The sequence below is a fragment of the Amycolatopsis sp. NPDC051758 genome, from assembly GCF_044453095.1.
In the GTDB taxonomy this organism is placed as follows: Bacteria; Actinomycetota; Actinomycetes; order Mycobacteriales; family Pseudonocardiaceae; genus Amycolatopsis.
Map to the genome: position 1 here is coordinate 1 of NZ_JBITCJ010000015.1, position 114,037 is coordinate 114,037.

97 protein-coding genes, 2 tRNA genes, 1 pseudogene and 1 riboswitch (1 of these 101 cut by a window edge) are annotated in these 114,037 nt (G+C 69.9%); of the genes and pseudogenes, 34 read left to right on the plus strand and 66 right to left on the minus strand.

Annotated features, from left to right (window positions below):
• Positions 1 to 296: pseudogene (gene rpsA, locus ACIA5G_RS46085) on the plus strand (30S ribosomal protein S1); the annotation flags it as partial.
• 389 nt (positions 297 to 685) lie between these two features.
• Here the strand turns inward: rpsA and ACIA5G_RS46090 are convergent.
• The 6 genes from ACIA5G_RS46090 to ACIA5G_RS46115 form a co-directional block, all read right to left on the minus strand.
• A complete protein-coding gene (locus ACIA5G_RS46090; protein ID WP_395935463.1) occupies positions 686 to 4,381 on the minus strand; it encodes a trypsin-like peptidase domain-containing protein in 3,696 nt (1,231 codons plus the stop codon).
• Positions 4,371 to 4,709 carry a trypco2 family protein gene (locus ACIA5G_RS46095; RefSeq protein ID WP_395935465.1) on the minus strand — a complete coding sequence of 113 codons (339 nt, stop codon included), beginning with the start codon at positions 4,707 to 4,709 and terminating at the stop codon, positions 4,371 to 4,373. The genes ACIA5G_RS46090 and ACIA5G_RS46095 overlap by 11 nt, the downstream gene beginning before the upstream one ends.
• A gap of 974 nt (positions 4,710 to 5,683) precedes the next feature.
• On the minus strand, positions 5,684 to 10,777 hold the full coding sequence (locus ACIA5G_RS46100) for a hypothetical protein (RefSeq protein ID WP_395935467.1): 5,094 nt from the start codon (positions 10,775 to 10,777) through the stop codon (positions 5,684 to 5,686).
• A gap of 352 nt (positions 10,778 to 11,129) precedes the next feature.
• Positions 11,130 to 11,654 carry a hypothetical protein gene (locus tag ACIA5G_RS46105; protein ID WP_395935469.1) on the minus strand — a complete coding sequence of 175 codons (525 nt, stop codon included), beginning with the start codon at positions 11,652 to 11,654 and terminating at the stop codon, positions 11,130 to 11,132.
• Positions 11,655 to 11,877: 223 nt separating this feature from the next.
• A complete protein-coding gene (locus ACIA5G_RS46110) occupies positions 11,878 to 13,203 on the minus strand; it encodes a hypothetical protein (RefSeq protein ID WP_395935471.1) in 1,326 nt (441 codons plus the stop codon).
• Positions 13,204 to 13,702: 499 nt separating this feature from the next.
• Positions 13,703 to 14,218, minus strand: a complete 516-nt coding sequence (locus ACIA5G_RS46115; protein ID WP_395935473.1) for a hypothetical protein — start codon at positions 14,216 to 14,218, stop codon at positions 13,703 to 13,705.
• Positions 14,219 to 14,578: 360 nt separating this feature from the next.
• On the opposite strand from ACIA5G_RS46115, the gene ACIA5G_RS46120 reads away from it, so the two are divergent.
• Positions 14,579 to 15,778 carry a hypothetical protein gene (locus ACIA5G_RS46120; protein WP_395935475.1) on the plus strand — a complete coding sequence of 400 codons (1,200 nt, stop codon included), beginning with the start codon at positions 14,579 to 14,581 and terminating at the stop codon, positions 15,776 to 15,778.
• A 373-nt stretch (positions 15,779 to 16,151) separates the two neighbouring features.
• Here the strand turns inward: ACIA5G_RS46120 and ACIA5G_RS46125 are convergent, their stop codons facing one another.
• Both ACIA5G_RS46125 and ACIA5G_RS46130 read right to left on the minus strand, forming a co-directional pair.
• On the minus strand, positions 16,152 to 17,927 hold the full coding sequence (locus tag ACIA5G_RS46125; protein ID WP_395935477.1) for a hypothetical protein: 1,776 nt from the start codon (positions 17,925 to 17,927) through the stop codon (positions 16,152 to 16,154).
• A 99-nt stretch (positions 17,928 to 18,026) separates the two neighbouring features.
• Positions 18,027 to 18,167: a hypothetical protein gene (locus ACIA5G_RS46130; protein ID WP_395935479.1), complete on the minus strand. Its 141-nt coding sequence runs from the start codon at positions 18,165 to 18,167 to the stop codon at positions 18,027 to 18,029.
• A gap of 229 nt (positions 18,168 to 18,396) precedes the next feature.
• On the opposite strand from ACIA5G_RS46130, the gene ACIA5G_RS46135 reads away from it, so the two are divergent.
• Positions 18,397 to 19,761 (plus strand): tyrosine-type recombinase/integrase, encoded by a 1,365-nt coding sequence (locus ACIA5G_RS46135; RefSeq protein ID WP_395935481.1) that lies wholly within the window; start codon positions 18,397 to 18,399, stop codon positions 19,759 to 19,761.
• A 401-nt stretch (positions 19,762 to 20,162) separates the two neighbouring features.
• Here the strand turns inward: ACIA5G_RS46135 and ACIA5G_RS46140 are convergent.
• Positions 20,163 to 20,235: transfer RNA gene (locus tag ACIA5G_RS46140), tRNA-Lys, on the minus strand.
• Between the two features lie 184 nt (positions 20,236 to 20,419).
• Here ACIA5G_RS46140 and ACIA5G_RS46145 point away from each other — a divergent pair.
• Complete coding sequence (locus ACIA5G_RS46145; RefSeq protein ID WP_395935483.1) at positions 20,420 to 21,595, plus strand: Ig-like domain-containing protein; 1,176 nt, start codon at positions 20,420 to 20,422, stop codon at positions 21,593 to 21,595.
• Here the strand turns inward: ACIA5G_RS46145 and ACIA5G_RS46150 are convergent.
• Positions 21,592 to 21,930, minus strand: coding sequence for a winged helix-turn-helix transcriptional regulator (locus ACIA5G_RS46150; protein ID WP_395935485.1), 339 nt, complete (start codon positions 21,928 to 21,930; stop codon positions 21,592 to 21,594). The two genes, ACIA5G_RS46145 and ACIA5G_RS46150, sit on opposite strands and share 4 nt — an antisense overlap.
• Before the next feature lie 75 nt (positions 21,931 to 22,005).
• Between ACIA5G_RS46150 and ACIA5G_RS46155 the strand changes: the two genes are divergently transcribed.
• Positions 22,006 to 22,677 (plus strand): alpha/beta fold hydrolase, encoded by a 672-nt coding sequence (locus tag ACIA5G_RS46155; RefSeq protein ID WP_395935487.1) that lies wholly within the window; start codon positions 22,006 to 22,008, stop codon positions 22,675 to 22,677.
• On the opposite strand, the gene proP is transcribed toward ACIA5G_RS46155, so the two are convergent.
• From proP to orn, 3 genes are all read right to left on the minus strand, one after another.
• The gene (proP, locus tag ACIA5G_RS46160; RefSeq protein ID WP_395935489.1) at positions 22,674 to 24,083 is read right to left on the minus strand and encodes a glycine betaine/L-proline transporter ProP; all 1,410 of its coding nucleotides are present in this window, start codon (positions 24,081 to 24,083) and stop codon (positions 22,674 to 22,676) included. The genes ACIA5G_RS46155 and proP overlap by 4 nt on opposite strands.
• Before the next feature lie 124 nt (positions 24,084 to 24,207).
• Positions 24,208 to 24,283, minus strand: a tRNA-His gene (locus tag ACIA5G_RS46165).
• A gap of 77 nt (positions 24,284 to 24,360) precedes the next feature.
• On the minus strand, positions 24,361 to 24,969 hold the full coding sequence (gene orn / locus ACIA5G_RS46170; RefSeq protein ID WP_395935491.1) for an oligoribonuclease: 609 nt from the start codon (positions 24,967 to 24,969) through the stop codon (positions 24,361 to 24,363).
• 103 nt (positions 24,970 to 25,072) lie between these two features.
• On the opposite strand from orn, the gene ACIA5G_RS46175 reads away from it, so the two are divergent.
• Both ACIA5G_RS46175 and ACIA5G_RS46180 read left to right on the plus strand, forming a co-directional pair.
• Positions 25,073 to 26,632 (plus strand): helicase HerA-like domain-containing protein, encoded by a 1,560-nt coding sequence (locus tag ACIA5G_RS46175; RefSeq protein WP_395935493.1) that lies wholly within the window; start codon positions 25,073 to 25,075, stop codon positions 26,630 to 26,632.
• Between the two features lie 73 nt (positions 26,633 to 26,705).
• Positions 26,706 to 27,083 (plus strand): DUF3224 domain-containing protein, encoded by a 378-nt coding sequence (locus tag ACIA5G_RS46180; RefSeq protein WP_395935495.1) that lies wholly within the window; start codon positions 26,706 to 26,708, stop codon positions 27,081 to 27,083.
• 114 nt (positions 27,084 to 27,197) lie between these two features.
• Here ACIA5G_RS46180 and ACIA5G_RS46185 read toward each other — a convergent pair whose 3' ends face one another.
• The 3 genes from ACIA5G_RS46185 to ACIA5G_RS46195 form a co-directional block, all read right to left on the minus strand.
• Positions 27,198 to 28,229 carry a S1C family serine protease gene (locus ACIA5G_RS46185; RefSeq protein ID WP_395935497.1) on the minus strand — a complete coding sequence of 344 codons (1,032 nt, stop codon included), beginning with the start codon at positions 28,227 to 28,229 and terminating at the stop codon, positions 27,198 to 27,200.
• A 98-nt stretch (positions 28,230 to 28,327) separates the two neighbouring features.
• A complete protein-coding gene (locus ACIA5G_RS46190) occupies positions 28,328 to 29,650 on the minus strand; it encodes a M20 family metallopeptidase (RefSeq protein ID WP_395935499.1) in 1,323 nt (440 codons plus the stop codon).
• A 40-nt stretch (positions 29,651 to 29,690) separates the two neighbouring features.
• A complete protein-coding gene (locus ACIA5G_RS46195) occupies positions 29,691 to 30,434 on the minus strand; it encodes a class I SAM-dependent methyltransferase (protein WP_395935501.1) in 744 nt (247 codons plus the stop codon).
• A gap of 155 nt (positions 30,435 to 30,589) precedes the next feature.
• On the opposite strand from ACIA5G_RS46195, the gene ACIA5G_RS46200 reads away from it, so the two are divergent.
• The 3 genes from ACIA5G_RS46200 (at position 30,590) to ACIA5G_RS46210 (ending at position 34,064) form a co-directional block, all read left to right on the plus strand.
• A complete protein-coding gene (locus tag ACIA5G_RS46200) occupies positions 30,590 to 31,498 on the plus strand; it encodes a DNA-3-methyladenine glycosylase family protein (RefSeq protein ID WP_395935503.1) in 909 nt (302 codons plus the stop codon).
• A gap of 298 nt (positions 31,499 to 31,796) precedes the next feature.
• Positions 31,797 to 32,579, plus strand: a complete 783-nt coding sequence (locus ACIA5G_RS46205) for a M50 family metallopeptidase (RefSeq protein ID WP_395935505.1) — start codon at positions 31,797 to 31,799, stop codon at positions 32,577 to 32,579.
• Positions 32,580 to 32,831: 252 nt separating this feature from the next.
• Positions 32,832 to 34,064, plus strand: coding sequence for an aldehyde dehydrogenase family protein (locus ACIA5G_RS46210; RefSeq protein WP_395935507.1), 1,233 nt, complete (start codon positions 32,832 to 32,834; stop codon positions 34,062 to 34,064).
• Position 34,065: 1 nt separating this feature from the next.
• On the opposite strand, the gene ACIA5G_RS46215 is transcribed toward ACIA5G_RS46210, so the two are convergent.
• Positions 34,066 to 34,317, minus strand: a complete 252-nt coding sequence (locus ACIA5G_RS46215; RefSeq protein WP_395935509.1) for a hypothetical protein — start codon at positions 34,315 to 34,317, stop codon at positions 34,066 to 34,068.
• Positions 34,318 to 34,372: 55 nt separating this feature from the next.
• On the opposite strand from ACIA5G_RS46215, the gene ACIA5G_RS46220 reads away from it, so the two are divergent.
• Positions 34,373 to 35,464 (plus strand): dihydrofolate reductase family protein, encoded by a 1,092-nt coding sequence (locus tag ACIA5G_RS46220; RefSeq protein ID WP_395935511.1) that lies wholly within the window; start codon positions 34,373 to 34,375, stop codon positions 35,462 to 35,464.
• Positions 35,465 to 35,471: 7 nt separating this feature from the next.
• On the opposite strand, the gene ACIA5G_RS46225 is transcribed toward ACIA5G_RS46220, so the two are convergent.
• From ACIA5G_RS46225 to ACIA5G_RS46270, 10 genes are all read right to left on the minus strand, one after another.
• Positions 35,472 to 36,683 (minus strand): chitinase, encoded by a 1,212-nt coding sequence (locus ACIA5G_RS46225; protein WP_395935513.1) that lies wholly within the window; start codon positions 36,681 to 36,683, stop codon positions 35,472 to 35,474.
• Between the two features lie 200 nt (positions 36,684 to 36,883).
• Positions 36,884 to 37,966 (minus strand): sensor histidine kinase, encoded by a 1,083-nt coding sequence (locus ACIA5G_RS46230; protein ID WP_395935515.1) that lies wholly within the window; start codon positions 37,964 to 37,966, stop codon positions 36,884 to 36,886.
• On the minus strand, positions 37,963 to 38,619 hold the full coding sequence (locus ACIA5G_RS46235) for a response regulator transcription factor (protein ID WP_395935517.1): 657 nt from the start codon (positions 38,617 to 38,619) through the stop codon (positions 37,963 to 37,965). Before ACIA5G_RS46235 ends, ACIA5G_RS46230 begins: the two co-directional genes overlap by 4 nt.
• A gap of 35 nt (positions 38,620 to 38,654) precedes the next feature.
• Entirely contained in the window at positions 38,655 to 40,538 is a 1,884-nt protein-coding gene (locus ACIA5G_RS46240) for an ArnT family glycosyltransferase (protein WP_395935519.1), read from the minus strand.
• A gap of 42 nt (positions 40,539 to 40,580) precedes the next feature.
• Positions 40,581 to 41,006: a hypothetical protein gene (locus ACIA5G_RS46245; RefSeq protein WP_395935521.1), complete on the minus strand. Its 426-nt coding sequence runs from the start codon at positions 41,004 to 41,006 to the stop codon at positions 40,581 to 40,583.
• A gap of 64 nt (positions 41,007 to 41,070) precedes the next feature.
• Positions 41,071 to 44,634, minus strand: a complete 3,564-nt coding sequence (gene cobN / locus ACIA5G_RS46250) for a cobaltochelatase subunit CobN (RefSeq protein ID WP_395935523.1) — start codon at positions 44,632 to 44,634, stop codon at positions 41,071 to 41,073.
• Positions 44,635 to 44,683: 49 nt separating this feature from the next.
• Positions 44,684 to 44,756, minus strand: a riboswitch (cobalamin riboswitch).
• 73 nt (positions 44,757 to 44,829) lie between these two features.
• Positions 44,830 to 45,837, minus strand: coding sequence for an NlpC/P60 family protein (locus ACIA5G_RS46255; RefSeq protein ID WP_395935525.1), 1,008 nt, complete (start codon positions 45,835 to 45,837; stop codon positions 44,830 to 44,832).
• Between the two features lie 7 nt (positions 45,838 to 45,844).
• Complete coding sequence (locus ACIA5G_RS46260; RefSeq protein WP_395935527.1) at positions 45,845 to 46,327, minus strand: poly-gamma-glutamate biosynthesis protein PgsC/CapC; 483 nt, start codon at positions 46,325 to 46,327, stop codon at positions 45,845 to 45,847.
• On the minus strand, positions 46,327 to 47,505 hold the full coding sequence (gene pgsB, locus ACIA5G_RS46265; protein ID WP_395935529.1) for a poly-gamma-glutamate synthase PgsB: 1,179 nt from the start codon (positions 47,503 to 47,505) through the stop codon (positions 46,327 to 46,329). The genes ACIA5G_RS46260 and pgsB overlap by 1 nt, the downstream gene beginning before the upstream one ends.
• Position 47,506: 1 nt before the next feature.
• On the minus strand, positions 47,507 to 49,783 hold the full coding sequence (locus ACIA5G_RS46270) for a HAMP domain-containing protein (RefSeq protein WP_395935531.1): 2,277 nt from the start codon (positions 49,781 to 49,783) through the stop codon (positions 47,507 to 47,509).
• A gap of 192 nt (positions 49,784 to 49,975) precedes the next feature.
• Here ACIA5G_RS46270 and ACIA5G_RS46275 point away from each other — a divergent pair, with 192 nt between their 5' ends.
• Positions 49,976 to 50,890 carry a hypothetical protein gene (locus tag ACIA5G_RS46275; RefSeq protein WP_395935533.1) on the plus strand — a complete coding sequence of 305 codons (915 nt, stop codon included), beginning with the start codon at positions 49,976 to 49,978 and terminating at the stop codon, positions 50,888 to 50,890.
• Here the strand turns inward: ACIA5G_RS46275 and ACIA5G_RS46280 are convergent.
• Genes ACIA5G_RS46280 through ACIA5G_RS46290 form a run of 3 tightly spaced genes read right to left on the minus strand, consistent with a single transcriptional unit; the run spans position 50,887 to position 52,903 of the window.
• Complete coding sequence (locus ACIA5G_RS46280) at positions 50,887 to 51,126, minus strand: helix-turn-helix transcriptional regulator (RefSeq protein WP_395935535.1); 240 nt, start codon at positions 51,124 to 51,126, stop codon at positions 50,887 to 50,889. The genes ACIA5G_RS46275 and ACIA5G_RS46280 overlap by 4 nt on opposite strands.
• Positions 51,127 to 51,128: 2 nt before the next feature.
• The gene (locus ACIA5G_RS46285; RefSeq protein WP_395935537.1) at positions 51,129 to 51,980 is read right to left on the minus strand and encodes an ABC transporter permease; all 852 of its coding nucleotides are present in this window, start codon (positions 51,978 to 51,980) and stop codon (positions 51,129 to 51,131) included.
• Positions 51,977 to 52,903 (minus strand): ABC transporter ATP-binding protein, encoded by a 927-nt coding sequence (locus ACIA5G_RS46290; protein WP_395935539.1) that lies wholly within the window; start codon positions 52,901 to 52,903, stop codon positions 51,977 to 51,979. The genes ACIA5G_RS46285 and ACIA5G_RS46290 overlap by 4 nt, the downstream gene beginning before the upstream one ends.
• A 398-nt stretch (positions 52,904 to 53,301) precedes the next feature.
• Here ACIA5G_RS46290 and ACIA5G_RS46295 point away from each other — a divergent pair, with 398 nt between their 5' ends.
• Genes ACIA5G_RS46295 through ACIA5G_RS46310 form a run of 4 tightly spaced genes read left to right on the plus strand, consistent with a single transcriptional unit; the run spans position 53,302 to position 56,789 of the window.
• The gene (locus ACIA5G_RS46295) at positions 53,302 to 53,616 is read left to right on the plus strand and encodes a DUF6191 domain-containing protein (RefSeq protein WP_395935541.1); all 315 of its coding nucleotides are present in this window, start codon (positions 53,302 to 53,304) and stop codon (positions 53,614 to 53,616) included.
• A gap of 4 nt (positions 53,617 to 53,620) precedes the next feature.
• On the plus strand, positions 53,621 to 54,685 hold the full coding sequence (locus ACIA5G_RS46300) for a precorrin-3B synthase (protein ID WP_395935543.1): 1,065 nt from the start codon (positions 53,621 to 53,623) through the stop codon (positions 54,683 to 54,685).
• On the plus strand, positions 54,682 to 55,305 hold the full coding sequence (locus ACIA5G_RS46305) for a precorrin-8X methylmutase (RefSeq protein WP_395935545.1): 624 nt from the start codon (positions 54,682 to 54,684) through the stop codon (positions 55,303 to 55,305). Before ACIA5G_RS46300 ends, ACIA5G_RS46305 begins: the two co-directional genes overlap by 4 nt.
• Positions 55,302 to 56,789, plus strand: a complete 1,488-nt coding sequence (locus tag ACIA5G_RS46310; protein ID WP_395935547.1) for a precorrin-2 C(20)-methyltransferase — start codon at positions 55,302 to 55,304, stop codon at positions 56,787 to 56,789. The genes ACIA5G_RS46305 and ACIA5G_RS46310 overlap by 4 nt, the downstream gene beginning before the upstream one ends.
• A gap of 90 nt (positions 56,790 to 56,879) precedes the next feature.
• Here the strand turns inward: ACIA5G_RS46310 and ACIA5G_RS46315 are convergent, their stop codons facing one another.
• The 6 genes from ACIA5G_RS46315 to cbiE are packed head-to-tail and all read right to left on the minus strand — an operon-like array spanning position 56,880 to position 64,318.
• Positions 56,880 to 59,975, minus strand: coding sequence for an arabinosyltransferase domain-containing protein (locus ACIA5G_RS46315; RefSeq protein ID WP_395935549.1), 3,096 nt, complete (start codon positions 59,973 to 59,975; stop codon positions 56,880 to 56,882).
• Positions 59,976 to 59,993: 18 nt separating this feature from the next.
• On the minus strand, positions 59,994 to 60,653 hold the full coding sequence (gene bluB, locus ACIA5G_RS46320) for a 5,6-dimethylbenzimidazole synthase (protein WP_395935551.1): 660 nt from the start codon (positions 60,651 to 60,653) through the stop codon (positions 59,994 to 59,996).
• On the minus strand, positions 60,650 to 61,399 hold the full coding sequence (locus ACIA5G_RS46325) for a cobalt-precorrin-6A reductase (protein WP_395935553.1): 750 nt from the start codon (positions 61,397 to 61,399) through the stop codon (positions 60,650 to 60,652). Before ACIA5G_RS46325 ends, bluB begins: the two co-directional genes overlap by 4 nt.
• Positions 61,396 to 62,412: a Gfo/Idh/MocA family protein gene (locus ACIA5G_RS46330; protein WP_395935555.1), complete on the minus strand. Its 1,017-nt coding sequence runs from the start codon at positions 62,410 to 62,412 to the stop codon at positions 61,396 to 61,398. Before ACIA5G_RS46330 ends, ACIA5G_RS46325 begins: the two co-directional genes overlap by 4 nt.
• Positions 62,409 to 63,170 carry a precorrin-4 C(11)-methyltransferase gene (gene cobM, locus ACIA5G_RS46335; protein WP_395935557.1) on the minus strand — a complete coding sequence of 254 codons (762 nt, stop codon included), beginning with the start codon at positions 63,168 to 63,170 and terminating at the stop codon, positions 62,409 to 62,411. Before cobM ends, ACIA5G_RS46330 begins: the two co-directional genes overlap by 4 nt.
• Positions 63,167 to 64,318 carry a precorrin-6y C5,15-methyltransferase (decarboxylating) subunit CbiE gene (cbiE, locus tag ACIA5G_RS46340; protein ID WP_395935559.1) on the minus strand — a complete coding sequence of 384 codons (1,152 nt, stop codon included), beginning with the start codon at positions 64,316 to 64,318 and terminating at the stop codon, positions 63,167 to 63,169. Before cbiE ends, cobM begins: the two co-directional genes overlap by 4 nt.
• A gap of 68 nt (positions 64,319 to 64,386) precedes the next feature.
• On the opposite strand from cbiE, the gene ACIA5G_RS46345 reads away from it, so the two are divergent.
• The 5 genes from ACIA5G_RS46345 to ACIA5G_RS46365 all read left to right on the plus strand — a co-directional run bounded on the left by ACIA5G_RS46345 (position 64,387) and on the right by ACIA5G_RS46365 (position 69,737).
• Positions 64,387 to 66,339 (plus strand): putative cobaltochelatase, encoded by a 1,953-nt coding sequence (locus ACIA5G_RS46345; RefSeq protein WP_395935561.1) that lies wholly within the window; start codon positions 64,387 to 64,389, stop codon positions 66,337 to 66,339.
• A complete protein-coding gene (gene cobO / locus ACIA5G_RS46350) occupies positions 66,339 to 66,953 on the plus strand; it encodes a cob(I)yrinic acid a,c-diamide adenosyltransferase (RefSeq protein ID WP_395935563.1) in 615 nt (204 codons plus the stop codon). Before ACIA5G_RS46345 ends, cobO begins: the two co-directional genes overlap by 1 nt.
• Positions 66,947 to 68,278 (plus strand): cobyrinate a,c-diamide synthase, encoded by a 1,332-nt coding sequence (locus tag ACIA5G_RS46355; RefSeq protein ID WP_395935565.1) that lies wholly within the window; start codon positions 66,947 to 66,949, stop codon positions 68,276 to 68,278. Before cobO ends, ACIA5G_RS46355 begins: the two co-directional genes overlap by 7 nt.
• The gene (gene cobC, locus ACIA5G_RS46360) at positions 68,271 to 69,287 is read left to right on the plus strand and encodes an Rv2231c family pyridoxal phosphate-dependent protein CobC (RefSeq protein WP_395935567.1); all 1,017 of its coding nucleotides are present in this window, start codon (positions 68,271 to 68,273) and stop codon (positions 69,285 to 69,287) included. The genes ACIA5G_RS46355 and cobC overlap by 8 nt, the downstream gene beginning before the upstream one ends.
• An 81-nt stretch (positions 69,288 to 69,368) precedes the next feature.
• The gene (locus tag ACIA5G_RS46365) at positions 69,369 to 69,737 is read left to right on the plus strand and encodes a VOC family protein (protein ID WP_395935569.1); all 369 of its coding nucleotides are present in this window, start codon (positions 69,369 to 69,371) and stop codon (positions 69,735 to 69,737) included.
• On the opposite strand, the gene ACIA5G_RS46370 is transcribed toward ACIA5G_RS46365, so the two are convergent.
• The 6 genes from ACIA5G_RS46370 to ACIA5G_RS46395 form a co-directional block, all read right to left on the minus strand.
• On the minus strand, positions 69,724 to 70,422 hold the full coding sequence (locus ACIA5G_RS46370; protein WP_395935571.1) for a helix-turn-helix transcriptional regulator: 699 nt from the start codon (positions 70,420 to 70,422) through the stop codon (positions 69,724 to 69,726). The two genes, ACIA5G_RS46365 and ACIA5G_RS46370, sit on opposite strands and share 14 nt — an antisense overlap.
• Positions 70,423 to 70,458: 36 nt before the next feature.
• Positions 70,459 to 70,923 (minus strand): hypothetical protein, encoded by a 465-nt coding sequence (locus ACIA5G_RS46375; RefSeq protein ID WP_395935573.1) that lies wholly within the window; start codon positions 70,921 to 70,923, stop codon positions 70,459 to 70,461.
• Positions 70,920 to 71,405 carry a SigE family RNA polymerase sigma factor gene (locus ACIA5G_RS46380; protein ID WP_395935849.1) on the minus strand — a complete coding sequence of 162 codons (486 nt, stop codon included), beginning with the start codon at positions 71,403 to 71,405 and terminating at the stop codon, positions 70,920 to 70,922. The genes ACIA5G_RS46375 and ACIA5G_RS46380 overlap by 4 nt, the downstream gene beginning before the upstream one ends.
• Positions 71,406 to 71,450: 45 nt before the next feature.
• A complete protein-coding gene (locus tag ACIA5G_RS46385; protein WP_395935851.1) occupies positions 71,451 to 72,182 on the minus strand; it encodes an adenosylcobinamide-GDP ribazoletransferase in 732 nt (243 codons plus the stop codon).
• A gap of 475 nt (positions 72,183 to 72,657) precedes the next feature.
• Positions 72,658 to 73,671, minus strand: a complete 1,014-nt coding sequence (cobT, locus tag ACIA5G_RS46390; protein ID WP_395935575.1) for a nicotinate-nucleotide--dimethylbenzimidazole phosphoribosyltransferase — start codon at positions 73,669 to 73,671, stop codon at positions 72,658 to 72,660.
• Positions 73,672 to 73,680: 9 nt separating this feature from the next.
• Entirely contained in the window at positions 73,681 to 74,283 is a 603-nt protein-coding gene (locus ACIA5G_RS46395; RefSeq protein WP_395935577.1) for a bifunctional adenosylcobinamide kinase/adenosylcobinamide-phosphate guanylyltransferase, read from the minus strand.
• A 36-nt stretch (positions 74,284 to 74,319) separates the two neighbouring features.
• Between ACIA5G_RS46395 and ACIA5G_RS46400 the strand changes: the two genes are divergently transcribed.
• Together ACIA5G_RS46400 and ACIA5G_RS46405 are read left to right on the plus strand one after the other, a co-directional pair.
• The gene (locus tag ACIA5G_RS46400) at positions 74,320 to 75,369 is read left to right on the plus strand and encodes a cobalamin biosynthesis protein (protein ID WP_395935579.1); all 1,050 of its coding nucleotides are present in this window, start codon (positions 74,320 to 74,322) and stop codon (positions 75,367 to 75,369) included.
• On the plus strand, positions 75,366 to 76,841 hold the full coding sequence (locus ACIA5G_RS46405) for a cobyric acid synthase (RefSeq protein ID WP_395935581.1): 1,476 nt from the start codon (positions 75,366 to 75,368) through the stop codon (positions 76,839 to 76,841). The genes ACIA5G_RS46400 and ACIA5G_RS46405 overlap by 4 nt, the downstream gene beginning before the upstream one ends.
• Here ACIA5G_RS46405 and ACIA5G_RS46410 read toward each other — a convergent pair.
• On the minus strand, positions 76,838 to 77,395 hold the full coding sequence (locus ACIA5G_RS46410) for a TetR/AcrR family transcriptional regulator (protein WP_395935583.1): 558 nt from the start codon (positions 77,393 to 77,395) through the stop codon (positions 76,838 to 76,840). The two genes, ACIA5G_RS46405 and ACIA5G_RS46410, sit on opposite strands and share 4 nt — an antisense overlap.
• Positions 77,396 to 77,481: 86 nt before the next feature.
• Between ACIA5G_RS46410 and ACIA5G_RS46415 the strand changes: the two genes are divergently transcribed.
• A complete protein-coding gene (locus ACIA5G_RS46415) occupies positions 77,482 to 78,222 on the plus strand; it encodes an SDR family oxidoreductase (RefSeq protein ID WP_395935585.1) in 741 nt (246 codons plus the stop codon).
• A 7-nt stretch (positions 78,223 to 78,229) separates the two neighbouring features.
• Here the strand turns inward: ACIA5G_RS46415 and ACIA5G_RS46420 are convergent, their stop codons facing one another.
• From ACIA5G_RS46420 to ACIA5G_RS46430, 3 genes are all read right to left on the minus strand, one after another.
• A complete protein-coding gene (locus tag ACIA5G_RS46420; protein ID WP_395935587.1) occupies positions 78,230 to 78,844 on the minus strand; it encodes a DUF4190 domain-containing protein in 615 nt (204 codons plus the stop codon).
• 64 nt (positions 78,845 to 78,908) lie between these two features.
• Complete coding sequence (locus ACIA5G_RS46425) at positions 78,909 to 79,664, minus strand: CbtA family protein (RefSeq protein WP_395935589.1); 756 nt, start codon at positions 79,662 to 79,664, stop codon at positions 78,909 to 78,911.
• Positions 79,665 to 79,682: 18 nt separating this feature from the next.
• Positions 79,683 to 79,892: a CbtB-domain containing protein gene (locus ACIA5G_RS46430; RefSeq protein ID WP_286002977.1), complete on the minus strand. Its 210-nt coding sequence runs from the start codon at positions 79,890 to 79,892 to the stop codon at positions 79,683 to 79,685.
• A gap of 196 nt (positions 79,893 to 80,088) precedes the next feature.
• Here ACIA5G_RS46430 and ACIA5G_RS46435 point away from each other — a divergent pair, with 196 nt between their 5' ends.
• Positions 80,089 to 80,988 (plus strand): ROK family protein, encoded by a 900-nt coding sequence (locus ACIA5G_RS46435; protein WP_395935853.1) that lies wholly within the window; start codon positions 80,089 to 80,091, stop codon positions 80,986 to 80,988.
• A gap of 12 nt (positions 80,989 to 81,000) precedes the next feature.
• On the opposite strand, the gene ACIA5G_RS46440 is transcribed toward ACIA5G_RS46435, so the two are convergent.
• From ACIA5G_RS46440 to ACIA5G_RS46450, 3 genes are all read right to left on the minus strand, one after another.
• Positions 81,001 to 81,786 (minus strand): DeoR/GlpR family DNA-binding transcription regulator, encoded by a 786-nt coding sequence (locus ACIA5G_RS46440; RefSeq protein ID WP_395935591.1) that lies wholly within the window; start codon positions 81,784 to 81,786, stop codon positions 81,001 to 81,003.
• Positions 81,787 to 81,847: 61 nt separating this feature from the next.
• A complete protein-coding gene (locus tag ACIA5G_RS46445) occupies positions 81,848 to 83,245 on the minus strand; it encodes a Dyp-type peroxidase (RefSeq protein WP_395935593.1) in 1,398 nt (465 codons plus the stop codon).
• Positions 83,246 to 83,482: 237 nt separating this feature from the next.
• Positions 83,483 to 84,112 (minus strand): RICIN domain-containing protein, encoded by a 630-nt coding sequence (locus ACIA5G_RS46450; protein WP_395935595.1) that lies wholly within the window; start codon positions 84,110 to 84,112, stop codon positions 83,483 to 83,485.
• A gap of 283 nt (positions 84,113 to 84,395) precedes the next feature.
• On the opposite strand from ACIA5G_RS46450, the gene ACIA5G_RS46455 reads away from it, so the two are divergent.
• On the plus strand, positions 84,396 to 85,382 hold the full coding sequence (locus ACIA5G_RS46455) for an ArsR/SmtB family transcription factor (RefSeq protein WP_395935597.1): 987 nt from the start codon (positions 84,396 to 84,398) through the stop codon (positions 85,380 to 85,382).
• 192 nt (positions 85,383 to 85,574) lie between these two features.
• Here ACIA5G_RS46455 and ACIA5G_RS46460 read toward each other — a convergent pair whose 3' ends face one another.
• Entirely contained in the window at positions 85,575 to 87,026 is a 1,452-nt protein-coding gene (locus ACIA5G_RS46460; protein WP_395935599.1) for a glutamate synthase subunit beta, read from the minus strand.
• Positions 87,019 to 91,590: a glutamate synthase large subunit gene (gene gltB / locus ACIA5G_RS46465; protein ID WP_395935601.1), complete on the minus strand. Its 4,572-nt coding sequence runs from the start codon at positions 91,588 to 91,590 to the stop codon at positions 87,019 to 87,021. The genes ACIA5G_RS46460 and gltB overlap by 8 nt, the downstream gene beginning before the upstream one ends.
• Before the next feature lie 542 nt (positions 91,591 to 92,132).
• On the opposite strand from gltB, the gene ACIA5G_RS46470 reads away from it, so the two are divergent.
• The gene (locus ACIA5G_RS46470; RefSeq protein ID WP_395935603.1) at positions 92,133 to 92,762 is read left to right on the plus strand and encodes a YigZ family protein; all 630 of its coding nucleotides are present in this window, start codon (positions 92,133 to 92,135) and stop codon (positions 92,760 to 92,762) included.
• 363 nt (positions 92,763 to 93,125) lie between these two features.
• Positions 93,126 to 95,846, plus strand: a complete 2,721-nt coding sequence (locus tag ACIA5G_RS46475) for a GH92 family glycosyl hydrolase (protein ID WP_395935604.1) — start codon at positions 93,126 to 93,128, stop codon at positions 95,844 to 95,846.
• Positions 95,847 to 95,874: 28 nt separating this feature from the next.
• Here the strand turns inward: ACIA5G_RS46475 and ACIA5G_RS46480 are convergent, their stop codons facing one another.
• From ACIA5G_RS46480 to ACIA5G_RS46490, 3 genes are all read right to left on the minus strand, one after another.
• Positions 95,875 to 96,441, minus strand: coding sequence for a GNAT family N-acetyltransferase (locus tag ACIA5G_RS46480; protein ID WP_395935605.1), 567 nt, complete (start codon positions 96,439 to 96,441; stop codon positions 95,875 to 95,877).
• Between the two features lie 40 nt (positions 96,442 to 96,481).
• Positions 96,482 to 96,739: a hypothetical protein gene (locus ACIA5G_RS46485; RefSeq protein WP_395935606.1), complete on the minus strand. Its 258-nt coding sequence runs from the start codon at positions 96,737 to 96,739 to the stop codon at positions 96,482 to 96,484.
• Positions 96,740 to 96,879: 140 nt separating this feature from the next.
• The gene (locus tag ACIA5G_RS46490; protein ID WP_395935855.1) at positions 96,880 to 97,335 is read right to left on the minus strand and encodes an Lrp/AsnC family transcriptional regulator; all 456 of its coding nucleotides are present in this window, start codon (positions 97,333 to 97,335) and stop codon (positions 96,880 to 96,882) included.
• An 80-nt stretch (positions 97,336 to 97,415) separates the two neighbouring features.
• On the opposite strand from ACIA5G_RS46490, the gene ACIA5G_RS46495 reads away from it, so the two are divergent.
• The gene (locus ACIA5G_RS46495) at positions 97,416 to 98,462 is read left to right on the plus strand and encodes a Glu/Leu/Phe/Val dehydrogenase dimerization domain-containing protein (RefSeq protein ID WP_395935607.1); all 1,047 of its coding nucleotides are present in this window, start codon (positions 97,416 to 97,418) and stop codon (positions 98,460 to 98,462) included.
• On the opposite strand, the gene ACIA5G_RS46500 is transcribed toward ACIA5G_RS46495, so the two are convergent.
• The 8 genes from ACIA5G_RS46500 to ACIA5G_RS46535 all read right to left on the minus strand — a co-directional run bounded on the left by ACIA5G_RS46500 (position 98,431) and on the right by ACIA5G_RS46535 (position 106,061).
• Positions 98,431 to 99,681, minus strand: a complete 1,251-nt coding sequence (locus ACIA5G_RS46500; RefSeq protein ID WP_395935609.1) for an ABC transporter substrate-binding protein — start codon at positions 99,679 to 99,681, stop codon at positions 98,431 to 98,433. The genes ACIA5G_RS46495 and ACIA5G_RS46500 overlap by 32 nt on opposite strands.
• Positions 99,678 to 100,829, minus strand: a complete 1,152-nt coding sequence (locus ACIA5G_RS46505; RefSeq protein ID WP_395935857.1) for a branched-chain amino acid ABC transporter permease — start codon at positions 100,827 to 100,829, stop codon at positions 99,678 to 99,680. Before ACIA5G_RS46505 ends, ACIA5G_RS46500 begins: the two co-directional genes overlap by 4 nt.
• A 7-nt stretch (positions 100,830 to 100,836) precedes the next feature.
• The gene (locus ACIA5G_RS46510) at positions 100,837 to 101,715 is read right to left on the minus strand and encodes a branched-chain amino acid ABC transporter permease (RefSeq protein ID WP_395935611.1); all 879 of its coding nucleotides are present in this window, start codon (positions 101,713 to 101,715) and stop codon (positions 100,837 to 100,839) included.
• A complete protein-coding gene (locus ACIA5G_RS46515) occupies positions 101,712 to 102,557 on the minus strand; it encodes an ABC transporter ATP-binding protein (protein ID WP_395935613.1) in 846 nt (281 codons plus the stop codon). Before ACIA5G_RS46515 ends, ACIA5G_RS46510 begins: the two co-directional genes overlap by 4 nt.
• Positions 102,545 to 103,354 (minus strand): ABC transporter ATP-binding protein, encoded by an 810-nt coding sequence (locus ACIA5G_RS46520; RefSeq protein ID WP_395935615.1) that lies wholly within the window; start codon positions 103,352 to 103,354, stop codon positions 102,545 to 102,547. The genes ACIA5G_RS46515 and ACIA5G_RS46520 overlap by 13 nt, the downstream gene beginning before the upstream one ends.
• Positions 103,355 to 103,472: 118 nt before the next feature.
• Entirely contained in the window at positions 103,473 to 104,288 is an 816-nt protein-coding gene (locus ACIA5G_RS46525; RefSeq protein ID WP_395935617.1) for a PHP domain-containing protein, read from the minus strand.
• 13 nt (positions 104,289 to 104,301) lie between these two features.
• Positions 104,302 to 104,946 carry a response regulator gene (locus ACIA5G_RS46530; RefSeq protein WP_395935619.1) on the minus strand — a complete coding sequence of 215 codons (645 nt, stop codon included), beginning with the start codon at positions 104,944 to 104,946 and terminating at the stop codon, positions 104,302 to 104,304.
• Positions 104,922 to 106,061, minus strand: a complete 1,140-nt coding sequence (locus ACIA5G_RS46535; protein ID WP_395935621.1) for a GAF domain-containing protein — start codon at positions 106,059 to 106,061, stop codon at positions 104,922 to 104,924. Before ACIA5G_RS46535 ends, ACIA5G_RS46530 begins: the two co-directional genes overlap by 25 nt.
• 84 nt (positions 106,062 to 106,145) lie before the next feature.
• On the opposite strand from ACIA5G_RS46535, the gene ACIA5G_RS46540 reads away from it, so the two are divergent.
• A complete protein-coding gene (locus ACIA5G_RS46540) occupies positions 106,146 to 108,884 on the plus strand; it encodes an FAD-binding and (Fe-S)-binding domain-containing protein (protein WP_395935623.1) in 2,739 nt (912 codons plus the stop codon).
• Here the strand turns inward: ACIA5G_RS46540 and ACIA5G_RS46545 are convergent.
• The 3 genes from ACIA5G_RS46545 to ACIA5G_RS46555 are packed head-to-tail and all read right to left on the minus strand — an operon-like array spanning position 108,881 to position 110,818.
• The gene (locus tag ACIA5G_RS46545; protein WP_395935625.1) at positions 108,881 to 109,078 is read right to left on the minus strand and encodes a ferredoxin; all 198 of its coding nucleotides are present in this window, start codon (positions 109,076 to 109,078) and stop codon (positions 108,881 to 108,883) included. The two genes, ACIA5G_RS46540 and ACIA5G_RS46545, sit on opposite strands and share 4 nt — an antisense overlap.
• A gap of 10 nt (positions 109,079 to 109,088) precedes the next feature.
• Positions 109,089 to 110,303, minus strand: coding sequence for a cytochrome P450 (locus ACIA5G_RS46550; protein ID WP_395935627.1), 1,215 nt, complete (start codon positions 110,301 to 110,303; stop codon positions 109,089 to 109,091).
• Positions 110,300 to 110,818, minus strand: coding sequence for a PadR family transcriptional regulator (locus ACIA5G_RS46555; protein WP_395935629.1), 519 nt, complete (start codon positions 110,816 to 110,818; stop codon positions 110,300 to 110,302). Before ACIA5G_RS46555 ends, ACIA5G_RS46550 begins: the two co-directional genes overlap by 4 nt.
• Positions 110,819 to 110,997: 179 nt before the next feature.
• Between ACIA5G_RS46555 and ACIA5G_RS46560 the strand changes: the two genes are divergently transcribed.
• The 3 genes from ACIA5G_RS46560 to ACIA5G_RS46570 all read left to right on the plus strand — a co-directional run bounded on the left by ACIA5G_RS46560 (position 110,998) and on the right by ACIA5G_RS46570 (position 113,004).
• Positions 110,998 to 112,188 carry a cytochrome P450 gene (locus ACIA5G_RS46560; RefSeq protein ID WP_395935631.1) on the plus strand — a complete coding sequence of 397 codons (1,191 nt, stop codon included), beginning with the start codon at positions 110,998 to 111,000 and terminating at the stop codon, positions 112,186 to 112,188.
• A gap of 3 nt (positions 112,189 to 112,191) precedes the next feature.
• Complete coding sequence (locus ACIA5G_RS46565) at positions 112,192 to 112,407, plus strand: ferredoxin (RefSeq protein ID WP_395935633.1); 216 nt, start codon at positions 112,192 to 112,194, stop codon at positions 112,405 to 112,407.
• A gap of 96 nt (positions 112,408 to 112,503) precedes the next feature.
• The gene (locus tag ACIA5G_RS46570; protein ID WP_395935635.1) at positions 112,504 to 113,004 is read left to right on the plus strand and encodes a hypothetical protein; all 501 of its coding nucleotides are present in this window, start codon (positions 112,504 to 112,506) and stop codon (positions 113,002 to 113,004) included.
• On the opposite strand, the gene mtnA is transcribed toward ACIA5G_RS46570, so the two are convergent.
• A complete protein-coding gene (gene mtnA, locus ACIA5G_RS46575) occupies positions 112,979 to 113,971 on the minus strand; it encodes an S-methyl-5-thioribose-1-phosphate isomerase (protein WP_395935637.1) in 993 nt (330 codons plus the stop codon). The two genes, ACIA5G_RS46570 and mtnA, sit on opposite strands and share 26 nt — an antisense overlap.
• Before the next feature lie 47 nt (positions 113,972 to 114,018).
• On the opposite strand from mtnA, the gene ACIA5G_RS46580 reads away from it, so the two are divergent.
• Positions 114,019 to 114,037, plus strand: partial view of a RidA family protein gene (locus ACIA5G_RS46580; protein ID WP_395935639.1) — the 5' end (the start) only. The gene runs 380 nt beyond the window's last position; only the first 19 of its 399 coding nucleotides appear in the window; its start codon is at positions 114,019 to 114,021; the stop codon falls past the right edge of the window.

Genomic DNA, 114,037 nt, shown 5'->3' on the forward strand with positions numbered 1-114,037 from the left:
TGGCCGCCGAGTACGACACCGAGGGGAACTACATCTACCCCGAGGGCTTCGACCCGGACACCCAGGAGTGGCAGGAAGGCTTCGACAAGCAGCGTCAGGGGTGGGAGGAGCGATACGCCGCAGCTCGGGCCCGCTTTGACGCTCACATGCGACAGGCCAGGAAGACAGCAGAACTTGACGGTGAGGCAGCTCGGGCCGAGTCGGGTTCCGGGCAGCCGCAGCGAAGTGACGGCAGCACGCCGATCGCGCAGGAAGAGCTCGATGCGCTTCGCAAGCGATGGTCCGGCGACGAGTGATTTCGCAGAGCGCTGAGGTGCGCAATGGCTGCCCGGACTATCGCATCGGACTGATCCTTTGCCAGCGTGAAGGCCCTCGTTACCGGTCTTCGGATCGGGTGAGCATTTCGGCAAGTGCAGGCGCCGGTATTGGGCGAACCGGGCTGCCCGCGGTCCAGTCGAACACCTGTGCTGGCCGGCGGCATTGTCGTTTAGGTGACGGAGAGGACCAATTGGGTGTCGGTAATCTGGTGGGTGGCAGCGGTCCCGGTTTGGCTGCGTCGCTGGTGGATCCGTCAGGTCGGGCTGCTGGTTGAGATTCGGTAGCCGTCATTTCGGCGCCCCTGTTGAGGTGTTTCGGCCGCCTTGACGCTGTTGTTGCCTTCAAGCTGTTTTCCGGACAGCCTTGGTCATCGGTTAAACTTGGGCTCCAAGCTTCTGAAGTACGCCACCATCTGCGGATCTTCCTTGAATTCTTCCTCGAGGCGTTGCGCTACGGCGCGGTGGCGCATCGGTATTTCTTTCTGTGAAGCAACACGAATTTCCGGTGGCACATCTTTATTTGTTGCGACCATTGCAAGTAGGTCGCGAGCCAATACGTGATCGGTTTTGGCAAGCTGAGCGAGTGAGCGAATCTGAATACGGCTCGGTGACAGGTAAGCGACGATGTGGTGCAAAGCAGGCGCACCTGTAGTGGGGTTGTGTCGGTGGAGTTCTATCGCGACGTCGAATCGGACATTTCTGTCGATCGCATGAGAGCGAACCAGCGTGTCCATCGATTTCTCCCCAAGTGCGGGATCGAGTTTGACGAAGGTTAGACACGCTTGATACAGCAAGCGAGGTGAACTCTGATGCAGGCGAATGTTTTCGAAGGCTTTCGCTCCCGATTCTTTTCGCAAGTGGAATGACTCTTGTGCCGCCCGGATAGCCAAATATTCATTCTCAAAGCGAACTCCGGCCAGGTCTGCCAGCACGTCCGCTGCTTCGTCGGCTCTTTTCACTGCGGCAGCCAGTGCCAAATCGACGCGCGCGTCGCCGAGCGCGGCGATGGCGGCGAGTTTCAGCTGTAATGCCGGACCCGCAAGTTCGTCCAACTTGCCGAATCGCAACGCTGCCTGAGCGCGATCGACGGGCGCGGCTGTTGCGGAGGACGCGATTGCAGCGAACGCGCCGCTCGCACCGGGACGTTCGTGCTGCTCGAGGTATTCGGCGGCCGAGTTTCTCGTCGCCGAGTCGATTCCGTCGTCGTAGCTGATGGCGAGGATGCGTGCTTCCGCTTCGTTCTCGTCGAACCGGTTCGCGGCGATCGCTGCGTCGAGCCGAATCCGGCCACCAGCTTTCGTAACCTGGCTCAGTTCGATCAGAGCGACTGCTCTCAGTTCACCCCGCAGCATCCGGCCAGCCCCGAGGCGGGTCTCCGCGGCAGCGTGGGGATCACGCGCGATCTGGAACACCAACTCTTGCGCTCGTACAGGATTGGCTTCGTCAAGTGCCATTGCAGCTTCTGTACGCCAGTCTTCTAAGCCGCGCGTCAGCGCTAACCTTTCCAGCGCGGCTCGGCCACGCCGTTGATGATTGCGGTAGAGGAGCTTTGCGGCGCGAAGCCGTTCGGGCCCGTCCGGTCCTGGCTCGATGGTCAACTGTTCAAGCACGTGCAGCCCGACCGGGCGGTCGCTTTCGAGAAGGATTCGGGCTGCCTCGATGCGTCGCTGAAAACCGTAGCAGTCTCGTTCGGCGACCAACCGCATCTGCGTCGCGGCGTCGGCCGGCGAGACCAGGGCCAGCGACTCGGCAGCGGAGCGCCATACGCCGAAAGAGACTCCTTCGTTGACCACCCAGCCGATCAACACCTGTATGAGCCTAGCTGCGACACGTTCGGGCAGCACGATATGCTGCCGGACGAGGTCGACAAGGAATGTGTAGGTCCGCTCGCAATATCTACGCTTGAGCAGTCGTGACAGCATCCTTGTCACGTCTCCCTTGCTAGACCACAAAGCCACGAGGAAAATCTTGACCTCGTGACCGTCGGTACGTCCGTCCTCGTGCCAATCCTGTGGTCGCAGGAAACGCATGGCGGCTCGTGAGCGAGGATCGTTGTGCCGCTCGACCACGTAGGACGCCGCCAGGAACTCGGTGATCGTCTGGTGTACGAAACCGAACTCACCCCGACCATGCTGGTCGAGCAAGCCGCAGCTGCGCAGCACCGCGTCGATGACGTCTGACCAGCCTACGGCAGTCATGCCTGGCGGCGGTGGGGCGGCCTTGGCGAACTCGCGCGCTGGATCGGCTCTGCCCGAGACTCCGGCGTGATCGAAGACCATACGATACTCGGCAAATGCCACCGATTGCAGTAGGGGGCGTGTACGCCGCCACAGATCCTCTGCGGAAGCAACCGCGGATGGGCCACCGCTGCGTGCCGTCCAGTGCGCAAGGCGCTCGTGGACCGACTCCATTTCTCGCTTGCCGAGCAGGAGATTTACGAACCGGTCATACAGCTCGGCCCGGTTGGTCGGGAGCGGCTGATCCCGGTCCGCGGCGAACAGCCGGCACATCATGGTGGCGATGAGGGGGTTGGTGGCGAGGTCGCCGATTCTGGCATCCGTGACCCTCGTCTCGAACTGGATAGCTGCCATATCCGGATCGGGCAGGCATAGTAATCGAAACCATTTCTCCGCGAATTTCTGGAGTTGGTCACGGCCGAAAGGTTCGATAGTGAACGTCGGGAATAAGTCCGAAGTGACCTTCGTCATCACGTGCTCAGGCAAGGGACGGGTGGTCACGAAGAATCGCATTCTGCCCTCCTGTCGGAAGTGTGCGACGTTGGCCAGCGCCAACCCACGACTCGAAGGATCCAGTATTTCATCCACGCCATCGACGAGTACCAGCCACTTCGCTCCGGGTAGTGGCTCGGTCTTGAACAGTTCGATCAGTGCCGCCTGATCGAGGTCGATGTACAGGGTTTGGGTCACGGCTTTCGAAAGGAATTCTGGGAGGCTCCCGCCGTGCTTGGCGAGCACCGCGGCGGGAACGAAGACAGGTACGAGGTTTCCGGTACCGGTCTCGTGGACTGTACGCGCGAGCTCGCCGGTGAGTCGTCTCAGAAGACTCGACTTCCCGGCCCCCGGGCCACCGACGATCTGGCCGCCGCGGTAGGTGGAGACCAGTGTCTCGGCGGCGACGCGTTCGGTCTCGGTTACGTGCGGCCCGCTGTCGCGGTTGACCTGCTGTGACAGATATACGCTCGATAAGTCGACTTCTGCCAGGGTAGCGTCCACGTTGAGTAGGTGGCCGTACGGGTGGGGGATGTCGGACCGGCAAGCGGCTACCAAGTAGCGGTGCAGCCGATGCTTCGAATTGTAGGTCGCCACCGAGTCGAGCCGAGTGTTGTTCGCCTGCGACATCTCCTGTGATGATTCCTGGGCGGATATCGCGATCGGTTTTGTTTCTGCTGCCTCAACTAGTCTCTTGAATTCGTCGTCGGCCAAGAGCGAGCTGATCCGGACTGCGCCCAGGGCAGAGTTCCGGTAGTTGTCCTTCTCGTCGCGCACAATCCCGAGTAGTTGCCCAGTCAGCGTCAGCACCGGTCCTCCGGACAGACCGCTCCAGGCGGAAATTCTTCGGCCGGACCGGTCCACCCGATCTCGCGGCGAGCTGTTGTCCAAATGCAGCTCATAACTGCCTGTCTGCCAGCCAGTGGTGTTCGACACTTTCCATTCAAGCTCCAGAAGTCGGCGCTCTTCGCCGGCTTTTCCCACCCACGGATAGCCCAGAGTGAGGCAACGAGCGAGTCCAGGGCCGGTCAGCACCGCCCAGGAAAAACGTGTGTCCAGTCCCTGCCAAGGATCGCTTGCGACCGACACCAGCGCCGCGTCGAACTTGTCTGAGGTCCAAAGTACTGTTCCGATGAACTCATCGCCTGCCTCGGGCCGGACCAGGCAGGTGGTCCGAAGCTTGCCTACGACGTGACGAGACGTTAGTACGAGGCCATCGGCGAGTGCGTAGCCCGAGCCCCATTGCACGCCACGGAGTAGAACTGCACGACGGGCATATTGTTCCAACCGTGTGAAGTCCTCTCCTGTCGTCCCGGAAATCATGTCACTCGTCATCGCCGATCAGTGTTTCCCCGCCGACAGGCGCTGTGGTGTCCTGCGGCTTGAGCACAAGTTTCAGCCGGTGGCGTGCGCTCGCTTCGAACTCCTTGGCTCCGCCGAACGACACGACCTTCCACAGGCTCACCTTGCCGTCGGCCTTCCTGGTCGCTTTAACGGCGAGTTCGAGTTCCAGCTCGATCGATTCAGGGATGAACTTGACGCGCTGGTCTACGCCAGCGTCCAGCGCCTCGGTCAGTTCGGCGCGTAGCAGTTCGATCGCGGTCGACAAGGCGACCCCGTCTTGATCGAGAAGGACCTGCCCGCTGTCGTCCGAGTCCGTCACTGCGTGCCTCTCCTGTCTGCCTTGCCTCGGCGGCAAGGCTCCGACGGTAACGTCTACTGGTAGGTACGTGGCGTTACTGAACTTGATAACGATGCTCTCGAAGGGAACTTTGGTCGACGTACCTCACACGGTCAAGGACTGTCAGGGCCAGTACCGACGTGATCCACCGGCTGTACGACTTCGCCAATTGGCTGGGTGCGAATCCTGCACCGGCTAGACAATGACCTTCATTTTCGTCTGTTTGACGTGGCGGTAGGTCGCAGCGGGCGACGGCTTGACCTGCGGTTCGACCTCGGATGGGCAAGGGGTGCGTCGGCATTTCTGCGGGTGAACAATGCAAGTGTCCGGGGATCTGGCGGGCGCAGGTGCCTGGTCATCTCCTGTGCAGCATCTTCGGGCGACAATAGGTGGAGCGACGACCACGTGGTTCGCGGATGTGGTGGCGGAGAGGTCAAGGCGCACGAGACGGACGGTGGCCAAGGCGGTACTGCCGGACACAGTCACGTTTGAGCGGACGCTGACGAGCGCGGTGGGCCTCTGGCGACCTCGCTCGCTCGTCGATGGGCCGACAGCCGGTCTGGTGCGGTCGCCGGGCGGCGCTACCGCCGTCAGGATCTGGTTGGCGCTTGGGTTGCCTTGCAGGTCCTGTCGGGTGGTATCGAGCCTGGGCGTGTCATTGCAGAGGGTTCGAGAGCCTGACCTGCGAGAGTCCAGTGCCTGCATAGGTGCAGGTCAAGTCTTGGCAGGAGGCGCGTCGGCGAGTTCCGGGTCGCGGAGGTCGCGCGGTTCGAGGTTGAGGCGTGGCTGCAGCGCCTGCTTCATTTCCCCGGCCGATGCCGCCGAGTCCGCGGTCGTGGTTGTCGAACGCGCTGTCGATGGATACCCCGCACGATTGCGAGCGGTGCCCGGCCGACGATGATGGCTGGGCCGCCGGCGATCGAGCGTCCAGGTGTCGTCGCCCAGACCTTGGGACGTCACCTGCTGTATGGCGCCAGTCCTTCGTTTCCGGCGACGACCAGGGAATCGACTAGCATCTGCCACTCGTCTAGATGAGCGAGTTCCTCTGCCGTGCCGCGAATCTCTTTGAGCCAGTCGTTCGACGTCCACGACTGTTTGACTGTGACATGGTCATCTTGGATGCACAGGCCGGACACCCAGCGCTGGCCGCGAGTGACCTGCACCTCCAACGGGAGCTTCCGCAGGATGCCGATGAGCGCGTCGACGCATCTGGACTCTCCGAGAGCAGCGGGTAACCAGTCGTCGATCAGCTCGATGAGGTCCTCGGCGCGGACCCAGTCGATGGGTGCGCCGATGACTTCGTTGTGCAGGCCTTGCGCCCACGGCAGTGGGTCCGGCAGAAGGGCAGCGGCCACCCAGCCGCCCCAGTGGTGGTCCCGGTAGGGGCTCGGGTCGTCGCCTTGGTACTCGATGGCGCGGCGCAGTAACGATGGCCAGACACCGCGGGCTGCGTCAGCCAGGCGTTCGTTCTCTGCGCCGGCTGCCGCGAGACCGTGGAGGAAGTTCAACATCAGGCCTGCGTCCGCGCGAAGGACATCGAGGTGTTCGAGTACCGGCCTGACGTCACCTTTCTTGGCAAAGCCTTCGAGCAGGGCTCGTGCCGCGACGAGGGTGTGTGTCCCTCGGTCGTCCGATGTCCAGCCCTCCTCCTCTTGGGTGACCATGGCACGTCGCTCGACGTCGAGAAAGGTGGCAAGCAGCGCGGCTGCATCATCGGCGCAGCAGTGGTCCGAGGCCGCAGCTACGCCGAGTCCGCGAATGGCTGCGTCGAGCACGGCGACGTCGATGGAGTCCCCAGCAAGCTTCTGAAGACGTTCAGCGATGTCGCCGACGATCTTGACGTTTGGCCGTCCCTGGCCGTGCTGGTCCCACGGCCCGATTTCCGCGATACGAGCAGTCTCGACCAACCAAGCCAATGCTGTCCGGTGGAGGCAAGGGTCGCCGTGGCAGGGCGCCCTCCAGACGACATCGCATCCGCGCGCCAAATACAGCCGCGTCTCCAAGGACGCATTGCCTGCCATCGCAAGACCGGCCTTGGCAACGTCATCGATCGAGCTTCCTGCAGCCTCCAGGAGTGCAGTCATCGCAGGTGTGATGAATGCCGGCAGGGCTTGAGCCACGGCTCGGTCTGCGCCCAAGTCGAAGAACTGATCGTCATGGCGTTGGTTCTCGGAATCCTGGAACGACGACGCAACCTCGAGAACGAGCTTGGTCGCGAAGTTGCCCTCGTCACCCAGAGCTTCCATGTCGCCGGCCGCGGCTCGTTCGACCGCTGCGCGGACGACGTGGGCCACCGCATCCACATGCCGGGTCGGCATCACGTCTTCATCAGAGTCGAGTATCAACCGACCGGTGGTCAGGTCTGCGGCGATCTCCTCCGAGGAAGGGGGCCTGTAGTCGGGGTAGTGTTTGGCTGAGCCCCAGTATCGATTCTGCAGTCGCAGGATGGTCTGCATGATCTCCTGGTACGCCGCGTGTGTCTCTTGCGCGGCCTGGACCTCAGGTGGCGGAACGACTTCAAGGTAGTACCCGTTGCCGTGCTGCGTGATCCGGTACAGGTCGGAGTCCAGGCTGGCGGCCCAGTTCTTCGTGAGGTCTTGGCTGATGCCGATTCGGTCGCCGTTCTTGACGAGCTGTGTGGCGACCGTCTTCAGTGCCTCGGTGCGTGCCTCCCCGCCGTGAATCATCAGCTGCGCGGCCACCTCACGTGGTGTCCACCGCCGACGTTCCAGGTTCGTGAGACCTTCAGTTGGTGCGCGCAGCCCGGAGTACTCACCCGCCTGCCGGGCGAACTCCAGTTCCCAGACGGCCGGCTCGGCGAGGAACGCGTCGAGTTCGGTGTCGAGGTTCTCCAAGTGGCGCACCAGCAGGCCGAACAGCATCCCTGGGATCGCCAGGTTCTCGCATCCGTCCAAGAGTATCTCGACGACCTTCTTCGGCGGCATCCCTCGGTGCAACCAATCGTCAGCGAGGCGTTCCATCGCTTGCAGTGCGCTCATTGCCGGGTACGGTCCGCCCGATGCGCCCCGGTACCAACTCCATACGTGGCTGTTGCCCACGTACAAACGAGCGATGCCATCGAGGTTCAGGACTGCGCCTCGGGCTTTACCGTCTTGTTCTGCGCCTTCGGTTTCGACATCCGAATTTTCGTCGAGATCGGCGATCGGCCGAGCGAAGATGCCGGGAGGATTGAGCCGCGACAGCCTTTCAACTCGCGCCCGTGCACCGGTGTTCAAGATGTTGTTCAGCACCCGCAACGACGTTCGCAACGGTGCGGTATGGAACAGCTGCCAGAACCCACCGAAGTAGTACTGAAAGTACGGTGGTCCAACACGGGTCCAGCGACCTTGATGCCTTCGGACGCCTTCATCGCGGTACCCGCCGCGCCCGTCATCGATGTAATAGGCCTCCATCAACGTCGCCAACAGCTCTGGGCTCTTCTGCGACAAGGCCCGAGCACTGAAGGGTGAATCGGCAGCTGGGGCCAAGAACGCCGGCGCGTCATCGGCGATGGTCAGCAGGCAGGATTCGGTGGCGTCGTCGATGTCCGGTCCGAGCAGCGCTAGGGTTTCGACGAACTCTTTCCTGGTGAGGTGGTAGTCCAGCTTGCGTGGACGTCGGCGCCGCTCGGACACCGAGCTGGGCAGGGCATCATCGCTGGTGTCGCGCGGAGGATTCGACTCCCAGTAGTTGAGGAGGCGGCTCCGGAGTTTGACGCGCAGCTCGTTTCCTGCAGGTACGCGTGCCAAGGACAGTGCCTGTAACCAGTCCGCGAGCAGCTCGAACGACTCCTCCGACACGTCCCACGGCTTCTCGTTGTCGAGGAGAATCCGCACAACGGGGGCCGAGGTGACAGGGTCGACCAGCGCGTTGACCCTGTACCTCTGCTGAACCACCCGCACCACGTCACCGAGCACCAAGCCATCAGACTCATCCTTGAACGCGGCCGCTAGGCACTCGTACGCGAACGGCGTCTCGAGAACGGCCTCAACCGGAACGTCAGCCCAACGGGCTCCGTGCGCTGCCGCGAACGGTGTGAACTGCGAGAGCAGCAGCACGAACACCCGTGCGGGTTGGGCGCCGGGTGCTCTCAGCAGTCCCTTGCACGCGAGCGTGGCGGCTGAGAGCGCCCACCGGGGCACGCCAGCTGCTTCCAGCACCTCGGTCGGGTTTTGCCCGCGGACCAGAAGGATGGCGGTCGCATACCGCCGGACTTCGTCGTGCGCGAACTGCGGCTGATCCTGATACGGGCTCGCCGGCGCGAGCAGATGGTCCCGGCGCAACGCGTCGACCGCTGCGGCATCGATGCCGGCGGCAGGTCGTTGATCCGCAGGTAGTCCTATCGTCGAAGCGGCCACCGCGAGCAAGGTCTGCTCCCGAGCCTCTGCCGAGCCACCGCCGGGGCGTCCGTCGCCTCGAACAACCCTGCTCCACACCAACTGCAGGCAGTCCCACTCACCCAGGGAGCTATCGGGCTCCAACCCGGTCCGGGCCAGCAGGTCCAGCACAACGGGCCGTCGTAACAGGGAGTTAGCAGCCAGGTCCCGCAAGACCGCACGCAGAAGCGGGAAGTGGTCCGAGACGACCGAGATGTCCTCGTCTCCCAGCGGCTTCATCTCGAAAGATGAAACGGTCTTCCCAAAGCCGAGCTCCAGCTGCTCCCGCACGAAGCCGGATGCCAGGTCAGACGTGACCGCGACGACCCCGACGCCCGCGGCAGCCGCGGCCAGCACCAGGTCACTCAACAGCTCAGCGGACCGCTCCAGTGCGGCATCAGCGGCGTCGACAACCAAGACCCGCCTTGGTGCCGAAAGCTCGGCGAGCACGTCCTCCATCGACATCCCGAGCGCGGCGCGAAGCTCCAGACTCGACTGCGGCAGGCCGCGGAAGTTCACCACCACCGCCTCGAACCCCGCAGGGTCCGCTGCTTCCAGCTCGGCGATGGCCGACAACGTCGACGCGCTCTTACCGATGCCGGACTCACCGGATATCAGCAGAGCCGACCCTGGGGCACCCGCTTCGAGCAGGGCTCCAACGAGCTGTTCGCGACGGTCGGCGAACGCGACCTTGACCGGCCCACCGGACGACTCATCACCGATGGCGGTCCGCACACCGGCAACGGCCAGCTTCCGGTGGTCGGCGATCACCATCCAGGCGTGCCTGCTTCGTGTCTTGGCTGTGTTTAAGAGGCTGTGAAGGTCGCGGCGTAGGAGATTGAGGTCCACCACGGCGCCGGTCGCGTCGTAGCGAGTTGCCTCGACCTCGAGCCGATCCCGGACCGTGATCCCATCGACTTGCGCCGAGACGACACTGTCCAGCGATGTCGCCACCGCTGTGCGGTCACTCGCATCCGGGCTTTGGACCGCGAACCCCCAGATATGTAGCCGCCCGAGGAGCCGCCACGCCAGCTCGAGAACTTCCTCAGGAGAGGTGTCGTCTTCGACAGCTTTCTTGACCATCTGCTGGAACTGGCCAAGCCGCTCACGCACTGGCTTGGACCAGCGGCGATCTACGTCCATCGACGCCTGGAACGATTCCTGGTCACTATGAGCTCGGGCGATATCGCATACCGTAGCCAGTTGCTCCCATTGATTGGACCAGCCCGCGGCCGCGACCATCACCTGATGGGAATTAGAGTCGATCCGCTGGACCTCGGAGAGCAGCGACCCGACGAGCTTCACCGTCTCCTCATCGCTCTGGACGAAGTTAGGCGTTGCCCGGCAGGCCACGGCGAGCGTTACTTCGGCTGCCTCGTCACCGCACTCGACAAGAAGGTCATCGACTGGGTGCGCAGGACCGGTCTGAAACGACACCCTTCGCACCGGCAGCTCGGAGGCCTCGGGTCGCCGGTTCCCGGTCAACATGCTGGCCAGGTAGATCGTCGCGACGCGATGCGCGAACGAGACCCCTCCGCCGCCGGTCGCGTAGGTGCTCGAACCCCGCTCAGACTTACCAGCAGGCTCAGCGCCGGCGTTCTGGGGAGCATCCGGCGCAGGTTCTTTCCCTTCCTCGGACTCGTTGGCTCGGTCCGTGGCATCGGGCTCGTTCATGTGCTCCTCGTAATGACATCCTGCTTACACCGTGGAATCGGGATCACGTCGTGTCATCGCCACTTCCTCTTGTCGAGAAAGCGAGCCCACGAGCCGGCCCCCAGTTCCCGCACGCGACCACACCCCACCCTGGCCACATCGGTCGAAGACTGGTCGGCTGCAGGCATCTGCGGCACCATAGCCAGCAGCGGCTGTGCAGGAGGAGACTTACGGTCCGGCCAGTCGAACACATCGCCGTCGCACAGCTCGCCGGCCCAGTCGTCCGTGACGCACTTCCGTGGTATCGGCCTTCCGGACGTCGGCCAATCGCCCGCCAGATCTCCCAGGTGAGCGGGCGCTTTGTCGTCTGCGCTCAGCCGCCAAGTGCCGCCTGATACTCCTTCGCCTGATCTGGGGTCAGGAACCTCGACACCCGCACCAGCACACCGCCCTTCACGTAGTCGTACTCGCCGACCGCGGGCATCCCCTTCGCGATCGACTGGATGAAGTCCATCCGCGCCTTCGCTCCAGCCTCGTCCACGTACACCTCCACGGAGCCGCCGCGCTCGACCGCGTCCTCCTTCGTGTACTCGACGTCGTCGGGCTTGACGCGCGAGTCCGAGAACGCCGTCTTCGACGTGTAGCCGTTCGGCCGGCCGAGCAGGTGGTTCGGGTCGTCCTCCGCGGTGTAGGTCTTGAACAGCTTCACCGTGGGGATCTTCTCGGTGAGCGTCTTCGTGACGTCGTCGGTGGACTTCGGGCCGGTGGCGGCCTCGGCTGGGGCGACGACGCCGGCGGACTCGGTCGCCGTGGGTGTGCCGCCTGAGCTGCTGCACGCGGCTAACGAGAGTGCGGCCGCCGAGACGCCAACGGCGGAAACGATACGGCGGATGATCACGAACCCCTCCAACGTGATGATGGTCAACGCCGGTATGTCTCGCTGGGGAGATCTTGTGTTACGGCCAGCAATGAATTTGTTACCGTGGTGCTTAGGTACCGCGGGCCAACCGCGCCATGATTCGCTGGCTTGTGAGTGATCAGAGTCGAGCAGCCGTAGGGGCCTGTCCGGTTCGCGCGAAGGTGGCGGAGTCTGGGGTCGGCGACTCGACGATCCGCCACCTTCAAGCGGAGCCGACAGGCGAGTTGGATGCCCACGGGACCCGAACGGAATGGCTGGCCCAGCCGAAAGGCGGGGTCATGCGGACGTACGAACCTTGGTAGCCGATTGAGTAGAGGATCGACAGGGTGAGGTAGCGCCTCGCGAGGAACCATGTCTCCCGGACCAGCCCGTCGAACTGGTACACCTCGTCGTGGGGGGACTTCGGGTGGGTCAAGCGATTCCGGACTTCGACTACTGCAGTGGGCCCATCGGGAATGGCGGCGTTGGCGACAAACGCTTGCAGCGCGGGAAAGGTCGTCGCATCAAGGTCGTGTGGGATGTCAGCCAACGTGAGAACTTCTCGCAAGCGTTCCGCGCCGCTCATTTTCTTGTACTTCGTGTGGGAGAGGCGACTGTCCAGCACGAGGATTGACCACTCAAGGTTCTCCAGGGCGGAGAATGTGGCTGACATCCGCTGTTCTACGAAGCCGGACTGGACAGCGAGCACGGCGTTGATCATCTGGTACCGCAGGATGTCCGGCATCCCCAGCGTGGCCAGTCGGGGCAGGGCACAAGACAGCAGGCGGACGAGGTCGTCGGTGTGGCTCCTGTGCAGCCAACCGAAGCCGACCGACATCGCGGGGTCGCAGAGTGGGGTCGTCCACTCCTCCCAGACCACCTCCCCGTCGGCGTCGTAGCCGACGGGGAGGATCGGTGCGATCCACCGTCCAAATGCGAAGGACACGCACACCCGGAGCCCCTCAAGCAGGCGCTTGGCGGCTTCCACGTCGAACACGGCGTCGTCGGTTCGACGCACCTCCATGACGTGGGTCAGCACGTACGACGATTGGTCCGCGGCACGGGCCATCACCTTGTCATGGTCCTGCCGTCGGTCGACGGTGATGCGCCACCCATCCACCTCGAACCGCCACCTGCCGTTCCAGGTCGCCTTCTCCGTGGCGATCCTGCCGGCGGCGAAGATGTTGGGCAGATTTACCCAGTGCGCGACCACATGGTGGGCCTGGGTGTTCGGAGCCGCGAACTCCATGTAGTTGAGGACGCCGTGGTCTCGGCCCACACGATGCCCGTCCACCGACGCCTCAACCCCGTGCCGCTGGAGCTGAAATGAGATACCAGTGGCTTCAGGTGTCGCTGGCGTCGAGTCTGGGAAACCCGTCCAACGCAGGTTCGGCTGGCCGACGAACGTCAACTCCACTCTCCCGGCCGATCCGCCCTCGCCCCCGTCGTGCAGGATCACCGATTCGCCGACGCTGGCAAACTCATACGCTGGCGTCAACGGCTCCTCGACATCCTCGCAGTCGAGCAAGGCGCGCCACTTGTCAAGCACCAGAATCAACTCCTACTGCGACAACCCGAAATGAAGAACACGTCAGGATACATGGCGTCCGCCTTTAGTCGCTATGAATTTTGCAGAAGAGTCGGGCTTGTTGGTGCTTGTTGGGCCTCAGAACTGGGCCGGAAGCGGCCCTCCTGCTGGGTGGGCGAGCGAAAGCGGAAGCCGGGTGGCGTGACGGTGGACACGAACCAGCACATCGTGAGGTGGCTTCCGACGGGGCTGCGGGACGCGGCACCCGAGGATGAACAGCTGGCTCCGTCGCTGGCTGATCAGCTCGCGATCTGGACCGATCCCCGGCTTATGGCCGAAGCCGCCGGTAGTGGGCCCGTCGCGACGAAGGACGGGCAGCCTCAGTCAACTGTGGGTGGCTGTTCGGCTGGACGTCACCCGGCGAGCGTTGCTTGTAGTGGGTGCTCGAACGCAGGTCCTCGTCGAGATCCCTGTCGGCGCACCGCAGCGGCGCGGCCGCCATTTCATGATCAACTAATTGTCACCTGGCGCAACTTGACGTCGGCAGTTGTAACGACGAGGTCTTAGCTTCGGCCTGGCTGTGACCGGGGGCTTCGACGTCCTCCCGGAGGAGCTGCTCTGTGTCCAGGAGGGTGTACGTGTTGCCCTCGATCTTCGACGACTTCCAGCTCCGCTCGATGACGAATCGTTCAAGCTCACGCTGGGCCGCGTCGACGTCAGCGGTCCGCCGAGTTCGGAAGCTGTCGTGAACTTCGTGAGCGAATTCTAGGTCAGTGGCACTGAAGATCCCGCGGACTGCGGTGACGAGACCCTGGTTGATGTGGACGAAGCGCGCTTCGCGCTGGTCGGGTTCCAGGGCGAGGTAGCTCTCAGTATCCCACAATGCCAGTCGGCGAGCCTGTTCGGTGGCGGCGTAGTTCGTTGCCCGGTCGGAACCCTTGACGACAACGTCGCCTTGATCGGTCAGTCGGCCCAGCTCTCGGATAGTGTTGACGCGCGTCTCGCCGATAGCCGTCTCGATGGCAGCCCGCGCCATCCATGTTTCGGTGACGAGGACTTTGAGGATCTCTTGAGCTCGGGCGTCGGCGGATCATTCATGTCTAATTGTCGTAATAAATTGTGACGATAATTCAATTGATTGAGACGAAAGTCTCTCCTGCAGGGTCACCTCGCCAAATGTGCGTTACTCGTGTCACCAGTTGTGTGGCGCCGAGCAAACAGTCCGGCATCGGCGCCGTCAAGAGTGTCTCGGCCCGCTCCGTGCGCGCGGAGCGGGCGAGGCAGCGGCCGCGGGAGCTCGCGGTCGAGGCGATGCCAGCTGTGCACACTCGTTGTACGCCGCTTTGTCGGTGTCAACTTGTACCCTCAGAGTTCTGCACCGCGTTGGGAGGGTGTCGTGGGCTGGTTCGGTCGTGCGATGGGCAGGTTCGTCCATAAGGACCTATCGGTCGAGCCTGATTTCGACTATTACCTGACGCGGGCGGAGCGGAAGCCGCTGCCGCGGGCGCGGAGTGCTGTTCCGCTCGCATCGAGGGCGTTGGCTGTGGGGATCGTGGCTGTGCTCAGCTGTGTGCTGTTGATTGCTTTCGTCCTCAAGGTCGAACTGACACTGATTACCTCGATACCTGTGAGTGTGGTGTGCGCCTTAGCTGCACTGCTGGTTCCATGGCTTCGGCCGGGGTACCGGTGGCGTTATCACTACGCGGAAACCCTCATGCCCGGAATGTGGGTGGCCGTGAATATGGGGGACGTGGTTAATGATCAAGAGCGAGTTGTTGGCAGCGTCCACCTGACGCAGATTCTCGCGACGTTCGAGCACCGCGGGAAGGAGTTCGGTTGGATCGTCGGTCTGCATACGGGCCAGCAGTGGGTCTTCAAGCCGGACTCGGAAGTTCCGGTGTTCGAACTTGTCGACGCGTTCGCCTGGGCTCGAGTGCCGAGGCCGGTCGAGTGGCAGTTCGAAGAGCTTGAGTTGCCGGTCGTTGGAGTCTTGGAAGCTCTGTCTGAGGCTGGCGCGATGGACGTCGACGACCTGGTGGTCGACCTGGCCAACGGTGTCTGGTCGGAAGAGACCGCCCGGCGGGCGGTTCAAGCTGCTTGGCGACTCGGGATGGTCGATTCAGATGCGCGAGGTACGCAAGCGGCCCTGACGGCTGCTGGCGAGGTGTGGCTCTGCGCCTGGTCGAGGGAGCGAGGTGTCGAGTTGGTGGCAGATGCGAAGGAGCAACCCCACGTGAACATCAACAACGACGGCATCCTGCAGTTTGGAAACTACAATCAGGCGGCGCAGGCGCGAGACCACAGCACGGCCACGAACGTCCAGCGGCACCAAGGTCTGTCGGCGCATGAGCTGGGAGCTTTGCAGCAGTTGCTCGGAGTGCTGGCTCGGCCGGCTGTCCACGCTCAGCTTGACGGTGACGCACGCGAGGTAGTGGGTGACGAAGTCGCTGCCATTGCCGACGTCGTTGAGGGTCGAGCGCCGTTGACGAGTCCGGTACGTAAGTCGATCAAAACAGTCCTTGGCATAGCCGGCCAGCTGATCATCGGCGCAGCTGGCAATGGACTCTATGAGGCGCTTAAGCAGATGGTGCAGTGATGCAGCGACGGACCACTGGGCTGCGTACTGACGTTGTATATCGTGTGCAACATTCCGTACCCCGAGCGAATATGAGGAGACAGCATTGAGTCACAGTGAAGTGACCCGCCTCTTGACGCCTGACAAAACTGGCGCGCCGGTCTCAGTTGAGGTAACAAACGGCGTTCTGACCCTGAAGCTTCTAGGCGACAAGACGTATGAACCGCTGGAGCGGGCAGTAGTGCGAGTGGCAACGCGTTCCGTGCTTCAGCAGTTGAGGTCTGCGCTCGACGGCGCGTTTGACGAGGCCGACCGTGACCTCTGCTTCTAGTTGTTACGGCGGGTCAAGGCTGGCGGGATTAAACGACGATCTTTCTTTCCGTGCTTGTAGGCGCTAGTCGAGACCGTGTAGCATGCGGGCGGCGTCGTGTACGTGGTATGCTTTCTGCAGGAGCATTCGCTTGTAGATCCTTGCATCCTCCCGCCCGGCAGTGAGCAGGACTGATGACCATCCGAGGAGGTGGGCACTCCCAAGGCACGCTGCGTCGAGCGTCAACCCTAGAAATTCCTTAGTTATTGTTCCTGCTCGCAACGTGCCATCGTCTAGCGTCACCGTGTGCAAGTGGCCAATTGGAGTGCTGTGCGTTACTTGGCTCAGTAGTGAGTACGCGATATCGAGCCACGCCGTTTCGGGATAGTCGGCGCCCATCTCGCGGAGAAGTGTCGCCATCGACGGAAGCGGCTGTCGGCCTTTCGTGGTAGTGTCCATAGGCGTTGAGATCTTGATGTTTTTCGGGAACTCGAATAGTTTCTCGGCGTTTGCTCGGTCGACGCCATTGCCGGTGAATGCTTCGATGGCCTTCCTGCGGCGAAATCGAAACTCGTCGAAATAGCGCTTGGATCGGTCCATGAACTCTTCTTCAGTGGATATGGATGTCATCCACGCGTAGCGAGCAGCCTCCTCGAGGAGCATGCGGGCTGCGAATACGGCGATCATGTTGCCGCCGTCCTGGTCGTAAGTCGACATGACGGCCGTCAGGTTCGACGTGGCCAGTCCATGCGTCAGAATGGACGCTAGTCGCGGCTGCGTGTCAGACGGTCCGAGCGAGGGAGACCAGCTTTGGGCGTACTGGGTGTACAACTCCGCTGCACTGATCACGCGGCCTAGGAGTGGGTTAACGTCGGGCAATAGGTCCTCATTGCGCAGAATCGCGCCTGGGTGAAGGACCGCGTCGTTCGAGCGTGGGCGTCGCTTTTTGCTCCCGCCTGCAACCGACTTAGGCGTACCGAGCCCGTGAATGGCGGTTGCGGCCGCCACGACTGCCTTCGTCAGCTCGACAGTGCGCAGCAGGTATGCATCGTCAATTTCTGGGGGCCAGCTCTCGGGGGCGGCTGCCCATACGCCAAGCAGCGTGGTGGTGACGCCGACCGCGGCGACGTGCATGAACAGCGCTTCGTGGTCTGCGCGGAGGTCGTGGCCTGGGGTGCCGTCCTCGGTGAAGCTGCTGAGGGCGCCGAGCAGGTTCCCATGGCCGGCGTGACCGAGGACCAGAACGGCGCCGCGCAAGCCTGCCACGTGCAGCAAGCTCCGTGCTGTGGTCAGGAGACCTCGCGGAGTAGTGTCGTCAATGGTTGGGTCGGCAGGCGGTGTAACAGGCTCAGCGAGGAACAGGTCAAGCAGCTCATCGTCACTGGGCACCGTCGGAGCATGCAGCCATTCCGGCGAGCTTCCGGTCAGGTCGGTCACTCCGATAAGCGGAGCAAACCAGCGAGGCAAGATGGGGCAACTCGCGTCGTGCTGGTCCAGGGTCCAGCAGATTCGACTGCGCTCTTCGAGCATCCAGCCGAGGAGTGACGGTAACCGCTTGCGCGGAGCGGCCCCGATCCACTGCCAGCGGAGCGCATCCACCAACAAGCTGCGGGCCATAGCACCAACTACCGTGCCGCCGAATCCGGCGCCGAGCAATGAGTCACAGCACGCGTACCTTTGCCGGGCGAACGGCCACGCCAGCTCGGCGAAGAAGAGGTCAGCCGCACCATTCCAGTGGAAGACTGCGGGGAGATAGTCGAGATGGAGACGGAGTGAGCGTGTGGCTTCGCGGAGCTGTCGTGTCTCGGGAGTGGATACGCGGCCATCTGGCCGTTCGTCCTCAGGCACTACCTGGTCCACGCCGCCTCCTTCGCGAAGGCATCAGCCTAGACCCCCGTATTGACCGGGCCAAACGAGTTCTTAAGGCCATGGAGAGCTCGTCTGGCGTGGCCAAACCGGTCAGACACCGAACGTCAGCGTTCGACGGATCGCATCGAGCGCTTCGTCGGCCCACGACATGATGGACAGGCTGGAGTCGATGATGGCTGGTGGGGTGTTGATGAGAGTGTCGCGGCGGATCAGACGGTCGAAGTCGACCAACACCAGGTCCGGCCGGATGTCGCCGTTAGGTGTCTTGAACTCGACACCGGCGATCGCATGATGTTGATGAGCTCCTGGCGAGGATGCCGTAAGCCACGGTGGTGGGATGGACGCCGTCGAGCTAGAACAGGAGCGCCCAGGACAGCGTTGAGCAGCCCGGTTGACGAGGTTGCGACGGCGTAGCTGGTTAGCGGACCATGCGCCCTTAGCGGTCGTTAAGGAGGTTGCGATGGTTCGACAGGGTGGCGTGTACAAGCGGTGCAGCTGCAAGGATGCGGTTGACGGACATCGGCTCGGTGTCCGCTGCCCGCGCCTGGACGAGCGTGGCCACGGTTCGTGGTATTTCTCGCTGGAGTTGCCGGTTGGCCGCGATGGGCAGCGACACCGCGTGCGGCGTGGCGGGTTCTCTTCGCGTGCCGCGGCGGAACAAGCCCGGGGATACCTGTTGGGCGACGATATCGATTCGGCCGCCGCGGTGGTGACGGTGGGGCAGTGGCTGGATATCTGGTTGGAGATGCGCCAGAACCTGAGCTTCTCGACTCGGAGGCTCTATGCCCAGCACGTCCGTGACTACCTCAAGCCCTACTTGGGAAGCGTGCCGTTGCGGTCGTTGACGGTGGCGCGGGTGCAGGCCATGTTCGCAGCGTTGATCCGCACTAACTCCAGCCGCACCCGGCCCTTGTCCTACGCGACGCTGCAGCGCATCCGAGGCGTCTTGCACGCCGCGCTCAACGGTGCGATCCGCCGGGGACTGCTCGACCGGAACCCGGCACATTGGATCGAACTCCCCTCCGGGCGCAGGCCGCGCGCGGTGGTGTGGACCGAAGGGCGAGAAGCGCACTGGCGCCAGACCGGGGAGCACCCCGCTGTGGCCGTCTGGACTGCGACGCAGACCGCAGCGTTCCTGGAGAGCAGCTTCGACCACCCGTTGCACGTGCTGTACCTGCTTGTCGCGCTGCTTGGACTGCGTCGGGGCGAAGCGGCAGGGTTGCGGTGGTGTGACATCGACCTGGACGCACGCGTGCTGCAGGTGTCGCACCAGGTACAAGACCACAATGGCCGGACCGTGATCTGCCCGCCGAAAACCGAGAGCAGCGTCCGCGTCCTCGCACTGGACAGTATTTCCGTAGCAGCGCTGCGGTCCCTGCGCGCCGAGCGGAGACGCCGGCTCCCGGCCGGTGCGGCGTTGACCGGGTTCTTGTTCGTCAACCGGTACGGGAATCCGATGAGTCCCGGCTACGTCACCCACGCCTTCGGCAAGCTCATCGCTGAGGCGGACCTGCCGCCGATCCGGCTGCACGATCTCCGCCATGGTGCGGCGAGCCTGTCGCTAGCCGCTGGGAACGACTTGAAGGTGGTGCAGGCGATGCTGGGGCACTCGAGCATCGTGCTGACCGCCGACACCTACACCAGCGTGCTGCCCTGCCTGGCACATCAGGCGGCCGAAGCCACCGCCAACCTGGTCATGAAAGCGGCGCGGCGCACCGCGAAGAAGGTCCGCCGCGACTCCCGGAAGGCCGCACGCCACTACGGCACGAAGAAGAACCGCAGGCCCAGGTCGACGCGGAAGACGGCTCACAAGGTCGCACCGTAGAAGGGACCCTGGGCGCCAGCTGCTGTGAGAGCCTGGAGAAGATCGTCGACGCAGCCGGGCCACCGATGAGGGAGATAGGCATCGTAGATTGGAGCGAGTCGCCGTAGGCCGTCGACGGCAGTACCAACCCAGTTCGCCGATCACTCGCACCGTAGATTTGCAATAGTGAACTGATGGGCGTCTTACTTCTGATTCCGGCGCCACGGAGGAGGTCTGAGGCGTTGAGACGGTGGGACTTGGACGTCGCCGCCGTGGCTACGCCTTAAGGGCGTCCTAAGAGGACCAGGTAACCCGCGGAGCCGGCCACATTCGGCCTCCCGCTGGTCCCATCCATGACCAAAGCCCACCGGCAAGATCCTCGTGATCAAGGATACCCGCAGGTGGGCTTCGATTCAGTGGGGTGCGCCATCAGGGACTCGAACCCCGAACCCGCTGGTTAAGAGCCAGCTGCTCTGCCAATTGAGCTAATGGCGCTGGTGTCTGCCGGGGTTTCCCTCGGCGACGTGGAAAACATTAGCACCCGGTTCCGGGCCCGGTTTCAGGGGGGTCCCCTCAAGCCGGTTGGGATGTTCCTGCCCCGGCGTCCCGGCTGGTCGGGCACACTGTAGTCGGACATCGACGGCGAAACAGGCGGGTGGGCATGAGGGGTTCGACCGGCATGAGGGTGCGGCTGCTGGTGGCTGCGGGGGTGATCGGCCTCACGGTGGCCGGGTGCAGTGGTACGCCTTCGGGTGAACCGCCGAAGGAGTCGGCCTCCTCGAGTGCGCCCAAGCCCGCGCTGAAGCCTGCCGTGCTCACCGTGAGCCCTGCGAAGGACGCCAAGGACGTTGCGCCCGGGGAACCGGTGACCGTGACCGTGGCCGGCGGGAAGGTCGGTGACGTGAAGCTGACCGGGGCGGACGGGAAGGTCGTCGCCGGGAAGCCGCGGGCCGACGGTTCGGGGTGGGACTCCGCCGAGCCGCTCGGGTACAACAAGAGTTACAAGCTGACCGCGACCGCGACCGGCGCCGACGGCAAGCCGGTCACGACGGAGTCGGCCTTCAGTACCGCCAAGCCCGCCCGGCAGCTCGGCGTCTCGGTGAACCTCGTCGAGGGTGAGACGGTCGGGGTCGGGCTGCCGCTGATCTTCACCTTCACCGGCAACGTCGCCGACAAGGCCGCCGCCGAGAAGGCGCTGAAGATCACCGCGGAGCCGGCCACCGAGGGCGCCTTCCGCTGGTCCGGTGACAAGCAGGTCACCTGGCGGCCGAAGGACTACTGGAAGAGCGGCACCAAGATCAAGGTGGACGCCGCCGTCTACGGCAAGCCGCTCGGCAACGGCAGTTACGGCCGGGAGGACAAGCGCGTCAGCGGCACCGTGGGCGACAAGCTCGTCGCCGTCGCCGACGGGGGCACCCACCAGATGACGGTCTCGGTCAACGACCAGGTGGTCAAGACCATGCCGACGTCCATGGGCAAGCCCGGCCACAACACGCCGGCCGGCAGCTACACCGTCATGAGCGAGCACACCGGCTACACGATGGACTCCGGCACCTACGGTGTCCCCGAGGACGCGCCCGGCGGCTACCGCACCTTCGTCCAGTACGCGATTCGCCTGTCCTACAGCGGCATCTTCTACCACTCCGCGCCGTGGTCGGTGCGGCAGCAGGGCCGCAGCAACGTCAGCCACGGCTGCCTGAACCTGTCGACCGAGAACACGAAGTGGCTGATGGACACGTCCAAGAAGGGCGACATCGTCACCGTCCAGAACAGCGGCGGGCCGAAGCTCGAGGCCACCGACGGCTGGAGCGTCTGGCAGCTGTCCTGGGACGAGTGGCGGACCGCCGCCAACTAGCGGTTGTCGTACGCCTCCCGCGCGGCGTCGATGTGCGGCAGGTGCGTGATGCTCCACTCGAGCAGCGGCGCGGTGGCTTCGCGCAACGTCCGGCCCATCGGCGTCAGCTCGTAGCTGACGTGCGGCGGCATGACCGCCAGGACCGTGCGGGTCAGGATCCCGTCGCGCTCGAGGTCGCGCAGGGTCACGGTGAGCATTCGCTGGCTGATGCCGTCGATGGACCGCTTGAGCTCGGTGAAGCGCCGCGGCCCGTCCTTGAGCATGCGCACGACCAGCAGCGCCCACTTGTCCCCGACGATCCCGAGGACTTCGCGGGCCTTGCACGGGTCCTCCATGGTTACCTCCTGAGAACCGGGGCACCAAAATGTGCCGTATTGCCCGGTGCGCGCCGAGTGGATCACGATGCTGCCATGTCCACTTTCCTGCTGGTACACGGCGCTTGGCACAGCGGACGCTGCTGGGACCGCGTGGTCCCGCTGCTGGAGTCGGCCGGGCACCGCGTGCTCGCGCCGTCGCTGACCGGCTACGGCGACAAAGCCCACCTGCTGAGCCCGGACGTCGGGCTCGGCACCCACATCGACGACATCGTCGCCCTGATCGAGGACGAGCGCGACGTCGTGCTCGTCGGGCACAGCTACGCCGGGATGGTCATCTCGGGCGTCGCCGACCGGATCCCGGAGCGGCTCGCGCGGCTGGTGTTCCTCGACGCGATGGTCCCCGAAGACGGCGAGACCGCGGCCGACGTCATCCCCATCACGAAACAGCTGGTCGACAGCGCCGTCGACGGCTGGCGGGTGCCCCCGATGGGCCTGTTCGGGGTCACGGATCCCGACGACGTCGCCTGGCTGCGCTCGATGCTCTCGGACCAGCCGGTGCGGTGCCTGACGGAGCCGGTGCGGCTCGCCAATCCGGCCGCGGCGGCGATCCCGCGCACGCACATCCACTGCGTCGCCGGGCAGCCGGCAGGCATCACCCGGCGGCCCGTCCCGCCCGGCGAACCGGTGCGGGAGCTGCCGACCGGCCACGACTGCATGATCACCATGCCCGCCGAGCTGACCAAGCTGCTGGTCGAGGCGGCTTAGCCCTTCGCCGAGTCGCGGACGAGCTCCCGGGCCTCGGCCTCGGTGGCGACCGCGGGGCCGGAGCCCCACAGCGGCTCGTTCGCCGTCTCGCGGCTGAAGTACACCGCGACGGCGCCGACCGCGCCCGCCGCCATCAGGTACCAGGCCGGCCAGAAGCCGTGGCCGGTCGAGGAGATCAGGGCCTGCATGACCAACGGCGTCGTGCCGCCGAAGAGCGACACGGAGATGTTGAACGCGATGGACAGCGCGCCGTAGCGGATCGCGGTCGGGAACAACGCGGGCAACGCCGCCGGCATCGAGACCTCGAAGCACAGGAGCAGCAGGCCGAGGCCCATCAGGCCGAGGAACGTGAGCACCAGGCCGCCGTCGTGGACCAGCAGCATCAGCGGCCACGACAGCACGAGGTAGCCGAGGCAGCCGGCCATCATCACGGGCTTGCGGCCGACCTTGTCGGTGATCCGCCCGCCGACCAGGATGATCAGCATCATCACGACCATCACGACGATGATCAGCAGCAGGCCGTGCGTCGCGTCGAGGTGCAGCTGCTCGGACAGGTACGTCGGCATGTACGACAGCAGCATGTAGTCGGTGACGTTGAACACGAGCACCAGGCCGACGCAGATGAGCAGCGCGGGCCAGTACTCGGTGAACATCTTCCAGAACGGCTCGCCGGAGCGGCCGCGCTTCTCGGCCTCTTCGGCGTGCTTCTGGAACGCCGGGGTCTCTTCGAGCTTGAGCCGCATGTAGAGGCCGATGATGCCGAGCGGGCCGGCGACCAGGAACGGGATCCGCCAGCCCCAGTCGAGCAGCGTCTCGTGGGGGACCCAGGCCTTCATGGCGGTGACGACGGTCGCGCCGAGCACGTACCCCGACAGCGTGCCGAACTCCAGCCAGGAGCCCATGAAGCCACGGCGTTTGTCGGGGGAGTACTCGGCGATGAACGTGGTCGCGCCGCCGTATTCGCCGCCGGTCGAGAAGCCCTGCACCATCCGGGCGAGGACGAGCAGGATCGGCGACCAGACGCCGATGGAGGTGTAGGACGGGATCAGGCCGATGCAGAGGGTCCCGATCGCCATCATGATCATCGTGACGGCGAGGACCTTCTGCCGCCCGATCCGGTCGCCGAGCGGCCCGAAGACGAGCCCGCCGAGCGGCCGCATGAGGAACGCGGCGGTGAAGGCCCCGAAGGTCCCGATCAGCCGCACTCCCGGCGCCACGCTGGCGGGGAAGAACACCTCGGAGATGGTGTCGGCGATGTAGGCGTAAACACCGAAGTCGAACCACTCCATGGCATTGCCGAGGGCTGCGGCCCCGACAGCGCGCTTGAGCAGTGATTGGTCGACGACGGTGATGTCCTCGTACCGCAGCTTCTTCTTCCGGCGGATCTTCGGTCCTGAGCGTGCCACGAATCCACCGTGCACCCGCAACCGGACGTTCGCACGCTGAGCCATCCGGTCGTGAGGGTTACCACCAACGGAGCAGCACCCGGAAAGCAAAAACCCCAGCTCGGCCAAGGCCAAACCGGGGTGTTGGGGTGAGCGACGGGTTTCGAACCCGCGACCTCCTGGACCACAACCAGGTGCTCTACCAGCTGAGCTACGCCCACCATCGCCGAGGGGATCCACCTGCGATCACCTCGCTGGAAGTAATCGTAGCGGGTGCCCTCGCGCGGATTTCAGGGGCCTACCCCTTGTGCTGTTCCTGCACTTCAGCGGCGACGGCCTTGGCTTCGTCGCTGGTCGGGCCGGGCTGGGGGACGAAGGCGACGCGCCGGTAGTAGTCGAGTTCGCCGATGGATTCCTTGATGTCGGCGAGGGCCCGGTGGGCGAGGCCCTTTTCCGGCTTGGCGTAGTAGATGCGCGGGTACCAGCGCCGGACGAGCTCCTTGACGGAGGAGACGTCGACCATGCGGTAGTGCAGGTGCGCGTCGAGATCCGGCATGTCGCGGGTGATGAAGCCGCGGTCGGTGGCGATCGAGTTGCCGGCCAGCGGCGCGGTGCCGGGTTCGGGGACGTGCTCGCGGATGTATTCGAGGACGCGGCGTTCGGCTTCCTCGAGGCTCACGGTGGAGCGCCGGACCTCTTCGGTGAGGCCGGAGTGGGCGTGCATCTCGCGGACGACGTCGGGCATCCCGGCGAGTTTTTCCTCGTCGGCGTGGATGACGATGTCGATCCCTTCGCCGAGCACGTTCAGCTCCGCGTCGGTGACGAGGGCGGCGATTTCGATCAACGCTTCCTTGCCGAGGTCGAGCCCCGTCATTTCGCAGTCGATCCAGACTAGGCGGTCGGTCACCTGGTGACCCTAACCCGACACGGGGATACGACGGGCGTTACCTGCGCGTACGGCGCGTTACGCTCGCGGCTGTGGTGCAGGACACAAGATCGGGGAGCAGCGAGTGACCGAGCAGGGGTCGCCGGCGGGCGAGATCGCCGCTGGTTATACGAGTGAAGGTGCCGCGCTGGAGCTGGGTGCGGTGGTGATCGACGGGCAGGCGGACCCGTCCGCCGCGGTCCGCCTGCCGTTGGCGACGCTGAACCGGCACGGGCTGGTCGCCGGGGCGACCGGGACGGGCAAGACGAAGACGTTGCAGCTGGTCGCGGAGCAGTTGTCGGCCGCCGGGGTGCCGGTGGTGCTCGCCGACGTGAAGGGGGATCTTTCGGGACTCGCCGCGGCCGGTGAGGCGAACGACAAGGTGTCGAAGCGCTCGCAGGAGCTGGGTGACGACTGGGCCGGGACGGCGTTCCCGGTGCAGTTCCTGTCGCTGGGGACCGGCGGGAAGGGCTCGCCGATCCGCGCGACGATCACGAGTTTCGGGCCGGTGCTGCTGTCGAAGGTGCTGGGGCTGAACGAGACGCAGGAGTCGACGCTCGGCCTGATCTTCCACTGGGCCGACCAGCGCGGCCTGGCGTTGCTGGACACGAAGGACCTCCGGTCGGTGATCACGCACCTGACCAGCGACGAGGGCAAGGCGGACCTCAAGGGCATCGGCGGGGTCTCGGCCGCGACGGCCGGGGTGATCCTGCGTTCCTTGTCCAACCTGGAGGCCCAGGGCGGCGAGGACTTCTTCGGTGAGCCCGAGCTGGACGTCCACGACCTGATGCGCGCGGCCGACGGCAAGGGTGTCGTCACCCTGCTGGAGCTGGACAACCTGCAGGCGAAGCCGGCGTTGTTCTCGACGTTCCTGATGTGGCTGCTGGCCGAGCTGTTCGAGGAACTGCCCGAAGAAGGCGATCTCGACAAACCGAAGCTGGTGTTCTTCTTCGACGAGGCGCACCTGCTCTTCAACGACGCGTCGAAGGCGTTCCTCGAGCGCATCGAGCAGACCGTGAAGCTGATCCGGTCGAAGGGCGTCGGGGTGTTCTTCTGCACCCAGCTGCCCACCGACATCCCGAACAACGTGCTTTCGCAGCTCGGGGCGCGGATTCAGCATGCGCTGCGGGCGTTCACCCCGGACGACCAGGCGGCGCTGGCCAAGACGGTCAAGACCTACCCGAAGACGAAGTTCTACGAGCTCGACACGGCGTTGACGTCGCTGGGCATCGGCGAGGCGATCGTCACGGTGCTGTCGGAGCGGGGCGCGCCGACACCGGTGGCGTGGACCCGGCTGCGGGCGCCGCGGTCGAAGATGGGCTCGATCGGCGCCGAAGCCGTGGCCTCGGCCGTCGCGTCCTCCGACCTGCACACGAAGTACGGCGAGACGATCGACCGGGAGTCGGCCTACGAGAAGCTGGCGGCGAAGGTGGCCGCTCCTGCCCCCGAGGCGGCTCCGGACGCGCCGGCTCCGGCGCCGGAGCCGGAGTCCGCGCCTTCGCCTGCGCCGAAGCAGGAGAAGGACGACCCCGGCTTCATCGAATCGGCGATGAAGAACCCCGCCGTGAAGTCGTTCATGCGCTCCGCCGCGAGCGCGCTGGGCCGGGAGATCACCCGCGGCCTGTTCGGCAACCGGAAGCGCTGAGGAAAACCTGACGCGACCTGTCAGGTATCGCTGGGAACCTGATGCCACCATCGAAGAACAGGGGAAACCAGCCATGACCAGCACCGCCACCGCGTCGTTCGTCCTCGACAACTGGGCGCCGCAGTCGACCGACGAGGCCGCGGGCACCGAGTTCGCCCGGGTGGCGATCAGCAAGACGTTCACCGGGGCGGTCGAGGGGACCAGCACCGTCGAGATGCTGACGGCGTCCAACGCGACTTCGCGCGCGTACGTCGCCTTCGAGCGTCTCGACGTCTCGGTCGACGGCCGCAAGGGCGCCTTCGTCCTGCACCACTCGGCGGACGACAGCGGCCTGACGCTCAAGATCCTCACCGGCTCCGGCTCGGGTGAGCTGACCGGGATCTCCGGCTCCGCGAGCATCGAGATGGACGCGGAGCAGAACCACACCTTCACGCTCACGTACGAGATTTAGACAGCGCGAAGGCCGTTTCGAGAGCCCCCGATTGACTCTCGAAACGGCCTTCGCGGTGTCCCCCGCTCCCCGAAGCGGGTGGACGGGCCGCCCCGACCACGGCCCGTCCGCGTCCTAGTTGTTCACGATCTGGTCGACGATCTTCTTGGCGTCGTTGATCGGGATGGCGAAGCCGATCCCGACGCTGCCCGCGGACCCGTTCGCCGACGCGGTCGGGCTGTAGAGCGCCGAGTTGATGCCGATCACGTTGCCGTTCGCGTCGACCAGCGCGCCGCCGGAGTTGCCCTGGTTGATCGAGGCGTCCGTCTGGATCGCGGTGTAGCTGGGCGAGTCCTCGGTCTGGTTCGAGGTCCGGTTGAACGGCGACTGCTGCTGTTCCTGGCCTTGCCCGATGTCGGACAGGTTCCGGTTCAGCGCGCTGACGATGCCGGTGGTGACGGTGTTCTGCAGCCCGCCCGGCGAGCCGATCGCGACCACTTCCTGGCCGACGGCCAGCTTGCTCGAGTCGCCCAGCGTCGCGGCCGTCAACCCGCTGGCGTCCTTCGCCTGGACCACCGCGATGTCCGCCTTGGTGTCCGCGCCGACCACGCTGGCCTGGTACTTCTTGCCGTCGGACGTGGTTATGACGACGTTCTGGGCGCCGTCGACGACGTGCGCGTTGGTCAGGATCCGGCCGTCCGCGGTGAGGATGACACCGGAGCCGATGGCCTCACCCTGGTCGGTGGTCACGTTGATCTGGACGACGCTCGGCGTCACCTTCGCCGCGACGCCGCTGACGTCGCCGGTGGTCGTGCTCGAGACCGTCTGCCCGGTGGCCGCCGGCGTGCTCACCGACGTCGTGCCGTCCGCCGAGGACGTGGTGAGCCCGACGATCGCGGCGCCGCCGACCCCGCCCACCAGCGCGGCGCCGAGAGCGGTCGCGCTGACGATCATCGCCACCCGGCTTCCCTTGCGCGGCTTGGTCTTCAACGCCGTGGGTGCCTGCGGCGGCTGCTGCGTGAAGAGAGGATTCGGCGCGGCCTGCTGCTGGTAGCCGTACTGCGGCTGCGGCTGCTGCTGCGCGTACGGCCCGTACTGCGGGGTGTGCTGGTGCGGCTGGTGCCCACCGGGTGAGGCGGGGCCGGGCCGACTCTCGTTCTCGGTCATGACATCAGGTTCGCGCCCGTGCTTGTGAACAGCCTGTGGAAATACCTCAGGCTTTGCTGAGAAGAATCAGCTGAGAAAACTCAGGCGGTTCTCAGGCATCAGGCGAAGAACGACGGGACGTCCAGCGCTCCTCCTGCCGCTTCGAACTCGTCGTGCACCGCCTTCCGCAGTTCGGCGTCGCCGAGGTAGTCGGCCGCGGTGAGGGCCAGCCCGAGCGCGCCGTCCCGCACGCCCGCGTCACCCGTCTCCGACCCGGCCGCGGCCGCGAACTCCTTGGTGTGCAACGCGACCGTCGGCCCGGAGATCCCGAGCATCGGGTGCAGCGCCGGCATCCGGTACGACAGGTTTCCCAAGTCGGTGGACCCGGTGAGCGACTCCGGCACGATGCCCGGCGGCAGGGGCTTGCGGCCGGTGCCCGCCTGGTTGACCGACCAGCGGCCGGCGAGCGCGGTGTTGAACCGGATCGGCAGGTAGGCGGCCTGGGCGTCCCAGATCAGCTCGACACCGCAGCCGGTCATCGCCGCCGCGCCCTCCGCGATCGACGTCATGCGGGCGGCGAGGTCGCGCAGGGTGTCCGGGTTCTGGGACCGGAGGTAGAACAGCAGCGCGGCGCGGGCCGGGATGACGTTCGGCCGGGCGCCGCCGTCGCTGAAGACACCGTGGACGCGGTCGCTCTGCGGGAGTTGCTGGCGCAGCGCCGAGACGCCCTGGTAGGCGGCGACGGCGGCGTCGAGGGCGTTGCGGCCCATGAACGGCTGGGCCGAAGCATGCGCGCCGACACCGTGGAAGACCATCTCCAGCTGACGGCGGCCGAGGAACGGGTGCAGCGCGACGTCGTGGCTGAACGGGTGCAGCATGATCACCGCGTCGACGTCGTCGAACACCCCGGCGCGGGCGAGGATCTCCTTGCCACCACCGCCTTCTTCGGCCGGGGTGCCGATCAGGCTGACGCGCCCGCCGAGCCGCTCGGCGACGGTGGCGGCGCCGAGGAAGCCGCCCGCGGCGGTGGTGCAGATGACGTTGTGGCCGCACGCGTGGCCGAGGCCGGGCAGCGCGTCGTACTCGGCGAGGACGGCGATGTGCGGGCCGTCCTGTTCCGGTGTGCTCACGCGCAACGCGGTCTCGAGCCCGCCGACGCCGACGGTCGCTTCGTGTCCGTGGCGGTTCAAGAGGTCGGCCAGGGCTCGGACCGAGCGATGCTCGGCGAAGCCCTCCTCCGGGTGCGCGTGCAGATCTTGGCTCAACGCCACCAGATCGGGTGAACTGCGCTCGACCTCCGCGGTCACCTCGGCCCGCGTCGCCTCGTCCGCGCCGGAGTGCGGGGAGGACAGCGGTTCGGCGGCCGCGACGGCGTCGGCGGTGGCCTCGACCAGGGAACGCAGGTAGCTGTCGTCAGGTGGGACCGGATCGTGGTGGGTCATGGGGGCGATGCTAACCGCAGGCTCCGACAATCCGCGGCACTCAGGTCAGCCGGCCCGCCACGATCTGCGTGACTCCCGCGTACCGCTCGGTGATGTCGCTGAACCCACGGGCGCGCAGGCTCGCTGCGACTTCGCCGCGGTCGAACATCCGCTGCCCGCTCAGGATCCCGCCGACGGACTCCGCAACCCGCGCGGGTTGCCACCCGCGGCGGGCGCTCGTGAGCAGCACGACCCGGCCGCCCGGCTTGAGCACACGCGCGAAGGAGTCCAACGCGGTTTCCGGTTCGGCGAACATGTGGAGCGCGGCGAAGCAGCAGACGCCGTCCACAGTGGACTCTTCGAGCGGGAGGTGCACCGCGTCCGCGCGCAGGTAGGCGACGTCGGAGCTGCTCTCGGCGACGGCCTTCGTCAGCATCGAACGTGCGCCGTCGAGGCCGATCGCGAGCCCGTCCGGCCCGACGGCCGCGCCGAACGCGCGGGTGAACCGGCCGGTGCCGCAGGCGACGTCGAGCACGGTGTCGCCGGGCTCGAGGTGGAGGAGGTCCGTGGCGAGCCGGACTTCGCCCGCCATGCTCGGTCCGAACGGTCCTTTGAGCGCGCGGCCGAGGGCGGGGCGCCAGTACCGCTCGTAGACCTGCGGGAGCAGGGTCGTGCGCATCAGGCGCTGCGTGAGCCCGGTCGGCGGCCCGGCCTGGCTCGCGGCGCCCAGCAGGTCGAGGAAGCCGTCGCCGGTCTCGGCCGGTTCGGCCAGCAGCTTCTCGAGGCGTTCAAGGGCGGTCGCCACTGGTTTCCTCCCGGGGGTTCGGATACCGGCAGTATGCCAAAGGTCTGTCGGGCCACTCGATCGAGTGAAGAACTTCGGGCTCAGGCGTTCGAGCCCCGGAATTGTCGGTGCCCGTCCTTAACGTCGCAGCCAAGGTTCCGATCCGAGGAGGACAAATGACGATTCCCCTGGTGGGTAGCGAAATCGCGGTGCGCGGCGGGTTCGACCTGGCCGCGGCGGCCCGGTTCCTGACCGGGTTCGGCCCGGCCGGGCGGCCCGAGGCGGAAGCGGAGCCCGGCGCGCTCCGGGTGGCGTTCCCGCTCGACGGTCAATGGACGCCGATGGGAGCGGTGCTGCGGCAGAGATCGCCCGGCGAGGTGGCGGTCGAGGTCCACGGCCCCGCCGAGCACACCGACGCGGTTGTGGCGCAGGTCAGGAGGATGTGCTCACTGGACGTCGACGGCACCGCGTTCCCGGACGCCGGCCACCGCGATCCGGTCGTGTCGTTGCTGCAGGGCCTGCACCCCGGGCTGCGGCCGGTCCTGTTCTCGTCCCCGTACGAGGCGGCGTGCTGGGCCGTGCTGAGCCACCGGGTCTGGATGACGCAGGCGGTCCGGCTGCGCCGCCGCCTGACGGAGCGCCACGGCACGGAGGTCGACGTCGGCGGGGTCACGTTGGCGTCGTTCCCGCCACCCGCGGTGCTGGCGAAGCTGGAGTACCTGCCGGGCTTGACGGGCCGGAAGGTGCAATGGCTGCGCGGAATCGCCGAGGCGGCGGCCGCGGGTGTGCTGGACGCGGCCGCGTTGCGGGCGAAACCGCCGGAGGAGGCGCTGAAGGAGCTGCAGCTGCTGCCGGGCATCGGCCGGTTCAGCGCGGAGCTGATCCTGATCCGCGGTGCCGGCCACCCGGATGTCTTCCCCCGCGGCGAGAGCCGCCTTCACGAGATCATGCGCGACGCTTATCACCTGCCGGACGCGGAAGTCGGGGAGCTGACGGAGATCGCGGAGGCCTGGGCGCCGTTCCGGAGCTGGGTGTCGTTCTTGTTCCGCGTTGAAGGGGAGGCCCGGATGCGGGAGTCACGATGACCTGACCCGGCGGCGCTCGGCCATCGGCCGGCGGCGGTTCGCACGAGTTTGATCATCTCGCCGAGCCGAGCCGAGCCGAGCCGGGGTCGCGATTCGCCGATGCGGAGTGGTCGGTGGCGATTCCATTCCGTCGCCGTGATTGCCGTCGGCGCCGTCTGAGCCAGCCCAGCCGTTGTTGTGCCTACCCGGCACCGACCCTCAGGAAAGGAGAACACATCGATCCGATACCGGAAGCCGTGAAGCGGCGTGGCGGTGGGGACTCACCGTAGCCAGATGTCGCCTGTGGTGAGGTGTCCGGGTGAGCTCGCCCGTTCAACTCGCGCTCGGTGGCCCAGCCGGTGACGCCCTGTCAGTCCTCCGCGCGGCCGCCGCCGACACCTCGCCGGCCGGCTCGCTGCTCGAACAGGCCCAGACGCCGGCGGTGATCACGCTGGTCGCCGGGGGTGTCGCGCTGCTGGTCGTGCTGGCCGGCGGGAGGCCGTGGCGGCTGGCGCGGAACGTCGTCACGATCGTGCACGAGGCCGGGCACGGGCTGGCCGCGGTGCTGGTCGGACGGCGCCTGCAGGGCATCAAGCTGCACTCGGACACCTCGGGCGTCACCGTCTCGCGCGGCAAGCCCGAGGGGCCGGGCATGGCGTTCACCGCGATGGCCGGCTACCTGGCGCCGTCGGTGCTGGGGCTGCTGTTCGCGAGTCTGCTGGGCGCCGACCTGGTCGGCACGGTGCTCGTCCTGATCGCGCTGCTGCTGCTCGGTGTGCTGGTGATGGTGCGCAACGCCTACGGGGTGTTCACCGTGGTCGCCAGTGCGATCGTGCTCGCGCTGGTCGCGTTTGTCGCGCCGGTCGAGGTGCAGGCGCCGTTCAGCTACCTCGTGACGTGGTTCCTGCTGTTCGGCGGCGTGCGGCCGGTGGCCGAGCTGCAGATCAAGCGGCGGCGCGGACAGGCCCGCGACTCCGACGCCGACCAGCTCGGCCGGCTGACCGCGGTGCCGCCGGTGCTGTGGGTGCTGGTGTTCACGGTGGCGACAGTCAGCTGCCTGATCGCCGGCGGCCTGTGGCTACTGGAGCCCGCCGCGGCGTAGGTGGGGGGCGAGCAGGCCTGCCCGAGCGGGCTGGCGCCTTCCTCGGGTGGCCGGATTGGCGGCAGGCACCCGTGCAGGGCGGATCGGCGGCGAGCACCCGCGCAAACGCCGGATCGGCGGCGAGCGCCGCGTGCCGAGGCTCGCGGCGTCCGCGCTCGGTGCGACGTGCGGCGTGCGGCGGAGCCCCTGGCCACCGGCCCGCGTCCATGCGGCAAACTGGTCTCTCGCTGGTCGCGCGGAGGGAGACGAACGATGGACGAGGTCGCCAAGGCCGTCGAGGAGTGCGCACGGGCGGCGAAGCTGGCCGCGCCGTCGCTGGCCGCCGCGAGTGCCGAAGCCGTCGACGCCGCGCTGACCGGGATGGCCGAGCGGCTGCTTGCGCACCGCGACGAGATCCTGGAAGCGAACCAGGCCGACGTCGAGCGGGCCAAGGCCGAGGGGATGAGTGCGGGTCTGCTCGACCGGCTCACCATCACCCCGGAGCGGCTCACCGGCATGGCCGAGCAGCTGCAGCTGCTCGCCGGCGCGCCGCACCAGGAGCGCTCGGTCGAGGTGTCCACGCTGGACGGCGGGCTGCGGCTCGTCGAGCGGCGGCGGCCGGTCGGCGTCATCGGCGCGAACTACGAGGCTCGGCCGAACGTGACCGTCGACGTGGCGTCGCAGCTGGTCAAGTCGCGCAACGGCGGTGTGCTGCGCACCGGCTCGGCCGCGCTCGGCTCGGCCCAGCGGCTGCGGGAAGTCGTCATCGCGCCGGCCTTGACCGCGGCGGGCATCAACGCGGACTGCGTCCAGCTGGTGCCGAGGGTGGAGCGCGAAGCGGCGTCCGCGCTGGTGCGGCTGCCGAACCTGGTGCCGCTGGTGATCCTGCGCGGCAGCGGCGACAGCACGCGGGCGCTGGCCACCGAGGCGGCCGTCCACGGGGTGCGCACGCTCGCCCACGCCGACGGTGGTGGTGTCCTCTACGTCGACCGCGGGGCGGACGTCACGAAGGCGCGTGACCTCGTCTACGCGAGCCTCGACCGGCTGGGCGTCTGCAACCGGCTGAACCTGCTGCTCATCCACGAAGGCATCCACGACGAGGTCTGGCCCGCGATCGCCGAGGCGCTGGCCGAGCGCGGCGTCACGCCTTCGCTCGCGCCGCACGAGCACGCCATCGGCTACGAGTGGGCGCTGGACTCCGACCGGGAAGCCACCGTCACGGTCGCCAAGGTGGGCGCGCTCGCCGACGCCGTCGAGATCGCCAACGAGCGGACCTCGGGCCTGGCGGCGGGCATCACCACCGAGGACGAGTCGGCCGCCGACGCCTTCTTCGACGGCTACACCGGCACCGGCGTCTTCTGGAACGCGCCGACCCGGCTCCTCGACGGCTTCAAGCTGCTCGCGGTGCCGGAAACCGGCATCAACCTGGACAAGGTCCCCGGTCCGCGCGGCCCGGTGACCTACACGGACCTCTACGTGCGCCAGTACGCGGTCCTGCCCGCCTGAGTCAGCGCGCGGGCGGGATGCTCGCGAGCCGGCGCAGCTCCTTGACGGTGTCCTCGGTGTTGGCGACCAGCTCGGTGTGGTCGCCGGCGTCGCCGGAGTAGCGGTAGATCGCGGTCGGCCCGTCGCTGATCGCGATCGCCGCGACCAGGCGGCCCTCCGGGTCGCGGGTGAGCCCGGTCGTCACCGACACTTCGCGGCCGACGGTGTCGACCGTGGTGAGCGTCCGTTCCTTGTACCAGCCTCGCGTGGTCATGCCTCCTAGACGCCGCGATCGCCGGGCGCGTTACGGGGCGGGCATACTGGGCCGGGTGATCACCCGGCCGCACGTTCTGCTGTCCGCCGCGCAGTCGCTGGACGGCTATCTGGACGACACGTCGCCCGAGCGGCTCGTACTGTCCACTGAGGACGACTTCGCGATCGTCGACCGGTTGCGGGCCGAGGCCGACGCCATCTTCGTCGGGGCCGGGACCGTCCGGGCCGACAACCCGCGGCTGCTCGTGCGCTCGCCCGAGTTGCGGCAGCAGCGGCTGGACCAGGGGAAGCCCGAACAGCCCGTCAAGGTCACCGTCACCACCCAGGGCCTCGACCCGGACGCGCAGTTCTTCACCGTCGGGGACACCGAGAAGATCGTCTACGCACCGCCCGGCGCGGCGGACGCTCTCAAGAGCGTCGCCACCGTGGTCGACGCCGGGAACCCGCCGGACTTCGGGCGGGTGCTCGACGACCTCGGCGCGCGCGGCATCAAGAATCTGCTGGTCGAGGGCGGCGGCGGGATCCACACCCGGTTCCTCACCGAAGGCCTCGCCGACGAGCTGCGGCTGGCGATCGCGCCGTTCTTCGTCGGGCAGCCGGGCGCGCCGCGGTTCGTCGGGCCCGGGCTCTACCCGCGGCCGCTGGTGCTCACCGGCGCGCGCGAGCTGACGGGGATGGCGATCCTCGAGTACCGCGCGGCGGACGAGCCGACCGGCCGGGACGTCCAGCGCCTGAAGGAAGCCATTGCGCTCGCCGCCGAATGCCCGCCGAGCCACACCTTCCGGGTGGGGGCCGTGCTCACCGATGCCGATGGTGAGGTCATCGCGACCGGGCACTCCGGCGAGGGCGACCCCGCCAACCACGCCGAAGAAGCCGCCCTCGCCAAGTGCGCCGGCGACCCGCGCCTGGCCGGGGCGACCATGTACAGCTCGCTGGAGCCGTGCAGCAACCGGAGCTCCCACCCGCGCAGCTGCACGCAGCTGATCCTCGACGCCGGGATCCCGCGGGTCGTGTTCGCGTGGCGAGAGCCGCCGGTGTTCGTCGACGCCCGGGGCACCGAGCTGCTGCGGCAGGCCGGGCGGCACGTGGTCGAGGTTCCCGCGCTGACCCCGGAGGTCCAGCGCGAGAACACCCACCTCGAGTTCTGAAAAGCGGCTAGCAGGCGCCGTTGTCGGTCCAGACGCCCCACTCGCCGGTCGTTCCCGGCTCTTCGCCCTGCGTCCACCACTTCGCGGTGAACTTGTGGCTGTTGTGCGAGACGACGTCGTCCTTGACGTAGACCTTCGCCTTGTCCCACGCCGCCGCGGTGCAGGAGCCGCCGCCCGGGGTGGTCGGGGTGGTGGTCGTCGGCGGGGTCGGCGTGGTCTGCGGCGGGGTCGCGCCGGCGAAGCGGACGCTGAACTTCGTGAAGTCCCAGTCGTTCTGCGGCACGTTGCTGCAGACGCCGTTGTCGGTCGTGCCGACGCAGGCACGGTCCCGGTTGACCGACCAGAACGTGAAGCGGCCGAGGCCGTGGCTGGTCGCGTAGTCGTAGACCGTCTGGAAGTCGGCCGTGTAGAACATCTCGGACGCGTCGGACTTGCCGTTCATGCCGGAGAAGCCTTCGTGCGAGTACGCCGTCGCGCTGTCCCAGCCCATGTGCGACATGAGCAGACCGTGCAGCGCTTCCAGCGCGGACACCTGCGACGAGCCGCCGTTGAAGCCGCCGTCGAACGGCATGATCGAGAAGTTGTTGGGGGTGAAGCCGATCGACTTCGCCTGGTCGAGCAGCTGCGTGCCGAACCAGCCGGTGCCGGCCGCGGTGCCCGGCATGGTCACCGACACGAAGAGGCCGGGGTTGTTGGCCTGCAACGTCTTCGCCGCGCCGAGCTCGTTCGCGATCGCCGCGGTGTTTTCGTACTCGGGTTCTTCGAGGTCGAAGTCGATCGCCTTGAGCGAGTACTTCGTGATGACCTGCTGGTACGCGGCGGCCGTCGCGGCCACGTTTCCGCAGGTCTGGCCCAGCTTCGTGCCGCCGTAACCACCGACGGACACCGAGACGTCGCCGCCCGCGCCGCGGATCCGGGAGATCACGCCGGCGACGGTGGTGTCGGAGGAGACGGCGGACGTGCCGTCCCAGGTCGGGCTGCAGCCGCCGCCGTTGGGCGCGAGGATGAACGCGAGCTGGAACGCCTTGAGCCCGGTCGCGTTCATCACCGTGACGGGGTCGGGCGGGTTGTTGCTCACGGGCATCAGGTACGGCGCCGCGGCGTACCAGTTGTTGCTCAACGCGGCCGTGGCCGTCGGCGCGCCGAGCACGAGGCTCACGGCGGTGGCGGCGAAAGTGGCGGCGGCGAGCCCGATGGCGGCGAGTCTGCTCCTGCGCATGTCCGTCCTCCGGTGGGTTCGAGGTGGACAAACTATTGGACTAGACCATTGACGAAGTCAAGACACGAAGGTCGCCCGGTGCCGCGCGGCGGGTGATAAGCACCGGAATATCCGAAATTTGTCCGGGAATGACGGCGGAGGAGGTGACGCGACGGGGAAAGAGCGCCGCAGGGTAGAGGCAACGCCCAATCCGCGCGCGCTCAGCCTCGCGGCAGGGTCACCACCACGACCAGCCCGCCTTCGGGCCGGGCCGTCGCCGTCACCTCGCCGCCGTGCGCGTGCGCCACCGAGCGGACGATCGACAACCCCAGCCCGGCGCCTTCCGCGGCCACCCTCGCCCTCCGGTGGAACGGGTCGAACAGCGCCGGCACCTCCGCCGGCGGGATCACCGGGCCGCTGTTGGCCACCGCCAGCTCGACCCGGCCCGGCCGCGTGCGGGTCGTCACCCGGACCCAGCCGTCCTCGACGTTGTGGCGGAGGCCGTTCTCCAACAGGTTGTGCACCAGCCGCTCCAGCAGCAGCGCGTCGCCCAGCGCCGTCGCCTCGCCCAGGTCCTCCTGCACCCCCGGCGGAACCACGTGCGCGACGACCGCCGCCAGGTCGACCGGGCACCGCTCGGTCAGCGCGCTCTCCGACCGCGCCAGCAGCAGCAGCCCGCTGATCAGCTTCTCGTGCCGGGAGTTGATCTGCAGCAGCTTCGCGCCGAGCTGCTGGACGTCGTCCGACGCCGTTCGGCGGTGCATCGCGACCTCGACCAGCGACCGGTTCAACGTCAGCGGCGTGCGCAGCTCGTGGGACGCGTTCGCGACGAACCGGCGCTGGGCGTCGAACGACCGGTCGAGCCGTTCGACCATGACGTCGAAGGCGTCGGCGAGGCTCTTCACCTCGTCGTCCGGGCCGCGCAGCGCGATGCGCTCGTGCCCGCCCGGGTCGGCCGCCGCCGCGATGCCGCGGGCCGTGTCGGTGACCCGCCGCAGCGGCGCCAGCGCCCGCCCGGCCAGCAGCCAGCCGGCCCCGGCCGCCAGCACGGCCACGGCGCCGAGCGCGATCGCCCCCTGCGTCAGCAGTGATGCCGCCGCCGCCTCGCGCACCTGCCGCGCCTGCGCGTCGAGCGACTCCGGCGAAGGCAGCGGCGGCAGCCCGGACGGCACGACCCCCGCGATGAACGTCACCCGCCGCCCCACCTGCTGGGTGAACAGCAGGTACGTGACGCCCAGCAGCACCGTGCCCGCCAGCAGGAACAGGCCGCCGTAGAGCACGGTCAGCCGCAGCCGGAGGCTCACCGGAGCCGGTAGCCGACCCCGGTGACCGTCTCCACCAGCGGTGGGTCACCGAGCTTGCGGCGCAGCTTGAGGATGGTGAGCCGGACCGCGCCGGTGAACGGGTCCGCGTGCTCGTCCCACGCCTTCTCCAGCAGGTGTTCCGCGGACACGGTGGCGCCGTCGGCGCGCAGCAGCTCGGCGAGCACGGCGAACTCCTTTTTGGACAGTGGGACGTAGCGCCCGTCGCGGAACACCTCGTGCCGGGCCGGGTCGAGCGTGACGCCGGAGCGCCGCAGCACCGGCGGCGCGGCCGGGCGGCAGCGCCGCCCCAGCGACAGGATGCGCGCCGCCAGTTCAGGGAAGGCGAACGGCTTCGCCAGGTAGTCGTCGGCGCCGAGGGACAGCCCGTCGACGCGGTCGGTGACTTCCGCGGCCGCGGTGAGCATCAGCACCCGCGTGGCCGCTTCCGAGGCGACCATCTGCCGGCAGACGTCGTCGCCGTGCACGACCGGCAGGTCCCGGTCGAGCACGACGACGTCGTAGTCGTGCACGGCGATCCGGTCGAGCGCCGCCGCGCCGTCGTGGGCGATGTCGACGGCGTGGGCCTCGTCGCGCAGCCACTCCGCGATCGCGTCCGCGAGCATCGGCTCGTCCTCCACCACCAGGACCCGCATGCCGCCATGATCGCCGCGGCGGTGTTTCCTCCCCGTTAGCGGCATTGGTAGAGCGTGTCCGCGCCGCCGATGCGCATCGGGCCGCCGGTCGGGGCGGGAGCGGCGCGGCCGCCGTACGCGGCGGGGTCGACGATCGTGCAGTGCTGCTCGATCCAGCGCTGGCGTTCCTCCTGGACGGGGCTGCGCGCGGGGCCGGCCGGCGCGGTGCCCGCACTGCTCAGCACGAACTTCAGCTTGCCTTCGGCGAGCCAGCGGCCGAGCTGCTCGACCGACGGCGCGTTATCACGGCCGCCGAAGCCGCCCATGCCGATGACGTTCGCATCGGAGCCGATGACGAACGGCGCGGCCGAATTCGCTTCGGCGTTCACGGCCAGGGTGATCTCGGTGCCGTTCGCGCGGGCGTAGTCGAGGATGCGCCGCTGCTCGTCCGACAGCTTGGCGTTGCCGTCGCCACCACCGCCGCCCAGCATCAACCGGGGCTGCGGTCCTCCAGGGGACGGCGAAGGCATCGGCGCCGGTCCGGGTCCGCCGGCGGGGCCCGCGGCGGGCAGCGTGCCCGCGGCCGTGCTCTGCGCGGCGGCGTACGACCACACGGCGGGCGTGAGCAGCAGCGGCACCAGCCCGGCGACCAGCGTCCACCGGCTCCGGACGGTAACCAGGCCCGCGACGGCGGCGACGGCCGTGCCGAGCACCGCCCACCGGGTCCAGCCGTACCAGGACGTGTCCCGCGAGATCAGCGCGAACGCCCAGGCCGCGCTGAGCGCGATCGCCACCGGCAGGCCGACCCGCCGGTGCTGCCGCCACAGCAGCGCGAGCCCCGCGGCGGAGACCGCGGCGACGGCGGGCGCCATCGCGGTGGTGTAGTACGGGTGCCAGATGCCGCCGGCGAAGCTGAAGACGACGGTGGTCACCAGCAGCCAGCCACCCCAGAGCACCCAGCCCGCGCGACGCTGCCGGTCACCCCACGACCGCGTCACGACGAGCACGGCGAGAACGAACAGGCAAAGCGGGAGCAGCCACGAGATCTGGCCGCCGACCAGGTCGTTGAACATCCGGCCCGGCCCAGGGTCACCGCCGAAGGATCCGGTGGTCTGGCGGCCGTTCTGCATGATCATCATGCCGCCGCCTTCGCCGTCGCCGGAGATGCGGCCGAAGCCGTTGTAACCGAAGACGAGGTCCCACGCGCTGCCGTCCGCGCTGCCGCCCATGTACGGCTTCGCGCCCGGCCACCAGTCGTGGAGCGCGATCCACCAGAACGACGAGACGACCAGCACGAGCCCGGCGCCGAGCACGTCGAGCAGACGGCGCTTCAGCGGTCCGGACGTCCCGGCCAGGTAGGCGAGCACCAGCGCGGGGACGATGATCCACGCCTGCAGCATCTTGGTCAGGAACCCGCAGCCGACGAAGAAGGCGCACCACCACAGCCATTTCCGCCCGCTCTCGAGCGCACGGGTGAGCGCGTAGGCGGCGGCGACCAGGAACAGCACGAGCAGCGTGTCCGGGTTGTTGCCGCGGTTGATGATCACGGTCACCGGCGTGAGCGCCAGGATGACGGCGGCCAGGAGGGCGACGTTCTCGCCGGCCCACCGCCGGACCGTGCGGTGGAGGAGGAAGACCGCCGCGACACCTTCGAGGACCTGCGGCAGGAGCAATGCCCAGCCGTGGAAGCCGAAGACCAGCACCGAGATCGCCTGCGGCCACAGGGCCATCGGCGGCTTGTCGACGGTCACGACGCCGTAGGGGTCGAAGGAGCCGAAGAGGAAGTTCGTGAAGCCGCCGGCCATCGACTTGACGGCGGCGGCGTAGTAGGTGTTGCCGAGCTGGCCGTCGCCGATCTTCCAGGCGTAGAGCACGGCGGCGCCGAGGCAGACGAGCGGAAGCGCCCAGGAGCGGGTCTTCGGAGGTGCGGCGGTGATCATGCCGCCACCCAACTCCGGCCCGCGTTTCCCGGGCGTTTCCGCTCAGTTGTTGTCGTTCAGGAAGTCGTAGTCCTGGCACTCGCCGGCGTGGTACCGGTCGTCTGCTTTCCAGTACCGGCAGAACTTGAAGCCGACACGGCTCTCGGGCAGGTTGTAGACGCCGCCGTTGGCCGCGCTCTTGGTGACGCAGCTGCCCTCGCCGCCGACGTTGATGCTGTAGAGCTGGGTGCCGCTCGCCGGAGTTCCCTTGTAGACGTAGATGATGACGCCTCGGCCGTCCGCGTCGGTGTCACAGATGTGGACGCGGTCGCCCTCCTCGGTGAACACGCCTTCGCCACTCCAGCCGGTGACGCTGCCGAAGGCGTCCCCGGTGTGCATGTGCTTGGTGTGATCGGCGGCCGAGGCGGGCGCGGCGAAGCTCAGCACGCCGATCAGTGCCGCTGCGGCGACGGCGAGTACCTTCTTCAAGTCTTCGTCCTTCCTTGGTGCGGAAGGGGAAGCCTAGGCGGCGGGGCCTGCATTTTGCTTGCAGTCACTCCGCCTCGAGGTCACCCTCCAGCGACAGGTACACCTCGCGCATCTTGGCCAGCAACTCCGGATCCGGCTCTTCCCACAGCCCCCGGTCCGCGGCCTCGTTCAACCGCTCCACGATCCCGCGCAAGGCCCACGGGTTGGCCTGCCGCAGGAACTGCTGGTTCTCCTCGTCCAGCACGTACGACTCGGTCAGCTTCTCGTACATCCAGTCACCGACCACGCCGGCCGTGGCATCGAAGCCGAACAGGTAGTCCACCGTGGCCGCCAGCTCGAACGCGCCCTTGTAGCCGTGTCGGCGCATCGCTGCCAGCCAGCGCGGGTTCACCACGCGGGCTCGGAACACCCGGGCCGTCTCCTCGCTCAACGTCCGTGTGCGCACCGAGTCCGGGGACGTGCTGTCACCCACATAGGACGCCGGGGCCGTGCCCGTCAAGGCCCGGACCGTCGCGATCATTCCGCCGTGGTACTGGAAGTAGTCGTCCGAGTCGGCGATGTCGTGCTCGCGCGTGTCCGTGTTCTTCGCCGCCACCACGATGCGCTTGTACGAACTCTCCATGTCCTCGCGCGCCGGGCGCCCGTCGAGGTCGCGGCCGTAGGCGAAGCCGCCCCAGACGGCGTACACCTCCGCCAGGTCCTTGTCGTCGCGCCAGTTTCCGCTGTCCATCAGGGGCAGCAGCCCGGCGCCGTACGCGCCCGGCTTCGAACCGAAGATCCGCGTGGTCGCGCGGCGGGCATCGCCGTGTGTGGCCAGATCGGCGGACACGTGCGCCCGGACGAAGTTCTCCGAAAGTGGTTCGTCCAGACCGGCCACCAAGCGCACCGCGTCGTCGAGAAGGGTGATCACGTGCGGGAACGCGTCGCGGAAGAAGCCGCTGATCCGGATCGTGACGTCGATCCGCGGCCGGCCCAGTTCGGCCAGCGGAATGGCTTCGATGCCCGTGACGCGCCGGGAAGCCTCGTCCCACACCGGCTGGACACCCAGCAGCGCCAGCACTTCCGCGGCGTCGTCGCCGGACGTGCGCATCGCCGACGTGCCCCACACCGACAGCCCGACCGAACGCGGCCAGTCGCCGTTGTCCTCGCGGTACCGGCGAAGCAGCGAGTCCGCCAGGGCCTGGCCGGTTTCCCAGGCCAGCCGGCTCGGGATCGCCTTCGGGTCGACCGTGTAGAAGTTCCGGCCGGTCGGCAGCACGTTGACCAGCCCGCGCAACGGCGATCCGCTCGGCCCGGCGGGAATGTAACCGCCGTCGAGAGCGTGCAGCACCGCGTCGAGCTCGCCGGACGTGCCCGCCAGCCGGGGCACGATCTCCTCCGCCGCGAACGAAAGCACCCGCGCGACCTGCTCGTCCGGGGCGACCGACGCGACGGCGGTGGCGTCCCAGGAGCGCATCTCCATCGTCTGCACCAGCTCGCGCGCCGTCTTCTCGACCGCGTCCACTTCGGACATCGGCGCGTCTTCCTTCAGGCCCAGCACCGACCGCAGGCCCGGCACCGCGCCCTGCTTGCCGCCCCACATCTGGGACGCCCGCAGGATCGCCAGCACCAGGTTGACACGGGCCTCGCCCACCGGCGCCGCACCCAGGACGTGCAGCCCGTCGCGGATCTGGGCGTCCTTGACCTCGCACAGCCAGCCGTCGATGTGCAGCAGGAAGTCGTCGAACTCCGCGTCGTGCGGGCGCTCGTCGATGCCGAGGTCGTGGTCCAGCTTCGCGGCCTGGATCAGCGTCCAGATCTGCGCGCGGATCGCCGGCAGCTTCGCCGGGTCCATCGCCGCGATGTTCGCGTGCTCGTCCATCAGCTGCTCGAGCCGCGCCATGTCGCCGTACGACTCCGCGCGGGCCATCGGCGGGATCAGGTGGTCGACGATCGTCGCGTGCGCCCGCCGCTTGGCCTGCGCACCCTCGCCCGGGTCGTTGATGAGGAACGGGTAGACCAGCGGCAGGTTCCCGAGCACGGCGTCCGGCGCACAGGACGCCGAAAGCCCGGCCGTCTTGCCCGGCAGCCACTCCAGCGACCCGTGCTTGCCCAGGTGGACCACGGCGTGCGCGCCGAACTCCTCCTCCAGCCACCGGTACGCGGCCAGGTAGTGGTGGCTCGGCGGCAGGTCCGGGTTGTGGTAGATCGCGACGGGGTTCTCGCCGAACCCGCGCGGCGGCTGGATCATGATGATCACGTTGCCGCTCTGCAGCGACGCCAGCACGATGTCGCCGTTGTCGACGTACAGCTCGCCGGGCGCCGGGCCCCAGTGTTCCTCCATCGCCGAACGCAGCTCGGCCGGCAGGGCCTCGAACCAGGAACGGTAGCGGTCGGCGGGGACGCGGATGGGGTTGCCGGCCAGCTGCTCCTCGGTCAGCCACTCCGGGTCCTGGCCGCCGGCGGCGATCAGCGCGTGGATGAGGGCGTCACCGTCGGGCTGGTCGGTGCCGGTCGGCTCGACCCCGGGGAACGCGTCCGCGCCCAGGTCGTAACCCTGCTCCCGCATCCGCCGCAGCAGCTCGATCGCCGACGCGGGCGTGTCCAGCCCGACGGCGTTGCCGACACGAGAGTGCTTCGTCGGGTACGCGGACAGCATCAGCGCGATCCGCCGAGACGACGGCGGTGTGTGCCGCAGGCGTGCGTGCGCGAGGGCGATCTTCGCGACGCGGGACGCGCGTTCGGCGTCCGGGACGTACCGGGGCAGCCCGTCGGCGTCCAGCTCCTTGAACGAGAACGGCACGGTGATCAGCCGGCCGTCGAACTCCGGGACGGCCATCTGGTTGCCGGCGTCGAGCGGTGACAGGCCGTCGTCGCTCGCCTCCCACGTCTCGCGGTCGCTCGTCAGGCACATCGCCTGCAGGATCGGCACGTCCAGGGCGGCCATCTCGGCGACGTCCCACGCCTCGTCGTCACCCCCGGCGCCGACCTCGGACGGCCGGGTGCCGCCCGCCGCCAGCACCGTGACGAGCAGCGCGTCGACCTTGCCCAGCTCGGCCATCATCGCCGGCTCGCGCGTACGCAGCGAAGCGGTGTAGATCGGCAACGCGCGCCCGCCCGCGGCTTCGATCTGGTCGGCGAGGGTGTGCACGAACGCCGTGTTCCCGGACAGGTGGTGTGCGCGGTAGTACAGGATCCCGATGACCGGACCTTCGGCGAGCGACGGCCGCTCGAGAACGCCCCACGCGGGCTGTTCCGCGGGCGGCTCGAAGCCGTCGCCGGTGAGCAGGAGCGTGTCGGAGAGGAACCGGTGCAGCTGGGTGAGGTTCGCCGGGCCGCCCTGCGCGAGGTAGGCGTGGGCCTCGGCGGCGATGCCCGCCGGGACGGTCGAGAGCTTCATCAGCTCGGCGTCCGGTGTCTGCTCGCCGCCCAGGACGACGACGTGCGCGCCCGACGCCAGCAGCGTGTCCAGGCCCTCCTGCCAGGTCCGCGGGGTGCCGAGGATGCGGACGACCACGATGCGCACCCCGTCGAGCAGGCCCGGCAGCTCGGCGACGTCGAGCCGCGCGGGGTTGCCGAGGCGCCAGTCACCCTCGGCGGAGCGGGCGCTGAGCAGGTCGGTGTCCGAAGTGGACAGAAGCAGGATCACGAGGTTCCTCCTCGGGGTCCGCGCCCCGGGTAGACGGGCGCGCCGGCCGGAGTTCCTGGCTTCCCGGAGATCGCTCTCCGGTGACAGTGGCGGGACCGCCCCGGACTCTCACCGGGTTCCTCCACCTGCCGACGCGTGGGTATCGCCTTCACTCTCCGGTGCGCCCGGGCGTGGCGTCAAGGTGACGTATCCGGCTCAGAGCCGCTTCGCCGCGCGGAACGCCTTCGCGTAGGTGCCGGACCCGTCGATCAGCGACACCCCGCCCGCGTCCCCGAAGGTCGGGCCGTTCGCCACCTTGCGGCTGGACAGCACCCGGTGGTGCCCGTCGCCGTCGATGCCCAGGTAGATGCCCGTGTGCGAGACCTGCGGGCCGAGCTGCGGCTCCAGGTTGAAGAACAGCACGTCACCCGGCTGGAGGGTGCTGAAGTCCGTTGCCTGCTTCTTCTCGTCGCGGACCACCGCGGTGCCCGGCCCCAGCTCCGACAGCGCCCAGGCGCGCCGCGGCAGGCCGGGGCCCTTCGTGTTCGTCCCCAGCAGCGGGAACCCGGCCCGGTAGCCGTAGACCATCCGCACGAAGCCCGAGCAGTCCAGCGACCGGGCGCGGGCCGGCTCGGCGGCCTCGTGGACGCCGTCGGGGAAGTCCCAGCCGATGCCCAGGTAGTCGTAGAAATCCGACTTCTCGAGCCGGCCCTCGGCGCTGTCCGGGCCGAAGTTGGCGTCCCCGCCGACGCGGAGCTTCTTCGAGATCTGGTCGGCCGCGCCGTCGGTGTACTGCAGCGCGATGGCCAGGACGTCCGGGGCGGTGTCGCCGATCGCCTTGGGCAGCCAGTCGGTGAACCACGGCTCCTTCTCCGCGCCCGGCTGCCAGGCCTGCGGGGCGAGCCGGATCCAGGCCGTCGACGTGATGCCGGCCTTGGTGAACTTGGGCTCGGTGAAGGTCCGCGACTTGCCCGTCAGCAGCACCGTGCGCGAGCCGTCGGTGAAGGACGCCAGCTGCGCGCCCGCGGAGTTGCGCACCACGGTCCGGGCCGGGTTGTCGAGCCGGTCGTAGGTGTACCCGCCGGTCACCGCGGCGCCGGTCGGGGCGGCCGACGCCGAGATGGCCGTGATGTCCTGCCGGTCCTGCGTCGCGGCGTACACGGCGGCCGTGCCGGACACGCCGATGACCGCGACCAGGACGCCGATCCGGAGCGTCTTGCCCATCGTCACCTCACACCGTCGGGACGAGCCCGACCAGCACACCGCTGATCAGGACCGCGTAACTGGCCAGGCTGACACCGCCGGTGGCGAACATCGTCGCCATCGGCTTCTGCCGCACGAGCTGGTAGGCGACCAGGCCGGGCACCACGAACCCCAGCGTCTGGTGCACGAACAGGAGCGGGAAGTCGGCCTGGAGGACCAGGAGCAACGTCGTCTGGAGCACGACGCCGAGCAGCACGACCGCGGCGAAGAGCCGCTTGCCGTAGAGGATCACCAGGCGCTGCAACAGCTTCGTGCCGCCGAAGGTCAGCGCCGTCATGAGCACGATGATCGCCGCGCGCCGGTAGTCCTCGACCATGGTCAGCGCGATCCAGCCGGGGGTGATCATGCCGCCGGGCGACAGGTTCGTCGTCAGGTAGCAGACCAGCGACAGCAGCAGGCCGATGGCGAGCCCGACGGTGGCGACCTCGGGGGCGAGGGTCGTGGTGAGCATCAGGCGACCGGTTCCAGTTTGGCGAGTTCCTCGATGAGCAGTTCCCCCTGGCCGTGGATGTTGCCGATGGCGATCAGCGACGCGTGCCGCCCGACGCCGCCGATGATCCCGCGCAGCAGCTCACGCGGGGAGCGCGAGCCGCCGAGGTCGACCACCCGGTCGTGCCACTCGCTCGGGATGGCGGCGCGGGCGCTGCGGGTCGGCTCGCCGATGAGCACCACGCGTTCCGGCGCGATGCGGGGGATCAGCGCGCCCATCTGGCCGTTGCGCTCGACGCGGTCGGGGCGGCAGTTGATGATCACGTGCAGCGGATCGCTGATCGCGCCCTGGCGGCGGAGCTGGTCGATGTTCATCAACGTCGATTCGGGGTCGTTCGCGGCGAAGACGTTGGCGAAGCGCAGGTGCCGGCGGCCGGCGCGGTACTGGTGGACCTGCAGCACCCCCGGGTCGGGCGGGGCGGCCCACATGCCTTCGAGCGCCAGCTGCCGGTTGACGTTGAGCAGGTCCGCGACGGCCAGCGCGATCGCGACGTTCTCCTTGAACGTGATCCAGCTGAAGCCCTGCATCTCTTCGTCGGAGACGGTTTCGGGGTCGACGGCGATGAGCTCGCAGTCCCGCTTGGCCGCTTCTTCCTGGAGGATGTGCAGCCGGTCCTGCTCGGCGGTGAGGCAGATCCCGCCGACCGGCATCGACCGAGACAGCGAGCGCGCGACGTCGTCGAGGGTGGGGCCCATCTCGGCGAGGTGGTCTTCGCGGACGTTGCACAGCACGCCGATGGTGGACTGGATCAGCTTGCTCTGGTTGATCTCCTGCAGGTCCGGCATCACGGCCATGCATTCGATGACCAGCGCGTCGGGGCGGTAGGCGGCCGCGCGGCGGACGATGCCGATCTGCTCGACGACGTTGGCGATGCCGAACTTGCGGTAGACCGGCTCCTCGCTGCCGTCCGGGTGGATGAACCTGGCCGCGGTGCCGGTGGTCTTGGCCGTCGTGACGAGGCCGCCGCCGCGCAGGGCGCCCGCGCACAGCCGGGTGATCGACGACTTGCCGCGGATGCCGTTGACCAGCACACGGGTCGGGATGCTGTGCAGGTGCCGGTAGTGCTGGCGCTGCTCGGCGATCCCGGCCGTCAGCATCACCGCCGATGCCAGGACCAGCACGACGTACAGGAACGTCACGTCAGACCCCGGCCCGGTTCAGCCAGCGCAGGTAGTCGTTCTTCGCCTGGTCCTCGAGGGTCTGCGGCGGCTCGTCGAGTTCGATGCGCTGGATCAGCTCGGTCTGGTCGGTCGCCGCGCCGGTCGGGCGGCGGACCTCACCGAGGCGGACCCGGCCGTCGTTCAGGGCCTGGCGGCAGATCTCGACACACGAGGCGATGGTGCCGATCTCGTCCTGGCGCTGCGGGTAGACGACGGCGCCGGTGTCGCCGCCCGCGATCCGCCGCGCTTCGTCGCCGACCCGCCGCAGCGGCCGGACGACCACCAGGAGGTGCCAGGCGAACAGCATCAGCGCGACCACCGCGGTGAGCAGCGCGGCGACCCGCGCGCCCGAGCGCACGGTGTTGTCCGCCAGCCCGAGCGAGCCGATCGGCTGCTCGGCGACGACCACCCACTTCAGCGAGGCGGCGTTGCCCTTGTCGGCCAGCCGCTGGGCCGCGACGAGCGCCGCCGGCGTCGTCTCGCGGGCGTCCTTGCCGGACTGTGCGGCGTCGACGTTCTTGATCAGCGCCGGGTCGGTGAGCGCGTCGAAGGCGAGGTAACCCTCGGTGTCGGCGATGGTGCGCTTGCCCTCGTCGACCACCCGGACGCGGCCGCCCGCGGAGCCGAGCAGCTCGGCCATGCGCGGCACGTCGTACTCGCCGACCAGCACGTTCTTCGAGTCCGGCAGCGGGGTGAAGGCGTAGACGACCGGGACACGGCCGCTCGTGTTGTGCTGGCGCAGGCCCTCGCCGTCGGGCAGCTTGCCGGGGTCGCGCAGCGACTCGCGCCCGGCCAGCAGCCGCACCGCGCCCTGCGAGTCGGCGACGTAGACGCTGCGGAACCGGCTTTCGGTGCCGGCCAGCCGGTCGAGCATGCCGCGCAGCTGGTCGGGCTGCTTGCCCCGGCCGAGCCGGGCGACGGACTGCAGGTCGGTGAGGCCTTCGGCGAGGCTGCGGCGGAGCGTGTCGGCCGAGCGCGTGACGCGGACGCCGTGCTCGCTGAGCATGGTCGGCGAGACCTCGGCGTGCTGCCGCCCGAGCGTCGCGGCGACCGCGCCGGACCAGCCGAGCAGGGCCAGCGCGACCAGCACGATGACGAGCTGGGCGGACAGGAACGGGCGCACCTTCCGGGTGGGCTTGCGGCGGCGCAGCTTCGAGCGGTAGCGCTCGACGGCCGTCGTGACGCGGTTGACCTCGCTGATCCGCGACTGCCGGACCGGCTTGCCCAGGGCGCCGGCCGCGACGGCGAGGGCGTCGGTGCGCAGGCGGCGGATCGGCGCGACGACGGTGCGCCGGAGCAGCACGAAGCCGGCGACGGCCAGCACGAGCAGTGCCGCGGCGGGGATCAGGCCGGGCCAGCGGACCGGCACCGCCTCGACCGGGAAGCGGCTGAACGAGACCACGGACAGGCCGAGGCTGCCGCCGATGCCGGCGGGGGAGACCGGCGCGTAGGACACGACCGGGGCGAGCTCCTTGCCCTTTTCGGCCACGGCTTCCCCGGTGAGCACGCCGGACTGGGCGGCGGCGGCCGCGGTGGCGGCGCGGGAGAGCAGCTCCTGGGCCGGCCGGTCGGTCGCGGCGACGTCGGAGCCGCTCGTGTGCAGCACCGCGCCGTCCGTGGTGACCAGGCGGATCTGCTGCTGGGCGCCCTTGTCGAGGTCGCCGGCCGCGGTGCGCAACGCCGTCGAGACGACCAGGAGCTTGCCCGCGCGGGCCCCGGTGAGCGGCAGCGCGGTCAGCACGAGCGGGGTGTCACCGGGGCGCGCGACCGGGCGGACGGTGAGGTTCCCCACCGCGACACCGCGCAGCGTCTCGACCGGCACCGGCTCACCGCGGGTGGCCAGGACCTTCTGCGAAGCGAGGTCGTAGACGACCACACCGCGCCAGTCCTCGTAGGTCTCGCCCAGGCGGGTGAGCAGCGCGGTGTCGTCCGCGGTGTCGAACACCCCGGAGCCGGCCGCGACCTGCAGGTCACCGGCGGCGGCCGTCGCCGACGTCGCGACGCTCTGCGCGAGCCCGGCGGTGGTGCGCTGCTGGCCGGCGGTGACCTCGTCGGAGACGCGGCCGGCCTGGTCGTCGGCGCGGATCAGGGAAAGCGGGCCCGCGGTCGAAAGGTAGAGCGCGGTAAAAGCGGCGATGAGCAGCAACAACACAAAAGTGGTCGCCGACGCGACGCCGACGCCACGCGGGAAACCCGCTTCCGGAATCTGCGCGCGCAGCCGTGCTGCTCGATCTTCGTGCTGTTTCGGCCGGTTCAACCTGGTCCCCCCAGGCCCTTTCAGTCACGCGATCCCGGAGGATCGCCGGCCACCAGGGCCGCTAGCGGAACGCCTACCCGTTCGGGTTACGTGAAGGTATCAATGAAGCCTTCAGTGACGTTACAACTCCCCCCATCGAGGGACAAACAGCGGTTAACGCTCGTCGCCGAGTGACACCAGTACACTCCGAGTGTGCTCAGCCGACCGCGGATGTTGCTCAGCGTGGCCGGCCTGGCCGTCGCACTGGCCTTGGTCGCGACCATGGTGCTAGTCCTCGGTGACGACGAGTCACCGAAACCCGGACCACCCGCCCCGGAGGCCGGTTTGGATTCCCTGGTAACCGACTTCACATCCCAGCTGTCCGCGGAGCAGGAGTACCGCTCACCGAAAACCGACGAACGTCGTACCGCGGCGGCCGGTTTCGCAGCGGTTTTGGACCGCCGGGGCGCCGCCGATTTCGAAAAGCTCGGTTTCTCGGTGCGCGACGGCGTGGATCCGGCGACCGGGCGGCCGTACACGATCGCCGTCAACGAGGCCGGCACCGAGCGGGCGTGGGGGATGTACGTGATCGACCGGTCAGCGCCGCCGTCGCTGGTGGTCGAGGTGCCGCACCCGGCGTTCGACCTGCGCACGGAGCTGTTCGGCGTCGACCTGTTCCGGCGGGTGCCGGGCGCGGTGCTGCTGATCGCGGGCGCGCACCGGAAGGCCGACGACGGCAAGGCCGACGTCGCGCACGAAGAGGACTCGGTGTTCCACGTCGTGGCCACGGCGCTGGCCGGCCGCGGGCTCGCGCAGGTCCAGCTGCACGGCTTCCACGACCAGAACCTGCCGTCGACGGACGTCGTGCTGTCGTCGGGAGCGTCGTTGGCCGGTGACGCGGCCCGCCGGGCGGCCACGCGGTTGACGGCGGACGGGTTCGCGGTGTGCCGGGCCTGGGAGGAGCGGTGCAAGGGCCTCGAGGGGACGACGAACGTCCAGGGCAAGCAGGCCGCGGCCGACGGCACGATGTTCCTGCACGTCGAGATGAGCCGGACGGTCCGGGAGTCGCCCGAACGACGAGCCGGCGTCGTCCGGGCGCTGACCGAAGCCGACCTCGCGAAGCCCTAGGCCGAGCGCTCCGAATCTCCCAGGCGGGGGAACGGTTTGGTCGAGAACAGGACTTCCACCGAGACCTCGAAGAACTCCGCGATCCGCAGCGCCAGGTACAAGCTCGGGCTGTACTCGCCGCGCTCCAGGTAGCCGATCGTCTGGTAGTGCACGCCCAGCTCGTCCGCCAGCTGCCGCCGGGAGATCGACCGCTCCGCGCGCAGCATCGCGATCCGGTTGTAGACGACCTCACTCATGACTACCCCACACGCTGCATGGCCTTCTCCCGCCGTTCGGCCACCGACGAACCCGCCTCGCGCCGTGCCATGCGGCGGAGCAGGACCGGGGCCAGCGCCAATCCGATCACGGACCACCCGACGAGCACGGCCAGGGTCGGCAACGGCCGCCACGACTGGCCGATCTCGACGATCACCGCGCCGTCCGGCAGCAGCGCCGAGCGCATCCCCAGGCCCAGCCAGTACATCGGGAACACCTGCGCGATGTCCTGCACCCAGCCCGGCAGCGCGGTGATCGGGTAGAAGATCCCCGAGATCGCGCCCATGCCCATGATCGGCAGCGTGATCAGCGCGATGGACCGCGGGCTGTTGGTGAGCGATCCCAGCGCGGCGCCGAGCGGCAGGGTGGCGACCAGCCCGAGCGCCAGCACCCACAGCAGGTTCAGGAACGACCAGACGCCGTCCGGCGCGAGCTCGGAGAACAGGAACAGGCACGGGACCAGCACCAGCAGGACGCTGGTGACCTGCGCCATCGCCAGCGCCGTCGTCTTCCCGACCAGGTAGCCGAGCATGCCGTTCGGGGTCGCCTTGGCACGCAGCAGCGTGCCGTCCTCGCGGTCGATGGCCAGGTAGCCGGCCGCGCTGTTCAGCCCGTTGAACACGATCCCGGCGCCGAGCACGCCGGGCACGGTGGCCGCGCCGAGTGAGAACCCGGTGCCGGGCAGGGTCGCGTTCCGCATGAAGAACAGCGTGCCGAGGAAGAGCGCGACGAAGACGAACTGGCCGACGACGTCGTCGCGGTTGGTCCACGTCTGCTTGAACTCGATCCAGCCCCGGGCCAGCCCGGAGCGCAGCGCGGCCGTCTTGGCGTTCATCGTGCGCCCGCTTCCTGGAGGCCGAGCTCCGTTTCGCCGCCGGCTTCGGCGCGGTGGACCAGCGTCATGTAGGTGTCTTCCAGCGACGCCCGCCGGACCTCGAGGTCCGCGACGGCCTCGCCGTGCTGCTTGAACAGGTCGTACACGTACTTCGTCGCTTCGGTCGTCGAGTGGACGAAGCGCTGGCCGCCCATCGACCAGCGGACCTCGGCCTCACCGGAGATCTGCCGGGACAGCGCGTCGGCCGAGCCGTCGGCGATGATCCGGCCGCCGTTGAGGATGAGGATCCGGTCGGCCAGCTTCTCGGCCTCGTCGAGGTCGTGCGTGGTGAGCAGGATCGTGGTGTCGAGCTCGTCCGAGAGCCGGTGCACCAGGTCGTGGAACTCCCGCCGCGCCTCCGGGTCGAACCCCGCGGTCGGCTCGTCGAGGAACAGCAGCTCGGGCCGGCCGACGATGCCGATCGCGACGTCGAGCCGCCGCCGCTGCCCGCCGGAGAGCTGCTTGAGCTTCTTGTGCGCGTGCTCGGTCAGCCCGACCGCCTCGATCAGCTCGTCGGCGTCCCACGGCCGCGGCATCGCGGGCGTCGAGTACGGCGCGTAGTACCGGCCGAGGTGCGCGAGCAGCTCGCGGACGCGCCATTTCCCGTGGTCACGCCAGGACTGGAGGACGACCCCCAGCCGCGCCCGCCAGTCCTCACCGCCGTGTGCCGGGTCGACGCCCAGCACGCTCACCTCGCCGGCCGACCGCATGCGGAAGCCCTCGAGGATTTCGATCGTCGTGGTCTTGCCCGCGCCGTTCGGGCCGAGCAGGCCCACGACCTCGCCCCGGTAGGCCTCGAAGTCGACGCCGTGGAGCACGTCGTTCGAGCCGTACCGCATGCGCAGCCCGCGCACACCGACCACGGGTGCTGCCGGATCTCTCATCGCCTGACCCCCATCTGACTGATGCGATCGAATGTAGCACACCTACTACATTTGATGTGACTTCTGCTGCCGCCTGGATCGGGCGTGGTCGGCCGGCGACGTCATGAACGACTCGTTCATGACGTCTGACGAGGTGAACGGCTCATTCACGACAACCGCGGCGGTGTGACCACGCTCCTCGAGCGGCCCGCCGGGGCGAAGTCCGCTCCAGCGCCGGCAGGGCGGGCAGCCCGGGTGAGGTCGCGAATGAGTCATTCGTGTCCTTCCGGTCCGGCAGCGCTGCGGCCACGGACTGCATTCGCGCAGCTCAGTACAGGTGTGGAAGGCCCCGGGCGGAGCCAATCCGAGAAACTTCGCCGTGCCGGGAACTTGACCGGCGGTCATCCGGTTCGGCGGGCATGGGAACTTGGCTGGGCCTGGCCCTTCCGGGCGGCGTGGTGATCCTGCTGGTCATGGCGGCGATTGAGCTGCGGCCGCGCAAGAGCGGTTCGCGCTTCAAGGCGCGGATGTCCGCGACCTACCTCGAGGAGACCACCGCGTTCCTCTACGGCACCAAACGGCGTGAGCTGGAACACCGGGAAACCATGTCGATGCTCGTCGAGCAGGACGCCGACGGCGCCCCTCCCCGGCGTGACGTGGACCTGGACGCCGGAACCGCCGTGCTGCGCCCGCGTTCGGCCCCGGAAGAGCCGGAGAAGCGCGAGTTACAGTGACCCCATGCCGACCCGAGCACGTGTGCGAGCCGACGCGTGCCCCGGTGTTTTCGCCACTCACGACGCCGCCGACGGCCCGTTGGCGCGGGTCCGCCTGCCCGGCGGTGCGGTATCCGCGGCGCAGCTGCGCGCGCTGGCGGACTGCGCCGAAGCCTGCGGTGACGGCGACCTCCACCTCACTTCCCGCGGCAACGTCCAACTGCGCGGCGTCACGCGCCCGGGCCTCGCGGCGCGGCTGACCGACGCGGGCCTGCTGCCTTCGCCGTCGCACGAGCGGGTCCGGAACGTCCTCGCGTCGCCGTTGAGCGGGCTGACCGGCGGGCTCGCCGACGTCCGGGGTCTGGCGGCCTCGCTGGACTTGCTCCTGTGTTCGACTCCCGAGCTGGCTTCGCTGCCGGGACGCTTCCTCTTCGCCTTCGACGACGGCCGTGGTGACGTCGCCGGTGAAGGCGCCGACGTCTGCTGGCGCGCGACCGGCCCAGCCGAAGGAACCTTGCTGCTCGCGGGCGGGGACACCGGACGGCGTGTTCGTCTGGCCGACGCGGTCTCCGTGCTGATCGACGTCGCGCTGGAGTTCGGCCGGGTGCGCGGATCCGCCTGGCGCGTCGCCGAGCTCGACGACCCGGCCTGGCGCGGGACGCCGGTGCCGCGGGCCGACGTCCGGGTGCCGGTCGGGCTGCTCTCCGGGTCCGCCGCCGGTGTGGTGCCGCGGTTCGGGCAGCTCAGCGCGGCGCAGGCACGCGCATTGGCGGACATCGGACCGGCGCTGGTCACGCCGTGGAAGTCGCTGGTCCTGCCGGACGCGCCCGCCGACGTTTTCGAGCGGCTGGGCTTCGGCGGTGAGCCGCTCGGCACGAGCGCGTGCATCGGCCGGCCCGGCTGCGCGAAGTCGCGGGCCGACGTCCGTGCCGACGCCGTGTTCCGGCCCGGCCTGCGCGCCCATTTCTCGGGCTGTGAACGGCGGTGCGGGAAGCCGTCGCAGTCCCATGTGGACGTTGTCGCCGAAGCCGGCGGCTACCGCGTCGACGGCCGGTGGGTGCCGCTCGAAGAGCTGAAAGGAAAGCTGTGATCGACTACCTGCGGGACGGTGCCGAGATCTACCGGCATTCGTTCGCCACGATCCGCGAGGAGGCGGACCTGGCGATCCTGCCCGACGACGTGGCGGGCCTGGCGGTCCGGATGATCCACGCCTGCGGCATGGTCGATCTGGTCGACGACCTGCGCTACACCCTCGACGTCGTCGAGTCCGGCCGTGCCGCGCTCGAAGCGGGCGCGCCGATCCTGTGTGACGCGCAGATGATCGCCAGCGGTGTCACGCGGCGTCGCCTGCCTGCGAACAACGAAGTCGTCTGCACGCTCTCGGACCCGGGTGTTCCGTCGCTTGCCGAGCGGATGGGCACGACGCGGTCGGCGGCGGCACTGGAGCTGTGGCGCGACAAGCTGCCCGGCTCGGTTGTCGCGATCGGCAACGCGCCGACGGCGTTGTTCCGCCTGCTGGAGATCCTCGACGAAGGGGTCGGCGCGCCCGCGGCGATCATCGGTGTGCCGGTCGGGTTCGTCGGCGCCGTCGAGTCCAAAGTGGAGCTCGCGAAGCAGGCTCCGGCGCCGTATCTCGTGGTGCACGGGCGGCGTGGCGGCAGCGCGATGGCCGTCGCCGCCATCAACGCTCTTGCGAGCGTTGAAGAATGACCGGCACGCTCTACGGCGTCGGGCTCGGCCCGGGCGACCCGGAACTGATGACGGTCAAGGCGGCGCGGCTGATTTCCGAAGCTTCCGTGATCGCCTACCACAGCGCCCGGCACGGCCGGAGCATCGCGCGGTCGGTCGCCGAGCCTTACCTGCGTGCGGGGCAGATCGAGGAGAAGCTCGTCTACCCGGTCACGACCGAGACCACCGACCACCCCGGCGGCTACGAAGGCGCGATCGCCGACTTCTACGAGCTGAGCGCAAAACGGCTGGCTGAGCACCTCGACGCGGGCCGCGACGTCGTGGTGCTCTGCGAAGGCGACCCGTTCTTCTACGGCTCGTACATGTACATGCACGAGCGGCTGTCCGGCCGGTTCCCGGCCGTGGTCGTCCCCGGGGTGACGTCGGTGAGCGCGGCGTCCTCGGTGCTCGGCCGCCCGCTGGTCCAGCGCGACGAGGTGCTGACGGTGCTCCCGGGCACCCTGCCGGCGCCGGAGCTGGCCCGGCGGCTCGCCGACACCGACGCGGCGGCTGTTTTGAAGCTGGGACGCACTTTCGGTTCGGTGCGGGAGGCGCTGGCCGAGGCCGGGAAGCTCGACGACGCGTTCTACATCGAGCGCGCGACCTGGGGGGAGCAGCGGATCGAGCCGTTGGCTTCGGTGGACCCCGAGTCGGTGCCGTACTTCTCGCTGGCTTTGCTGCCTTCGCCGGCTTATGCGTCCCGTCAGGCTCCTGCGGTGGCTCCGGTCCCGTCGGTCACCACCGGTGAGGTCGTGGTGGTCGGCCTGGGCCCGGCCGGTCCGGAGTGGCTGACGCCGGAGGCTCTGGCGGAACTCGAGGCGGCGGAGCACATCGTCGGGTACGGCCCGTACGTCGCGCGGGTGCCGCAGAAGGCGGGCCAGCAACGGCACGCTTCCGGCAACCGGGTGGAGGCGGACCGCGCTGTCGAGGCTTTGTCCTTGGCGGCTTCCGGCGCCCGGGTGGCCGTGGTTTCCTCGGGTGACCCGGGGGTGTTCGCGATGGCGTCGGCGGTGCTGGAGCAGGTTTCTCTCGGCCACGGCGCCGGTGTGCGGGTCCGGATCGTCCCGGGCGTGACGGCCGCGCAGGCGGCGGCGTCCCGGGTGGGCGCGCCGCTGGGGCACGACTACTGCGTGCTCTCGCTGTCGGATCGGCTGAAGCCGTGGGAGATCATCGAGCGCCGCCTGGACGCGGCCGGCGCGGCGGATCTGGTGCTGGCGCTGTACAACCCGGCTTCGCGCACCCGCACGACTCAGCTGGCGGACGCCCGTGGCGTCCTCCTGCGGCACCGTGCTCCGGAGACGCCCGTGGTCGTGGCGCGGGACGTCGGCGGCCCGGAGGAGGACATCCGCATCACGACGCTCGGCGAGCTGGATCCCTCCACAGTGGACATGCGGTGCCTGCTCATCGTGGGCTCGTCCCGCACCCGCGCGGAGAACGGCATCGTCTGGACCCCGCGCAGCTACTAGCGCCCCAATGTGGCCTTCGGTGCGTCTGACGCACCCAAGGCGGCCTTCGGTGCGTCAGACGCAACCAAGGCCGCCTTGGGGCGCTCTGGATCAGCGGGTGGGGTCCTTGCCGTTCGGCTGCCGCGGTCCCGGTCCGGCCGACCACCAGCCCGGCACCGTCTTCTCCCCGTGGACCACCGTCGGCGCGACGCCCTCGGTGAACGGCTCGATCTGCAGCAGCTGGCCCCACGACTGGCTCGGCTGGCCGATCAGGTAACTCGGCACCTCCGGCTCCTCGGCCAGCTCCTCGAGCCAGCCGATCGGGCCGCCGTTGGTCGAGGACGCCCACTCCGCCTCGTCCGCCAGGCCGCCCGCCGTGATGCGGTACTCCGGGACCTGGGAAATCCCGTCGTGGGACGTCACCGGTTGGGCGCACGGGTACACGAACGACGCCGGCCAGTCGATGTACACCGGCTTGGTGCCGATCTTGTCCGTCAGCGTCGTGAACGTCGGCACTCGCGGGGCCGACGCCGCGATCCAGCCGTCCTCGGTGAGGTCGTTGTCCACGATGTTGATGCGGACCGCGTTCGTCTCCGGCGGGAGGTCGCGCAGGTTGATGCGGGTGTCGTTCCAGCCGTTGGTGCCCGAGCCCGGCGGCAGCACGAACTGGCTGCGCAGGATCTTCACGCCCTCCGGGGTGTTGACGCCGTAGTCGAGGCTGACCGACGTCGGCCGCCGCGCGGCGCCCGCCGTCGCCACCACGACCTGGCCGTCCGCGGGCTTCTCCGTCAGGGCGTACCAGTCGCTGCGCAACCGCCCCGCGCGTGTCTCCGGGTCGAGGTAGCTCGACCACATCGGCACGTTCTCCGGGGTGAACCCGTGCGGCGGCTCGGCGAGGGGGTCCTTGTCGTCGACCGGGCGGGTGTGGAAACCGGTCTGGACGCGGCCGTTGTCGCGGTCCGGGTTGGGCAGGGGCGAGTTCTCCGGCGGTTTGGTCTCGTCGGCGACGGTGCGCTGCTCGGACTGCGGGTGCAGGATGCTCGTCGCCGCGTCGCGCTCGACCATCACGTGGTCGGACAGGTTGCAGCTCTTGCCGAACACGTGCCCGACGTTCGCCGCGCCCAGGCTGTAGCTGCCGGCCTGGTTGTGGATCGCCCACGCCATCGTGACGAACTCGCCCGCCGCCACCAGGCCGCAGACCACCACCAGCGACAGCGACCCGAGCCGCAGCGCGCGCAGCCGGCCTTCCTGCACCGGTGGATCGGCGGTGGGCCGGTGCGCGCGGACGTTCTCGACAAACGCGTAGATCCCCGCGATCGCCGCCGCGACCAGCAGGATCGTGGACAGGCCGATGCCGCCGATCGACGGCGCCACGTTGGTCCACTGGACGCCGAGGCGGGAGACGAACCAGTAGGTGTTCGGCCCGGTCGCGGCGAGCGCGCCGACCACCAGCAGCCCGGCCAGGAACGCCGCGCGGTTGCGTTTGGACCGCAGCACCGTCGAGCTGGTCGCGAGTGCGGTGAGCGCCGCCATCGACGCGCCGACCGCGGCGAACGCGCCGAAGTGGTGCGTCCACTTCGTCGGTGTCAGGGCCAGCAGCAGGAAGAACAGCGCGGTGGTGCCGATGAGACGCCGCGCCGGGCCGAGTGACGCGCCGGGGATGCGGCTGCGCCGCAGCAGCATGACGAGGCAGGTGCCGGTGCACAGCAGCACCAGCAGCACCGGGAACCGGCGGGGCGCCGAGCCGTCCGGCAGGCTTTCGAACAGCAGCTGGTAGCGCGCCAGCTCCTGGAACCACGACAGGTTCGGGCCGACCTGGGTGCGGATCCGGGTGGCCTCCTGCACGGTCGCGAAGGTCTGGTCGGCGAACACCACGACCAGCACCAGCAGCCCGGCCGCGGCGACCGGCGCCAGCACCGGCAGCCAGCCGCTGTCGTTCGCGCGCTGGCGGACCAGCTTGAACAGCGGCCGCGCGGCGACCAGGAACGGCGCCACCGCGATCAGCCCGGTCGGCGTCGCGGCCAGGGTGAACCCGGCCGCGGTCAAGCCGAGGCACAGCGGCAGCAGCCGGCGCGTCACCAGCGTGCGTTCCACCGCGCAGATCGCCAGCAGCGAGCCGAGCGCGGCGACCGGTTCCGGGCGGACGCCGTTGTTGTAGGGCATCCACCAGATCAGGAACACCGTCGCCGCGGCCCAGCTGGCCGGGCGGCTGGTGCGGATCTGGGTGCCGAGGCGCGGCATCACCTCGCGGCTGATCAACAGCCAGCTGAGCACGCCGAGCAGGAACGACGGCAGCCGGATCCACGGCGGCACCACGCTGACGTGCGCCATCAGCTCGAAGACGTGGTAGAACCAGCCGAACGGCGCCTCGGCGACGCCGAACCAGCGGTGGTAGTTCGTCAGGAACCCGGTCTGCTCGGTGACCCTGGCCATCGTGAGGATGTAGCCGTCGTCGGAAGTCACCGGGCCGATGAAGACCCACGCGCCGAGCGCGACGATCACCGTGGTGTCCCGCAGCGTCAGCCGCCACCAGCCGACCGGCGCCCAGCGCGGCGCGCGGCGGGCGAAGCCGGAGTCCCGGCGCCAGACCGCGATCATGCAGCCGATCAGCGACAGCACGGCGAGCACGCCGACGCCGATCTTCAGCGCGGTCGGCGAGGTCTGGTAGCGCGTGTCCGGCACGACCGAGACGTGCAGGCCGGCGATCGGGTCCTTGCTCGAGTTGATCGAGGAGTAGATGCCGACGACGCGGGGGCGGACGTCGCCTTCGGCGTGGAACACCGGCGTGCCGGCCACGGCGAGGGTCATCTGCGACGCGTCGACGTCGAGCTCGATGTCGCACTTCTCGGCGGGCAGCGGCTGCTGGACGATCTGCTGGCCCTGGCTGGAGGCGAGCAGCACGCCGTTGTCGACGCGCAGCTGCATGCCGACGCCGTTGCCGGCCTTCGGGTCGGTGCGGCCGTCCGGCACGGTGGCGAACAGCAGGCCCGGGCCGTTCGTGCGGGCGTCCACCGAGCGGATGGCCGCGCAGGGCAGCTCGGCACGCAGGTCCTGGGCCCAGTACCCGGTCAAGGGCGCGTTGACGGAGCGGGTGTCGCTGCCGGTCGGCCAGACGACCTCCGCCGTGTCCTGCACCACCGGCAGGAAGGGGAAAGCCAGCGCGCACAAGGCCGAGAGCAGCCCCAGCGCTACGGCAATCAGACGCATCGGCGCAACGCTAACGGGTCAGAGGTCGGCCGCTGACGCAGCCCCCGGATCGCGCGGGGTGAACCGTCCGTGGTGAACCGCGGCGGTCAGGGGGCGGCGGCTGCGCCAGCCGTGGCGCTCCAGGTCGGGCACGGCTTCGAGCCGGCTGACCGGGCCGACACACAGCCACGCGACCGGCCGGACGCCCTCGGGGACGCCGAGCAGCTCGCTCAGGAACGGCTCGCGGTAGAAGCTGACCCAGCCGACACCGAGGCCTTCCGCGGTGGCGGCTAGCCACAGGTTCTGGATCGCGAGACACACCGAATAGAGGCCGGCGTCGGCGATGGCGTGCCGGCCGAGCACGGCGGGCGCGCCGCGTGCCGGGTCGTAGGTGACGACGATGCCGAGGCTCGCCTTGAGGATGCCCTCGATCTTGATGTTCGCGAAGGTGCTCGCACGGTCTTCGGTGAGCTGAGCGGCGAAGACCTCGCGCTCCTCGTGGACGTGCTTCGCGAACTTCTCGCGGGTCGCCTGGTCGTCGACGAGCACGAAGTCCCACGGCTGGGTGAGCCCGACGCTCGGCGCAGCGTGCGCGGCTTCGAGGATCCGCGTCAAGGTGGCTTCGGGGATCGGCTCGCCGGTGAACTCGCCGCGGACGTCACGGCGCTTGTGGAGGACTTCGTAGAACTCTTCGATCATCGGTTCAGGACCCATTCGACGGCTTCGGGCACGGTCGCGGCGGTCTCCGTCTCGGGCCGCTTCGGCCGGCTGATCAGCAGGACGGGACGGCCGAGTTCACGAGCGGCGGTGAGCTTGGCGCTGGTCTGCGTGCCGCCGGAGTCCTTGGTGACCAGGACGTCGACCCGGTCGAGCAGCTCGCGTTCCGCGGCCACTTCGTAGGGTCCGCGCGCGAGGATCAGCTCGTGGTTGCGTGGCAGCGGCGGCTCGGGCGGGTCGACGCAGCGGATCAGGAACCACAGGTCGTCGAGGTGCGCGAAGGCGGGCAGGCCCTGGCGGCCGCTGGTCAGGAAGACGCGTTTTCCCAGGTCCGGGAGCTTCCGGGCGGCGTCGGCGAGGTCATCGGCCCAGTGCCAGACGTCCTGGGGTCCCGGCTGCCAGCCCGGCCGGGCGAGCCGGAGCAGGGGAGTGCCGGTGAGTTCGGCGGCTTTCGCCGCGTTCGCCCCGATGCGTTCCGCAAAGGGGTGCGTTGCGTCGACGACAGCCTGTACGTCGTTCTCTCGTATCCACGCGGCGAGGCCGTCGACACCGCCGAAGCCGCCTACGCGCACTTCGCCGACCGGGAGCCTCGGTCGTGCGACGCGCCCGGCCAGCGAAGAGACAACGCCGACTTCGCGCGCGACGAGTTCTTCGGCCAGCTTCCGCGCTTCGCCGGTCCCGCCGAGGAGCAGCACCTTCGCCGAGTGCTCGGGGCCGGGTGCAGTCACGAAGTTCGCCCGTAGCCGACCGCTTCGCGCCACCGGTCCAGGGTGCGCAGGTTGGCCAGCGTCTCCGCCCAGGTCAGCTCGGGTGACTGTCGGTCTTCGATGTGCGTGGCCACGTGATCCGCTTCGCGCGCGAAGATGCCTTGTGTCGCTTCGACTTCGATGACCTCCGGCGCCCCGGAGGACGGCGTCAGGATGATCTCCGACGTGCCGGGCGCCCGCAGCGGGTGGATCCACGCCGGCCGCGGCACGTGCAGCTGCCCGCGGGTGCCGAACACGCGGATGCCGTCCTCGCGGGCCAGCCGGATGCCGCACGAGATCGTCGCCAGGATGTCGCCGGGCAGCCGCAGCAGGCCGGTCGCGTACTCGTCGACACCGGCCGCGGACAGCCGCGCCATCCCGCTCACCTCGAGCGGCTCCACGACGTCGACGCCCAGTGCGGCCTGCGCGACCAGCCGGGCCAGCGACGTGCAGTAACAACCGACGTCGAGGATCCCGCCGCCACCCAGCGCCGGGTCGCCGAGCCGCGCGGTCTCGGCCGGGTCGCTGTCGAAGGAGAACGTCGTGTCGACCGCGCGCACCTCGCCGATCGCACCGGCCGAGATCAGCTCCACCAGCCGCCGCGTCTGCGGGTGCAGCCGGTACATGAACGCCTCCATCAGGAAGACGTCGTGCTTGCGCGCGGCGTCGAACACCTCCTCGGCGGCCGCGGCGGTGACCGTCAGCGGCTTCTCGCACAGCACGTGCTTGCCCGCTTCGGCGGCGCGGATCGCCCACTCGCCGTGCATCGGGTGCGGTGTCGAGACGTACACGGCGTCGACGTCCGGGTCGGCGAGGAGGTCTTCGTAGCTGCCGTAGGCGTTGGGGATCTCGAAGCGTGCCGCGAAGTCCCGCGCCCGGTCGCCGGAACGCGCGGCGACGGCGGTCAGCACGCCGTGCCTGCTCTCCTCGACTCCCGCGGCGAAGTGGCCGGCGATGGTCCCGGCGGCCAGCAGGCCCCAGCGCAGTTGCGTCACAACGACTCCGGTTGATTCGCCCGGTCGCGGGCACTCGAATAAAGGAAGCTGTCGGGGAAGCCCGCCGCGGCGAGCACCCGGCCGACGAAGATGGTGGCCGCCCGCGTCATCCCGGCTTCGCGGACCAGCGCCGGCAGTTCGGCGAGCACCCCGCGCACCACGGTTTCGCCGGGCTGGCTCGCGAGAGCCACCACGGCGACCGGGCAGTCGGCGCCGTAGTGCGGAACCAGTTCGCCGGCCACCCGCTCGACGTGGTTGATCGCCAGGTGCAGCGCCAGCGTCGCGCCGGTGGCGGCGAACGCGGCGAGGGTTTCGCCCGGCGGCATCGCCGTCGACCGGGCCTGCACCCGCGTGATCACCAGGCTCTGCCCGATCTCCGGCACGGTCAGCTCCCGGCCGAGCACCGCCGCCGAAGCGGCGAAGGCGGGCACGCCGGGAACGACCTCGTACGGGACTTCGGCGGTGTCGAGACGTCGCATCTGCTCGGCGACGGCGCTGTAGAGAGACGGATCCCCGGAGCACAGCCGCGCGACGTCGTGCCCGGCGCGGTGCGCCACGACCACACGATCGACGATCTGCTCGAGGCTCAGGTTCGCCGTATCGACCAGTTCCGCGTCCGGCGGGCAGTACGCGAGCAGGTCCGTCGGCGTCATGCTGCCCGGGTAGAGACAGACACCACAGCGGCCGAGGACGTCGCGGCCGCGCACGGTGATCAGGTCCGCGGCGCCCGGCCCCGCGCCGACGAAGTACACGGTCACGGGCTGCTCCACTGCGTGACGGTCCGGGCGGGTGTCCAGCCGGTGAACCCGCCGAGCGGCGCGGCGTGCTCGACGGCGATCCGCAGCAGCTCACCGCCCTGCTCGGCGTAAACGTCACCGAGGATCTGCTCGGCCTCCAGCGTGACGCCGTGCGCGACGATCCGGGCGCCGGTGGCCAGGCAGAAGTCCAGCAGGCCCGGCGCGGTCAGGCCGCCGCCGATGAAGATCGCGTCCGGCGCGGGGAGCGCGCTCAGCGAGTCCGGCGCCGGCCCGGTGACCACCTGCAGCTCGGGAACGCCCAGGTCGAGCGCGTTGCGGCCGATCCGCTCGGCGCGTTCGGGGTCCTGTTCGATCGCGATGGCGCGGTTGAGCTCGTGCAGCCGCGACCACTCGATCCCCACGCTGCCGGCCCCCGCGCCGACGTCCCACAGCAGCTCGCCGGGGCTCGGCGCGAGCCGCGCCAGCGCCGAAACGCGCAGGTCGCGCTTGGTGAGCTGGCCGTCGTGCGCGTAGATGTCGTCGGGCACACCGATCAGCGGCAGCGCGGGCCCGGCACACTCGATGGCGTGCACGGTCAGCGGGCCGGCGTCGTGCTCCCAGCCGTCGGAAATCCGCTCGTCCGGGCCGCCGAGGCCGGCCAGCGCGATCAGTTCGCTCTCGCCGTAACCGCGCACGGTCAGCAGGGAACGCAGGGGAGTCACGTCGGCACCCAGCACGAGCACCCGGCGGCCGGGCGCGAGCACCCGCGCGACCCGCGCAACCCCGCGGCCGACCACGCTGACCACCGCGGTTTCCTCGGCGGACCAGCCGAGCCGGGCGCGGGCGAGCGTCACGGAAGACAGCGCGGGCAGGACGTCCAGCTCGTAACCGTGGTTGACCAGCGTGGTGCCGATGCCGGAGAGGAAGGGGTCACCGCTGGCGAGGACGCAGACGCGTTTGCCCTCGTGTTCGGCGAGCAGCGCGTCGAGGCCGGGCAGCAGCGGGCTCGGCCAGGGGTGGGTTTCCACCTCGTCAGGCAGGTACTCCAGCTGCCGGGGTGCGCCGATGACCACGTCGGCGCCGAGGACCAGGGCCTGGGCCTGTTCCGACAGCCCGGACCACCCGTCAGCCCCGATCCCCACCACCGTGAGGCGTGATTCTTCGCGCACGATTTCCCACCCTAAGCGAGGCGGGCGCTGTGCGATGATCGGCCGGTCGCCGAGCTGGAGGAGTGCTGTTGAAGCCGTACCCGTTCACCGCCGTCGTCGGGCTGCCGGACCTGCGCCTCGCGCTGGTCCTCTCCTCGATCTCACCCGCCGTCGGCGGCGTGCTGGTGCGCGGTGAAAAGGGCACCGCGAAGTCGACCATGGTCCGCGCGCTGGCGGGCCTGCTGCCGGGGGTCGACGTGGTGGACGGCTGCCGCTTTTCCTGTGCTCCCGCGGCCCCCGACCCGCTCTGCCCGGACGGCCCCCACCCCGTGGACGCGCCTGCTCACCGGCGCCCGGCCAAGCTGGTCGAGCTGCCGGTCGGCGCGGCCGAGGACCGGGTCATCGGCTCCCTGCACCTCGAACGCGCGCTCGCCGAGGGCGTCACGGACTTCCAGCCGGGCCTCCTGGCCGCCGCGCACCGCGGGCTGCTCTACGTCGACGAGGTCAACCTCCTGCACGACCACCTCGTCGACACACTGCTCGACGCCGCCGCGATGGGCCGCGCGACCGTCGAGCGCGAAGGCGTCTCGGTGTCGCACGCCGCCCGGTTCGTGCTGATCGGCACCATGAACCCCGAAGAGGGCGAGCTGCGCCCGCAGCTGCTGGACCGGTTCGGGCTCACCGTCGAGGTCGCCTCCAGCCGTGACCCGGAGCAGCGGGTCGAGGTCGTCCGGCGCCGCCTGGCCTACGAAGCCGACCCGGACGCTTTCGCCGCGCAGTACGCCGACGAAGACGCCCAGCTCGCGTCGGACATCGAAGCGGCACAACGGCTTCTGCCCGCGGTCAAGCTCCCCGACGACGCGCTGCGCCAGATCGCCGAGATCTGCGCGTCCTTCGAGGTCGACGGCATGCGCGCGGACATCGTCACCGCACGCACCGCGGTTGCGCACGCGGCCTGGGCCGGTCGTGACGAGGTGACGACCGACGACGTCCGTGTCGCCGCGCGGCTCGCGCTGCCGCACCGGCGCCGCCGGAACCCGTTCGACGCGCCGGGCATCTCCGAAGAGCAGCTGGAGCAGGCCCTTCAGGACGCCCAGCCCCCGGAGCCCGGCCCCGAGGACGATGGTCCTGGCTCAGGCTCGACGCCGGACGAAGCCCCGCAGGACGTTCCTCAAGGGGACGCGCCACCGGGGCAACCCCAGCCGCAAAGTGGCGGGCAGCAGAAGACCGTCGGCGCCGGGGAGACGTTCAAGGCGCGCGTGTTCCGCGTCAAGGGCATGGGTGAAGGCGAGCGCGGACGCCGTTCGCGCGCGATCACCGACAGCGGCCGGACCATCGGCGTCCAGCCGCCGAGCGTCCGGGACGGACGGCCGCACCTGGTCGCGACCGTCAAAGCCGCGGCGCCGCACCAGAAGGCCCGCGGCCGCGACGGCGCCGGCCTGAAGCTGCGGCCGGAGGACCTGCGCTTCGCGCTGCGCGAAGGCCGCGAGGGCAACCTCGTGCTGTTCTGCGTGGACGCGTCCGGCTCGATGGGCGCCAAGGCGCGGATGCGCGAGGTCAAGTCCGCCGTGCTGTCGCTGCTGCTCGACGCCTACCAGCGCCGCGACAAGGTCGGGCTCGTCACTTTTCGCGGTGACACCGCCGAACTCGCGCTGCCGCCGACGATCAGCGTCGACGCGGCCGCGTCCCGCCTCGACGGCCTGCCCACCGGTGGCCGGACACCGCTCGCCGAAGGGCTCCTCGAAGCCGCGCGCGTACTGCGTGTCGAGGAGATCCGTGACCCGCGACGCCGTCCGCTGCTCGTTGTCGTCACCGACGGCCGCGCCACCAGCGGCCCCGACGCCGTCGCGCGCGCCCAAGCCGCGGCCGGGCTGCTCACCGGCGTCACGACCGTGGTGATGGACTGCGAAAGCGGCAAGATGCGGCTCGGCCTGGCCGCCGACCTCGCCACCCACCTCGGCGCGGAAAACGTACCCCTGGCCGACGTCGCCGCCGAGTCGCTCGCCGGCGCCGTCCGCGCGCGGACGGGACGGGCCGCCTGATGCCGCAGGGAAAGCCTTCGGCGGTGCCGGAAGACGGGCTGACCACGCGCCAGCGCCGCAACCGGCCGCTGCTCGCCGTGCACACCGGCGAGATGAAGGGCAAGTCGACGGCCGCGTTCGGGATGGCGCTGCGTGCGTGGAACCAGGGCTGGTCGATCGGCGTGTTCCAGTTCGTCAAGTCGGCGAAGTGGCGCGTCGGTGAGGAAGCCGCGTTCCGCGCGCTGGGCAAGCTGCACGACGACACCGGCGAGGGCGGGCCGGTCGAGTGGCACAAGATGGGCGAGGGCTGGAGCTGGGCACGCAAGTCCGGCACCGAAGAGGACCACGCGACGAACGCGCGTGAAGGCTGGGCGGAGATCAAGCGCCGGCTCGCCGCCGAGACGCACGACTTCTACGTCCTCGACGAATTTTCCTACCTGCTCAAGTGGGGCTGGCTCGAGGTCGACGATGTGGTGTCCACTTTGGTCTCCCGGCCCGGGCACCAGCACGTCGTGATCACCGGCCGGTACGCGCCGCTGGAGCTGATCGAGGCCGCCGACCTGGTCACCGAGATGACCAAGGTCAAGCACCCGATGGACGCCGGCCAGAAGGGCCAGCGGGGGATCGAGTGGTAGCGCGGGTGGTCGTCGCCGCGCCCGGTTCGGGGCACGGCAAGACCACGATCGCCGCCGGGCTGATGGCGGCGCTGCGCGAGGCCGGGCACCGCGTGTCCGGGCACAAGGTCGGGCCGGACTTCATCGACCCGAGTTACCACGCGCTCGCGACCGGCCGTCCGGCACGCAACCTCGACCCGTTCCTGCAGGGTGAGGACAAGCTGATCCCGTTGCTGCGCCACGGTTCTTCGGGTGCGGACATCGCCGTCATCGAGGGCGTGATGGGCCTCTTCGACGGCGCTTTGGGCACCGAGGGGTACGCCTCGACCGCGCACGTGGCCCGGCTGATCGACGCGCCGGTGGTCCTGGTGGTGGACGCCTCCGCGGCGTCGCGCAGTGTCGCGGCGACGGTGCTCGGGTTCGCTTCGTACGACACGCGGGTGCGGCTCGCCGGGGTCATCCTCAACAAGCTCGGCTCGCAGCGGCACCGCGACGAGATCGCGTCCGCGCTGGAAGCCACCGGTGTTCCGCTGCTGGGTGCGTTGTACCGCAACGAAGAGATCCACGCGCCGAGCCGGCACCTCGGGCTCGTCCCGGCGGCGGAACGTGCGTCGGAAGCCCAGCACGTGCTCCCGTCGCTGGCCGCGTGGGTGCGCGACGGTGTCGACCTCGAAGCGATCGTGCGGATCGCCTCGGGAGCTTCGAAGCTTTCGGCGCCGCCGTGGGAGCCGTCCGGTGTGGACGGTCCGAAGGTGACGGTCGCGGCCGCGGGCGGCCCGGCGTTCACCTTCCGCTACACCGAGAACATCGAGCTGCTGGCCGCCTGCGGGGTCGACGTGGTCGACGTTGATCCGTTGCGGGACAAGGTTTTGCCCGAAGGTTGTGCCGGGCTGTACTTCGGCGGCGGGTTCCCCGAGGTGCACGCGGCCGAGCTGTCGGCGAACACGGCGTTGCGTGCCGAAGTGGCGTCCGCGATCGAAGGCGGGATGCCGGTGAGCGCGGAATGCGCGGGGCTGCTGTACCTTTGCCAGTCGCTGGACGGGGTGCCGATGGTCGGCGCGGTGCCCGCGGACGCCAAGATGACCGCGCGCGGCAAGCTCGGCTACCGGCGCGCGGTCGCCGTCGAGGACAACCTGCTGGCCACGGCCGGGCAGCGGGTCACCGGGCACGAGTTCCACCGCACGGAAGTCACGCCGTCGCACGGCGCTTCGGCGGCCTGGGGCTGGGATCGGCAGCTGGACGGCTTTGTGTCGCCGACGCTGCACGCGTCCTACCTGCACGTCCACTGGGCCGGGTATCCCGAGCTGGCCCACCGGTTCGCCGCTCGGGTCCGCGCTCATGCGTGACTACGACCTGCACCACCACGGTGACCGCGAGGTCGGGCCGGGGCTCGTGGACCTGGCGGTGAACGTGCGGCTGCCGCGGCCGCCGTCCTGGTTGCGGGCCGAGCTGGCGTCCGCTTTGGACACTCTCGCAGCTTATCCGTCTTCGGCCGAGGCGACTCGTGCGGTGGCTTCGCGGCACGGACGTCTCCCGGAAGAAGTCCTGGTCACCGCGGGTGCCGCGGAGGCGTTCACGCTGCTGGCGTCGGCGTTCCGGCCGCGCCGTGCGGTGGTCGTGCACCCGCAGTTCACCGAGCCGGAGGCCGCACTGCGAGCCGCCGGGCACGAGGTTTCGCGGGTGATCCTGTCCGAAGCGGACGGTTTTGTGCTCGATCCGGCGCTGGTGCCGGCGGACGCGGACCTGGTGTTCGTGGGCAACCCGACCAACCCGACGTCGGTGCTGCACCCGGCGGCGTCACTGGTTTCGCTGGCCCGGCCCGGACGGGTGCTGGTTGTCGACGAGGCTTTCCTGGACGCGGTGCCCGGCGAGAGCGAGAGCCTCGCTTCCGGGGTGCCGGGTGTGGTGGTGCTGCGCAGCCTGACAAAAACATGGGGGCTGGCCGGGCTGCGCGCGGGGTACGTGCTCGCCGAGCCGGCGGTGATCGATCGGCTGCGTGCGGTCCAGGTGCCGTGGTCGGTGTCCACCTTGGCCGGAGTCGCGACGGTGGCGTGCTGTCGCCCGTCCGCCGTGGAGGAGGCCGAGAAGCTGGCGATCGCGGCGGAGGCCGACCGCGAATACCTGGTGTCCGGCTTGACGTCGGCCGGGGTCGACGTCCTGGGCGACCCGCGCGGCCCGTTCGTGCTGGTGCGGATCCCGGGTGGGGCTTCGCTGCGGACTCGGCTGCGGGAGGCGGGTTACGCGGTCCGCCGGGGTGACACGTTCCCGGGTCTCGGGCCGGACCACCTGCGCCTGGCCGTCCGGGACCGCGCGGTGACCGATGCGTTCCTGGCCGCGTTGCGCGGACTTCTCTAAACACCGACAGGGGGCTGTCGCCACCGCCGTCGAGAGTGGGCGGAGCCGGGAAGTTCCCGGTGTGGCAGCGAAAGGAACACCATGCCCGGATTCAACGACGTCGCCTGGTTCGAGATCGGCTCCGACGACCCGGCGGCCGCCGAACGGTTCTACGGGGACGTCTTCGGCTGGACCGTCGCGCAGGACGACACGGCGAGCACCGACACCGCCTACCGCGTGATCAACACCGGCGGCTCGCGCGGTGGCCTGTTCACCGGGACCGAGAACTACGCGATCTTCAGCGTGCTGGTCGAGGACGTCGACGCCGCGTGCCGGCGGGTCGAAGCCGCCGGGGGGAAGGTGCAGCGGCCGCCCGCGGTGAACCCGGTCGGGGTGACCTTCGCGCACGTGCTCGACCCGGCCGGCAACCACTTCTCGGTGTTCACACCGCCGCAGGTCAGCTCAAGCTGAGCTGCTCGACCACGCCGTACGGGATGTCGAGGTCCTCGCGCCGCAGCGGGCGGGGCGGGGGCACCTCGGCCGTCACCGAAACCGAGACGATCCGGTCGGTGCGGAAGACCCGCACGCTCTCGCGCAGCCGGCACCAGGCCACCAGGTACCAGTGCTCCGGCTTGCCGACGTACCCCAGCGGCTCGATCTCCCGCCGCGTCACGGCGCCTTCGCGGTCGCCGTAGCCGATGCGCAGGACGCGGCGCGTGACGAGTGCGTCGGCGAGCTCTCGCGGCATCGACGGCGGCGCACCCGCGTCGGTGAGCAGGTGGACGCGGGCGGCGAGTGCCCCGGCCGCGGCGGCGTCGTCCTTCTGCATCGCCGCGATGAGCTTGCGCAACGCCGACGCCGCGGTGGCGCGGAACGGCGTGCCGTCCAGCTGCCGCAGCGCGAGCGCCATCGCGACGGCCTCGCCCGGCGTCAGGTTGACCGGCGGCAGGGTGCGCGCCTTGTCGAGGCAGTACCCGCCGGTGCGGCCCGGCTCGGCGTAGATCGGTACGCCGGACTGCTGCAGCGCGCCGATGTCCCGCTCGACGGTGCGCGCGCTGACCTCGAACCGCCCGGCCAGCCACCGCGCACTCCGCGGCCGCGGCGAGACGGCCCGCAGTTCTTCGACGAGCGCGTAAAGACGATCGGTCCGGTTCACGAGCCGCACTCTAGGCGCGGGGTACGACAGTTTCGGCTAGTCGCAGAGCCGCTTGAACTCGGTCGCGCCCGGGCGCAGCCGGAACCGGACCTCGTGGCCGTGGTAGTCGCGGAAGACCGCGGAGCCCGGCGCGTCGAGCGTCATGGTGCCTTCCTGGTAGGGATTGTCCCAGTCGGCGGGGGCGCTCTGGGCCGGGCCGACCAGCGGAGTCTCGGCCTCGTAGAACTGGATGCCGATCTTCGCTTCGTCGACGCCGCAGTGCGTCAGCAGCGCGAAGTTCGGCAAGGACACGACGGTGGGGGTGGGCAGGGGCACCACGGCGGGCGGCACGGGCTGGGCTGCCAGGACGACGATGACCCCGGCGGCGAGCACCGTCGCGGCCGCGGCCACCAAGGGCCCGGCCAGTCGTCGCCGGGGCGCCGGGGCCGGCGCGGGCTCGACGTCGACGGTGTCGGCGAAGGCGTGGAAGGCCTGCCGCAGGCGGTTTTCGACCTCGGTCATCGGAGTTCTCCTTCCAGCTTCGCGAGCGCACGGGACGCGCAGGTCTTGACGGTGCCGCGCGAGACACCGAGCGTCTCGGCGATCTCGGCTTCGGACAGGCCGGACCAGTACCGGAGCACGAGCACCTCCCGCTGTCGCCGCGGCAGCCGTCGCACGGCGGCCAGCACCTCGCGGTGTTCCTCCCCGAGCAGGGCTTCGGCGTCGGCGGGCGGTCCGTCGTCCGGCTCGGCCTTGTGATGCCTTCGCCGCAGCGCCGCGCGCCGCTGGGCGGACCGGGCGCCGTTGACCACCGAGACGCGGAGGTAGCCGCCCGCGCCCGCGGGATCGTCGAGCGGCCAGCGCCGGAAGAGCGCGACGAAGGCGTCCTGCACGACGTCCTCGGCGAGCCCGCGGTCGCCGAGCAGCAGCACGGCCAGCCGGACCAGGCCGGGGCGGTGGGCGTGGAAGAGTTCCGTCAGGTCGACGGCGGGGTCGGCGCGCAGGGGGTCCCTCCTCGGCGTTCACCTGGTACACGCCGGGCGGGGGACCTAGGTTGACAAGGCCACCAGCGCGGCCGCGACGCCGGCTTCGACCCCCGCCCCGAGGACGTCGCCAGTGACGCCGCCGAGTCGTTGCGTGCACCTCCACAGCAGTGCCGCGGCGACGACGTAGGCCAGAAGTACGGCGAGCGGCCCGCGCCAGAGGGGCGGCCCCGGGACGAGGGTGGCCAGCCCGCCCGCGGCGAGCGCCACGGCTGCGGCGGCGATGCGGGGGACGGAGCCCGCTACGGTGGCGCCGAGGCCTTCCGGCCGCGCCGAGGGGACGCCTCGCGCGCAGGCCATCGAGAGTGTGCAGCGCCCGATCAGGATTCCCGCGCCGGCGGCCGCGATCCCGTGCCCGGCGGTGATCGCTCCCGCCAGCGCGCCGACCTGGACCAGCAGGACGAATACGAGCGTCGCGACCCCGGTGGGCCCGGAGTCGCCGCGGCGCATGACGTCGAGGGCTTTGGCACGGTCGTAGGAGGCGCCGAGGCCGTCGGCGGTGTCGGCGAGCCCGTCGAGGTGCAGGCCGCGGCTGCCGAGCGCGACGGTGCCGAGGGCGAGAGCCGCGGTGGCGAGCGCGGGAAGGTGAAGGGCCTGCCCGGCGGCGACGATCAGCGCGGCCGCTGCGGCGAGAGGGAGAGCGGCGAGGGGTGCGAGCAGCATGGCGCGGCCGGCGACGTGGCGGTCGATGGTGCGGGGGGCCGGGACGGGGACCGTGGTCAGCGTGCCGACGGCCATCCGTGCGGCGTCGATCCAGCGGTTCACGCTTGGCCCGGCGAGGTTGTTCCGGCGGCGGCGGCCGGGTCGGGTCCGCTTCGAGCGGAGGTCAGACGGAGCTTGCGCGGGTGCCAGGTCTCGCTGAACGCACCAAAGGCCGCCTTGGGGCGCTGCCCGCATGCACCGAACGCCACATTGGGTGCGTCAGACGCACCCAATGCCACATTGGGTGCATCGAACGCACCCAATGCCACATTGGGGCGCTGCCTGCATGCACCGAACGCCACATTGGGGCGCTGGGCGTATGCACCGAAGGCCACTTTGGGTGCGCGGGACGCAACGAAGGCCGCCTTGGGTGCGTGAGACGCAACGAAGGCCGCCTTGGGTGCGTGAGACGCAACGAAGGCCGCTTTGGGGCGCTGCCTGCATGCACCGAACGCCACATTGGGTGCGTCCAACGCACCCAACGCCACATTGGGGCGCTCGGGACCAGCCCTCACGCCAGGTCCGCCAGCAAACCCATGTCCGCCAGGATCGCCCGCGCCGCCCGCAGCGTCGGGACGGCCTGCACCGCCCCGCTTCCCTCGCCGAGCCGCAGCCCGAAGTCCAGAATCGGCTCCAGCCCCAGCGCTTTCAACGCGAACGCCTGCGACGGTTCCGTCGAGCGATGCCCGGCCAGCCACCACTGCTCCGCCCCCGGCGCGATGTCCCGCGCCACCAAGGCCGCCGCACCCGAGAACACGCCGTCCAGCAGCACGGGGATCCCGCGCACCGCCGCCTCGACCAGGAACCCCGCCGTCGCCGCGATACACGCGCTGCCCAGGGCCGTCAGCCGCTCGAACGGGTCCGCCACCCGGCCCGAAGTCCGCGCCAGAGCCGCCGAGACCGCCGCCGTCTTGCGAGCCAAGCCGGAAGCGTCCACCCCGGTGCCCGTGCCGACCACCTCTGCCGCCGGCAGGCCCAGCGAAGCCGCGACCAGCGCCGCGCACATCGCCGTGTTGCCGATGCCCATGTCGCCCGGGATCAGCACGTCCGCGTCGGCCTCCTCGAGCGCGATCGCGCGGCCCGCTTCGAACGCCGCCTGCGCTTCACCTGGCGAAAGGGCGTCCTCGACGTCGATCGAGCCCGAGCCGCGGCGGATCTTGTGGGCCGTGACCGAGGCCGGTACGTCCGCGCCGTCCCAGTCGACGCCGAGGTCGGCCACCCGCACCTGCGCGCCGACCTGGGCGGCCAGCACGTTCACGCCGCTCTTCCCGGCCAGGAACACGCGCACCATCGCCGCGGTGACCTCGCGCGGGTACGCCGAAAGCGCCGACACGCCGTGGTCGCCCGCGAAGACGACCACCCGGACGTCGTCCAGCGGGCGCGGGGGGACGCTCCCGTGCGCCGCGGCCAGCCAAGCGGCGATCTCCTCGAGCCTGCCCAGCGAGCCGAGCGGCTTGACCAGGCCGTCGAGCCGCTCCTGCGCGGCGGCGCGGGCGGTGGCATCGGGCACGGGAACGTCGAACACGAGCGCCTCCTACAGGTCGAGCGCCCGGCCCGCGACGACCAGCACGACCCGGTCGGCGTCGGCGGACACCCGGTTGTTCAGTGCGCCCAGCACATCACGGAACAGCCGGCCGGACGACGTTGCGGGCACCACACCGCTGCCGACCTCGTTGCTGACCGCGACCACCGGCACCCGCGCCGCGGCCCACGCGGCGAGGAAGTCCTCGAGTCGGTCGTCCAGCCGGTGCTCCCAGCCCGGCTTCTCCCGCCACGCGCCGACGTCGTCCAGCACTCGCGAGAGCCAGGTGCCGAGGCAGTCGATCAGCAGCGGTTCGGTCGCGGTGCGCAGGGTGCCGGCCAGGTCGGTGGTCTCGACGGTCTTCCAGCGCGACGGCCGCCGTGCCTGGTGCGCGGCCACCCGCGCCGCCCATTCGGGGTCGTCGTCACCCGCGGGCAGGCCGGGCGCGACGTAGACGAGGTGCGGGTGGCGGGCGACGAGCCGTTCGGCGTGCCGCGACTTCCCCGAGCGGACACCGCCGAGGACGAGCACCTTTCCTTCGTCGCGTCCGTACCGGCGGAGCGCTTTCGCCAGGTTCTCGAGGTACCCGGCTAGCCGGTGCGTCAGCTTGGTCATACCGGGCATTGTGGTGCACGCGCTAACGTGCGCCACGTGCCACTCCGTCTAGGGACAACCGCGGCCGGACTCGTTACCGGATATGTCGCCGACACCCTGTTCGGCGACCCTCGTCGGGGGCATCCGGTCGCCCTGTTCGGAACGGCCTCGGCCCGCCTCGAACGCCGCATGTGGGCGGATTCGAAGCCGCGCGGAGCCGCGTACGCGGGGTTGTGCGCCTTCAGTGCTGTCGGGCTCGGCGTCGCGCTTCAGACTGCGACGCGGCGAAGTCCCTTCGCGCGCTTCGCGGCGACTGCCGTCTGTACGTGGGTAGTGCTCGGCGGACGCGGTCTCGCGGCCGAAGGGAGCGAAATGGCCCGGCTGCTCGAAGCGGGCGAAGTACCCGAAGCGCGTCGGAGGCTCTCGCACCTCTGCGCGCGCGACGCGACGACGCTCGACTCCGCGGAGCTGACGCGCGCGGCCACCGAGTCGATCGCGGAGAACACCTCGGACGCCGTGGTCGCGCCGCTGTTCTGGGGTGCGGTCGCCGGGCTGCCCGGCCTCCTCGGTTATCGCGCGCTGAACACGCTCGACGCGATGGTCGGCTACCGCTCACCGCGCTACCGCCGGTTCGGCTGGGCCGCGGCCCGCGCGGACGACGTGGTGAACCTGGCGCCGTCCCGGATCGGGGGAGCGCTCACGGCGTTGTGCGCGCCGCTGGCGGGCGGCCGGGCGCGCAGTGCCTGGCGCGTCTGGCGCCGCGACGGCGGCCGGCACCCGAGCCCCAACGCGGGCCAGGTCGAAGCCGCGTTCGCGGGGGCGCTCGACATCCGCCTCGGCGGGACGAACAGCTACGGCGGGGAAGTCGAGAGCCGTGCCCGGCTGGGCGAGGGACGGGATCCCGAGCCGGTCGACCTGAGGCGGGCGGTGCGGTTGTCCCGGCTGGTCGGCATCGCCGCGGTGGCAGCCGCCGCGATCGCAGCCCCCGCCACTCCCTGGGGGGCGTCCCCTGTCCAGTTTATCGGCTCTCCCCGGGGCAAAAGCCCCGCTCGGCGATCTGTGGACAACTCCGGTGCCGCGCTCGCGGCTGTGGACAACGTCCGATGAACGGCCTCCTCGTTGCCGGTACCACGTCCGACGCCGGGAAGAGCCTGGTCACCGCCGGGATCTGCCGCTGGCTGGCGCGTCGCGGGGTGCGCGTCGCCCCTTTCAAAGCGCAGAACATGTCCAACAACTCCATGGTCTGCGCCGATGGTGCCGAGATCGGCCGCGCGCAGTGGCTTCAAGCCCGCGCCGCCCGCGTGGAACCCGAAGCGGCCATGAATCCCGTGCTGCTCAAACCCGGCAGTGACCGCCGCAGCCACGTTGTCGCGCTCGGGAAACCCTTCGGGACCCTCGAAGCCGGGGAGTACGCCACCGGGCGGGCCGGGCTGGCCGAGATCGCCTTCGGCGCCTTCCAGGACCTCAGCACCCGCTACGACGTCGTCGTCTGCGAAGGCGCCGGCAGTCCCGCCGAGATCAACCTCCGCGGTGGCGACTACGTCAACATGGGCCTCGCGCGGCGCTTCGGCCTGCCGGTGCTGGTCGTCGGCGACATCGACCGCGGCGGCGTCATGGCCGCGATGTTCGGCACCCTCGCCCTGCTCTCCGCCGAAGACCAAGCGCTCGTCGCGGGCTGGGTGGTCAACAAGTTCCGCGGTGACGTCGGCCTGCTGCGCCCGGGCCTGGACAGCCTCGAGAAGGTCACCGGCCGGCCCGTGCTGGGGGTGCTGCCGTGGCTCGACCGGGTGTGGATCGACTCCGAGGACGCCCTCGCCGCGGCGGGCTGGCGCCGCGAGACCCATGGCGGCGGCCTGCACGTGGCGGTGGTGCGCTTCCCGCGCGCGTCCAACGCCACCGACGTCGACGCGCTCGCCGCCGAGCCCGGCGTCACGGTGACGCTCACCGCCGACCCGGACACCGTCGCGGCGGCGGACGTCGTGGTACTGCCCGGGTCGCGGGCCACCGTGAACGACCTCGCCTGGCTGCGGGAACGTGGCCTCGACACCGCGCTGGCCGCTCGCGCGGGGAAGCCGGTCCTCGGCATCTGCGGTGGTTACCAGATGCTCGCCGAGTCCATTGTGGATGACGTCGAAAGCGGCGTGGGCGAGGCCCGGGGCCTCGGTCTGCTCCCCGCACGAGTGACGTTCGCCCAGGAGAAGGTGCTCGCCCGCCCGTCGGGCGAATGGCGGGGCACCAAGGTGGACGCCTACGAGATCCACCACGGCTCGGTGACCGCCACGGCAGCCTGCGAGTCCTTTTTGGACGGCATCAGAGCCGGCGCGGTCTGGGGCACGATGTGGCACGGCGCCTTCGAAAACGACGCCTTTCGTCGCGCGTGGCTCACCGAAGCGGCGGCCCAGGCCGGCCTGGGCTGGACCCCGGCGCCGGACGCCCCGGGTTTCGCCGACCTGCGTGAGGACATGCTGGACAAGCTGGCCGACGCCGTCGACGAGCACCTGGACACGGCGGTGCTGCTGACCCTGCTGGAGCGGGGCGCGCCGAAGGACCTGCCGTTCGTCCCGCCCGGCGCGCCTTAGGGGCGGAGACCGTCGACGATCACCGTGACGACCTTGCGCGCCCGCGCGTCCCACTCCGATTCGGGGATCCGCGACAACGCGCCCAGGAGCAGGATGACGTCGGCGGCGTCGATCTCGCCGCGCACCTCGCCGGCGGCCTTTCCCTGGTCCAGCAGCATTTCGAGCGCTTCGTCGAGCCGGTGGTGGTGGTCCGAGTAGAGGTCGTGCCACGCCGACGCCTCGATCGCCGCCATCACTCCGCGTTTGACCCGCGCGTACTCGACCAGCCGCTCCATCCAGCGGGTCAGCGCCTGCAGCGGGGGATGCTCGGCCAGCAGCGGCGCCACGGCCTCGACCAGCTGGGTCAGCTCGTGCCGGTACACCTCCGCCAGCAGGTGCTCGCGGGTCGGGAAGTGCCGGTAGAGGGTGCCCTGCCCGACCCCCGCCGCCTTGGCGACGCGGTGCAGCTTCAGGTCGGCGGCCGCGCCGTTGGACTCGCTCAGCTCGGCCCGCGCGGCCTCGACGACCCGGTCGCGGTTGGCGACCGCGTCCGACCGGCGCTCACGACCCGTCACTGGTTCCCTCTTCGCTAGGTGGACAGTTGTCCGGTACGGTGGAGCCGGTAACCGGACAGGTGTCAGTTTAGCGCAGGAGACGCTTGATGAACGGATTGGACAGCAAGGTCGTCGCCATCACCGGGGCCAGCAGCGGGATCGGCGCGGCCACCGCCCGGGAACTGGCCGGCCGCGGCGCCGCGGTTGTGCTGGGCGCCCGGCGCACCGACCGGCTCGACACGCTGGTGGCGCGGATCCGGAGCGAGGGCGGCCGCGCGGAGATGCTGGCCGTCGACGTCACCGAGCGCGCCGACCTCGAGCGGCTCGTGGCCCTCGCCGTGGACCGGTTCGGCCGCCTCGACGTCCTGGTGGGCAACGCCGGCGTCGCGCGGACCGCGCCCGTGGCGGACCTCGACGTCGACGACTGGGACCGGATGATCAACGTCAACCTGCGTGGTGTCCTGCACGGCATCGCCGCCGCACTCCCGGTGTTCCGCAGCCAGGGGCACGGGCACCTCGTCACCACGGTGTCGACGTCGGGCCTCAAGATCGTGCCGACCCAGGCGGTCTACGCGGGTACCAAGAACGCGGTGCGCACGCTGCTGGAGGCGCTGCGCCAGGAGTCCACCGACGGCGTGCTGCGCACGACGTCCGTCTCGCCGGGCTTCGTGCACACCGAACTCGTCGACCACATCGACGACCCGGCGCAGCGAGAGCAGGCGCAGCACGCCATGGCGACGCTCGGCATCAGTCCCGACGCCGTCGCGCGCGCCATCGCCTTCGCCATCGAGCAGCCCGACGACGTCGAAATCGGCGACATCACCATCCGGCCGGCCCGGCAGGGCTGACGGCGGCTCAGCGGTTCAGGGGACCGGTGAGCCGGCCGGTGCGCGGCTCGAGCCCGCACACGGCGAGCCGGCTGCCCGCGGCCCAGGCGGCTTCGTCGGGCGGGTAGCCGACGAGCTGCAGTTCCCCCGGGAGCCGGCCGGCGCCCCGCCCGCCGAACATGTTCGCCAGCCGGCTTTCGCAGCTGCTCTGCGCCGAGGCCCGGGCGTCCCGGCTGCCGGGGTACGAGAGCTGCGGATCGGCCACCGTGAACGCGTCGAGCACCTCGCCGTCGTGCTCCTCGGTGCACGGAACGCGGACGGCGTCCTGGCCGGGACGCGCGGTGTTGTAGCAGTTCCCGACCTGCAGCGCGGCGATCGGCGCGTTCGACGAGCCGACCTGGCTGATCGCCAGCAGGAACACCGCGAGCGGCAGCACGGTGATCCAGACCACGCTCGCGGCGATCCCGCCGATCGCGAGGCCGCGGCCGCGCTCGCCGGTCCGGTGGATCCGGACCAGCGCGGTGATGCCGAAGACCAGCCCCAGCACCGCCGTGATCCCGAGGAAGCCCAGCACCCCGGTGACCAGGGCCGGGACCGCGAGACCGTCCCGTTCGGCGGGCACGGCTGTTTCGGGCTCGGTCATGATTTCCCCCTCGGATCCCCTGCCGGAGAGCCTAAAGGGACGAACGAGCCGGGAAGCTAACGATTCAGGCGTCGACCGTGGCCTTCTTCGTCAACGCCTTCTCCGCGAAGGCGCCGAAGGCCAGGCCCAGCACCAGCCACAACGTCACCTGGGTGCCGATCGACGCCGTCCGGAAGCTCCACAGCGTCGACGCCGGGAACTCCGCCGGGACCTCGTCGACCACCGGCATCAGCCAGGCCACGACGCCGATCACGACGAGGTAGCCCGCCGCGGCGAGGAGGAAGCCGTTCCACGCGCCGAAGCGGTCCGCGAGCTTGCGGCCGAACACCGTGGCCAGGATGCCGGCGAGCAGCGACACGGCGACGAACCCGAAGTACAGCTCGGTGCGCGAGCCGATGGTGCCCGGCTGGCCCACCGCGGGCGGGTTGGCCGGGTACTTCAGGAACGGCACCAGGAACACCACGGTGAACGCGCCCGCCGTGAGCAGCAGGGCCGTCAGCCGGGGCCGCAGGGAGCCGAGGCGGCCTTGGGCGAACGCGAAGGCGAGCGAGAGCAGCCCGCCGATCGCGACGCCGTAAACGAGGACGCCGGTGAGCAGCCCGACGGTGCTCTGGATGTCCCGGGGGACGAGCTCCTCCTCGGGCTCTTCGGCCGGCGCGGGCGCCGCGCCGGCGTCGTGGGAATGCGCGTGGCCGCCGGACTCTTCGAGCCCGATGGCGGTGTTCACCGACGGCTCACCGAAGGCGTAGGCGAACCCGAACGCGAGCACGCCGGCGATCAGGCCCGCGAGCATGCCGCGGACCAGCAAGGTCTTCATCATCGGAGTACGTGCCGCCGATCAGTGGCAGGGGAAGGCCAGCAGGTGCCGGCCGTCGTGCACGAACTCGTGGACGTACATGTTCGCGAAGACCGCGGTCGCGCCCTGTTCGGCGCTGACGAAGTACAGCGCGATCAGGGCGAGGAGCACCACGAACACCGCCCACGGCACGATCTCCCGGATCGGGATCCGGATCGGGAGGGGAACGGCGGGAGCAGCCGTGTGTGACATGGGCGGGGCCTCCTCGGGCTTTCGCGGCCTCATCGGGGTCTCTACGAAGGGATCCGGGTCTGGCTTCCCCCTGGCGGGGGTCACAGTGGCGCGACCGCGCGGACTTGCACCGCGTTCCGGAATCTCCTCGTCTGGCCGGTTGAGCGTAGGTCCGCCGTTCGGGGCGCGTCAATGTGACAATGCCGCGGTGACTCGAATGGTGGCGGCCCTCGATGTGGGCGGTACGACGATCAAGGCGGCACTGCTCGACGAGCAGCTGCAGCCGAAGGCGGCACTGCGGGCGGAGACGGCGCGCAGCGCGGACGGGACGGCGCTGGCCGAGCAGGTCGCGGAGATCGTGGCGAAGCTCGCCGGGCAGGCCGGCACCGGGATGCCCGCCGCGGTCGGCGTGGTGGTGCCGGGCATCGTCGACGAGCAGACCCGCATCTGCCACTTCTCGGCCAACCTCGACTGGCGCGAGGTCCACTTCGGCGAGCTCCTCGAAGGGCGGCTCGGCCTGCCGGTGGCGTTCGGCCACGACGTCACCGCGGGTGGCATCGCCGAGTTCCGCGTCGGCGCCGGCCAGGGCGCGACCAACGCGGCGTTCATCCCGGTCGGCACCGGCATCGCCGCCGCGCTCCTGCTCGACGGCCGGATCCACCGCGCCCACGGGCAGGCCGGCGAGGTCGGGCACATCGACGTCGGCCACTCGGGCAAGTGCGGCTGCGGCGCGATCGGCTGCCTGGAGGCGATCTCCTCGGCGGCCGCGATCGCGCGCCGCTACACCGAGCGCACCGGCCGCGCGGCCGACGGCGCTCGTGAGGTGGTGGACCTGGCCCGCCACGGCGACGAGGTCGCGGTGGCCGTGGTCCAGGACGCCCTCGACGGGCTCGGCCACGGCATCCGCACCCTGCTGACGCTGCTGGGCCCGGAGGTCGTCATCCTCGGCGGCGGTCTCTTCACCGCCGCCGACTACGTGCTCGAGCCGGTGCGGGAGTGGCTGGAAGCGCACCTGACGTTCCAGCGGATGCCGGAGCTGCGGATCGCGAAGCTGGGTGACGAAGCGAGCCGGATGGGCGCCGGACTGCTGGCCCTGGACACGCTCGACCAGCGCTGAGCCGCGCTCCGGTCAAGCCAGGACGACGTTGATCCCGGCCGCTTCGAAAGCCGCCACCTGGCCGGGGTCGGCGCCCGAGTCCGTGATCAGCTGGTGGACGGCCGCCGGGTCGCAGATGCGGGCGAACGCGTGGCCGCCGAGCTTGCCGCTGTCCGCGATCACCACGACGTGACGCGCTCGTGCGGCCAGCAGCCGGTTGATGCTCGCCTCGCCTTCGTGGTGGGCGTACGCGCCGCGCTCGGCGTCGAACGCGTCCACGCCCAGGAACACCAGGTCGAGGGTGATCTGGTCGAGGAACAGGCTGGCCAGCGGCCCGGTCAGCTCGAACGAGTGCTGCCGGGCGACCCCGCCGGTCACGACGATCTTGACGTTCGGCCGCACCGCCAGCTCGTGGGCGATGTTGAGCGCGTTCGTCACCACGGTCAGCGCCGGCGAGCCGTCCCGCCCGCTCAGCTCCGGGCTCAACGCGAGCGCGCGGGCGACCTCCGTGCTCGTCGTGCCGCCGTTGAGCCCGATGACCATGCCGCGTTCGACCAGCCCCGCGGCGGCCGCGCTGATGCGCTGCTTCTCCGGCGCGTTGCGCGCGGCCTTGTGCCGCAGGGGAAGGTCGTACGCCACGTTGCTGGCCACCGCGCCGCCGCGCGTCCGGGTCAGCAGCTGGCGGCCGGCCAGGTGGTCCAGGTCGCGCCGGATCGTGGCGGCGGAGACGTCGAGCTCCTCCGCGGAGGCCTCGACGTCGATCTTTTCCCGCTGTCCCACCATGTCCAGCAGTGCGCTGAGCCGTTCATGCCGGTCCAAGCCAGCCCCTCACGTAGTACCTCTTTCCCGGAGGACAAAGGTACTACGTGAGCGAGGCCGATCAGAGCGAGCGAAGGAACGCCAGCGACGGCATGAAGAAGTACTCGCCGCCGCGCAGGGTCACCGACTGCGGCACCGGCTCGGCCGTGCGCTGCGCCGAACCGCCCCAGTCGACGGTGTAGTCCGACGTCCCGCGGTCACCCTGGCCGATCACCGGGTCGAGCCCCGGCGTGACGCCGTCGACGAACGGGAAGTCCGGGCTGTTCGCCCAGAACCGCTGGGTGAACTCGAACTGGCTGCCCAGCACCGAGTTGAACGCCATGAACAGCAGGCCGACCCCGCCGCTCGGCCGCGCCGCGGGCGGCACGTCGGCGTTCGGGTCGTCCGGCCGCTCGCCGTAGGTGACACCGCGGCGGGCCATCAGGTGCCGGCGTTCCTCGGGCAGCTGCTCGCGGCCGCCGGAGCCGCGCGGGTTCGTCTTGCGGATGTGCGCCTGGTACGGGCACTTCAGCGCGCCGAGATCGCTGTCGTAGGTGAAGTTGTTCGACACCGGGCTTTCCGCGCCGTCCTCCCGCTGGGTGGTCAGCGGCGTGCCGTCCTCGAACCGGCCGATGATCATCGCCCCGGCGCGCTCCCGGTCTTCGCCGGTGAGGCCGAGCGTGTCGGCCAGATCCGCTTCGGCCTGCTTGAAGCGCCGCACGTTCTGTTCGAGCTTGCGGAAAACGAAGTAACTGCCGAAATGCACCCCGGGATCCGGCGCCGCGGTGTCCGGAACCAGCACCTGGGAAAGCGGCGCCGACGGGTTCCACACGTTGATGCCGTCGGTGTTGTTCTTTTCCGCGTCGACGTCTTCGGCGAGGAACAGCGGCTGGCTCCGGCCGTCGACGTACCCGAAGTGCTCGATGCCTTCGCCGCGTGCGTTGACGCGGCCGAGGCCGGTTTCCTCGGCCGACACGGTGACCGAATCCGGCAGCAGGCCGAGGATTTCGTTGCGCCGCGCGGTCATCGCCTTGTCGGTGGCGTCACCGACGAGCACGACGGCGTGGATTTCGCCGTGGTAACCCGGATCGAACGTCGAGCGCGGTGGGTCGTTCAGCTGCTTCCGCGTCTCCGGGTCCGCCATCCCGCGCAGGAACGAGCTGTCCTGCGGGAAGTTTTCGACGCCGAGGGCGCGGTAGCCGGCCGCGGTCAGCCCGGCGCCGACGTACGGCGTGCCCGCGGCGCCCGCGGTCTTGAACGCGCCGACCTCGTCGAGGTGGGCCTTGGCGGACTTCATCTTCCCGGTGAGCGAGACGAGGAACGCCCGCGCCTCGGCCGCGTCCCCGAAAGTGAGGAACAGCGCGGAAAGATGGTCGCGGACGTGGGCCTTGAGGATGTTCGGCTGCAGCTCGCCGAGCATCGTCGCGGCGTCCCCGGTCGCGGTGGTCCAGTGCAGCGTGGTGGACAGATCAACACTCATCTTCGGGTCCCCTCCCGTGTAAAACCCGCCTGACGGCGGTATCCACGCACCGGCCGAATCCCCCTTCGACCGGTGCGCGGCCCCTGAACACAGAATGGAGGTACAGGACGAGTGAATGCCACCCTTCCGGCTGATTCACACGAAAGATTAAGTTGAAAGCTGAATTGCCGCGGAAAACGGAACGGGCCCCGTCCGGCATCGGCCGGACGGGGCCCGCGCGCCCCCGCGTCTAACGGATCAGAACCACCACTGGTGCTGGCCACCCGCGATGAAGTCCCACAGCTGCAGCCGCGTGCCGTTGCCGCCGCCCGTGCTCTCGGCGGTCAGGTGCCGCGGGCCGGCGGGCGTCTGGAACCGCAGGTAGCCCTCCGGGATCTCGGTCATGGACCACCACTGGTTCTTGCCGCCGGCGATGAAGTCCCACAGCTGGACCTTGGTGCCGTTCTTGCCGATCGAGTTCAGGTCGGCGTCGAGGTACCGGCCGCTCTGGTAGTTCTGGAACCGGAAGTAGCCTTCCGGGTTCTGGGTGAGCCAGAACGCCTGCTGCGGCGCGGTGTCGTTGCAGTCCCAGAGCTGCATCTTCGTGCCGTTGGCGTTGATCGTGTTCACGTCGGCGTCCCAGCACCGGCCGAACTTCACGGACTCGATGATGTACGGCCCCGGGTCGACGGCCTCGGCGGCCGTCCCGGTGGTGGACCGCTGCTTGGCCGCGCCGGCGACCTTCGACGGGCGCAGCTTCAGGTCGCCGATCGACGTGACCTTCACGTCCCCCTTGCCGCCGTCGGCCGGCGCCGCGCCGGCCTGCGGCACGGCGACCAGGCCGAACAGGCCCGCCGCCGCGGCGACCGTCACCATCAGTCGCTTCATCTTCGTCATCGTTCCCCTTTTTCGGCATCAACGGTGTACCGGACGACGAAGGGAAGAAGGCAGGCAGCGGCCGGCCCCGGGTCCCTGCGGACCCGGCGCTCGGTTGGTGCCGGCAAATCCCCCTCGTCGAGACCGCGAACCCCCGAAAGCGATCTCTGAAGCCATCATTCAGTGCCGGTCCGTCCCCGTCGAGAAGATTTCCCGGAGAGGCAAAAACGCAGGTCAGGCGTGTAACGGAACGTGATCTCGGGCCGATGGACGGGCAGGACACCCGGGGGGATGCGTGCGCATCGAGCTGACGTTGCAGGACCTCATCCGCGTCGCGCTCGCGGCCGCCGCCGACCCGATGGCGGAGCTCGCCGGGAGCCTGCAGGTGCTGCAGCGCCGGGACGGCGGTCGCAACGCGGCGTCGTCGGCGTTCAACCGCTGGCGGTACCGGGTGTGGCAGGGCCTGCCGGACTCGGCGGCGGTGCTGATGTGGCTCTGCCGCCCGGACGCGCCGGTCCCGGAGTTCCTGCTGCCCGCCGCCGGACGCTACGACCTGGAGTCCGGGCTGGCGGCGGTGCTGAAGACGGAACCGTTGAGCCTCAAGGCGGCGTTGCGCACCGCGCCGGTCGACCACGACCTGCCGGCGTGGGCGGCCGCGCTCGCCGACGGCGACACCGCGGGCCTGCCCCGATTGGTCCAGGCCATGCAGGACTACCACGACCTGGCGGTCGCGCCGGGCTGGGACGTCGTCTGCGCCCAGGTGGACGCGGACCTCGGCATGCGCACCCAGCTGCTGCTCCACGGCGGCGTCGACGCGCTGCTGACCGGCCTCCGCCCCAAGGTGCGCTGGGCGGCGCCCGTCCTGGAGACCGACGACCGCATCCTCGAGACCCTCCCGTCGGAGGGCACCGGGCTGCTGCTGGTGCCGACGTACTTCTCGGTGTGCCCGGCCCTGATCCCTCCGGTCCCGGGCGGCACACCCCGGCTGCACTACCCGTGCGTCCGCCAGGCGGCGCACCCCGCGGGCTTCGACCGCGCGACGCGCAGGTCGCCGGGCAACGCACTGGCGGACCTGCTGGGCCCGACCCGCGCGGCGGCGCTGACGGTCCTGGCGGTGGGGTGTTCAACCTCGGAGCTGGCGGCGAGGCTGGGGGTGACGCCGTCGGCGGTGAGCAAGCACACGACGGTGCTGCGGCGGGCGGGGCTGATCATCACGCACCGGGAGCGGAACACCGTGCTGCACTCGCTGACGCCGCTGGGAAGCGCTCTCCTGGACAGCTAGCTCGGCCGGTCCACGCGTACCCAGCCGGACGACTCGCGTGCCTGGACGGACGACTCGCGTGCCTGGACGGACGACTCGCGTACCTGGAGGGTCGGTTCGTGAGCTGGCGACCTCGAAAAGGGTTGCCACTGCTGACAAGTGGGACAGCGCCGGCGGAGGTGGCGACGATGACACCTCCGCCGGCGCCGGGTCTTACGCGATCGGCCGGTCCGTCGGCGCGATCGGCGCGGGCAGGAAGTCCCGCCCGGTCAAGTAGGCGTCCACGCCGGCCGCGGCGCTGCGGCCTTCCGCGATCGCCCAGACGATCAGGGACTGGCCGCGGCCCATGTCGCCGGCCACGAACACGTTGTCCAGGCTCGTCTTGAACGCCTTGTCGCGCGCCACGTTGCCGCGCGGGTCCAGCTCGACGCCGAGGTCCTCGATCAGGCCCTTCTTCTGCGGCCCGAGGAAGCCCATCGCCAGCAGGACGAGCTGCGCGGGCAGCTCGCGTTCCGAACCGGGCACCGGGACGAACTTGCCACTCTCGTTGCGCACCTCGACCAGCTTCAACGCGCGGACCCGGCCGGCCGAATCACCCAGGAACTCCTGCGTGTTCACCGCGTACATCCGCTCGCCGCCCTCTTCGTGCGCCGAGGAAACCCGGTAGATCATCGGGTAGGTCGGCCACGGGTGCGCGTCCGAACGGGACTCCGGCGGCTTGGGCATGATCTCGAGCTGCGTCACCGAACGAGCGCCCTGGCGGTGCGACGTCCCGACGCAGTCCGCGCCCGTGTCACCGCCGCCGATCACGATGACGTCCAAGCCGGAAGCGTCGAAGGGAGACGACTCGAGGTCGCCGGACGCGACCCGGTTGGCCGGCGGCAGGAACTCCATCGCCTGGTGGATGCCGTCGAGCTCCCGGCCGGGGATCGGCAGGTCGCGCCAGTCGGTCGCGCCACCCGCGAGCACCACGGCGTCGTAGGACGACTGCAGCTCGTCGACGGAAAGGTCGACGCCGACGTTCACCGAGGTGCGGAACTCCGTGCCCTCGGCTTCCATCTGCGCGATCCGCCGGTCGAGGCGGTGCTTCTCCATCTTGAACTCGGGGATGCCGTAGCGCAGCAGCCCGCCGATCTTGTCGGCCCGCTCGAGGACCACGACGCTGTGGCCCGCGCGCGTGAGCTGCTGCGCCGCGGCAAGTCCCGACGGGCCGGACCCGACCACCGCGACCTTCTTGCCGGTGCGGGCGGTGGGCGGCTGCGGGGTCACCCAGCCCTCTTCGAAGGCGCGGTCGACGATGGAGATCTCGACGCGCTTGATCGTCACCGGGTCGTCGTTGATCCCGAGCACACACGCGGTTTCGCACGGCGCCGGGCACAGCGTGCCGGTGAACTCCGGGAAGTTGTTGGTCGCGTGCAGCCGTTCGATCGCCTGCTGCCAGTCCTCCCGCCACACCAGGGTGTTCCACTCCGGGATGAGGTTCCCGAGCGGGCAGCCCTGGTGGCAGAACGGGATGCCGCAGTCCATGCAGCGGCCGGCCTGCTTCTCCAGCTTCGTCGACGCGAAGTCTTCGTAGACCTCTCGCCAGTCCATCAGCCGGAGGTCGACCGGACGGCGCTTCGGCTCTTCGCGGGTGGTGGTCAGAAAGCCCTTGGGGTCAGCCATGTGCGGCCTCCATGATCGCCTCGTTCACGTCGCGCCCGTCACGTTCGGCCTGCACCTGGGCCTCGAGCACACGCTTGTAGTCCTTCGGCATGACCTTCCCGAAGCGGTCGACACCCGCGTCCCAGTCGGCCAGCAGCTCCCGCGCGACGGCGGATTCCGTTTCGTCGTAGTGCTTTTCCAGCGTCTCGCGCAGGAAGTCCGCGTCCTCGGAGTCGAGCGGGTCGAGGTCGACCATCTCCGGGTTGACGCGGTGCGCGGGCAGGTCGAGCACGTACGCGACACCGCCGGACATACCGGCCGCGAAGTTGCGCCCGATCGGCCCGAGCACGACCATCCGGCCGCCGGTCATGTACTCGCCGCCGTGGTCGCCGACCCCTTCGACGACGGCCAGCGCGCCGGAGTTGCGCACGCAGAACCGCTCGCCGACCTTGCCGCGGATGAAGATCTCGCCGCTGGTCGCGCCGTAGGCGATCACGTTGCCGGCGATGATGTGGTCCTCGGCGGCGATCCGCGCCTCCTTCGGCGGGCGCACGATCAGCCGGCCGCCGGAGAGGCCCTTGCCGACGTAGTCGTTGCCGTCGCCGTAGAGCCGCAGCGTGATGCCCTTCGGCAGGAACGCGCCGAACGACTGGCCGGCGGTCCCGGTGAAGGTGACGTCGATGGTGTCGTCCGGCAGGCCTTCGCCGCCCCACCGCTTGGTGAGCTCGGAGCCGAGCATGGTGCCGACGGTCCGGTTCACGTTGCGGACCGGCAGTTCCAGCCGCACCTTGTCACCCGAGTTCAGGGCGCCCTCGGCGAGCTGGATCAGCGTGTTGTCGAGCGCCTTCTCCAGCCCGTGGTCCTGCTGCGTCTGCTGGAGCCGCAGCCCGGCGGGTGCCATGTCGGGCACGTGGAAGATCGGCGACAGGTCCAGCCCGGCCGCCTTCCAGTGGTCGACGGCCTTGCGCTTGTCGAGGAACTCGGCGTGCCCGACCGCCTCGGCGATCGACCGGAAACCCAGCTCCGCCAGGTACTCCCGGACCTCCTGGGCGATGAACTCGAAGAAGTTGACAACGTATTCGGCCTTGCCGCTGAACTTCTCGCGCAGCTTCGGGTTCTGCGTCGCGACACCCACCGGGCACGTGTCGAGGTGGCAGACGCGCATCATGATGCAGCCGGACACCACCAGCGGCGCGGTCGCGAAGCCGAACTCCTCGGCGCCGAGCAGCGCCGCGATGATCACGTCGCGGCCGGTCTTGAGCTGGCCGTCGGTCTGCACCACGATCCGGTCGCGCAGCCGGTTGGCCAGCAGCGTCTGCTGCGTCTCGGCCAGGCCGAGCTCCCACGGGCCACCGGCGTGCTTGATGGACGACAGCGGCGAAGCGCCCGTCCCGCCGTCGTGGCCCGAGATGAGCACGACGTCGGCGTGGGCCTTGGACACACCCGCGGCGACCGTGCCGACGCCGACCTCGGACACGAGCTTCACGTGGATGCGCGCGTTCGGGTTGGCGTTCTTCAGGTCGTGGATCAGCTGCGCCAGGTCCTCGATCGAGTAGATGTCGTGGTGCGGCGGCGGCGAGATCAGGCCGACACCCGGTGTCGAGAACCGCGTCTTCGCGATCCACGGGTACACCTTCGCGCCGGGCAACTGGCCGCCTTCGCCGGGCTTCGCGCCCTGCGCCATCTTGATCTGGATGTCGTCGGCGTTGACGAGGTATTCGCTCGTGACGCCGAAGCGGCCCGAAGCGACCTGCTTGACCGCTGAGCGACGCTCCGGGTCGTACAGCCGCTCCGCGTCTTCGCCGCCCTCACCGGTGTTGGACTTGCCGCCGAGGCGGTTCATCGCGATGGCGAGGGTCTGGTGCATCTCCATCGAGATCGACCCGTAGGAGATCGCGCCGGTGGCGAACCGCTTGACGATCTCCGAGACCGGCTCGACCTCGTCGATCGGCACCGGCGCGCGCTTGCCGTACTTGAAGTCGAACAGCCCGCGCAGCGTCAGCAGCTTCTCGGCCTGGTCGTCGACGGCCTTCGTGTACTCCTTGAAGACCTCGTACTTCCCGGACCGCGTGGAGTGCTGGAGCTTGAACACCGTCTGCGGGTTGAACAGGTGCGGCTCGCCCTCGCGCCGCCACTGGTAGTCCGCGCCGGTCTCGAGCTCGCGGTGGGTGGCGCGGACGCCGTCGGCCGGGAACGCGTACTTGTGGCGCTTCGCGACCTCGTCGGCGAGCGTCTCGAAGCCGACACCGCCGAGGCGGGACGTCGTGCCGGTGAAGCAGTTCTCGACGACGTCTTCGCCGAGCCCGACCGCCTCGAAGATCTGCGCGCCGGTGTAGGACGCCACGGTCGAAACGCCCATCTTGGACATCGTCTTCCGGACACCCTTGCCCAGCGCCTTGATCAGGTTCTGCGTCGCCTGCTTCGGCGTCACGCCCGGGATCAGGCCCTGGTGGGCCATCTCCTCGACGGTCGCCATCGCCAGGTACGGGTTCACCGCGGCGACGCCGTAGCCGATGAGCAGCGCGATGTGGTGCACCTCGCGTGCGTCGCCGGCCTCGACGATGAGGCCGACCTGCGTGCGCGTCTTCTCGCGGACGAGGTGGTGGTGCACGGCGCCGGTCAGCAGCAGCGACGGGATCGGCGCGTGGTCCTCGTCGACCCCGCGGTCGGACAGCACGATCAGCCGCGCGCCGTCCTCGATCGCCTCCGACACCTCGGCGCGGATCTCGTCGAGCCGCTGGACCAGGGCCTCGCCGCCGCCGTGGACGTTGTACCGGCCGAGCACGGTGACGGCCTGGAACTCCGGCAGCGTGCCGTCGTCGTTGACGTGCACCAGCTTGGCGAGCTGGTCGTTGTCGAGCACCGGGAACGGCAGCGCGATCCGGCGGCAGGACGCCGCGTTGCCGACGAGCAGGTTCGGCTCGGCGCCGATCTGCGTGCCGAGCGCGGTCACCAGCTCCTCGCGGATCGCGTCCAGCGGCGGGTTCGTGACCTGCGCGAACAGCTGGATGAAGTAGTCGAAGATGAGCCGCGGCCGGCTCGACAGCGTGGCGAGCGGCGAGTCGTTGCCCATCGAGCCGATCGGCTCCGCGCCGGTGCGGGCCATCGGCTCGAGGATGACTTCGAGCTCTTCCTCGGTGTAGCCGAACGCCTGCTGGCGGCGGACGAGCGCGGCGTGCAGCGGCACCTCGCGGTCACGCTCGGGCAGGTCCTCGAGCTGCAGCAGGCCGGCCTCGACCCACTCGTCGTAGGGGTGCGCGGTGGCCAGGTCACCCTTGATCTCTTCGTCCTCGACGATCCGGCCCGCCACGGTGTCCACCAGGAACATCCGGCCGGGCTCGAGGCGTCCCTTGCGGACGATCGTCGCCGGGTCGATGTCGAGCACGCCGACCTCGGAGGCCAGCACGACGAGGCCGTCGTCGGTCACCCAGTAGCGGCCGGGGCGCAGGCCGTTGCGGTCGAGGACCGCGCCGATCTGGCTGCCGTCGGTGAAGGCGACCAGCGCCGGGCCGTCCCACGGCTCCATCAGCGTCGAGTGGAACTCGTAGAACGCACGCCGCGCCGGGTCCATCTCCTGGTGGTTCTCCCAGGCCTCCGGGATCATCATCAGGACGGCGTGGGGCAGCGGGCGGCCGCCGAGGTGGAGCAGCTCCAGGACCTCGTCGAAGGACGCGGAGTCGCTGGCGCCGCGGGTGATCACCGGGTAGATCCGCTTGAGGTCACCCGGGATCAGGTCGGTCTCCAGCAGCGCCTCGCGGGCGTCCATCCAGTTGCGGTTGCCGCGCAGGGTGTTGATCTCGCCGTTGTGCGCGACGTACCGGTACGGGTGCGCCAGCGGCCACGACGGGAAGGTGTTGGTGGAGAAGCGGGAGTGCACCAGGCCGATGGCGCTGGTGACGCGCTCGTCGGTCAGGTCGGCGAAGAACCGCTCGACCTGGGGCTCGGTGAGCATTCCCTTGTAGACGATCGTCCGCGAGGAGAGGCTCGGGAAGTAGACGTCGTCCTCGACGAGCTCGTGCTCGGCCCGCTTGCGGACGCAGAACGCGCTGCGCTCGATGTGCAGCGGGTCCGAATGCTCCGGCTTCGGGCGGCGCGCGGTGAGGAACAGCTGCGTGAAGTGCGGCATGGTCTCGGCCGCGGTCGGCCCGCAGTGCTCGGTGTGCACCGGCAGCTCTCGCCAGCCGAGGACACGCATGTCCTCTTCGGCCGCGATGCGCTCGATGGTCGTCATGGCCCGGCCGCGGCGCTTTTCGTCCTGCGGCAGGAAAGCGGTGCCGACGGCGTAGGTGCCCGGCTCGGGGAGCTCGAAGTCCACGACTTCGCGGTAGAACTCGTCCGGGATCTGGATCAGCAGGCCGGCGCCGTCACCGGTGTCCGGTTCGGCGCCCCGCGCCCCGCGATGTTCCAGGTTGCGCAACGCGACCAGGGCCTTCGCGACGATCGCATGATCCCGTCGTCCGGTCAGGTCGGCGACGAAGGCGACACCGCAGGCGTCGTGTTCGTAGTCGCTGCGGTAAAGGCCCCGGGCCTCGGCGTTGCTGAGCTGCTCCCCGGACGGGGGCAGGGAACTGGCACGGTGGGTCACGGCTGGCCGCCTCCCAAGGCGTTGGCGCGACCGGTACTCACTCCATCGAGTGGTTCATGCTGAACCGGTTAACGAAGTGGTCCGGTACCGCGATGGTCAGTCGAGAACTGTTGCTGTTGTCGGCGTTGGTGAAGTGCTGGATGCCGCGAGCTACCGGCCGGGCGGCGATGCACGGAAACCGGACGCGGGTCATCTGGGAGGCCGCACAACGCTGGGCAGCCGAACATGTCGGTCCTGCTGGGCGCGCACAGGCTGACCACTGTGGTGGGGGTCAGTCGGAGCGCGCGGTGTTACTCCCGGGTTCGCCGGGTCTTATGACGATAGTGTGAATTCGCTGTTATCGACATACGTCGTTGCCCCCGGGTGGGAAATGCCACGCTTACGTTGACGGCCACGGGGGTAGTCCCATATGTCGGACCGGGCCTCCCGAGAGTCGGTCAAATACCCTCCTGACCTGCGGAAACGTCTGTCCCAAGTGGTCTGGGGCACCTGCTGGGGCGGTCCTTCGGGGTGGGAAGCTGAGTGCATGGCGGACTCGTCCGATGACTGATCGTTATCTCTCCGTGGCTCGGCTGGGCGTCCACGAGCTCGAGATCAAGCGCTCCCGGTTCCTCTGCGCGCTCGCCCCGGTGACGTCGGAGGAGGCCGCGCGCGAGTTCATCGCGGCCCGCCGCCGGGCCGATCCGGGTGCGCGGCACCACTGTCACGCCTTCGTCCTCGGCCCGGACGGGCGGATTCAGCGGTCCAGTGACGACGGTGAGCCGGCCGGCACCGCGGGCACGCCGATGCTGGAAGTGCTGCGCCGTCGCGAGCTCACCGACACCGTCGCGGTCGTGACGCGGTACTTCGGCGGGGTGCTGCTCGGCGCGGGCGGGCTGATCCGCGCGTACGGACAGTCCGTTTCGGAAACCGCGGAAGTTGTTGGTGTACTAGAACACCGGCGGCTCGGCCTGGTGGAAGTGGCGGTGAGCTACGACCGCGCGGGCCGGCTGGAGAACGACCTGCGCGCGTCGCGGTACCTGCTCCACGCGACCCGCTTCGACGAGCAAGCCCGCTTCGAGATCGGCCTCGCGCCCGGCGAGTCCGAGACGTTCACGAGCTGGCTCGCGGACCTGACGAACGGCGAAGCCACAACGACCGAACTCGGCGACCACTGGATCACGACCCCGTGATCCGGCCCCGATCACGCGTGACTGAACCCGTAACTCGCGTGATTGAAGCCGGAACTCGCGAGTTCCGGCCCCGATCACGCGAGATCCGGCTCTGATCACGCGAGTTACGGCTTCCGTCACGGTGAACCACGGCCGCCGGGTGGTCCGGTCCGGATTTGCTTGGCGCGCAACGAACTTTTGGTGCTACCGCGACGGGGTTCTTTCGTGGCACCATGTCCTGCCACCGAGTTCCGGTACCACTTCGATCGCTGCAACGTCGTCAGCGCGGCTCGCGCCCAGCTGACAACGTTGTCATCTCCTGCTTCGGTTGTCCGACAACGTTGTCGCCCGGCGGAAAGCGTGCGACAGGGAGAGGAACGGTTCATGTCCAGACCACTGTCGAGGTTCACCAGACGGCTGCGCACCGCAGCACTCGCCGCGGTTCTCGCCGGCGCGGGGCTCGCCGCGCTGCCCGCCGGGCCCGCGAGCGCGGCCACGTTGGCCCTCACGCAGTACGTGAATCCCTTCATCGGCACGGACAACAGCAACTCGCCGAACCCGGTGCCCGGCGGCGCCGGCGGCAGCACCTACCCGGGTGCCGCCGTGCCGTTCGGGATGACGCAGTTCAGCCCGGACACCCCGACCGGGTCACCGTCCGGCTACCGGTACGCGGACACCAGCATCGAGGAGTTCAGCCTCACGCACTTCAACGGCGCGGGCTGTCCCAACAACGAGGACCTCGGCCTGCTGCCGATCACCGGCGCGATCGGCACGTCGCCGGGCACCGGCTGGACCGGGTACGCCGGCCGCTACACGAAGGCGAACGAGTCGGCCGCGCCCGGCTACTACAAGAACAAGCTCGACAACTACAACACGACCGTCGAGCTGTCCGCCACGAAGCGGTCGGGCTTCATGAAGCTGACCTACCCGAACACGACCACCGCGCGGCTGCTGGTCAACCCCGGCCGCAGCGCGACCGGCAACCGCAACGGCACCTTCGCCGTCAGCGGCAGCCAGATCACCGGCACGGCGACCGGGGGCGGCTTCTGCGGTTCGTCGAAGACCTACCAGATCTTCTACGTGATCCAGTTCGACCGGGCGCCCAGCGGGTTCGGCACCTGGCTCGGCGGCACGGTGAACGCCGGGTCCGCCAGCACCAGCGGCACGAACGCCGGCGGCTACGTCACGTTCGACACCTCGAGCAACACGACCGTGCAGGCGAAGGTCGGCATCTCGTTCGTCAGCCAGGCCAACGCGCAGGCGAACCTCGCCGCCGAAAACCCCGGGTTCGACTTCGCCGGGATCCGCGCCGCGGCCGACACGAGCTGGAACACCATCCTCAACCGCGTCCAGGTGACCGGGGGTGCGGCCGCGGACCTGCAGAAGTTCTACACGGCGCTGTACCACGTCTTCCAGAACCCGAACATCGCCAGCGACACGAACGGCCAGTACCGCGGGTTCGACCAGGCGATCCACACCGCGTCGCACACGGTGTACCAGAACTACTCCGGCTGGGACATCTACCGCTCGTGGGCCGCGCTGATCGGGCTCGTCGCGCCCGCCGAAGCGAGCGACATCGCGAAGTCGATGGTGCTGGACGGCCAGCAGGGCGGGCTGCTGCCCAAGTGGTCGCACAACAACAACGAGCACTTCGTGATGACCGGTGACCCCGGACCGATCGTCGTCGGCAGCATGTACGCCTTCGGTGTCCGCGGATTCGACACGGCGGCCGCGCTGACGCTGATGGACAAGAGCTCCAACGGTGGCACCGCGCAGGGGCAGTCGATCCGCGGCCGCCAGTCGGGGTACGTCAGCCGGCACTACGTCACCGAGGATCCGTCGGACTCGCTCGAGTACTCGGCGTCGGACTTCGCGGTGGCGCAGTTCGCGAAGGCCGTCGGTGACACCACGAAGTACAACACCTACATGCAGCGCGCCCAGTGGTGGCAGAACGTGTTCGGCACCGACTCCGGCTACATCCAGCCGCGGGGCAGCACGGGAACGTGGGCCTGGCCGGTCGTGCCGTCGAGCAACAGCGGTTACACCGAGGGCAACCCGTCGCAGTACACCTGGATGGTGCCCTACAACTACCAGGGCCTGATCAACCTGATGGGCGGCACCAAGACCGCCGTGCAGCGGCTGGACCACCACTTCACTCAGCTCAACGGCGGCCTCACCCAGCCGTACTTCTACATCGGCAACGAGCCCGAGCACGGCGTGCCGTGGGCGTACAACTACGCCGCTCACCCGCAGGGCACCAGCTCGGCGGTGCGGCGCGTGATGAACGAGTCGTTCACCACCGGCGCGGGCGGCCTGCCCGGCAACGACGACCTCGGCGCGACGTCGGCGTGGTACGTCTTCGCCGCGCTGGGCATGTACCCGGCCACACCGGGTGCGGACGTCCTGGCCCTGCACGGCCCGCTGTTCCCGGCGGTCTCGATCATCCGCCCGAGCGGGACGATCCAGATCAACGGCACCGGCGCGGGCCAGGGTGCGCAGTACGTGCAGAGCCTGAGCGTCAACGGCGTTGCGACGACGAAGTCGTGGATCCGCTACGGCGACGTCGCGGGCGCGTCGACGCTGAACTACACGATGGGCGCGTCGGCGAGCGCGTGGGGCACCACCGCGGCGGACGTCCCGCCGTCGTACAACGACGGGTTCACGCCGCCGCCCACCGCGCCGGATCTCGGCACCAACCTGGCGCAGGGCAAGGCGGCGACCGGCTCGGCGTCGTGCAACTCGGCCGAGGGCGCGGCCAACGCCGTCGACGGCAGCCTGGCGAACAACAGCAAGTTCTGCAGCACTGCCGCCACGAAGTTCCTCCAGGTCGACCTCGGGTCGGCGCAGAACGTGTCGTCGTTCGTCGTCAAGCACGCCGGCCTCGGCGGTGAGACGACGGGCTGGAACACCGGCGCCTTCACGATCCAGACGTCCACCGACGGCACGAACTGGACGACGGTCGCGTCCGTGACCGGCTCGCGGGCCAGCCGCACGTATCACCCGATCACCACCCGATCGGCCCGGTACGTGAAGCTCAACCTCACCACGCCGGCCAACGACGGCAACGGCGCGGCGCGGATCTACGAGTTCGAGGTCTACCGCTGAGCGGTGGGGCTCGTGGGCGCCGCGGCGTTCACGAGCCCCTGGCCGCCAGCCATTCCTCGCGCGTGATCGCGTACTCGACTTCGCCGTGTTCGGAACCCGGCGCGGGATCGTGGAAGTCTTCGAAGAACGTGCGGACGAGCGTCATCCCCAGTTTCTCCATCACCCGGCGCGAGCGCTGGTTCACGGCCATCGTGCCCGCCGTCACGCGCCGGGCCCCCAGCTCCGTGAAGCCCTTGGCGAGCAGCGCCGCCGAGCCTTCGGTGCCGTACCCCTTGCCCCACGCCTTCCGGTGCAGCCGGTACCCCAGCTCCGGCTCGTCGGGCGGGTCCTGCGGGCCCGGCCGGAAATGGAACCACCCCAGGAAATCTCCGGTGCTCTTCTCGAGCACGGCCCAGAACCCGTAACCGGGGAAACGCTCGTAGTAACCGAGGAACGCGGGGAGATCCAGGGTGACGATCTCCGTGCGGTCCGCCGGCCGGCCCCCATTGAGGTACTTCATCACGGCCGGGTCGTCGTAGAGCTCGAAGAGCGCGTCCGCGTCGTTCTCGGTGAACCGGCGGAAGATCAGCCGCTCGGTTTCGAGGAATACGTGCATCGGGTGATGCTGGCAGTGACCCCAGTGTGTGGCAACAAGATTAAGCGGCGGCGGCGAAGACTTCGCCCAGCGCCAGTGAACCGGCCTCGGTGAGCAGCGCGGGCACCCGCTCGCCGCACTTCCCCGGATGGGCCGGCGCGATCATCCCGAGCCGCGCGAGCCGGTGCACGGTGGACTGGTCGCAGCAGCTCAGGCCGTCGATGAAGAGGTCGGGCTCGCAGCTGCAGCTGATCTCGGCGTGGCCCCCGGCCACCGCTCTCAATGTGGCCCGCTCACGATGGTTCAGTTCGGTGATCATGGCGGCGCCTCCTTCCCGTTGTGACTCATTAGACATCCGGGTACCGACATTTTCCCCCTCTCAGGTTGCGAACCCGGGTATTTCAGGGGTCCACGTAGGGGTGGCGTGTCGCGCTTTTTCCGGATAGCCCTCGGATACCCCTAGGTGAGCGGCTCAATCGTGGTCTTGCGCAGGTGGCGGAAAACGATCGACGTGCGGAAGCCGACGATCTCCCGGCGCAACGCCAGCCGGTCGGTGAGGAAAGCGTGCAGCGCGTCGATGTCCGGGGTGGTCACCTCGATCAGGAAATCGTCACTGCCCGCGGTCACGTATACGGAGAGTACCTCCGGCAGCTCGGCGATCGACCGCTGGAAGGAATCGATCACCGCCCGGCTCAGCGGCCGCACCTGCGCGGTGACGAGCGCCCGGACACCGCGGTTGAGGCTCGCCAGGTCGATGTCGGCGTGGTAACCGCGGATGACACCGCGTTCGCGCAGCAGCCGGATCCGCTCCAGGCACGTCGACGGCGCGATGCCGACCTTCCGGGCGATGTCCCGGTTGGTCTGCCGGGCGTCCTCCTGCAGATGGCGCACGATCGCCGAATCAAGTTCGTCCAGCACGGGGACCTCCGGATCGGTGCCGAATTTAGTTCGGCGACAAGTCGACAATGCCGTTCATCACTCTAACTTCGGTCGGTATGACCGCACATGAACAGCTCGTCGTCTGGCGTGGCCGTCGTTCCGGCGTCACCACGATGGTCGCGATCCACTCGAGCGCCCTCGGCCCGGCCGTCGGCGGCTGCCGCTTCAAGCCCTACGCCACGATCAACCAGGCCGTCGACGACGTCCTCCGCCTGTCGGCCGCCATGACGGCGAAGTGCGCCGTCGCGGGACTCGCGTTCGGGGGTGCCAAGAGCGTCATCGCGCCGGAGCCGGGGCGCGTGCTCTCGCCGGAGGACCGCCGGGACGTCCTGCTCGACCACGCCGACCTCGTCGCCGAGTTCGGCGGCCGCTACCTGGCCGGCCCGGACGTCGGCACCGGCCCGGCCGACATGCTGGTGCTCCGCGAGGTCTCGCCGTACGCGTTCTGCACGCCGGAGTCCGCGGGCGGGACCGGCTCGTCCAGCGGCCCGACCGCCGTCGGGGTGCTCGCCGCCCTGCGTGCCGCCGCCACCGCCGTGTTCGGCTCACCGGACCTGGCCGGCCGGCGTGTGGTCGTCAGCGGCTACGGCTCGGTCGGGGCCCACCTCGCGGCGAGCCTGCACGACGCAGGCGCCGACGTAGTCGTCTCGGACATCGACCCGGCGAAGCGTGCGGAAGCCGAGCAGCACGGCCTGACCTGGGCCGAGCCGGAAAAAGCGCTCACCCTGACGGCGGACGTCGTGATCCCGGCCGCCGTCGGCGGGGTGCTGAGCCCCGAGAGCGTGGCCCGGCTCGACACGCCGCTGGTCGTCGGCCCGGCCAACAACCAGCTCACCGGCGACGCCGTCGCGGACGACCTCGCCGCCCGCGGTGTCCTGTGGGTCCCGGACTACGTCGCGAGCGCCGGCGGGATCCTGTACACACTCTCGCGCGAAGCGGAGGGCCTGGACCACGAGGCCGCGCTCGCCCGGGTCGAGACGATCGAGAAGACCGTCCAGGACCTGCTGAACGCCGCGCAGGCCGGCACGACCACCCCGCTGCACGAGGCGGCCGTGCTGGCCGATCGGCGGCTCACTTCTGGTGCGGCGCCACGTACTCCTTAGCCTCGGGTGCTTCGAACAGCGGCTTGACGTACCGGACGCCGCCCTCGGCGGAGGCGTCCGGCGTCGCCGCGTAGACCTGGCGCGTCGCCGGTGTCCCCGGCTTGGAGAAGTCGAGCGCCGCGACCAGGTCTTCGGTGCTCGCCGACGTCGTCTGCTTCAGCGCCGCGGCGATGCCGTCGCGGGTGATGTCCTTGTTCTCGCAGGCCTTCTTCAGCACCGCGCCCCACACCTCACCGACCGCGTAGCCGTAGGGGACACCGCCGTTCGGCGTCTCCTTGTAGGCGGCCTTGTACTTCGCCGCGACGTCCTTGGCCTTCGGCAGGTCCGCGGAGAACGGCACACTGCTGGCCACGACGGTCAGCTTGTCCAGCGCGTTCGCCGCCGGGCTCTTCAGCAGCACCGGGTCGAACGTCGGGTTGTTGCCCAGCACCGGCACGTTCAGCCCGAGCGCCTTGTTCGCCGCGAGCGCGGAGCCGGTCTGGGCGGGTGTGGTGGTCAGCGCGATCAGCTTCACCCCGGCGCCCTTGAGCCCGGTGACGACGTTCGTGAGGTCGCTGTCGGTCGAGGTGATCTTCACTTCCTTGACCGTCAGGTTGTGCTTCTTCGCGTAGAACTGCGAGCCGCGCAGGCCGTTCTTGCCGTACTCGCCGTCGATGTAGACGTGCGCGATCGTGTCGCCGTCCTTGAGCTGCCCCTGCTCCTGCAGGTAGGACAGGCCGTCGATCATCTCCACGTCGTAGGTGGTGCCGACGATCATCACGTACGGGTTGTCCAGCAGCTCGGACGACCACGACGCGGGCGCGGCGACGGTCTTGTCCGAGGCCAGGTTCTGCTTGAGCGCGGCCACCACCGGCGAGCCGAGCAGCTGCACGAACCCGAGCACCTTCGGCTCGATCTGCGGGTACAGCGTCTTCGCGGTGTCGGCCTTGTAGCCGTGGTCGACCTCTTCGAGCTTCACCTGCCGGCCGCAGACGCCGCCGGCGGCGTTGAAGTCCTTGGCCCACAGCTCGTTGCCCTGCGTGACACCGAGGCCGAGGTTCTTGAACACGCCGGACTTGTCGGTCATCACCCCGAGCGTCACCTCGGTGGCGGTCACCCCGTCGCCGGTCTTGACCCCGGAGCTGTCCGGGCCCGACGAGCCCGAGTCGCCCGCCTTCGTGCTGCACGCGGCGAGGGCGAGGACGATCGCCAGCGCCGCCGCCAGGTGTGGTCGCTTCATTTTTCCTCCGGAGTTGGACGGCGGATGCGGTTCCGGGTGAGCCGGCGGCCGATCGCGGCGAGCCCGCCCGGCTCGAACAGCACGACGAGGATGATCGCGGCGCCGTAGACGAACGAGCTGACCAGGATCGGGGTCAGCGCGCCGTCGCCGGTGCCGGCGAACCAGCCCAGGTCGGCGGAGTAGAGGGAGAGCACCTGCGGCAGGCCGTTGACGATCAGGGCGCCGACCAGCGCGCCGGGCACCGAGCCGAGCCCGCCGATGATGACCATCGCGAGGAAGGCGATGGACACGTTGATGCCGTAGGTGCCGAACTCGCTCTCGTCCGGCTTGAGGATGTCGAACCACAGCACGGTCATCGCGCCGGCGAGCCCGCCGTAGGCCGAGGAGACCGCGAACGCGCCCGCCTTGGCCCGCAGCACGCTGACGCCCATCACCGAAGCGGCGGCCTCGTTGTCGCGCACCGCCCGCCACGACCGCCCGACCCGGCCGCGGACGGCACCCCGCGCGATCACGAACGCGAGCACGGTCAGCAGCAGGAACAGGTACCAGCTGCGTTCGGCCTGCCGGATCGGCACACCGAGCAGGGTGATTTCGGGGCCGTCGTCGGTGAAGGGGAAGCCGAACAGCGAGAACGGCGCCGGCGCGCGCCCGGTGGACGTCCCGCCGGTGAGCTCCTCGGCGGACTGTCCGAAGTAGAGCCCGAGGAACACCAGCGCCAGCGAGGCGACGCCGAGGTAGATCCCGCGCAGCCGCCCGGCGACCGGCGCGAACGCCAGGCCGAGCAGGGCCGCGACGACGACCGCGCCGAGCAGCGAGAGGCCGGGGTCGAGGCCGAACCCGATCACCCGCTCGTCCCCGGTGGGCCCGGACAGCACGGTGTAGGCGGTGCCGCCGGCGAGCAGGAAGAACGCGTGGGCCAGGGAAAGCTGCCCGGCCTGGCCGACCACCAGGGTCAGCCCGATCGCGCCGACCCCGCCGATCATCATGTACTGCCCGGCCTTCAGCCAGGCCGCGTCGAGGTAGAGCGGCAGGGCGAGCAGGACGACGAGCAGCACGAGCCAGCCGGCGGTGCGCACCAGTTTCGCCGGGTCGCGACGCCGTCGCGGCGGTGGCGCCGCGGCGGCCGGTGGGGTGTCCACTTCGGACACGGCGCTGTCAGACACGGGTTCGCTCCCTCGTGCCGAACAGCCCCGAGGGCCGCACCACCAGGACCACCAGCATCACCAGGAACACCGCGCTCTTCGAGAAGTCGAACGAGACGTACTGCGCGGAGAGCGCTTCCACGAGCCCGACGACCAGGCCGCCGACCACCGCGCCCGCCGTCGAGTCGAGGCCGCCGAGGATCGCCGCGGGGAACGCGGCCAGCGCGATCGAGTGCGTCCCGCGGGAAAGCCCGGCGCCGGAGAAGTCCTGCGTCGCGATGAACAGCACGGCCACCCCGGCCAGCAGCCCGGCGACCAGCCACGCGGTCGCGGTGACCCGGGAGCTCCGGATGCCCATCAGCGCGGCGGCTTCGCGGTTCTCCGCCTGCGCCCGCATCGCGACGCCCCAGTTCGAATACTTGAAGGCCAGCCAGAACGCCGTGATCAGCACCGCGGCCACGCCGAGCGCGACCAGGTGCGTGCGGAACAGCGTGATCCCGCCGAGCTGGAACGGCTGCGCGTCCCAGGCCCCGCCGAGGAAGGGCAGGGTGACCCCGAGGCGGCGGACGATCTCCTCGGTGACCATCACGTCGACGCCGATGGTGAGCAACGCCAGGCTGTTCGCGTCGGCGTGCCGGGAGCGCGACAGCAGCAGCCGCTCGACGAGCAGGCCGAGCAGCCCGGCCGAGACGATGCCGACCAGCGACGCGCCCACCCAGCCGAGCGCGTCCCGCGTCACCACGACGAGGTAACCGCCGAAGAGCACGAGTGAGCCGTGCGCGAAGTTGACCACTTCGGTGGCCTTGAAGATGATGACGAACCCCAGCGCCAGCAACGCGAACACCGCGCCCTTGCCGAGGCCGTTCACCACCAGTTGCAGGAACGTGTTCACGCCGCCTCCGTGCCCAGGTAGGCCTTGATGACGTCCGGGTCGGACTGGACCTGCGCCGGGGTGCCGTCGGCGATCCGGCGGCCGAAGTCGAGCACCGTGACCCGGTCGGCGATGCCCATGACCAGGCCCATGTCGTGCTCGACGAGCAGGATCGAGATGCCCAGCTCGCCGCGGATCTCGGTGATGGTGCCGGCCAGCTCCGCGGTTTCGGCCGCGTTCATCCCGGCCGCGGGCTCGTCGAGCAGGAGCAGCACCGGCTCGACGGCGAGCGCGCGGGCCAGGTCGACCCGCTTGACGGCGCCGTAGGGCAGCGCGCCGACCGGGGTGTCGACGACCGGGTCGAGCCCGAGGAACGCGCAGATTTCCCGCACCCTGGCCACGTGCCGCCGTTCGGCGCGGACCGTCCACGGCAGCCGGAGCCCGGCGGCGAGGAACCCGCCGCGGGTCAGCGCGTGCCGGCCGAGCATGACGTTGTCCAGCACGGTCGAGCCGGGGGAGAGCGCGGCGTTCTGGAACGACCGCCCGACCCCGAGGCCGGCGAGCTTGTGCGGGGCGAGCCCGGTGAGGTCGGTGCCGCCGAGCCGCACCCGCCCCGCGTCGGCCCGGTAGAGGCCGCTGATCACGTTGAAGCAGCTGGACTTCCCGGCGCCGTTCGGCCCGATCAGCGCGTGCAGTGAGCCGGGCGCGACGGTGAAGCTCACTTCGTCGAGAGCTCGGATCCCGCCGAACCGGAGGGAGACGTCTTCGACGCACAGCTTTTCGGGGGTCCGGGTGGCGAAGCCCCCGGCCCGAGGCGAAGCCTCGGTTGTCACAGGTAGTTCCGGTGGTGTCATCCGGCCCACCTCGACAGCGTCCGGCCGGCCAGGCGCTTGCGCGCGGTCTCCGCCTCGGCGTCGGCGGTCTCCTGCGACTCGGCGTGCCCGCCCAGGTAGAGCCGCTGGACGTCCTGGCTGGCGGCCAGCTCGGCGGCCGTCCCGGCGAGGGCGACCCGGCCCACTTCCAGCACCACGGCGTGCTCGGCGACGGCGAGCGCCATCACGGCGTTCTGCTCCACCAGCACCACGGCAGTGCCCTGGTCGTGGATCTCCCGGACGGTCCGGCCGATCTGCTCGACGACCTTCGGGGCCAGCCCCAGCGACGGCTCGTCGAGCAGCAGCAGCCGCGGCGCCGACATCAGCGCCCGGCCGATGGCCAGCATCTGCTGCTCCCCGCCGGACAGCAGGCCGGCGCGCTGCTTGGCGCGTTCCTCGAGCACGGGGAAGAGCTCGTCGATCCGCTTGCGCGCGGCGGTGCGTTCGGCGGCGGTCCGGGCGCCGATGCCGCCGGCCCGCAGGTTCTCCTCGACGGTCATCCGGGCGAACACCTGCCGCCCCTCGGGCACGCCGACCACACCGAGCCGGACGATCCGGGCGGGGTCGAGCTTGCCGAGCGCGTGGCCGTCGTAGCGGATCTCGCCGGCTTCGATCGAGCCCCGGTGCATGCGGAGGGTGCCGGAGACCGCTCTGAGCAAAGTGGACTTCCCGGCGCCGTTGCTGCCGAGCACGGCCAGCACCCCGTCGGCGGAGACGTCGAGGTCAACACCGTGCAGGGCGGCCGTCGACCGGCCGTACCGCACCCGCAGACCACGCACGGTCAGCACGGACTCACTCCAGGACGCACCGGGCCTCCTCCACTCGTGTGACGTGAGTCACCGTCGGTGGCGGTCATCCTGCGTTCGGCGGAGGTTCCCCGATACCCCCACGTGGAGACCCCGAAGGCTACGAAACGGACACGGCGGTCTCCCGGAGCGCGGCCAGGACCTCCGGGGACGTGGTGCACTCGCCGAGGCGGACCGGCTTGCGGTCGCCGTGGAAGTCGCTGGATCCCGTGGTGAGCAACCCCAGGTCCGCGGCCACTTCGCGGAGCCGCGCGCGGACCTCCGGCGGCTGCTCCGGGTGGTCGGCTTCGAGGCCCGACAGCCCGGCCGAAGCGAGCGTGGCCAGCTGCGTGTCGCTGACTTCGGCGCGGCGCTTCACCGACCGCGGGTGGGCCAGCACCGCCGTGCCGCCCGCCGCGCGGACCAGGGCGATCGCGTCCACTGTGGACAGGACGTGCTTCGGCACGTCGGCGCGGCCGCCGTCGGCGATCCAGTCGGGGGTGAAGGCGTCGGTGACGCCCACGGCGGCCAGCGCCGCCGCGATGTGCGGACGCCCGAGCGGCGCACCCGCGGCGATCGCCTCGACCTGCGCCAAGGAGATCGGCGCGCCCAGCTCCCGGCAGCGCTCGACCATCCGCACCGCGCGGCGGGCCCGGTCGGTGCGGATCAGGTCCAGCTCGGCGGCCAACGGCTCGTGCCCGGGTTCGACGAATAGGCCGAGCAGGTGCACCTCCGCATCGTCGAGTCGGCACGAGATCTCGACGCCGGGAACGAGTTCGATCTCCGAGGCGGCGGAAGCCGCGGCCAGGCCGGCCAGGGTGTCGTGGTCGGTCAGCGCGAACACCGTCAACCCGGCCTCGGCGGCCAGCCGCGGGAGGTCGGCGGGCGGGGTCGTCCCGTCCGACGCCGTGCTGTGCGTGTGCAGGTCGATCGTCACCCGGGGGAGGATCTCACAGCAGCCCGGCTTCGCTGGCCTTGCCGATGGCCTCGACGCGGTTGCGCGCGCCCAGCTTGTGCAACGCGGACTGCAGGTAGGTCTTCACCGTGTTGCGCGCGAGCCCGGTCGACTCCGCGATCTCCGGGTTCGTCTGGCCCTGCGCGGCCAGCCGCAGCACCTCGTACTCCCGCCGGGTCAGGCCGCTGCGGGCCAGCGCGTCCGACCGCTGCCCGGCGTCGGGCAGGATGCGCGGGTCGACCACCCGCTCGCCGCGCAGCACCCGCCGCAGCGCCGCGACCAGATCGGTGCCCGCGACGTCCTTGAGCAGGCAGCCGTGCGCGCCGGAGTCCAGCGCCGCCAGCACCCCCTGGTGGTCACCGTGCGCGGTGAACACCACGATCCGCCCGGCCGGGTGCGCGCGCCGCAGCTCGGCGATCACCTCCGGCGCGAGCATGTCCGGCAGCCGCAGGTCGAGCAGGATGAGGTCCGGCCGCAGCTCCGCCACGCGCTGGATCGCCGCCCGGCCCGACTCGGCCGAACCCGCCACCGTCAGGCACGGGTCGGAGCGCAGCAGCAGGCTGACACCGTCGCGGACCACCGGGTGGTCGTCGACGACGAGCACGCTCGCGTGCGTCACGGCCGCACCAGCGGCACCCACGCCCGCAGGGTGCAGCCGTCGTCGTCGTCCCGGACCAGGCTGATCCGGCCGCCCAGCCGCAGGGCGCGCCCGGTCAGCGTCCGCAGGCCCACGCCCGTGCCGGGGACGGCCGCCGCGCCGGTGCCGTCGTCCGCGACGACCACCTGGACCCCGTCGTCGCTCGGCAGCAGGCTGACGATCACCGACGTCGCGCGAGCGTGCTTCTCGACGTTGAGCAGTCCTTCGCGGACCGCGGAGACGAGCAGCGCGGTCCGTTCGGCGTCCAGCGGCGGCACCGCGGCGAGCTGCACGAACCGCGCCGGGACACCACAGCGGGCCTGGAACGAGCGGCAGTGCTCGGCCAGCTCGACCGGCAGCGCGCGCTCCGGGCTGGACTCGGACAGCGCCAGCAGCGACTCCCGCAGCGCCCCGGCCGCCGCCGAGACGTCCCCTTCGAGCCGGTGCAGCCGCGCCGCCAAACCGGGATTCCCGTGGACGTCCGCGTGCAGGTCACGCACCTGAACGCCGATGGAGAACAGCAGCGCGCCGACGGAGTCGTGCAGCGCGCTCTGCATCCGGAGCCGTTCGCCGGCCACCGCGGCCGCGCGGTCCGTCTCGGCGACCTTCGCCAGGTGGAACGCCGTCCCGGCCTGGCCCGCGACCTCCTCCATCCGCCGGACGGCGTCGTCGCCGAAGTCGGCCGGCTCGCGCATGGCGGCGTAGGCGATGGCGACGGTTTCGCCGCGCGCGATGATGGGGACGGCGAGCATCGCGGCCAGGCCTTCGCCGCGCACCTGGGCGTCGAAGTGGTGGGTGATCGTCGGCGAGCTGAGGTAGTCGGTGACGCGCACCGGCCGGCGCAGCGCCAGCACCCGCCCGCCGATGCCCTGGCCGACCGGCACTTCGAGGTCCTGCAGCGAGTCCGTCCGGGTGCCGGACATCCAGCGGATCACCGCGCGCCCCGGCTCGGTGAGCTCGCCGACGAACCCGGCCTTCGCGCCGACCGCCTCCCGGATCAGGCGCGCGGTCCCGTGCAGCGCGGCGACGCGGTCGAGCGTGCCGAGCAGCTTCTCGCGCTCGCGCAGCAGCTCACCCAGCACAACGCTGTACTCGGCAACGTGCTCCTTTGCCGTCACGCGCTCACGATGGCACACGCAGTGTGGTTTCGGACATACCCGGCTGGAGAGGTATCCGGGCCGTCCGTCGACTTGAATGGGGGCGTGGAGATCCTCACCGACGCCGCCACGCTCGCGCTGTACACGACCGACGCCTCCAACTACCGCCACGTGCCACGCGGGGTGGTGCTGCCGGAGTCCGTCGACGACATCGTCGCCGCGGTCGCCGAAGCCCGCGCGCGCGACCTACCGGTGATCACCCGCGGGGGTGGCACCAGCGTCGCCGGGAACGCGTGCGGCCCGGGGCTGATCATCGACACCTCGCGGCACGTGGGCGGGGTGCTGTCGCTGGACCCCGGCACCCGGCTCGCGCGGGTGCTGCCGGGAACGGTCCTCGACGACCTGCAGGCGGTCGCGGCGCCACACGGGCTGCGGTTCGGCCCGGACCCGTCGACGCACAGCCGCTGCACGATCGGCGGGATGATCGGCAACAACGCGTGCGGCTCGCACTCGGTGGCGTGGGGGCGGACCGTCGACGTCGTGCGGTCGCTGGACGTGCTGCTCTACGACGGCACCCGGCTGCGGGTGGGCCGGGACGAGCCCACCGAGGGCCGGATCTTCGACGAGCTGCGCGCGCTGGTGCGGGACAACCTGGCCTTGCTGCGCAAGGAACTTTCGACGTGGCCGCGCCGGGTGTCCGGTTACGGTCTTGAACACCTGTTGCCGGAGAACGGTTTTGACGTCGCGAAGGCGCTCGTCGGCTCGGAAGGCACCTGCGTCACGGTGCTCGAGGCGACGGTCGCGCTGGCCGAACTGCCCCGGGAACGGGTGCTCGCGGTGCTCGGCTTCCCGTCCGACATCGCCGCCGCCGACGCGGTGCCGCAGATCCTGCCGTGGTCACCGCTGACCGTCGAAGGTGTCGACGCCGAGCTTGTCGCGATGATGCCGGGACGCGCGGACGACCTGCCGCCGGGCGGGGCTTGGCTGTTCGTCGAGCTGGCGGGGGAGAACCCGGCCGAGCGGGCCCGCGCGCTGGCGGCGTCGCTGGAGCTGACCGGGTCCGCCGTGCTGGACGACCCGGTCGCGCAGCGGAAGCTGTGGCGGATCCGCGAAGAGGGCGCCGGCCTGGCGACCCGGCTCGCGGGTGGCGCCGAAGCCTGGCCGGGCTGGGAGGACGCGGCCGTCCCGCCCGAGCGGCTCGGCGCGTACCTGCGCGAGTTCAAGGACCTCATGCGGGCGCACGGGCGCAAGAGCGTCGTCTACGGCCACTACGGCGAGGGCTGCCTGCACCTGCGGCTGGACTTCGACCTGCTGACGCCGTCCGGGATCGCGGGGTTCCGCCGGTTCCTGGAGGAGGCCGCGGACCTCGTCGCGGCGCACGGCGGTTCGCTGTCGGGGGAGCACGGCGACGGCCAGGCGCGGTCGGAGCTGCTGAACCGCATGTACAGCCCGGAGATGATGGACCTCTTCGCCCGGTTCAAGGCGATCTTCGACCCGGCCGGGCGGATGAACCCCGGCATCCTCGTCGCGCCGCGCGCGGTCGACGCGGACCTGCGGGTGCGCCCCGCACCACTGTCCATTGAGGACGTCACGGTGCTCGGCTACCCCGAGGACCGGGGCAGTTTCGGGCAGGCGATGCGCCGCTGTGTCGGGGTCGGGAAGTGCCGCAACACCAGCGGTGGCGGGGTGATGTGCCCGAGCTACCGGGCCACCCGCGAGGAACAGCACTCGACGCGCGGCCGCGCGCACCTGCTCGCCGAGATGATCAACGGCGAGGTCATCACGGACGGCTGGCGCTCCACCGAGGTCCACGACGCGCTCGACCTGTGCCTGTCCTGCAAGGGCTGCCTGTCCGACTGCCCGGTTGATGTCGACATGGCGACGTACAAGGCGGAGTTCCTGCACCAGCACTACCGGCGGCGGCTGCGCCCGGCGTCGCACTACTCGATGGGCTGGCTGCCGCTGTGGCTGCGGTTCAGCGCCCTCACCCCGCGGCTGGCCAACGCCGTCGGACGCTCTCCTCGGCTGTCCGGGCTGCTGAAGCGATTCGGCGGGATCGCGCCGGAACGCGCGCTGCCGACGTTCGCGTCCGAGCCGTTCACCAAGGCGCGGGCGGACCTTCGGCGGCAGGCTTCCGGCGAGCGGAAAGTCTTGCTGTGGCCGGATTCCTTCAACAACTACCTGACACCCTCGGTGCTCGACGCGGCCCACGAGGTCCTGACCGCGGCGGGCTACGACGTCGTCCTGCCGGACCGTGGTGTCTGTTGTGGACTGACGTGGGTGTCGACCGGTCAGCTCGACGTCGCGCGCCGGGTGCTGGGGCGCACACTTTCCGTGCTGGCGCCCTACCTGGAGGCGGGTTACGAGGTTGCCGGGCTGGAGCCGAGCTGCACGGCGCTGTTCCGCGGCGACCTGCCCGCGCTGCTGCCGGGGGACGCCCGCGCGGAACTGCTGGCGTCCCGGACCTTCACGTTCGCGGAGCTGCTGGAGCGCGCGCCGATCCCGTTCGCGGCCCTCGACGTCGACACGATCACGCAGGTGCACTGCCACCAGCACGCGGTGCTGGGCTTCGGCGCCGACGAGGCCGCGATGGCTTCGGCGGGCATCCGCAACACGACGTTGGACTCGGGTTGTTGTGGTCTGGCGGGCAACTTCGGCTTCGAGCGTGGCCACTACGACGTGTCCAAGGCGGTGGCGGAGGACCGGATGCTCCCGGCGATCCGGGAGGCCGCACCGGAGACGCTCGTGGTGTCCGACGGCTTCAGCTGCCGCACGCAGATCACGCAGGAGTCCGGCCGGGAAGCGGTGCACCTGGCCGAACTCCTGCGACGCGCGCTGCCTTAGCCGCCCGAAAGGCGGATCGCCGCGGCCGGGCAGGTCAGTTCCGCCTGCCGGACCGCGTCTTCCTCACCGGGCGCCGGCTCTTCGGTGCGGAGGACAACCGTGCCGGCCTCCTCGTCCTGGTCGAACGTCCCCGGCGCGAGCAGCACGCACTGGCCGGACGCGACGCAGCTGTCGGTGTCGGCGCTGATCCTCATCGGCTCCTCCTCACCACGTCACCGGGACGGCGTCGACCCCGCCGGCGACCCGGTTGACGCGCACCGGGATGTCGTCGACGTGCACCGCCAGCCGCAGGCCGGGGAAGCGGCGGAACAGCTTCGGGAACACGGTCCGCAGCTCGGTGCGGGCCAGGTTGGCGCCGATGCACACGTGCGCGCCGGTGCCGAAGGCCAGGTGGACGTTCGGCGTGCGGCCGGGGTCGAACTCGTCGGGGTCGGCGAACACCGACTCGTCGCGGTTGGCCGCGTCGCTGGAGATCAGCACCGCGTCACCGCGGCCGATGGTGATCCCGCCGACCTCGACGTCCTCGTGGGCGTACCGCAGCAGGCCGGTGCCGCTGGTGGCGGTCAGCCGCAGGATCTCCTCGATCGTCTGGTTCACCTCACCCTCGGGGTCGGCGGCGAAGCGGTCGCGGCGGCTGGTGTCGCTGAGCAGGAACAGCGTGCCCATCGCGATGCGGGTGGACGTCGTCTCGTGGCCGGCGAACAGCAGGCCGGCGCCCATCCGGGCGAGGTCGTCGTCGGTGAAGGCCGGGTCGTCGGCCTGCACCGCGACCATGTCGGAGATGACGTCGGGCTGCGGGTCCGCGCGCTTCGCGTCGGCCAGCTCCGTCATGTACGCCTTGAACTCCGTCATGGCCGCCTGCGCGTCGGCGCCGCCGTCCATCATCGCGATCCGCTCGGACAGGGCGCGGAACTTCTCGCGATCGGCGTACGGCACACCCAGCAGTTCGCAGATCACCAGCACCGGCAAGGGGAACGCGAGGAAGTCGGTCAGGTCGACCGGCTCGCCGGGGCGGGCGTCGTGCGCGGCCTGCAGGTCGTCGAGGCAGCGATCGGTCAGCTCCGCGATCCGGTCACCGAGGGCACGCATGCGGGGCGCGGAGAACGCGGGCGCCAGCATCCGGCGCATCCGCTTGTGCTCGGCTTCTTCGGTGTCGAAGTCGCCGCTCGGGCCGTCCTGGATCGCGGCGCCGGAGATCCGCGAAGCCTGCTCGGGTGCGGGGTGCGAGCGGCCGAAGCGCTTGTCGCGGAAGATCTCCTTGGCCTCTTCGTAGGACGTCACCAGCCACGCGGGGTCACCCGCCGGGGTGAGCACCCGGCTGATCGGCGCCTGCCGCCGCAGGACTTCGTAGTCCGAGGCGATCTCGAGCGCGTTGGCGCGGCTGAAGGGGAGGCGAGGCGTCTCTTCGGTGGTGGTCATGCGTCGCTCCTCGGTTCGGGGCCGTGGGTTTTCAGTGCGGACAGCCAGTGGCGTTCGGTGTCGAAGGTCCGGCAGACCTGGTGCAGCACCGCGCGGCTCCACGGGTCGGCCTGCTCGGCGGCGAGCCGGGCCAGCCGCTCGCGCTCGGCGGTGAGCGCGAGCTCGCGGACCTCGAGCACCCGTTTTTGTTCCTCTTCGCGCAGCCAGCCGAAGTTCCCCACGCGGGCGACGAACTCCGTGTCGTTGAGCGCCAGGTCGGCCGGGAAGTCCGCGAGCATGTCGTGCAGCAGCTCACGCCCGACGTCGGTGATCGTGTAGACGTGCCGCGGCGGTTTGGCCTCCTGTTCCTCCGCGCTGCGGCTCACCGCGCCCGCGTCGACGAAGCGCCGCAGCGTCGGGTACAGCGAGTTGTTCGACAGCGTGCGGCCCGTGGACGCTTCCACGGATTTGCGCAGCTCATAGCCGTGCAGCGGCTCGCGGGCCAGCTTCGACAGCAAGAGGATTTCGATCCACACCTAGGTCACCGTAACCTAGGTATTCGTGACCCGGCAATGGCTGACCGTGACATCCGGACGGAAACTTTCCGTTACCGCGGTGACTCTTCGTGAGTGATCTACTCCTCGACGTGAGCGCCGGAGGCGGTTAGCGTTGGTAAGCGAACTGATTTACGACGGCCGAACCCGGGGGTTCCCGCATGACTGCCACCCACACCGAAGCGCTCTCGTACCCGTTCAACGAGGAGGCGGGTCTCGACCTCAACGAGGCCTACGCGGCCGCTCGTGAGGGCGAGGGTCTGGTCCGGGTGAAGATGACCTACGGCGAGCCGGCGTGGCTGGCCACCCGCTACGCCGACGCCCGGCTGGTGCTGGGTGACCGCCGGTTCTCGCGGGCGATGGAGAAGGAGAAGGACGCGCCGCGCCGCTCGCCCGTGCAGCGCGACGGCGGCATCCTGCAGATGGACCCGCCCGACCACACGCGGCTGCGGACGCTGGTCGCCAAGGCGTTCACCATGCGGCGCGTCGAACTGCTCCGGCCGCGGGTCGCGTCGCTGGCGGCCGAGCTGATCGCGGACATGAAGGCGGCCGGCCCGCCCGCCGACCTGGTCGACCTCTACGCGCTACCGATCCCGGTCGCGGTGATCTGCGAGCTCCTCGGCGTCCCGGTCGCCGACCGGCCGAAGTTCCGCGTCTGGAGCGACGCGGCGCTGTCCACGAGCGGGTTGACGCCCGAGGAGTTCGAGCGCAACCGCGAGGAGCTGCGCGACTACATGCGCGGCCTGATCGCGGAACACCGGTCGGCGCCGCAGGACGACCTGATGACGGCGTTGATCGAGGCCCGCGACACCCGCGACCGGCTGACCGAGCTGGAACTGGTCGACCTGTGCGTCGGGATCCTGGTGGCCGGGCACGAAACCACGGCGAGCCAGATCCCCAACTTCGTCTACGCGCTGCTCGACCAGCCCGGCCAGTGGGCGCGGCTGGTCGCCGACCCGGACCTGATCCCGGCCGCGGTCGAGGAGCTGCTCCGGTTCGTGCCGCTGGGCGCCGGCGCCGGGTTCGCCCGCTACGCCACCGAAGACATCGAGGTCGGCGGGGTGCTCGTGCGCGCGGGCGAGCCGGTGCTGGTGGCGGTCGGCGCGGCCAACCGCGACCGGCTCCAGTTCGACGACGCCGACCAGTTGCGCTTCGACCGCGAAGACAACCACCACCTCGGCTTCGGCCACGGCGTCCACCACTGCCTGGGCGCGCCGCTGGCCCGGCTGGAGCTGCAGGAGGCGCTGCGCGCGTTGGTCACCGAGCTGCCGGGCCTGCACCTGGCCGGCGATATCGTGTGGAAGACGCAGATGCTCGTCCGCGGACCGCGGTCGATGCCGATCGGATGGTGACCCATGAGCTGGCACGTTGAAGTCGACGAACACACCTGCATCGGTTCGGGGATGTGCGCTTCCCTGATGCCGGAGGTGTTCGCCCTGGACGGCGCGGTCGCGCACACGGTGATCTCCGAGGTGGAGGGCGACGAGACGGTCCTCGACGCGGCCGACTCCTGCCCGGCGATGGCGATCACGGTGACCGACGGCGGCCGCGAGATCGGGCCACGGCCCTAGGACCATTCGGGTACGTCTCGGGTGCGGCATCAACCGGCACCGAGGCCGCGGCGTGGGTGCACCGTCCGTTCACGGTGACGAGGGGAAGGTGCACCCATGCACGAGCAATCCGGTGCCGGTCGCGGCGAGCAGCAGAAGCCGGTCAGAACACGAAGACTGCCGAGAGCCGTGTCCTCGATGCTGGCCGTGGCCGGCATCGTGGCGGCCACGGCGGTCGTCTCGGCGGCGCCCGCGAGCGCGGCCGTGTCGTGCTCGGGAGCGATCACCTACGACGACACCATTTCCGGTGTCGGCGAGCTGACCATCTACTACAACTCCACCAACGGTGGAACCAACAGCGCGTGCTTCTACCACCAGGGCGCGGCCCGCGGCGTCGCGGCGCCGACCTATGTGCAGGCTTATCGCTGCGTCGAGACCAGCGGTGAAGGCCAGCCGTGCACGATCGACCGGTCGTCCGGTCCGGATCTGGGCAACTACGCGTATTACGCGGGCCCGCGAGGGGTCACCGGCACGGCCAACCGGTGTGTGGCCGCGGTCGGCTACATCGACTGGGACGGCTACCGCCACGTGATCAAGAGCGGGCGCCAGGGCTGCTGAGCCAAGGCCTGAAGCGGCCGTGTTCGGTGACCACGGCCGTGATCAGCGCCGCCGGGGTGATGTCGAACGCGGGGTTGAACACCTCCGCGCCCGGTGGTGTGATCGGCACTCCGGCGTATTCGGTGAGCTCGCGGGCGTCGCGTTCCTCGATGGTGATGCGCGCGCCGTCCGCGAGCTTGCTGTCCACTGTGGACGACGGGGCGACCACGACGAACGGCACCCCGTGGTGCCGGGCCGTGATCGCCAGGCCGTAGGTGCCGATCTTGTTGGCCACATCGCCGTTCGCCGCGATCCGGTCGGCGCCGACGAGCACGCAGTCGACCAGGCCGCGGGCCATCGCGGCGGCCGCGGCCGAGTCGGCGTGGACGCGGTAGGGCACGCCGGCCTGCGCCAGCTCCCACGCCGTCAGCCGGGCGCCCTGCAGCAGCGGGCGGGTCTCGCCGACCAGCACCGACTCGACGAGCCCGCGCTCGTGGAGGTGCCAGACGACGCCGAGCGCGCTGCCCCAGCCGACGGTCGCCAGGCGTCCGGTGTTGCAGTGGCTCAGCAGCCGCAACGGCCGGCGCGGGCACTCGGCCAGCACGATCTCCGCGGCGTGCGCCGACGCCGCCTTGTTCAGTTCTTCGTCTTCGGTGAGCAGGGCCAGCGCTTCGGCGAGGACCGCATCCTTGCCGGCCGGGAGCTTCGCCAGCGCACGCTCGACACCCCAGGCGAGGTTCGCCGCGGTCGGCCGGGCGTTCGCGATCAGCTCGGCGTCGGCCCGGACGTCGCCGCCGAGGTGGGCCGACAGCGCGACACCCAGCGCTCCCGCGGCGCCGAGCGCGGGTGCACCCCGGACGGCCAGCCGCTTGATCGCGCCGGCCAGCTCGCCGATCGTCCGCAGCTCGAGGAGCCGGTACTCGGCGGGCAGCGCGGTCTGGTCGATGACGACGATCGCGCCGTCGGCCCAGTCGATGCTCCGGTGCACCTGGCCTCCCGAGAAAATCCGGTTGCCGCCGCGGTGATGATGCGACGGTGACCATTGAACGGCAGA

Excerpts from the sequence above, each read along its gene's own strand:
- ACIA5G_RS46240 (WP_395935519.1), bottom strand. The coding sequence starts at position 40,538 with ATGATCACCGCCGCACCTCCGAAGACCCGCTCCTGGGCGCTTCCGCTC.
- ACIA5G_RS46260 (WP_395935527.1), bottom strand. The coding sequence starts at position 46,327 with ATGCTCACCACGACCCTCGCCCCCGAGGTCGCCACCGTCGGGCTCGCC.
- ACIA5G_RS46570 (WP_395935635.1), top strand. The coding sequence starts at position 112,504 with ATGCACGAGCAATCCGGTGCCGGTCGCGGCGAGCAGCAGAAGCCGGTC.
- ACIA5G_RS46430 (WP_286002977.1), bottom strand. The coding sequence starts at position 79,892 with ATGTCACACACGGCTGCTCCCGCCGTTCCCCTCCCGATCCGGATCCCG.
- ACIA5G_RS46450 (WP_395935595.1), bottom strand. The coding sequence starts at position 84,112 with ATGAAGCGACTGATGGTGACGGTCGCCGCGGCGGCGGGCCTGTTCGGC.
- cobC (WP_395935567.1), top strand. The coding sequence starts at position 68,271 with ATGCGTGACTACGACCTGCACCACCACGGTGACCGCGAGGTCGGGCCG.
- ACIA5G_RS46485 (WP_395935606.1), bottom strand. The coding sequence starts at position 96,739 with ATGATCACCGAACTGAACCATCGTGAGCGGGCCACATTGAGAGCGGTG.
- ACIA5G_RS46300 (WP_395935543.1), top strand. The coding sequence starts at position 53,621 with ATGCCGACCCGAGCACGTGTGCGAGCCGACGCGTGCCCCGGTGTTTTC.
- ACIA5G_RS46155 (WP_395935487.1), top strand. The coding sequence starts at position 22,006 with ATGTCCACTTTCCTGCTGGTACACGGCGCTTGGCACAGCGGACGCTGC.
- ACIA5G_RS46210 (WP_395935507.1), top strand. The coding sequence starts at position 32,832 with ATGGACGAGGTCGCCAAGGCCGTCGAGGAGTGCGCACGGGCGGCGAAG.
- ACIA5G_RS46310 (WP_395935547.1), top strand. The coding sequence starts at position 55,302 with ATGACCGGCACGCTCTACGGCGTCGGGCTCGGCCCGGGCGACCCGGAA.
- ACIA5G_RS46280 (WP_395935535.1), bottom strand. The coding sequence starts at position 51,126 with ATGAGTGAGGTCGTCTACAACCGGATCGCGATGCTGCGCGCGGAGCGG.
- ACIA5G_RS46365 (WP_395935569.1), top strand. The coding sequence starts at position 69,369 with ATGCCCGGATTCAACGACGTCGCCTGGTTCGAGATCGGCTCCGACGAC.
- ACIA5G_RS46500 (WP_395935609.1), bottom strand. The coding sequence starts at position 99,681 with ATGAAGCGACCACACCTGGCGGCGGCGCTGGCGATCGTCCTCGCCCTC.
- ACIA5G_RS46435 (WP_395935853.1), top strand. The coding sequence starts at position 80,089 with ATGGTGGCGGCCCTCGATGTGGGCGGTACGACGATCAAGGCGGCACTG.
- ACIA5G_RS46445 (WP_395935593.1), bottom strand. The coding sequence starts at position 83,245 with ATGAGTGTTGATCTGTCCACCACGCTGCACTGGACCACCGCGACCGGG.
- ACIA5G_RS46480 (WP_395935605.1), bottom strand. The coding sequence starts at position 96,441 with ATGCACGTATTCCTCGAAACCGAGCGGCTGATCTTCCGCCGGTTCACC.
- ACIA5G_RS46420 (WP_395935587.1), bottom strand. The coding sequence starts at position 78,844 with ATGACCGAGCCCGAAACAGCCGTGCCCGCCGAACGGGACGGTCTCGCG.
- ACIA5G_RS46315 (WP_395935549.1), bottom strand. The coding sequence starts at position 59,975 with ATGCGTCTGATTGCCGTAGCGCTGGGGCTGCTCTCGGCCTTGTGCGCG.
- ACIA5G_RS46470 (WP_395935603.1), top strand. The coding sequence starts at position 92,133 with ATGACTGATCGTTATCTCTCCGTGGCTCGGCTGGGCGTCCACGAGCTC.
- ACIA5G_RS46100 (WP_395935467.1), bottom strand. The coding sequence starts at position 10,777 with ATGAACGAGCCCGATGCCACGGACCGAGCCAACGAGTCCGAGGAAGGG.
- ACIA5G_RS46215 (WP_395935509.1), bottom strand. The coding sequence starts at position 34,317 with ATGACCACGCGAGGCTGGTACAAGGAACGGACGCTCACCACGGTCGAC.
- ACIA5G_RS46145 (WP_395935483.1), top strand. The coding sequence starts at position 20,420 with ATGAGGGTGCGGCTGCTGGTGGCTGCGGGGGTGATCGGCCTCACGGTG.
- ACIA5G_RS46150 (WP_395935485.1), bottom strand. The coding sequence starts at position 21,930 with ATGGAGGACCCGTGCAAGGCCCGCGAAGTCCTCGGGATCGTCGGGGAC.
- ACIA5G_RS46115 (WP_395935473.1), bottom strand. The coding sequence starts at position 14,218 with ATGGCGCGGGCTGCCATCGAGACGGCTATCGGCGAGACGCGCGTCAAC.
- ACIA5G_RS46295 (WP_395935541.1), top strand. The coding sequence starts at position 53,302 with ATGGGAACTTGGCTGGGCCTGGCCCTTCCGGGCGGCGTGGTGATCCTG.
- ACIA5G_RS46225 (WP_395935513.1), bottom strand. The coding sequence starts at position 36,683 with ATGCGCAGGAGCAGACTCGCCGCCATCGGGCTCGCCGCCGCCACTTTC.
- bluB (WP_395935551.1), bottom strand. The coding sequence starts at position 60,653 with ATGATCGAAGAGTTCTACGAAGTCCTCCACAAGCGCCGTGACGTCCGC.
- ACIA5G_RS46460 (WP_395935599.1), bottom strand. The coding sequence starts at position 87,026 with ATGGCTGACCCCAAGGGCTTTCTGACCACCACCCGCGAAGAGCCGAAG.
- ACIA5G_RS46385 (WP_395935851.1), bottom strand. The coding sequence starts at position 72,182 with ATGGCCGTCGGCACGCTGACCACGGTCCCCGTCCCGGCCCCCCGCACC.
- ACIA5G_RS46565 (WP_395935633.1), top strand. The coding sequence starts at position 112,192 with ATGAGCTGGCACGTTGAAGTCGACGAACACACCTGCATCGGTTCGGGG.
- ACIA5G_RS46395 (WP_395935577.1), bottom strand. The coding sequence starts at position 74,283 with ATGACCAAGCTGACGCACCGGCTAGCCGGGTACCTCGAGAACCTGGCG.
- ACIA5G_RS46200 (WP_395935503.1), top strand. The coding sequence starts at position 30,590 with ATGACGATTCCCCTGGTGGGTAGCGAAATCGCGGTGCGCGGCGGGTTC.
- cobO (WP_395935563.1), top strand. The coding sequence starts at position 66,339 with ATGCCGCAGGGAAAGCCTTCGGCGGTGCCGGAAGACGGGCTGACCACG.
- ACIA5G_RS46185 (WP_395935497.1), bottom strand. The coding sequence starts at position 28,229 with ATGACCGAGAACGAGAGTCGGCCCGGCCCCGCCTCACCCGGTGGGCAC.
- ACIA5G_RS46135 (WP_395935481.1), top strand. The coding sequence starts at position 18,397 with ATGGTTCGACAGGGTGGCGTGTACAAGCGGTGCAGCTGCAAGGATGCG.
- ACIA5G_RS46180 (WP_395935495.1), top strand. The coding sequence starts at position 26,706 with ATGACCAGCACCGCCACCGCGTCGTTCGTCCTCGACAACTGGGCGCCG.
- ACIA5G_RS46425 (WP_395935589.1), bottom strand. The coding sequence starts at position 79,664 with ATGATGAAGACCTTGCTGGTCCGCGGCATGCTCGCGGGCCTGATCGCC.
- ACIA5G_RS46415 (WP_395935585.1), top strand. The coding sequence starts at position 77,482 with ATGAACGGATTGGACAGCAAGGTCGTCGCCATCACCGGGGCCAGCAGC.
- ACIA5G_RS46235 (WP_395935517.1), bottom strand. The coding sequence starts at position 38,619 with ATGCGGGTCCTGGTGGTGGAGGACGAGCCGATGCTCGCGGACGCGATC.
- ACIA5G_RS46285 (WP_395935537.1), bottom strand. The coding sequence starts at position 51,980 with ATGAACGCCAAGACGGCCGCGCTGCGCTCCGGGCTGGCCCGGGGCTGG.
- ACIA5G_RS46560 (WP_395935631.1), top strand. The coding sequence starts at position 110,998 with ATGACTGCCACCCACACCGAAGCGCTCTCGTACCCGTTCAACGAGGAG.
- ACIA5G_RS46550 (WP_395935627.1), bottom strand. The coding sequence starts at position 110,303 with ATGACCACCACCGAAGAGACGCCTCGCCTCCCCTTCAGCCGCGCCAAC.
- ACIA5G_RS46255 (WP_395935525.1), bottom strand. The coding sequence starts at position 45,837 with ATGGGCAAGACGCTCCGGATCGGCGTCCTGGTCGCGGTCATCGGCGTG.
- ACIA5G_RS46545 (WP_395935625.1), bottom strand. The coding sequence starts at position 109,078 with ATGAGGATCAGCGCCGACACCGACAGCTGCGTCGCGTCCGGCCAGTGC.
- ACIA5G_RS46290 (WP_395935539.1), bottom strand. The coding sequence starts at position 52,903 with ATGAGAGATCCGGCAGCACCCGTGGTCGGTGTGCGCGGGCTGCGCATG.
- ACIA5G_RS46375 (WP_395935573.1), bottom strand. The coding sequence starts at position 70,923 with ATGACCGAGGTCGAAAACCGCCTGCGGCAGGCCTTCCACGCCTTCGCC.
- ACIA5G_RS46495 (WP_395935607.1), top strand. The coding sequence starts at position 97,416 with ATGACCGCACATGAACAGCTCGTCGTCTGGCGTGGCCGTCGTTCCGGC.
- ACIA5G_RS46090 (WP_395935463.1), bottom strand. The coding sequence starts at position 4,381 with ATGACGAGTGACATGATTTCCGGGACGACAGGAGAGGACTTCACACGG.
- ACIA5G_RS46405 (WP_395935581.1), top strand. The coding sequence starts at position 75,366 with ATGAACGGCCTCCTCGTTGCCGGTACCACGTCCGACGCCGGGAAGAGC.
- ACIA5G_RS46475 (WP_395935604.1), top strand. The coding sequence starts at position 93,126 with ATGTCCAGACCACTGTCGAGGTTCACCAGACGGCTGCGCACCGCAGCA.
- ACIA5G_RS46190 (WP_395935499.1), bottom strand. The coding sequence starts at position 29,650 with ATGACCCACCACGATCCGGTCCCACCTGACGACAGCTACCTGCGTTCC.